The organism is Pseudoalteromonas sp. PSi26, from assembly GCF_054960575.1.
The window spans coordinates 1-107,536 of record NZ_JBHNYT010000016.1 but is presented as its reverse complement, the minus strand read 5'-3'; the positions used below and the strand labels follow the sequence as shown (position 1 = coordinate 107,536).

Sequence of the window (107,536 nt, the reverse complement as noted above, 5' to 3'; positions counted from 1 at the left end):
ACAGAGTATTTTAACTTCATCGCTCAAAAGTCAATTTTATAGGTTACTAATCATTATTAGTATCCCGGGCATTCTTGTGACATTTTTAGCCCTATGGGCAGAACGTGAGGCTGCGATTGAAAAAAGCGAAGAAAAAGTCGTTAATATTGCTAAGCATTTAACCCACCAACAAACAGCAATGATTGGAGAAACTGAGCAACTCACTCGGTTTTTAGCAAACACAATTGCTGCAGAACCCAACCTTCCGGACACGTGCCCTAGCTATTTTTACCAAATACAAGAGCTCTACACTAACGTTGCCAATATTGGTGTAGTTGATGACAAAGGAAACTTAATTTGTGTAACCAATGGCATAGTAAAAAATGTGTCTATTAGTGATAGGCAATACTTTAAAAATGCCATAGCAAATAAAAGCTTTTCAATTGGGTATTTTCAATACGACAGAAGCATTCAAGCACCCAGTGTTAACTTTGCTCACCCTATTATTGATAAGCAAGAGCAATTAAAGGGCGTTGTTGTTACAGTGATTGCACTTGACTGGTGGAGTGCAGCTTTAGACAAAGCCGAATTCCCAATTGGTTCGAACGCTGTTATTGCTGATTCTAATGGCCTTGTACTAGCAAGTTACCCAAACTCATTGCTACCTTTAGGGGAAAAAATAAACAACAAACACTTTTTACATGGTGATAACTCATTAGCTATGTTTAAAGACGATAACAACGTCAATCAAATCTTTCACCGAGCAACTATTTATAATGACATTAATAACAATAATTTAGAAATTTACATCACATCGCCCACTGATAAATATATTAATCGAGCAAATAAACACTTTTTAGAAACTATTATTTTATTTTTTAGCGCTATTTTAATTATTGCTTTTATTGGCCACCATTTAATTAAAAAAAGTATTTTTTACCCTATTGAAAAACTCTCCCAAGCAACCGACCTATTAGCACAAGGCAATATGCCCGCTCATAAAATAAAACCTAATAGTCCTGAATTATCAGCTTTATATACGCGCTTTGAAGCCATGGCTGAAACACGTTTGCAAACAGAAGCCGATTTAAAAAACAAACATAACGAGTTGACAGGGTTACTAAATGCCCTCCCCGATATGTACCTCAGATTCAACAATACGGGTACTATACTTAACGTTAGCGGCACCATTATCCCGCTATTCGCCGCAAGCAGTAAACTGCCTGAAAACTTATTAGACATATTACCAAAAGATATTACTGAACAAATTTTGAGTGAAGCATCCAACCGCGAAGACGTCATCACTTTTGACTTTAAAATAAGTACAGGTGTGGCGGACCACTATTTTGAGGCGAACATAAATCACCTTGAAAAAAGTGATGAGCTAATACTTGTGCTTCGTGATATTAGCCAACGCAAAGTAAATGAAGACTCGCTTCACTTAGCGTCTCTTGTTTATGGTAACAGTAGCGAAAGTATGGCAATTACAGATGCCAACGGTATTATTTTTGATGTAAACCCTGCCTTTTGTGAAACAACACAATATTCTAAAGCCGAAGTGATTGGCCACTCTACCCGCATACTTTCTTCAGGGGAGCACTCAAAAGAGTTTTATGAAAAAATTTGGGCATCAATAAATGCCACTGGCCGCTGGCAAGGCGAAATTATAAACCGTAAAAAAAATGGGGTACTATTTACTGAGTGGCTAAATATAGACACTGTTTACGATGAAAATAACAAACCTGCACGCCGAATAGCTATCTTTACTGATTTAACTGAAAAAATTCAAGCAAATAAAACAATTTGGCGACAAGCTCACTTCGATCATTTGACCGATTTACCAAATCGATTAGAGCTTAAAAAGCGACTAAATAAACAGTTTTCTAATGCAAATAATGAAAGCTTTGTTGTAATGCTTTTAGATATTGATCATTTTAAAGATATTAACGATACTTTAGGCCACCACTATGGAGACAACCTATTAAAAGTGGTGTCGCAGCGTATTGTCAATTCTGCTAAAAATGCCGAATTTGTTGCGCGCATTGGTGGTGATGAATTTGTTATTGTTTTTAATCATATTAAAAGTACTCGCCATATAAACCAGATTGCTAGCAATATTTTACAAAGCTTATCGTCTGCGCTACATGTTGAAAATGAAGAAGTATTTATAAGTGCAAGCATGGGTATAGCCTGTGCGCCCGAAGATGGTGAAAATACCGAGCAGCTATTAAAAGCAGCCGATCAGGCAATGTATAAGGCTAAAAATAATGGCCGTAATGGCTTTGAATTTTTCTCTCGTGATATGAGAGAGCAAGCACAAGCTCGTATGGTGTTACTCAAAGACTTACGCTGTGCAATAGAATATAACCAGTTCGAATTATTTTATCAGCCTATAGTGTCACTAAACGATTTACATATACACAAGGCTGAAGGCTTAATACGCTGGCAACATCCACAAAAAGGGTTAATAAGCCCTATTGCGTTTATTCCACTTGCTGAAGAAACAAGGCAAATTAATGCCATTGGCCAATTTGTATTTTCCCAAGCAATAGAAACACTCACCGATATAAAAAAATTGACTGATGGCGATTTTCAAATAAGTGTAAACGTCTCCCCTGTACAATTATCTACAGCTAATAGTGGTATTGATGATTGGTATGCCATGCTTGATGCCGCTAAAATTTCCCCCTCTTCTATTGTTGCTGAAATAACAGAAGGCTTAATGGTTAACCCTGAGGAACTGACGCAAAAGCGCCTCAAACACATTGTGAAATCAGGGATGCAACTGGCGCTTGACGATTTTGGTACAGGCTACTCATCGCTTGCCTACTTGCAGGAAATGGATACTGACTACTTAAAGATTGATAAACGCTTTGTTGATAATATTAAAGCTGATAGCCAAGAACTATCGTTGTGTGAAGCAATAATTGTAATGGCTCACCAGCTTGGTTTAAAAGTAATAGCAGAAGGCATTGAAACACCTTTACAATACCAGCTACTAACTGAGGCTGGTTGTGATTATGGACAAGGTTACTTATTTTCCAAGCCTTTAAACAAAAGCGATTTTATGAATCTTATTGCTGAGAAAAAAGTGACTCTTTCAAAGTAAACTTACCGAGATTAGTAAGCTTTGTTAGGGCTGGGTTAAAACATAAATTAATCTATTTCTGTTATGCAATTAAAAATGCGTCTATACGGTCAAGTCCAGGAAGCAAATAAATTTCTAACAGGATTTCAAATGGCAAAACCCACATTAGATCAATGGCGGATGTTTAAAGCCGTGGTAGAACATGGTGGGTTTGCTGGCGCCAGTGCCGCGGTATTTAAAAGCCAGTCAACGGTTCATCATGCAGTGCAAAAACTCGAAGCCGCTTTGCAAATAAAACTACTTGAGGTGAAAGGCCGTAAAGCGTTTTTAACGGAAAGTGGGAAACTTATATTACGCCGTGCAGAGTTTTTAATTGAAGAAGCGAATAAAATAGAATCTGTTGCAAATACACTAAGTGAAGGAGTGGAAAGTACATTAAAAATAGCAGTTGATGAAGTATTCCCTCAACCTATTTTGTATCAAGCACTTGCTAGAACAAGTGAGCTTTATCCATTACTAAAAATCGATTTGATTGAAAGCGTGCTAACTGGCGCCAATGAATTACTTAACAATGCGGTGGTTGATTTAGCTATTTCATCAGTTCCTATTTATGGCATTAGTTGTAGCAAATTAACAGATGTTGAATTTATTGCCGTAGCACATAAAAATCACCCACTTAACCAACATGAAGAACAATTAAGCTTTCGAGATTTAAAACAACATCGACAAATTGTAGTGCGCGACTCTGCAACACACACTAACCAAGACGAAGGGTGGTTAGGCGCAGATATGCGCTGGACCGTTAGCCACTTACGTAATTCAATTGATATGGTGAGCCAAAATCTAGGTTACGCGTGGCTTCCGTTTGATCAAGTAGCTCATCTTATTAATGATCATACACTCAAGGTACTAAACCTTGAGCAAGGCATTACGCGTCCTCTCAGCTTATATTTAATGTGTAACGATGTTGATAGATTAGGCCCTGCAGCACAAGAATTTAAAGATCAACTTACAGCAATAATTGCAGCAGAGTAACGATTGATTAATCGTTTTTGATACCCAGGTGATCAGCAACATACGCGCCGCGTTCACCTAGCTCTTTCTCTGGTCCAATTGTGCTGTCTTTTGCCGTTTGCTGCTCTGTTTCTGCGTTAATAACGGCTCCCATGGTGACGATGTACGCGCTTATATATAACCACATTAGCATGATGACCACCCCACCCAAGGATCCATAAGTTTCGTTATAACTTGAAAAGCGCGATACATAAATTGAAAAGCCAATAGATGCTATAATCCAAAATACGGTTGCAATAGCAGAGCCGAGCGTTATCCAACGCCATTTAGCCGCTTTTCTATGCGGTGCGTAACGGTATAAAAGCACCAATGCAAAGTTAAACGTAAGTGCGAGTATTGGCCACGACACGACCTTAATTAACAAATCGATACTGTCTTTGAGGCCCACTAGATTAAGTACTATGGGCAAAATACCAATAATCAACAGCGCAAAAATAGCGACAAAAATAGCGCCTACCGAAAACATAAAACGAACAAACTGCGCCCTCAAGAAAGAACGTTTTTCATATTCATGATAACTTATGTTGCAAGCTGTAATTAATGCTTGGCTTCCCTTAGAGCTACTCCAAATAGTGAGTAATAACGTTCCTAACGCCCCTAAAGTTAGCCGTGCCTGAGAGCTTTTCGTGAGCTCTGAAATTTGCGATAAAATCAGCTCTCGCGAACTATTTGGTATTAAGGTTGTAAACTGCTTAAGGTGCTCACTGATCTCTGCAGGTGAAGCAAAATAAGCGTATATAGAAACCAAAGCAGCAATAGCTGGAAAAATAGCAAGTAACGCATAAAATGCCACACCAGCAGAAACCAAAGATAAATTGTCTTTGCTCATGCGCGCAAAAATACGCTTAGCAATATCCCACCAGCCCTTCATGGGAATATGTGCTGGTTGCTCTGCATGTTGACCTCTTTTTGGCTTTTTCATACTTAATCTCACTATAGTTAGTACTTTAATGAAGCAAAATAACTGCCAACTTAAAAAAGGTGTTTGGTATTAAACTTGCTGTTAAAGTAAAAGTAACTAAACACGGAAGAAACCCAATGCCTACAATAGCATCAGACGTACCATCGGCTGCCAGTACACCCTCATTAAATCCTGTGATGGAAGGAGATGTGTTTTCGTGGCAATTTTTTTATGACCAAAGCATGCAATTAGTTCACGCTACAGCGCAAATATTACCCACCTTATTGTTAGGTTTACTCTTACTCACTATTAGCTATTTTACAGCAGGCCCTCTTTCACGCATGCTCATAAAACCTATCAATTTAGTAACCGATAGTAAGCTAGTTTTGCTGGTTGTAAGGCGCGGAATTAGCACTTTAGTCATTTTATTAGGCCTATATCTGTTTTTACGTTTAGCAGGGCTTACTGAATTTGCGGTAGCCATAATGAGTGGGACCGGTTTAATAGGCTTAATATTAGGCTTTGCTTTTAGAGACATTGCAGAGAATTTTATAGCAAGCTTACTTTTAAGTGTGCAACGCCCGTTTAAAATAGACGACGTAATTGAAGTAGATGGACGTTTAGGCGTTATCAAAAAGGTAACAGCTCGCGCTACAACGCTTGTTGACTACGATGGAAACCACATTCAAATTCCTAATGCTACAGTGTATAAAAACACCATCAAAAATTTAACTGCTAATCCCAAAATGCGCGGTAAAGTAGAAATAGGTATAGGTTACGATAACGACATACGCAGCGCGCAAACGCTTGCTCTAAATATAGCAAACAAACAAACGGCCGTATTAAGCGATCCCCCAGCACAAGTACTTATAAAAAATTTAGGCTCATCAACGATAAACTTTATTTTATATTTTTGGGTGAATAGCGAGCAGCATAGCCCACTTAAAGTAAGCTCTCAGCTTATGCGTGAACTAGTTAATGAGTTTACTGATAAAAATATTAGTATGCCGGATGATGCCAGAGAACGGATTTTACTAAATGCCTCTGGCGAGGACTTTTCAAGCTCAGTAGTAAAAGAGCGTTTAAATGAAAAGAAACCACCGGAAACCCACGAGCAAACCCAAACACTTAACGATGTAAGCAGTGATACTGACGAAATACGCGAACAGGCAGAGCAGTCAAGGGATCCTGAACAAGGAAAGAATATTATTTAAGTTAATAAAATTTAGATGCAAAAAAGCCCACAGCGTTAACTGCGGGCTTTTTATTGAATGAGTGAGTCAGCCTATAAGCCGGGTTTTGTCCTTTCCGAAGAAAGTGATAATCATTCGTCTAGGCCATAAATCGCTCTATGGCTCAAGCAACCTACCCGGTTCCAACGTGGGCCACGCCATAAGGAACCCTATTTGGTCTTGCTCCGAGTGGAGTTTACCTTGCAACCGACTATTACTAGCGGCCCGGTGCGCTCTTACCGCACCCTTTCACCCTTACCAACCGAAGTTGGCGGTCTTCTCTCTGCTGCACTTGTCGTGGGCTCACGCCCCCCAGCCGTTAACTGGCACTCTGCCCTGTGGAGCCCGGACTTTCCTCCCCCTGATCATTTTCGTCACAGGCAGCGATTATCTTGGCTGACTCGGCGCGCAGTATACATGACGCTAAAGCCAAGCGCAGTAATATTTACTCTTTTTCTTCAATAATTGTTTTGTATAGTGCATTTTTTTTCATACCAAAGTACTCAGCTACAACACCGCATGCTTTTTTCATTGGCATTTCTTTTTCAAGTAGAGCCAACATTTTACGAGCCTCGGGTGGAATGTCGTCTACCACCTTAGGTTTACCCGGCAGCATGAGGACTATTTCGCCGCGTTGCTTAGTGGGATCATCTGTTAAAAACTGTTTTAGCTCACTCACTGTGCCATTAAAAAAAGTTTCGAACGTTTTAGTTAGCTCTTTGGCAAATACGACCTGCTGTTCACTGCCAAGCGCAGTTTCTAAATCGTCTAGGCTTGCCATAATACGGTGTGTGCTTTCGTACATTATACTGGTAATACTTGAGTTAATCGCATCAATAAAAAAATCTTGGCGAGCTTTACTTTTAGCGGGTGTAAAGCCAATAAACTGAAAGCGATCGGTAGGCAACCCAGAACAACACACGGCGGTTATAGCAGCGCACGCACCAGGGACTGGGGTTACGCTCGCCCCTTGCTCACGACATAAGTTTACAACTGCATATCCAGGGTCACTAATGAGTGGCGTGCCTGCATCCGATACTAAAGCAATATTTAATCCTTGATTAAGCTGATCGATAATTTGCTGTGCTTTTTGTTTTTCGTTGTGATCATGTAATGCAAATGTTTTTGCCTTAATACCAAAATGGCTAAGGAGCTTACCTGTATGGCGAGTGTCTTCAGCAGCGATTAAGTCAACCTGCGATAATGTCGCGATAGCACGCTGACTTAAGTCGTCATAATTGCCAATTGGGGTGGCAACAACGTAAAGAGTGCCAATTTTATGTGAATTCTCCTCATTTAACATTGAGGTCTCCTGCGTCAGTCAGTAATATAAGCAAATCGCGTTAACGTATTGGGAAATCATTGTGCGACTTAAACTAGTTGGTCTATTAATTATATTGTCAGGGTTATCGGCGTGTAGCACAACCGAAAAACCAATTAAAAAAAGCGATAACTTCAGCAGCAGTGCTAATGCGCTAAAAAATCAAGCGACTAGTGCGCAGTCTATTTATCAATTGGCCGTAAATAGTCAAGGTGCAGATAAAATACAATTATTATATAGCGCACGTGATTCAGCTATTTCTGAAAAAAACTGGCCATTATTAGAGCAAATTGGTAGCGACCTAGAATTAACAGCGAGTGTTGATCAAACTCAAAATCGCCTTTACATCGCATACGCGCAAAAGCAACAAAATAAAAATGACCAGTCTTTGATTATTTTACAATCGTTAGATGGGCAACTAACACAACCTGAACACTTTGCATGGCATCAGTTTTTAACAGCCAGTATTTACGCCTCACAAAATTTTCCTAAAAAAGCAGCTCCCTATTTTTTTAGAGCATCAGAAACATCTACAAAAAATAATATTGATATACCACAACTCGACCAACAGTTATGGGATAACCTAAAACAGCTTTCTTCTTATGCGCTGGAGCGTTTTAACCGTGGCTCTGTTATTCAACAAGGCTGGGTAAATCTTGCTTTATACCATCAAGTATATGCAGGTAGCGGTGTAGAGTTAGATCAAGCAATAAATAATTGGCGACGCCGTTACGTGGGACACCCTGCTGGAGCCGTGTTACCTAAACAAGATGAAAACTTTGCTGAATTAGCCCCCCTAAATATCGACCGCTTAGTTTTGTTATTCCCTCAATCAGGTCCTAACGAACGCCTAGGTGATGCTTTAAAAGCAGGAGCTTTAGCCGCATTAGATAAACAAAATATTAATGAAGCTATTTTTATTGATGAAAATTTAAGTACTGCAGACATTGCAGCAAAACTTGACCAAATTAACCCTGACTTTGTAGTTGGGCCACTACTTAAAGCGAACATAGATAAGCTTACGGCAGCTGAAACACTTATTAATATCCCTACGTTGCATTTAAATACATTCGATGGAGACACTATTTCGCTCCAACACTACTACTTTGCTCTAAACCCAGAGCACGAAGTTGAACAAGCTTTAGAGCATTTTCTAGCTATGGGATACCAAAAACCCATGCTACTCGCTCCAGAAAATACGAATGGCCAGCGCTTAGTTGATTTTTTTAATCAGCAATGGCAACGCTACAGCGAGACTAAACCTCAAATTGGTTTTTATGAAAACAATCAAGACATGCCAAAAACGATTAGTAGCTTATTAGAAGTTGATCAATCTAAAGAGCGTATAAAAACAATAAAAGCCTTATTTAAGCAAGAAGTTGAAAGTGAAACACGCTCACGCAGTGATATTGATGTAATTTATATTTTAGGTGATGCAATAGAAACACGCTTAATTAAGCCCTACCTTGATGTAAATGTGAGTACATTCTCAGAGCGAATTCCGCTGTATGCGAGCTCAAAAAGTCACAGTAAGCAAATTGACTCAACCGACAAAGGCGACTTAGACGGCCTGTATTTCACAGAACTACCTTGGATGCTTAACTCACAAATCACACAACATAATTTACGTGAGCAGTATAATTTACTTTGGCCCGAGCAAGCCGATATTAGCCAACGCTTATTCGCCATGGCATACGATGCTGTACTCGTTATTAACGATATTAGGCAGTTGAGCTTAATGCCTGGCAATCAATTTAGCGGTTTGAGCGGTAAGTTATCAGTTAATAGTAATGGCCATCTACAACGCGTACTTGATTGGGCACAATATACTAATCGCCAAATTAAGTCTGTGCAGTTAAAAACACAACGCCCTGCGCCCTTATTTATGCAGTCGGCTAGCGGTGTAAAAACGATAAATTAAGGGGGCGGCATGTCGTGGTTTAAAGAGCTGTGGCAAAATAGTCGTGAAAAAGGTCAGTATTACGAACTACAAGCGCAAAAATACCTAGTAGCGCAAGGTTTAAAACCTATAGAACGTAATTATTACTGCCCCTTTGGTGAGCTCGATATTATTATGAAAGAGGGTAACACCCTTGTTTTTGTGGAAGTGAAGTTTCGCAAAAACAATGCTCGAGGTGGTGCTAATTATGCGCTCAGCGCCCAAAAACAAGCACGGCTTAAACGTAGTATTCATCATTACTTAGCAGCTAAAAACTTAACAAATCAGGCATTAAGAATTGACTATGTAGCCATAACCGGAGAATCATCTCCTACATATAATTGGCTTAAAAACGTATTTTAAAAATACTAAAAAGAATTGGTAGGCTATGCAAGACACAATAAAAGAAATTTTCACAGAAAGTATTCAAGTTCAAATAGCCGCTGGAGAGGTCCTTCCCAGTGCGCTTGAATCGGCCGCGTTCACAATTGCACAAAGCCTTATTAACGGTAATAAGTTAATTTGTTGCGGGACAGCTAACTGTCATATGCTTGCGCAACATATAGCGGGTATATTGGTCAATCACTACGAAACAGAGCGTCCTTGCTTGCCTGCTATTGCTTTGTCACAAGAAAATATAAATCTTGGACAGAACAATCACAGTGATGATCACGATACATTTGCCCGTCAAATCCGTGCATTCGCTCAACAAGGTGACTTACTATTGGTATTAGCAATTAATGGCAATGAAAAGCAGGTAATTTCAGCCGTTGAAGCTGCGCTTACACGCGATATGAAGGTCATTGTTATGGTCGGTGACGATGGCGGTGAATTAGTGGGTTTACTTGGCCCTAATGATGTTGAAATAAGAACACCGTCTAAACGTCCAAGCCGTATTATAGAGTCGCATTTAACTAACTTACATTGTTTAAGTGAACTTATAGATTTAACGCTTTTCCCGCAGGATGAAAATTATGTTTAAACGCTCCCTTATTATTTTAGGTACCGTTGTATTATTACAAGGCTGTGCTGCAGCTGTTGTAGCCGGCACAGCCAGTGCAGTAACCGCTGCAAACGACCGTCGCACTATAGGCTCTCAAATCGATGATAACAATATAGAAATTAAAGCTAGCATTGCTATTAGTGAAGTTGAACGCTTAGAAAAGTCTGCTCGAGTTAACGCTATAAGTGTCAATGGTATTGTTTTGCTTGTTGGTCAAGTTGCTAATCAGGAAATGAAAAACGAAGCACAAATAACCGTAGAAGCGATTGCCGGTATTCGTAAAATTCATAACCAACTTCGTATAGGTTCAAATATTGGTATAACAACTCAAACTCATGATTCGTGGCTCACCTCAAAGGTAAAAGCACAGTTACTAGCAGCTAAAGATATTAGTAGCAATAACATTAAAGTGGTTACAGAAAACGCTGAGGTTTATTTGATGGGCTTGGTGTCTCAAGATGAAGCTAATCGTGCAGTTGATATTGCACGCAATGTGTCGGGCGTTGAGCGAGTAGTAAAGGTATTCGAATATATTAATTAAAAGCCACTAAATTACAGAAATAAAAAAACCGCTTTTAAGCGGTTTTTTTTTGTAATCTACATATTATTTTATAACACGTAAATGTGAGCCTTTTTTCTTTTCAGGTTTTTCTGGCGGTGTTTCATCTATATACTCAGATGAATCAACACTTTCTAGCCCTGTATCAAACTCGTCTTCGTCCTCTACAAACTCGTCTGCAGTAAAGACTGTACCTTCGCCGTTTTCACGAGCGTAAATTGCAAGCACAGCACCTAAAGGTACATAAACTTGCATTGGCTGACCGCCAAAACGCGCGTTAAAACTAAGTTGGGTTAGGTCTAACGAAAACTGTGTTACTGCTGATGGGCTAATGTTAAGCACAATTTGTCCATCTTGCACAAATTGTGTAGGCACTTGCACATTCGCAAAACCAGCGTCCACCACAATATGTGGCGTACATTCGTTGTCGACTATCCAATCAAAAAAAGCACGTAATAAATAAGGACGATTAGGCGTCATTATAAACGGATCTCACGCTCAGCTTCAGTTAAAGAGGCTTGGAATGACTCACGTTCGAATAAACGGATCATGTACTCTTTCATCTCTTTAGAGCCTGCACCATTAAGCTCAATACCAAACTCAGGTAAACGCCATAGTAGTGGTGCTAAGTAACAATCTACTAAGCTAAACTCTTCACTCATAAAGTAAGGAGCTTCGCTAAAGATAGGAGCTACTGCAAGTAATGCCTCAGTTAACTCTTTACGAGCTTGTGCTGCATCTGATGTGTTATTGCTGATTTTAGCAGCTAAGCTGTACCAATCAGTATCAATGCGGTGCATCATTAAACGGCTACGACCACGCATTACCGGGTAAACAGGCATTAGTGGAGGATGAGGGAAACGTTCATCAAGGTATTCCATGATGATATTTGCCTGATATAAACCAAGCTCACGGTCAATCAGTGTTGGCACTGTACCGTAAGGGTTAATTTCGTGAAGTGCTTCTGGCAGATTATCCTTTTCAGCCAAATGAATATCTACACTTACACCTTTTTCTGCAAGTACGATACGTACTTGATGGCTATACATACAGTTAGCCCCAGAGAAAAGGGTCATTACAGGGCGCTTATTGGCAGCTACGGCCATGCCTACCTCCATTAAATAACTAAAACAGCAATAGGGGCTTAAGCCCCTATTGCAAAATTACCTTTAAATATGTTCAAACTTAATGAACATCTCTCCAGTATTCTTTCTTAAGCATAAATGCCAAGATAAACAGGATAACTAAGAACCCAATTACCTTAATACCTAGCGCTTCCGATTCAAGTCGAGTAGGTTCACCTACGTACTCTAGGAAGTTCGTTAAATCACGAACTGCTTGGTCATACTCATCTACACTCATCTCGCCTGAACCATCTGTTTCAGTACCTGTGATATGTACAGTTGTTACACCATCAACAGTTACTTCTTCAGTTATAGGAGTAGGAACACCCTGAAGTTCTTGTAGAACATGTGGCATACCTACTGATGGAAATAACGTATTATTTACACCAAACGGACGAGACTCATCTTTATAAAATGATTTCAAGTACGTGTAAATCCAGTCACTTCCACGTACACGTGCAACATTAGTTAAATCCGGCGGAGCCGCACCAAACCATTTTGCTGCATCATCTTTAGCCATTGAGTTCTTAATATGGCTACCTACTTTTGAACCATCAAAAATAAGCTGCTCTTGGCCAACTTCCGTTGGAATACCAATATCACGGAAAGTACGTTCATAACGCTGATACTGCATTTGGTGACAACCAAGACAGTAGTTCATGAACAACTTAGCGCCGCGCTGCAAAGATGGCTGATCAGATATATCGTTACCCGCGTCCATTAGTGGAACTGACGGGCCTGCCGCCATTGCAGGTAACATATTTACTGATAAAGCGAATAAACCAATTATTAGTTTTTTCATCATTTCGTTAACCTCTCAGGCAATGGCTTAGTTTTTTCATTCTTACTGTAAACAAATAACAGTACGAAGAACATAAAGTAAGTCACAGTACAAACTTGCGAAACAATTGTTTTAAAGTCAGTTTGCGGTGTAGCACCAACCCAACCTAAAAGAACAAAAGTAACAACAAAGCCTGCAATGTTCCATTTGTGGAAACCACAACGGTAACGAACAGAGCGAACTGAACCACGGTCAATCCAAGGTAATAACGCAAGTACTACGATTGACGCCCCCATTGCTGCAACACCCATCAATTTATCAGGGATTGCGCGCAAGATTGCGTAAAATGGCGTGAAGTACCAAACAGGGAATATATGTTCCGGTGTTTTAAGTGGGTTTGCCGCTTCAAAGTTTGGCGCCTCTAAAAAGAAACCACCCATAGCAGGCATAAAGAACACAACCCAACAGAACAAGATTAAGAAACCAACCACGCCCACAATATCTTTTACTGTGTAATAAGGGTGGAACGGAATCGCATCAATAATATCTTTTTTATCAGTGTAGTATTCATGGAACTTAAATTTAGGCTTATCTTCTTCAGGAACAGTGCCTTTTTTACGTTTGTTATCAATACCGTCTGGGTTATTAGAACCCACTTCGTGTAGTGCAACAATGTGTAAAAATACTAAGATAACAATAACCAATGGCAATGCAATTACGTGTAATGCAAAGAAGCGGTTAAGCGTTGCACCAGAAATTACGTAGTCACCACGGATCCAAAGTGTAAGGTCATCACCAATAACAGGAATTGCACCAAACAGTGAGATAATTACCTGCGCACCCCAGAACGACATTTGGCCCCATGGCAATAAGTAACCCATGAATGCTTCAGCCATTAGGGCTAAGAAAATAAACATACCAAACAACCACAGTAACTCACGTGGTTTTTGGTAAGAACCGTAGATCATGCCACGGAACATATGTAGGTATACAACAATGAAGAATGCTGATGCACCAGTTGAGTGCAGATAGCGCAGTAACCAGCCATAATCTACATCACGCATGATATATTCTATTGATGCAAATGCACCTTCAGCAGACGGTACGTAGTTCATTGTTAGCCAAATACCAGTCAGTATTTGGTTAACTAGTACTAACATTGCTAATGAGCCAAAGAAGTACCAAAAGTTAAAGTTTTTAGGTGCTGGATACTGTGCAATATGCATGTTCCAAACACGTGTCATTGGGATTCTGTCGTCAATCCAACCAATAATCTTACCAAACATTAGGCCACCCCTTGTTCTTCGCCCACTAAAATAGTGGTTTCATCAAGAAAAGTATATGGTGGAATTTCTAAGTTTAATGGTGCTGGAACCGATTGAAAAACACGGCCAGCCATATCAAATTTAGAACCGTGACATGGACAATAAAAACCATCATCAGTCCCTTCCACTTTTTCACCAAAGCCACCTTGTAAAAAGCTAGGTGAACATCCTAAATGCGTACAAATACCTACAGCGACAAAAATCTCTGGACGTAATGAACGGTAGTCATTTGTTGATGATTCTAATTGTTGTGGCTCTTGCGATTGCGGATCACGAAGTTGACCTTCATGTTCTTTCATTTGCTCAAGCATTTTTGGGGTTCGTGATACAACCCATACAGGTTTACCACGCCACTCGACACGTATTAATTGTCCAGGTTCAAGTTTGCTTATATCTACTTCTACAGGCGCACCCGCAGATTTAGCTCGCTCACTTGGATTCCAAGACGCAATAAAAGGAACAGCAGCCCCAGCCGCACCAACACCACCAACAACAGAGGTAGCTATGGTTAAAAAGCGACGTCGGCCATTGTCTACAGGCGCATTGCTCATCCACTTATCTCCACTTACGATTCTCAACACTTGCTATATTGAGAACATCAGTTACAGCAGGTTAATTATTCGAAATTTTTAAAATAGAAATGATCATAATTAAAACCCTTGTTTAAAACAAGGTTATTAACAACTCAGGTCTTGAAAAATATTAATTTCACCAATGGTTTGATTAAGCTAGTTCGAGCACGAGCTGAAAAGTAATAATATCACTTCTGTAAAAACGATGTAGTGACCAAGATCAACTCCACTAAGCGGAAGTTTTAAGACTACACATAGTGTTATAAAACTTGATCGTTTTACTTCCACGCCAATTGTAGCAAAAAATTCCATCAATTAACTGATGGATTTAAACTAATTACGATAATTATTTAACTTTTTTGCAGCTATCTGGCTATTTACTTCCTTTCGTTCAATTAATACGCCGTTATTGCACTGTGTGATCATCATAAACGGTAATTTGCGATGTACAGTTTAGGCTAACAATTTTTTAAAGCTCAAAGGAATCAGAAGAAATTTATCGCCAATAACAAAAAACCCAGCATAAGCTGGGTTTTTGAATTCTTGATAACGTATAGATTAACGTTTTGAGAACTGTGGACGCTTACGCGCTTTCTTAAGACCCACTTTCTTACGTTCAACTTTACGTGCATCACGAGTAACGAAACCTGCTTTACGAAGTTGTGGACGTAGTGACTCGTCAAACTCCATAAGTGCACGAGTGATACCGTGACGGATAGCACCAGCTTGACCAGTTGTACCACCACCAGAAACGGTGATGAAAAGGTCAAATTTTTCAGTCATATCAACAAGCTCAAGAGCTTGATGAACAACCATGCGTGCTGTTTCGCGACCAAAGTACTCTTCTAAAGAGCGCTTGTTGATTACGATGTTACCAGTGCCTGGGCGTAAGAATACGCGAGCACTTGAACTTTTACGACGACCTGTACCGTAGTATTGATTTGCCATGATAGTGCTCCTTAAATGTCTAGAACCTGAGGCTGTTGTGCAGCATGGTTATGCTCAGTACCTGCGTAAACTTTAAGTTTACGGTACATAGCGCGGCCTAAAGGACCACGTGGCAACATGCCTTTAACTGCTTTTTCGATGATCATTTCAGGCTTTGCAGCTTGAAGTTTATCAAAAGTAGTAGACTTAAGGCCACCTGGAAAACCAGAGTGAGCGTAGTACACTTTATCTTTGAATTTGTTACCAGTTACAGTAACTTTCTCAGCGTTGATAACGATGATGTAATCACCAGTATCTACGTGTGGAGTGTATTCAGCTTTGTGCTTACCGCGTAGGCGATGAGCGATTTCAGTAGCGATGCGACCTAAAGTTTTACCTTCAGCGTCAACTACGTACCAGTCACGTTTTACTGTTTCTGGTTTAGCAACAAACGTTTTCATTTATAAAAATCCAATGTTTTTCAATTAAAACCACAAGTAGTTAATATTAACTACTGCTCTAAGTTTGCTATAACCCCTTCGAGTTTTAGACTTTTGCGCCGCTCATTAGTGGCTAAACTATATGAAGGCATAGAACGCAACGTGGCAGACGCGGGAGTATACCAGCACTTAAATCACATTGCTACCGATCGGTTGTTTTTCCCACAAGAAAATTATCGCTATTTACAAATAAGTGTTGATAGCGCAAAACGACCGGCATTCTAATTTTTATTAAGCTAAATGTTCCCTTGCTAAATACTCTAACGACTGCATTTCTTGCAAACGGCTTATGCAGCGTTTAAATTCAAAATTTAAGTTACCTTGGGTGTAAAGTTCGGTAATCGGTTTTTCTGCTGAAATAATTAGCGTCACGTGGCGTTCGTAAAATTCATCTACTAGAGCAATGAAGCGCCTTGCTGCATCATCATTACTTTGGCCAAGCTGTTTTACATTAGAAATAATTACCGTGTTATATAAACGGCTAATTTCCATGTAATCAACTTGGCTACGTGCAGTCTCACACAATTCACTAAATTCGAATAGCACGACACTTTGAGCTACTTTGCGCGTTTTTATTAAGCGCCCTTCAATTTCTATAGGGTGATCGAGTTGACCCGGTTCAGCTGACAACTTATCAAAATATTCAAATAGATTTTTATCCGCTTGTTCATCAAGCGGGCTGTGAAAAATTTCAGCTTGTTCTAAGGTTCTCAGTCGATAATCAATACCCGAATCTACATTCACTATTTCAGTATTGAGTTTTACCAGTTCAATGGCAGGCATAAAACGAGCCCGCTGTAGGCCATTTCTATATAAATCGTCAGGCACAATGTTAGAGGTGGCGACTAAAACAATTCCACGAGCAAAAAGCGCTTCCATTAAACCACCCAGTAACATGGCATCCGTTATGTCTTGCACAAAGAATTCATCAAAACAAATGATGTCTGTTTCTGATTTAAATATATCCGCTACTTTTTCCAGCGGATTGGTCGTGTTATTTAGCTTTTTTAATTCGTCATGCACACGGTGCATGAAACGGTGAAAATGCACGCGCATTTTTCGATCACTTGGCAATGCCTCATAAAACGTATCAACTAAATACGTTTTTCCACGCCCAACTCCGCCCCAAAAATACAAGCCTTTTATTGGTTCTGGTTCATTTTTACCAAATAAATTAGCGAAAAAACCTGTTGATTTTGGTTTTGCTTGCGTGAGGTCATCGTATAAACGTTGCAAGTGGCGCACAGCATTTTCTTGTGCTGCGTCGTGTACAAAGTCATCTCGTTTTAAATCTTGTTGATATGTTTGCCAAGGAGTCATATGTATTTTCAGTCAAAACGCAGTTTAATTTGTAAAGCATATTAACACGCATCATAACTCGGGGTATATTACACTTAATATGATTTATAAATGAATCAGCATTCTTTCGTTATTTTCCCAAAGGGGTAGTTTATGGGCACAGTTATATGGGTAGGTTTAATCGTTATTGTTGCGGTTATAGCATTTTTTATTGGTGCATTTGTTACTAAAAAACAGTTCAAACAAGATGAGTTAAAAGAGCAAGCGGAACAAGCGCAAAGCGAACTTGAGCAATATCGCCAAGACGTAGCTGACCATTTAGCAAGTACCAGCAAGCTTGTAAATAAAATGAAAGATAACTACAACCAGCTTCTTAGCCACGTTGAAGAAACTAATCAATTACTGTTAGAAGATAGAAATAAAGAACCAGCAGCCCCTTACTTTTCAAAAGAAACAACAGAGCAATTACAAGCATCTTTAAAAGAGCGTCGTTCTGATCGCTCTTCAGCAGAGGCTCAACCGGCAGACTTTGTGTCAGGTGAGTCTGGTTTATTTGCTGGTGAAAATAAAGTACAGGACCGCTCTAAAGCATCTTGATGAACTTTTTTTTGACCCCATAGTCTTTAGATATAACAGCTTTGTTGTTTTATCTTACTAACAAACTAAAAAAGGCTGCTTATGCAGCCTTTTTTAATTTTTGTTTTTCCTAAGTGGAGTAAACCCTGACTATGAAAATGAAATTATCACTTATCAGTGCTGCTATTTTATCTACAAGCTTATTAATCAGCCCGGTAGCGTCTTACGCAAAGTTACCAATAGCAGTTAACGGGCAACAGCTACCTACTCTTGCACCTATGCTTGAACAAATTTCCCCTGGTGTTGTAAGTATTCAGGTCTCGGGCTCTAAAGAGGTTCGCCGCCGCGCCGATCCACTTGAGTTCTTTTTTGGCCAGCAACAACCTCGCAGCCAAAAGCGCCAATTTAGTGGTTTGGGTTCAGGTGTGATTATCGATGCAGATGAAGGTTATGTGGTGACTAATAATCACGTGATCCAAGATGCTGAAAAAATGATCGTTACACTGGAAGATGGCCGTGAATTTGAAGCTACTAAAATTGGTACAGATAAAGAGTCTGACATTGCACTACTACAAATAGACGCTGATGACCTGACAGAAATCAAACTTGCTAACTCAGACCAATTACGAGTCGGTGATTTTGCGGTTGCTATCGGCAACCCATTTGGTTTAAGCCACACCGTAACCTCAGGTATTGTTAGTGCGCTTGGACGCAGTGGTTTAAACATTGAAGGTTACGAAGATTTCATTCAAACAGATGCCGCAATTAACCAAGGTAATTCAGGCGGCGCTTTAGTGAATTTAAATGGAGAACTAATTGGCATTAACACCGCTATTTTAGGTGCATCTGGTGGTAACGTTGGAATTGGTTTTGCTATTCCTTCTAACATGATGAAAAACTTGGTTGATCAGATTATTGAGCATGGTGAGGTACGCCGTGGCTCGCTAGGCATATCGGGTCGCCCACTTGATGCGGGCTTAGCCAAAGCACAACAACTTGATGTTAAACAAGGTGCTTATGTAATGCAGGTAATGGATGATACTGCTGCAAGTAAAGCAGGCATAAAAGCCGGGGATGTTATTGTAAGTATTAATGGCAGCGATATAAGCGGCTTCCATGAACTGCGAAGTAAAATTGCTACATTAGGTGAAGGCAGAGAAATAAAGCTCAGTATTTACCGAGATGGAAAAATAAAAACGCTCAAAGTCACACTTGATGGCGCATCTGGTGTTAAAGCGGTTGGCGAAGAACTGCACCCCGCATTTCAAGGGGCTGAATTAGAAAATGTTCAGAAAAATAATGCGAAGGGGATTGAAATTACCTCTGTCGATCCTCGCTCTCCTTCTGCACGGGTAGGCCTAGAAGAAGGTGACATGATAGTCCAAGTGAACCGCCAACGTGTTGAGACTATTCGCGATATGAATAAAATCATCGAAAATACGAAAGGTAATATTGTACTAGGCGTTAAACGTGGACGTGAGTCTATATTTATCCTAATTCAGTAATTAATCGCAGTATATGTGTAATAAAAATAACAGTGGCACTTGCCGCTGTTATTTTTTTTGTGCCATCATAAAGGGATTGCTCCTTTAATAATAAGAAACTTGTGCTGAAATTCATTAAATTTGTCCTCCCTCCTCTATTTGCAGGTCTCAGTATTGCTTTTTTGGTGGTTTTTTTCAGCCCAAATATGAGAGCAGCGCTGCTGCCTAATGTTCCTATCCCTAGTGCAATGAGTGCAAGCCACTTAAGCTTTTCTGATGCAGTAAAGCGCGCAGCCCCGTCAGTCGTTACTATTTTTTCTGAAAGTATATCCAAGGAGCCCCGCTACAAAAGAAAAAACACCGTTCAGGAGTTAGGCTCTGGCGTTATTATGTCGCAAGATGGCTACATACTTACTAATTATCATGTTGTTAATAATGCTGATGTCATCATGGTGATTTTAACTGACGGCCGACGTTTTTTTGATGTTCAGCTGATAGGCTTTGATACAATTACAGATCTAGCACTACTTAAAATAAATGCAGAACACCTTCCCGTTATTCCCGTAAACGATGACTATACGACTAGCGTGGGAGATGTTGTATTAGCTATTGGCAACCCACTTAATCTTGGGCAAACAATCACACAAGGGATTATTAGTGCCACAGGTAAACAAAAAATTACCGATAGCCCGTTTAATAATCTACTGCAAATGGATGCAGCAATTAATGTAGGAAATTCCGGTGGTGCACTCGTTAATTCAAATGGTGATTTAGTAGGTATTACTTCGGCGCAATTTAAAACCCGCGAAAACTTAAACATTCAAGGCATCTTTTTTGCTGTCCCTTACACCCTAGCTAAGGAAGTAATGGCTAAGCTAATTCGCCATGGTCGTGTAGTGCGTGGTTACTTAGGGTTTGAAGGCACAGCTGTAGACAGTACAGGCAAAGAGGTTAATGACAACTTAACCCCTGTGAGCGGCATGCGTATTACAAATTTAGATCCATTAGGGCCTGCGTGGCAAGCTGGCATTGAAGAACAAGATATTGTAATAAAAATTGCTGGGCTTTCAGTGGCTAATCCACAAAAGGTACTCGAAAAAATTGGCAATACTGAACCAGGTAAAGAAATAGAGTTTGAATTGTATAGAGATGGGAAAATCGAAAAAATAATGGTTACTGTGGCTGAGCTTGAAACCAAACTCTAAATAAGGTCGGTGTAATCACACCGACCAGCATTTAAACATGTTAGCTTGCTTTACGTCTTATGTTCGCGCCTAGCGCGCTGAGTTTATCCTCAATACGCTGATACCCTCTATCAACGTGATAAATACGATCAACAACTGTTTCACCTTGCGCTACAATCCCTGTAAGGATTAAGCTTGCTGATGCTCGTAAATCCGTAGCCATAACTTGAGCGCCAGAAAGACTTTTAGTCTCACCACATATTGCTGTGTTGCCTTCTAAGCGAATGTTTGCGCCCATGCGCTGTAACTCAGGCACATGCATGAAACGGTTCTCAAAAATAGTTTCTGTAATTGTCGCACTGCCGTTAGCCACTACATTAAGTGCAGTAAACTGAGCTTGCATATCGGTTGGGAACCCTGGATGCGGCGCGGTTTTAACATTCACCGCTTTAAGCTCACGACCACGCATATCTAGATAAATAGAATCGTCTTTAACTTCAAGTAAGGCATTTGTCGCGCGCAGTTTTTCAATAACTGGTTCAAGTGAATGAAAGTCTGTGTTTTTACACAATACTTCACCACCAGCCATTGCTGCAGCAACTAAGAACGTACCTGTTTCAATGCGATCCGGTAAAATTTTATGTTCACAACCGGATAAGCACTCTACGCCTTCAATTTCAATACGGCTCGTTCCAGCGCCCGTAATTTTAGCACCCATTGCAATCAAGCAATTTGCTAAATCGGTAATTTCAGGTTCACGGGCTGCGTTTTCAAGTACTGTTTTACCATCGGCCAGCGCTGCTGCCATCAGCAAGTTCTCGGTTGCGCCTACACTGACCATCTCCATAAAGATCTCAGCGCCTTTAAGGCGACCATCCACTTTTGCATTGATGTAGCCATTTTCAACGCTAATTTGCGCACCTAAACGTTCCATGCCTTGAATATGAATATCAACAGGGCGAGCACCAATAGCACACCCGCCTGGCAATGAAACTTGTGCCTCACCAAAGCGAGCAACTAAAGGCCCTAATGCTAATACAGACGCGCGCATTTGTTTTACTAAATCGTATGGGGCCAACGTTTTATCAACAGTTGCACCATCTATGACGAGGGTATCACCCTGCCAATTTACATCTGCACCTAATGTTTTTAGCAAAGCTTCAGTAGTTACAATATCGCGTAAGCGTGGCACATTGGTAAATGTACTTTTACCATCGGCCAAAAGTGAGGCAAATAAAATAGGCAGTGCTGCGTTTTTAGCACCAGAGATAGTCACCTCACCAGCAAGTGAAGTGCCACCTTGAATAACAAATTGATCCATTAGGGGGCCCTATTTATTGCGGTAAAATAAATTTCTGTTCACGTTTCCACTCAGTCGGTGTAAAAGCACGAATAGAAACTGCATGAATAGTACCGTCTGAAATAGTATTCATTAGTGGACCATATACTAGCTGTTGCTTTTTAACTCGGCTTAAACCGTCGAAGCACTCACCCACGGCAACAACTTCATAATGGCTTCCATTGGCTTTTACATGAACTTCTGCTAATTGAAGTTCTTCGCGTAATAATGTTTCGACTTGGCTAGTTTCCATAACTCTCACTCAAATAGGGTTGTAACTTGACCCAATTGCATTAAATTTTGCAATTGCTCAGGTGGATTTTGCAATTCAAGGCGAATACCTTGCTGCTTTAATTCTGCAAAAGAGTGAATTAACCAAGCTAAGCCGGCTGTGTCAACCCTTGACACCCCACTTAGGTCAAAATAGATGGTTTTATGCTTAGTTTGTAGCTGCTTGTTCAGAAGTTGTTCATCGCCAATTGAATTTCGAGAGAGCTCGCCGCTCGCTCGAAACTGTTGATCATCAATTTGGCTTATCGCCAATTTAGTCATTCGAGCTACTGCCTCTAAATTGAACTGGAAGCTTACTTTTTTGCTCTAAAAGGTCACTTACCTTGTCGATACCTTGCTGGCGCAGAATACCTTGTAGCTCACTTTGCTTAGCATCTAACAAGCTTATACCTTCAGCAATCATGTCGTATGCACGCCACTGCCCACTGCGATCTTCACGCACTTTAAAATCAATGCGAATATCTGGCTTACCATCTTCGATAATTTTTGTTTTTACTACAACCACTTCCTGACCTTTAAATGGTTGAGGTGCACCAAATTCAACGTGTTGGTTAGTATATTGGGTAAATACACCTGCATACGTAGCAACTAAATACTCTCTAAACACGCCAATAAAGCGCTGAATGTCTTTAATTGCTTGTGCTTTTTCAGCATCATCTGTAATAGCTCGTACTTTAGATACTTCACTTCCTAATACACGCAGTGCTGCGTATTTATAATCAATATAGGGCATTAACTCTTCTTCAACGATAACGCGTAGATACTCTTGATCTTTAACAATCAATGGTTGATCTTTTTTGATTCGGTCAAATGTATGCTCTGATACCTTGCGCACCATTTTATTTGGATCGTCTAACTTTACTTCTGCAGCACTCACCGTTTGCATTAGGCTCAATGCGCTAAGCGTTATAATAGCTAAATACTTTTTCAACATAATAATTACTCACTACCTTGGTTGAATAAAAACTGCCCAATTAATTCTTCTAGCACAATGGCAGACTTAGTATCAATAATTGAATCCCCATTACCTAACGCCTTACTTTCTACGCCAAATAAATCATCAATTGCTGTATCTTGTTCATTGTTGGTTACTGTTTCACCTAAACAGCGCTGTTCAGCTGAACTAGAAGCAATAACTGGATTTATACCTAAGTATTGCTCGCCTAAAATACCCGATGTAAGTATGGATATAGAGCTTGTATCTGAAAAACGACATAAGTATTGCGCATCAATAGTCATATCAACCACAGGTAAAAACTCTTTTGGATGAACATAAATTGACTCAACGCGACCAATTACCACACCACCTACTTTGATAGGGGCTCGTGCTTTTAATGAGCCAATATTTTCAAACTTTGCATTCAGTGAATAGGTTTCGCCTGAGCCACTAATACCTGCATTCGCTACTTTAAGTGCTAACATAGCAAAAGCTAAAATGCCAAGTGCTACAAAAAAGCCAACTAAAATTTCTAATTTCCGTGAATTCATTATTTATACCCTAATTAGCTGGTAAACATTACCGCTGTCAAAATAAAGTCGAAACCTAAAACGGCCAATGACGAATGTACAACTGTCTCGGTAGTTGCTTTGCTGATCCCTTCCGACGTTGGAACACAGTCATAACCTTTGTAAAGTGCAATCCAAGTAACCACTATTGCAAATACAAAGCTTTTAATTATGCCGTTTAGTACATCAGCCTGAAACGACACTTGCGATTGCATAATTGACCAAAAACTACCTGTATCTACACCCAACCAATCAACCCCGACTAAATGAGCCCCTATAATTGCAACGGCAGAGAATATAATTGCAAGTAAAGGCATGCTAATAAAACCAGCCCAAAAGCGAGGTGCAATAATACGTTTAAGTGGATCAATTGCCATCATCTCTAATGATGAGAGTTGTTCGGTGGCTTTCATTAGGCCTATTTCTGCGGTAAGTGCACTACCTGCACGCCCAGCAAATAATAGCGCAGTAACTACAGGGCCTAGCTCACGCAGTAAACTCAATGCTACAAGTGGCCCTAAGCTATCTTCAGCACCATACCCTACTAATACGGTGTAGCCTTGCAATGCGAGTACCATACCGATAAACAAGCCCGATACCATAATAATAAGCAGCGACTGCGAACCCACCATATAAAGCTGGCGAACAAGCAGCGGAGTGCCTTTTTTAAAATTAGGAACATGCGCGAGTGCGCTGAACAACATGTAAGCTGAGCGACCAAGGGCAGCAAAGCGACCCAGAGTTTTATGCCCTAACTTTTGAAACAAATCCAACATTAGGCTTTTTCTCCAAGCAACTCATCTGCATAGGCTTGCGCGGGGAAATGAAATGGCACAGGACCATCAGACAAACCTTTTAAAAATTGCTGAACTAGCTCAGATTCATGATTGCGCATTTCATCTGGCGTACCTGAGCCTATCACGCCCTGATCGGCAATAATAATAACGTGATCGGCAATACTCATTACTTCAGTTACATCATGGGTCACGATTAAAGACGATAAACCTAATACTTGATTGAGCGATTTAATTAACTTTACAAGCACGCCCATTGAGATAGGATCTTGGCCAGCAAACGGTTCGTCATACATGATGAGCTCTGGATCGAGCGCTATTGCGCGAGCAAGAGCAGCACGCCTTGCCATCCCACCTGATAACTCTGAGGGCATTAAATCTTTAGCTCCGCGTAAACCCACAGCCTGCAGCTTCATTAACACCACTAAACGAATAAGATCTTCACTTAGTTTTGTGTGCTCACGAATCGGAAAAGCAATATTGTCAAACACAGACATGTCGGTAAACAAGGCACCACTTTGAAATAGCATGCTCATTTTTGTACGCGCTTCGTATAATTCTGAACGCGTCATGGAAGGAATACTGCCACCTTCAAATAAAATATCACCCGAATCAGGTTTTAATTGACCACCAATTAAACGCAACATCGTGGTTTTACCAATACCGCTTGGCCCCATAATCGCAGTGATTTTGCCTTTAGGCACACTAAAGCTCATATTTTTATATATGACCCTATCGCCCCTGGAAAAGCTAACATCCTTGACTTCTACTATTGATTGCGACAAGTCGCTCTCCATAAAAATGTTCACTAGTGCCCCTATTTTAAATCTTTTTGATCCAATATGGAAAAAACAATTCGTAAGATTTTGTAATGTACGTTTAAAACACACATTAAGACTCACTCATCTTCACTTAACCAACACTTAAACTGGGGTCTGTTACCTATTAAGGTTAAATTTTCAGCAACCTATTTAGAATTTTGGCAAGTCAGTACCTGGTGGTGTAGTTATTCCCCATACATCAGCAAAACTTTAATACTGAAAGCCTAACAGCCCCGACTAATTAATTTAGTAAAATGAATTAGTCTACGTAGTTGACCTTACTCTTTTATTTATACTTTCATCGTGGCATTTGTTACTATTCGCGCCATTCCTATTTTGAATAACTGGCTTAATACAATGGTTACCTCGTTTGTTATTTTGATTCTTGGTTTTGCAGCCCTAGTTTGGAGTGCTGACAGGTTTGTTTATGGTGCGGCCGCACTGGCTAAAAACTTTGGCGTACCAACCTTAATTGTTGGTTTGACTGTTGTTGCCATGGGCTCATCAGCACCTGAAATGATGGTATCAGCCTCTGCTGCATTAGCTGGAAAAACAGACACAGCGGTAGGTAACGCAATTGGCTCAAATATCACAAATATTCTACTGGTATTAGGTATTACCGCTTTATTTAGGCCTCTTAGCGTTTCTTCCAGTACATTAAAACGTGAAATCCCGTTAGTGCTTATCGTATCTCTAGCTACTTGGTATATTTTTTCAGATAACTACTTTTCGCTTGCTGAAGGGGTTGCCTTATTAATTGGTTTTGTCGTCTTTATTGGCGGGCTGATTATTGTTTCGCTACGTGCTAAAAATCAAACAGACCCATTTGTATCAGAAGCATGTGATGAAGTACCCAATGACGTACCAACAAAAAAAGCAGTAATTTGGTTAGTTATTGGTATGGTATTACTCCCTGTCAGTGCACATTTTTTAATAGAATCAGCGGTCGATATCGCGAAATATTTTGGCCTAAGCGATTTAGTCATTGGCTTAACAATTATTGCAATAGGTACTAGCTTGCCTGAGCTTGCAGCTTCAATTGCAGGTGTGCTAAAAAATGAAGATGACTTAGCACTGGGTAATATTGTTGGCTCTAATATTTTTAATATTCTTGCTGTGCTGCCTTTCGCAGGCATTATTAACCCTTCTATTATTGACCCGTCGGTTGCTAACCGCGACATACTTTTTATGATTGGTGCCACGGTTGCGCTTATTATCATGTCATTGAACTTTAGAGGTGCTCAACGCATCAATAGAGTAGAAGGCGGCTTATTATTAATCGCTTTTTTAGGCTATCAAGGGTATATTTTCAGTCAAGTAGGGTAAGTAATGGCAACGCTAAATTTTATTGAACAAGGCCTACGTGTATTAGACATAGAGCGCCAAGCATTGAGTGATATTGCACAATATGTGGATGAAAATTTTCATCAAGCATGTCAGTTAATATACGACTGCCAAGGCCGAACTATTGTTATAGGCATGGGAAAGTCAGGTCATATTGGTAATAAAATAGCGGCTACATTAGCAAGTACTGGCAGCCCTGCATTTTTTGTACACCCAGGTGAGGCAAGCCATGGCGACTTAGGTATGATCACTAAAAATGATGTGGTTATGCTAATTTCTAATTCTGGTGAAACAAGCGAAGTCCTCAATATAATTCCCGTTTTGAAACGCCTTGGCGCAAAAATGATAGCCATGACAGGCAACGCTAGCTCAACAATGGCAACGCTTGCAAACGTACATATTTGCATAAAAGTACAAAAAGAAGCCTGTTCGTTAGGCTTAGCACCTACAGCAAGCACAACAGCAACACTTGCAATGGGCGATGCCATGGCGGTTGCACTGTTAGAAGCCCGCGGTTTTACAGCTGATGACTTTGCGCTATCTCACCCCGGCGGCAGTTTAGGTAAACGTTTACTACTGACCCTAAAAGATGTCATGCATAGCGGTAAAAACACACCTATTATTAATGTTACTCAAACTATAAAGGATGCACTGATAGAAATGTCAGCAAAAGGCCTAGGCATGACAGCTATAGTTGATTCTCAGCAGCAACTTGTAGGGCTCTTTACCGACGGTGATTTACGCCGTATTTTAGAACAAAGAATTGATATACATACAACACAAATAGATGTTGTAATGACCAAATCCTGCACAACGGCAACGCAAGATATTTTGGCCGCTGAAGCACTTAATATTTTGGAGCAAAAGCGTATTAATGGTTTAATCATCGTTAATGAACAAAACCACCCTATCGGTGCATTAAATATGCAAGACTTACTAAAAGCAGGAGTATTATAAATGCAATTTGAAGAGCTCTATCAACCATTGAGTGAAGACGCAAAAGCACGTGCAAAAAAAGTAAAGCTACTTATTTGTGATATTGATGGTGTGTTTTCTGATGGTCGCATTTATTTGGGTAACCAAGGTGAAGAGCTCAAAGCATTTAATACAAAAGATGGTTTTGGCATTAAAGCGCTTATTAATAGCGGCTTTGAAGTTGCGGTAATTACTGGACGCCACTCAAAAATAGTACAACAACGTATGACAAGCCTAACAGTACAACACATATATCAAGGCCAAGAAAATAAGTTACTCGCTTACGAAGAACTAAAAACAAAGCTCAATTTAAATGATGAGCAAATTGCCTACATTGGTGATGATGGCCCAGACATGCCAGTGATGGAGTTAGTAGGGTTTGCCGTTGCTGTGAATGACGCCCATCCGCTTATAAAACGTTTAGCACATTATACAACACAAATGCTGGGTGGCTTTGGTGCCGTGAGAGAACTTACCGACCTACTAATGCTTGAAAATAACAAACCTTTGACCACAAAAGGGACTAGTTCATGAATGCTGCGCGCATAATATTAAGCGTTTTATTCATCAGCTGTATGGTTTGGCTTTGGTACCCTTATTTCACACAAGTAAATTTACCACAACAAACCGAAGCAGACATAATTGCAAAGCCCGATTACACAGCCATAGAGCTAAAACAAACAGCGTATGACGAAAATGGGAAAATCAGCCATAAAGTAACGGCAGCGCGAATGGAGCTATATCAAGAATTAGGGTTTACCTTTTTTGATGAACCTATTTTTACGCTATACAACAACAAACAAACATGGCGTATTAACGCTAATGAAGCAACATTATACGAAGGCAGACAATTAATATTAGAAGGTAACGTTGTTGCTAGTAATTTAACTGATAACGCAATGATAGATAAAATTAATGCTGATAACATTCAGGTAGATATAAAATTACTAACGATGCAATCAGAGCAGCCTGTCATTATTACTGGGCCCAATTTAAAAATCACCGGTAAAGGCTTAGAAGCCGATTTAAAAACCGAAGTGATAAAATTAATTAACCATACGCGAACTATTTATTATGACCAATAAACTATCAACACTCTTTATTATTCCAACATTTTTACTTGCATTAGGTACTAATGCCGCTGAACCAACAGCGCCACTTTCTGCAAATCAGATTTCGATTAGTGCGGATAAACAAGAGGGTCAACTAAAAGAAAACGTAGGTATCTTCGAAAAAAATGTTGAAATTATTCATGGCGACAGAAAAATTACCGCAGACCGCCTTGAGGTTCACAAGCGCGATGAGCTAGGCGACAACAAGCAACTGTTAATTGCCACAGGTACACCTGCATATTTTGAAGAAAAACAAGCCGACGGCACAATAATGAGCGCCAGCGCTAATGAAGTTAGGTACGATGTTTCAACGCGTTTTTTAACATTAATTGGAGATGCAGAGATATCTCAAGCTGGGCAAAAAATGAATGCTAAAAGCATTACCTATGATATAGAACAGCAGCTTATTAGCGCCGAAAAAGATGAAAGTTCAACAGACCGTGTACACACTATCTTAGTGCCTGTGGAGCCTAAAAAAAATGACAAAGGCCAACCATGAGTACATTAAAAGCAGAGCTACTAGCCAAAAGCTACAAAGGCCGTGAAGTTGTAAAAAATGTGGGCTTAGAAGTTAAAGCTGGCAGTATTGTAGGCTTGCTTGGGCCAAACGGCGCAGGTAAAACAACAACCTTTTACATGATTGTAGGCTTAGTCCCTAGCGACAAAGGCAAAATATCTATCGACGAGAATGATATTACGCTTTTACCTATGCATAGTCGTGCTAGATTAGGCATTGGCTACTTACCACAAGAGTCGTCTATATTTAGAAAGCTAACGGTGTATCAAAACTTAATGGCTATTTTAGAAACTCGAAAGGGGCTCACTAAGCAAGCCAGAGAAGATACACTGAATAATCTATTAGATGAATTTAGCATTCAACACATTCGCGACAGCAAAGGTATGGCATTATCGGGCGGAGAACGTCGTAGAGTGGAGATTGCACGTGCTTTAGCTGCAGATCCAAAGTTTATTTTGTTAGACGAACCATTTGCCGGTGTTGACCCTATCTCAGTATTAGATATTAAAAAAATTATTGAACACCTAAAAAACCGTGGTATTGGCGTATTAATAACAGACCACAATGTGAGAGAAACCCTTGATGTTTGTGAAAAAGCCTACATTGTTTCTCATGGGGAACTGATTGCTTCTGGTACCCCTGAACACGTATTAAATGATAAAACTGTACGCGATGTATATTTAGGCGAGCAATTTAGGCTGTAACATTTACGCCTTATTTATAAGCATCTGCTAGTATTAATTATAACAACTTAAAAGGATTGTTAGAGATACATGAGGCAATCACTACAGCTGCGCATGGGCCAGCAACTTACAATGACACCTCAGTTGCAACAGGCTATTCGCTTGCTGCAATTAAGCACATTGGATCTTCAGCAAGAAATACAAGAAGCGCTCGACAGCAACCCATTACTTGAGGTTGAGGAGCAAGACTATGCCGATGACCTTGCGGGCAAAAATGAGCAAAAAGCGGATAACGATGAAGTTACAGTAAGCGCATCTGCCGATGAAGCCCCCAGCGAGTTCGAACAAGACAGTGGTGAAGCCCTTGCTAAAGATACCGTAAGTGACGACATGGCAATGGACGTTAGCTGGGATGAGTACATGAGTGCAGCCCCTGCATCCTCTTCAGGCCCAATGCCTGAAGATGAGTCTATATATCAGGGCGCATCAACTGAAACGCTTCACGAGTACTTAATGTGGCAATTACAATTAACGCCATTTAGCCCTACAGATGAAGCCATTGCTATTGCAATAGTTGAAGCGGTGGATGATTCAGGCATACTGACACTCAGTTGCGAAGAGATTTTAGAGAGCTTTAATCAAGATAACGACGATGACGTTGAGGTTGAACTTGATGAAATAGAGGCGGTTTTAAAGCGCATTCAGCTATTTGACCCAGTGGGTATTGCAGCACGAAGCTTACAAGAATGTTTATGTATTCAGTTAAATCAGTTTGATAAAGGCACCCCTTTTATTGATGAAACAAAAATGATTTTAACCGAGCACATAGATTTGTTAGCTGCTCGCGACTACCGTACATTAATGAAAAAAACGAAGCTCAAAGAAGATGAGCTTAAAGAAGTAATGACACTTATTCATACGCTTAATCCAAAGCCTGCAGACACAATAGTGCGAGAAGAGTCTGAGTATGTAATACCTGATGTGTCGGTTAAGAAAATTAAAGGCCGCTGGGTAGTTGAACTAAACCCAGACAGCATGCCAAAAATTCGTGTAAACAGTCAGTATGCTGCAATGTCGCGTACAGTTAAATCGAGCGGTGATAGCCAATTTATTCGCTCACATTTACAAGAAGCTAAATGGTTTATAAAAAGTTTAGAAAGCAGAAACGACACGCTTTTAAAAGTGACAAACTGTATTGTAAAGCAACAACAAGGCTTTTTTGAACACGGCCCAGAAGCCATGAAACCTATGGTTTTAAATGATGTTGCCGAAATGGTAGAAATGCACGAATCAACAATTTCGCGTGTAACTACTCAAAAGTATATGCACACACCGCGTGGAATATTTGAGCTTAAATACTTTTTCTCAAGCCACGTAAGCACCGAAAATGGTGGGGAATGTTCATCTACAGCGATACGTGCACTTATTAAAAAATTAATCGCAGCAGAAAACTCAGCAAAACCATTGAGTGATAGCAAAATTGCGGATATATTGGCTGAGCAAGGAATTAAAGTAGCAAGACGTACAATCGCAAAATATCGCGAATCTCTTGCTATTCCACCGTCAAATCAGCGAAAGAGCCTGATTTAAGACGCTAAACAAAGAGGGTAATGCTTATGCAACTAAATTTAACTGGTCGTCATGTAGAACTAACTGATTCATTAAGAGACTATATAAATACCAAATTTGCGAAGCTAGAAAGGCACTCTGATCATATTAATAATGTTCATGTCATTCTTGATATAGAAAAATTAAATCAAAAAGCAGAAGCAACTATTCATGTAAGTGGTGCTGAACTATTCGCATCCACTGAACATCAAGATATGTATGCAGCGATTGATTCACTGATTGACAAGCTTGACCGTCAAGTCATTAAACACAAAGAGAAGCTTGCTCGACACTAATATGATGAAACTAAGTTCACTTATATGCCAGGACTGCAGCAAAGCTGCGGTCCTTTTTAATAGTAAAAAAAGAATTTTAGAGTTTATTAGCGAGCTTGCTCACGATAAATTACCGTATTTGTCTCAACAGGATATTTTAGGCGCCTTGTTAACTCGCGAAAAGCTAGGTAGCACAGGAATAGGAAGAGGCATAGCTATTCCACATGGTCGAATGAGCGGCGCACAAGAACCTTTAGCATTGGTGTTAGTAAGTGAAACACCGATTAACTTTGATGCTATAGACAATCGACCTGTTGATATTTTTGTTGCACTCATCGTACCTGATGGTGATAACCAGCAACACTTAAAGACGCTAGCAACGATAGCTGATAAACTAAAAAATAAAGAATTTTGCAAGCAGCTACGCTGTGCTAAATCGGACGCCGAGCTGTATCAAATTATTGTTGACCAATCTTAATAAATTTAAAAGGTGATTAATGGAGTTGATTATCATAAGTGGCCGTTCTGGTTCTGGTAAGTCGGTTGCTTTACGCGTTGTTGAAGATCTAGGTTATTATTGCGTAGATAACATCCCCGTAAATTTATTACCTTCTTTGGTAAGAAGCGTTTCTGATAACTACGATAAAATTGCAGTTAGTATTGATGTGCGAAATTTGCCAAAAGAGCAAGATGAATTTAATCACATCATTGAATATTTACCGGGTTTTACAAAACCAACACTATTTTATTTAGACAGTGAAGATCAAACATTAATAAAACGTTTTTCAGAAACAAGACGCTTGCACCCTTTATCAATCGATTCGCTACCACTTGATTTAGCTATAAAAAAAGAAAAAGAACTACTTGATGTGCTAACTACTCGTGCCGATTACATTATTGATACTAGCGATTTGAGTGTTCATCAACTCGCTGAATCAATTCGTGAAAAAATATTAGGTAAAAAAGACAAGCAGCTAATTGTCACATTTGAATCATTTGGTTTTAAACATGGCATTCCTAAAGAAGCAGATTACGTATTTGATGCACGCTTTTTACCTAACCCGCACTGGGAACCTGAACTAAAGCCACTCAATGGTTTAGACCAGCCAGTAAAAGATTATTTAGCTAGCCACAGCATTGTTCAAAAATTCACATGGCAAATACAAACCTTTGTGCAAACATGGCTACCTCATTTAGAACGCAATAACCGTAGCTACTTAACGATTGCTATTGGTTGTACTGGCGGACAACATCGCTCTGTATATTTAGCGCAAACAATTGGTGAAAGCTTTGCTGTTACGCATCCCAATGTAAAAATACGCCACAGAGAACAAGAAAAATAATTTACATAAACTAATAACCTGTTCAGCTTCGATAGAGTAATGTATGCGTATAGAAGACACTTTTTTAATACAAAATAAATTGGGGCTACATGCCAGGGCTGCGACAGTATTAGCCCAACTCGCTGTTAAATTTGATGCCTCAATCACTTTATTTCAAGATGACAAAGAAGCTGCTGGTGATAGTGTATTAGCACTGATGCTACTTGAAAGTAGCCAAGGTAAAGAAGTTAAAGTGGTATGTGAAGGACCTGATGCAGAACAAGCTTTAAATGCTATTGGAGAGCTTATTTCGCAACGATTTAATGAAGAAGAGTAGCGTTAATTTTTAACATTTAGATAAAATAACTATAATCAAAATAACTGGCTGCTAGGTCGTACTCCCCCACCCACTAGGTAACAGTTACAGTATATATAAAGGACGCCAATGCCCGAAGCTTTTGAACAAGACTACCCACTACAACAACTAAAGCAAGTGACTAAGTCACTTAATAGTGGCCAGTTTGTTCAAGTTAGACGCATGCTCGCAAAAACAGCCCCATGTGATACGGCTTTATTACTAGAATCCTCTCCACATAAAATTCGCCGATTACTTTGGCAACTTGTTGACCCTGATGTTCAAGGTGATGTACTAGAAGAATTATCAGAAGACGTACGTTTGGGCATCATAGCCCAAATGGAACCTAAGCATATTGCTGCCGCTACTGAAGACATGGGGCACGATGACTTAGGTGAAGTATTACGTAGTTTGCCTGACACTGTTTATCAAGACGTTGTTAGCGCCATGGACACCCAAGATAGAGAGCGCGCAACACAAGCGCTATCTTATCAAGAGCGTTCTGCCGGCGCACTCATGAACACCGATACGGTAACTATTCGTCCAGACGTTACCATTGATGTAGTACTGCGCTACATTCGACTTCGTGGAGAATTACCTGAAGGCACCGATGATCTGTATGTAGTAGATAAACATAACTGCTTTATTGGTGCTTTATCGCTGAGTACATTGCTGACTAACTCACCAGAAAAAATTGTTCGCGATTTAATGGATGAGGAGTGTGAGTCAATTCCTATATCTATGGACGAAAGTGAAGTTGCACAACTTTTTGAGCGCCATAATTGGATCTCGGCCCCAGTTGTTGATGACAACGATCAGCTACTTGGTCGTGTCACGATCGATGATATTGTTGACGTAATTCGCGAAGATGCCGAACATAGTTTACTGAGTTTGGCGGGCCTTGATGATGAAGAAGATACCTTTGCTCCTGTCTTAAAAAGCTCTAAAAAACGCTCAGTATGGTTAGGAGTTAACTTATTAACTGCGCTTGCGGCCGCCTTTGTAGCCAGTTTTTTTGAAAGCACACTCGATATCTTACCCATTTTAGCAGTGCTTAATGGCATTGTTCCTTCTATGGGCGGTGTTGCTGGCAGTCAATCACTTACGCTTGTTATTCGTGGTATAGCTGTTGGCCATATAAATCAAACCAACCAACGCTTTTTAATGATGAAAGAACTCGCTATTGGAGCACTCAATGGTATTTTGTGGTCATTGTTGATAGCGGGTGTCATTGCACTTTGGCAGTGGGACTTTATGCTCGGCGGCGTACTCGCTTTTGCCATGTTTATGAACTTAGTTGTGGCAGGGGTCGCTGGTGCAAGTATCCCTATTTTACTTAAAAAAATGAATATAGATCCCGCACTTGCAGGCAGTGTAGTGCTGACAACAGTTACCGATATTGTGGGTATTTTTGCCTTTTTAGGCACCGCTACCTGGCTATTAATATAAGTATAAAACTGTCACAAAAAAACGCGCAGTTAATGTATAGCTGCGCGTTTTTAGTTATCCAATAGAAGCTACCTGGCTTTTTGTCTATTTCCACCCACTTTAGGTTTTGTATTAGCCTTTTTAAATTGGCTAAATCCCGTATGGCGTGTAAGCGCTGGGCGACCACCTTTGCGGCCTTTATTAACGATTTTACCCGCTTTTTCATCGCGGCCTTCTTCTGGTACTAAACAATTTGGCCCTTTGCCAATTAAATTAGCCTTACCCATTTTACGAAGTGCTTCACGTATCATTGGCCAACCTGATGGATCGTGATAGCGCAAAATAGCTTTGTGTAATCTACGCTGGCGAGCTCCTTTTGGCACAGGCACTACTTCACTATTATTTTTAATATTACGCAGTGAGTTCATCTCGGTATGATAAATAGTGGTCGCATTCGCCATTGGAGATGGATAAAAGTTTTGCACTTGGTCCAACTTAAAGTCGTTAGACTTAAGCCATAAAGCCATGTTTACCATATCTTCGTCTTTCGTTCCTGGATGCGCAGAAATAAAATACGGAATTAAATACTGCTTTTTACCCGCTTCTTTCGAGTACTTATCAAATAATTCTTTAAATTGATCGTAAGCACCCATGCCTGGCTTCATCATTTTTGATAATGGGCCGTCTTCAGTGTGCTCTGGCGCTATTTTTAGATACCCGCCCACATGATGTGTCACCAGCTCTTTAACATAGCGAGGATCGCGTACAGCAAGGTCATAGCGAACGCCCGAAGCGATAAGAACTTTTTTAATGCCTTTTACATCACGTGCTTTTTTGTATAAATCGATTGTTGGCGTGTGATCCGTGTCCATATGCTTACAAATATCAGGGTATACGCACGATAACCGTCGGCAGGTACTTTCTGCTTTTTTGCTTGTACAACGTAATTTGTACATGTTGGCCGTTGGCCCACCTAAATCGGAAATAACGCCAGTAAAACCGGGCACTTTATCTCTGATCTGTTCAATTTCTTCAATAATGGACTCTTGCGATCGGCTTTGAATAATTCGCCCTTCGTGCTCTGTAATCGAACAGAATGAACACCCACCAAAACAGCCGCGCATAATATTCACCGACGTTTTTATCATGTCGTAAGCGGGGATTTTAGCGTCGCCATAGCTTGGGTGAGGAATTCGTTGGTAAGGTAATCCAAATACCGCATCCATTTCATGTGTTTCTAACGGGTAAGCCGGCGGATTCACCCAAATAGAGCGATCGCCATGACGTTGAAACAACGCTCTTGCACAACCAGGGTTAGTTTCTTGATGTAATATCCTTGAGGCATGCGCGTATAAAGGTTTGTTAACACTTACTTGCTCGTAGGCTGGAAGTTTAACATACGTTTTTTCCCATGGCTTAGGGCGCGCTGGCTGCACGGTAATAGGCTTTGCAGCTTCTGCTTTTAAATCAATACCAGCTTGTTTAAACTCAGACTTGCTACAGCCAACATCATCGGCTCCGTAAGGGTTTGGAATGGGGTCTATTTTACCTATTTTATCAATAGCTGTTGAATCACTCCCCCGCCAGCCAGGTAGTGGTTCTTTGCGGATAACAGCGGTACCACGGATATCTTGAATAGTATCCATCGTTTCGCCACCGGCAATACGGTGGGCAACCTCAACTAATGGGCGCTCAGCATTACCATAAATTAATATATCGGCTTTTGAATCAAACAAAATGCTACGGCGCACTTTTTCTTGCCAATAGTCATAGTGAGCAATCCTACGAAGGCTTGCCTCAATACCGCCAATAACAATAGGAATACCTTTATATGCTTCACGACATTTTTGAGAATAAATCATCACCGCACGATCTGGGCGTTTACCCCCTACGTTGTCAGGAGTATACGCATCGTCATGACGCATGCGCTTTTCAGCTGTATAACGGTTAATCATAGAATCCATGTTGCCGGCCGTTACACCAAAAAATAGGTTGGGTCTGCCAAGCTCCATAAATGCATCTTTTGTATCCCATTTAGGCTGAGCAATTATACCCACCCTAAACCCTTGCGCTTCAAGTACACGCCCAATTACGGCCATACCAAAACTTGGGTGATCAACATATGCATCGCCACTAATAATTATTATGTCGCAGCTATCCCAGCCAAGTGCATCCATTTCTTCGCGTGATGTGGGTAAAAATGGTGCGGTGCCATAACACTCAGCCCAATACTTTGGGTAAGAGAATAAGGCGCGCTTAGCTTTGAGTGTGCTCATAAATGTGACCGTTGAATAACAAAAGGCGCAAATTATACACCATAGCCTTGTTTATATATACAACATTACAGGAGATGAAATACCTTTAACGCTAACCCTATAATTATCTATGTATTTCGTTTACTAATGAATTCTATTAACTTGTTTTCAGGCATGGGCTTTGCGTACATAAACCCTTGCACTTCATCACATCCTAAATCTTTTAAAAACTTAGCTTGCTCTTGCGTTTCAACGCCTTCTGCTATTGTTTTTAACCCTAACTTTGCACCTAATGAAATTACCAGCCCTGCAATGGCTCCCGTATCGCCATTATCTAAATCTTTAATAAATGCTCTATCAATTTTTAACCTGTCTATGGGTAGGCTTTGAATATAACTTAATGAAGAAAACCCTGTGCCAAAGTCATCAATAGCCACTTCAATACCCAATGCCTTGAGCTCCCTTAGTGTATTAATAACCGTATCTAATTCATCCATCACAACACTTTCAGTGACTTCAAGCTCTATATTTTTTGGATCAACACCGTATTTTAGTAAGGTATTTTTAACTGTTTGCGCATACCCTTTTACTTTAAATTGTGGAACCGATACGTTAACAGCAATACAAATTTCGGTTCCTTCATTTTCTAATCTTTTTTGCTGTTGGCAAGCTTGCTCCAACACCCACTGCCCTATATCAACAATAAGCCCAGCATCCTCAGCTAATGGTATAAATACCGCAGGTGAAATATACGTGCCATTTTCTAATGGCCATCGTAATAGTGCCTCACAACCAATTAAAGATAAATCATCAAATGCAAGTTGTGGTTGATACCACACTTCCAGTTTCCCTCTGGCAAAGTCGTGGCGCAGCTGTCTAATTAAGCCTAATCGCCACTCCATTTTTTCTTGCATATCAATACTGTAATAAACACCTTCTTTATGTTTGGTTTTTTTAGCATGATTTAAAGCAATATAAGCCACTTTTAACGTTTCAATACCAGAACCTTGAAAGTCTTGTTGTTGGCATAAGCCAATTCTAAAATCGATGGGTAACACATGTTCCGCAGCAGAAAATGACGGACTTAACTTTTCATTAAAATCAGTTAGAACAAATTCACTTTTTGGGATTAAAAAACCAAATACATCCGCCCCTACTCGCGAGAGTAACTGGGCTGTTGGTACAATAGTTCGTAGGCGCTCAACAATAGCAATAAGTAGCTTATTTCCTACATCTTGCCCTAAGCCATCATTTATATCTGAAAAGTTGATAACATCTAACAAAACAAACACATATTTATTTTCACTTACGTTTTGAAAATCATCTATGCGTTCAATAAAGTCAGTTCTATTTGAAATACCAGTGAGTAAGTCTTTATAAGCTGCATCTCTGAGTTTTACAAACAGCCGTATATTATCGAGCGCAATACTAATATTAGTTAAAAATATTTCGGCAAACTGCAATTGAATATCTGTAGGTGCTCCACCACACTCAATATACAAAGCAGCTTTACGGTGCTTACTTTTTAAAATAAAGGTGATGCTGTTATCTGTATATTGATGAGCAAGCTGTTCAAAAGAGGTCTCAACCTGAGATAATGCAGTTTGGTTAATATTTACTAACTGTTCACCAAAATACTCTTCGTACTTTTCACATCCACCCAGGACCTGAATAAAATTTTCACCATCAAGCTTGGTGCAAATTAATCCTCTAGATTTACAACCTAAAATAACCCCCATAAATTCAAGTGCTTTATTGCACAATACTTTTATATCTGTTTGCCCCAAAATGTATTTAGATGCAGATAAAATAGTATTCATTGCTTGGGCTTGGTACTCAAGTAGGCATATCTGTTCATAAGAACGAATAGCAGCAATAAGCGTTGTCACAAGTTTTGAGCGTGTCAGCTCTGTTTTAGTTTTGTAATCGTTTATATCGTATTCACGAATAACTTTTTCTTCGGGGATATTAGCTGCTTGGCCCGTACGTAAAATAATGCGAACGCGTTTGTTATTTAGAATGTCTCTGACATGTTTAACCACCTGAAAGCCGGCATCGTCAGTTTCCATAATAACGTCTAAAAAAATAACAGATATATCATTAGGCTGAGTAAGTATATTTTTGGCCTCAGCGCCAGAATATGCATGATGAAACCTAAGCCTAGCACCACCATAGTCTAGTCCAGATAATGCGAGTTTTGTAACCGTATGAATTTCTTCGTCGTCGTCTACAATTAAAATATCCCAATAACGAGATGGCTCAACAACTATTTCGTCGTCTTGCTGTGGGTCTAAAAATAGAAAATCATTTTGTTCAGACGACATATTTACCCTTTTTCTGGTACTGCTTAATGCTTAAATATTCTAACGTAATGTTTAAAAAGCTATAAATTTAGTTTTTGGCTTATGATCTAATTCATACTATAGTCGATTAACAAAAAGTTGTTATATATATAGTTAAAAAAACTACCAAAGGTATGGTTATTAAATTATTAAAAGTACTGTTCAAATACGTATTAGTTTTACTACTTATAATAGTCGTAGTCGGATTACTGCTGCCTCAAGATTATCGTGTAAGTAAACACGTAGAAATTAATGCCAATACCAGCACAATAAAAACACTTGTTGCCGACTTTAACCAATGGCACACATGGTCACCTTGGCAGCAAGTAGACCCCACCATTGAGTTTATTGTTAATGAACCTGGCGCTGGTGTAGGCGCTCATCAATCATGGATAGGAAAATGGGGATATGGTGAAATGACTATAACCTCCCTAAGTGATGATGAAATGTCGTTCAACATATTGCTAAATAATGAACATATTATTGAAGGTACACTCACATTTTCACCACAGGCAAATGCCAATATCGTGACCTGTTATATTGAGGGACAATCAACGACTCTTCTCATTTCAGGCTATATGGCACTCGTATATGAGTATATTTTAAATAACACTCTAGAGCTTGGGTTAAATAATTTAAAAACCGTAGCACAATTAAGCGATATACAAAGCGTAGCAAATAGCCATGACAGTAAAAACAGCACAAGCACGGATTAATCTAGCTAATATAATAGAATCGTTACTTGGCTACCCTGTGACTAAGGTGCCCAACAACGACACTTCGCCATCATCAGAACAAAGTTACAATACAAAAGGGCAAGTAAAACCGCTGTACCATATAAATAGCGAACACCCTTTGCTGACTCGCGCAAAGCAAAGACACGATTTACTGGCTATTAAGCGCCAACAAAATATAGAAGCTATTTTAACCAAAGCAATGGAGTTTTGCCCCGATGTAGCTAGCAATAAACACCCTGATGCAGATTGGGTTGAACACTTTATTGCTTTATGTGAGGACACCTCAAATAGCTCTATGCAAGCATTGTGGGCAAAAATTTTAACCGGTGAAACATTAAGCCCGGGGACTTTTTCAATTAAAAGCTTACAAACACTAAAACACATGACTCAGCGCGAAGCCGACTCTTTGCAAAAATGCGTGTCTTTGTCAGGTTATAATGAAAAAGACGATAGCCACTTTATTTTACTTGGCTTTTATAAAAAACCGTCTTTATTCGACCTGCTTCGTAAAGGAAATAAAGTGTCATTAAATTTAGGTAAAACAGGAATAAGCTTTCCTGATATTTTGACTTTAATGGATTTGAATTTGCTTTACAGAAAAGAAATCGAATCTGCGGTACTTAAAGCTGGCCAAGAACTCACGTTGTCGTTTTTATCTCAAAAGGTGACGCTTAAAGCAAAAAATAGTGATTTGGTTTTAAGCTATTACAAATTCACACAAACCGGCGATGAACTATCTAAACTCATACGATTTCCTGTAAATAAAGTATATAAGCAGCTGGTAAACACGGCACTAGAGGGAGAGTTTGATTTAGCGTGGCATACTACAAAATAGGACGCCACGCTTTGTTTAATTAGAAGGCACTAATTAAAAATGAATCTGAATACCTGCAAACGGACCCGATGCGTCAATATCAGTCGTAATGTCATCAATATCGTCAAGCTCTAATACCATTGATCGGTAACCCGCTTTAACAGCAATATCTACAGCTAAGTTATCTACAAGTTCCCAAGCAACACCTACTTGATAATCTTGCACTTTACTATCTTCAATTGCCAAAAGGCTGCCTTCAAAAAACACACTTAAACCAGTAAGTGGTAAGCCTGCTTCTGCACGCGCGTATGCAAGTGGTACAAAACCAGAAAACTCAACAGTTTCAGTAAAGTTTGCGCCGCCATCTTGCGTTGTACCATTGACAATGATGTCACCGTCAAACTGCTTTGCGTTTAGGCCTAAATCAATAGAAATCAAATCATTATCAAATATTTCGTAATACAAAATGTAATCTACATGCGTTAAATCGCTTACAGAATTAACGGTTGTACCCACTACATAGTCTGAACCATTAAAGCTAAATGTATCATTTAGCACTGTAGAGCCATTTAATTCAAGTTCAGTGTATTTAAGCTTTAGGTTAGGTACTAAAGGCACCGGATGCTCAAGCGCGGCGTAATAGCTTATGTATGTTTCATCTTCAAAGTTAAAATCTTGAGGTGCATTTGCTTTGTAAGAAAGCTGACCTTCATTATCCGACTGCCAACCATCAACACCTACATATAAACCTAATAGGGTATCAGCCTGAGCTACAGGTGCTAAACATGCCATAGATAAGGCAGCTGCTAAACAATACTTTTTCATTTTTTATCCTTGCGCTAATAGTTCGCTAAGTTCGATTAAAGCCGCGTTGGCTCTAGAAATATAATTTGCCATAACAAGAGAATGATTAGCAACATAGCCAAAGCCATTGCCGTTCAAAATTAGTGGGCTCCATACGGTTTCTTGAGTGGCCTCAAGTTCACGAATGATTTGCTGTAAGCTTACACGTGCGTTTTTCTTTTCTAGTACATCATTAAAGTCGTACTCAACGGCTTGTAAAAAGTGCAGTAATGCCCATGTTGCACCGCGAGACTCATAAAACACATCGTCAATATCAAGCCATGGCGTTCTTACTTGCTGCTGCAAAGGAGCAAGCGTTGCCTGCTTATTTGAAGAATTACCAGCTAAGTCGGTATTCACCTTATCTTGGCCAACACTTGCACTTAAACGCTGACTTAAGCTGCCTAAACGCTTTTCAGCCTCTTTTAACCAGCTGCGTAAGTTATCAGCCCGTGCATAAAACTGGCTGTCGCGTTCATGCTGATGAGCCATTTGCGTACGATAAACAATTAAGTAATCAATCCCTTTTTGGTATTCACCCTCTGCACTAGGCCACGCCCAAGCTTCAGAACTTATATTAAATTGAGGTTGTGCTTTTTTAAGCGCTTCATGTTCAGTTGATTGCGATTGAGAACGGCTAAAATCTTTTCTCATAGAAAGTGATAAATCACGAACCATTTCAAGTGCGCCATACTCCCAAGCAGGCATATCATCCATAATAATGCTGGGTGGCATAACGTCGTTTGATAAATACCCGCCCGGCTTATCAAGCAGCGTATTTGCAACAGTGATAAGTGTCGATGTAGTAATGTAACCCGTCACCATCGTTTCATTTCGAAGTTGTGCTTGCTCTTTTGCACTTTCAACCACATCAAAACGTGAAGGCTCAGTACTCCAGTAAACGGCAATGGCGTAAAATATAATAAGCAGTATAGCTATAATGCCTGCTATTTTTCCTTTGTGTTGCGACATGTAAACTCCTAATGATGAGAATGTTGTGCTGACGACTTAGCTTTATTTATTTGCGACTCTAGCGTAACCACCTCAATATTTGTAAACAAGCGATTACCATCACTAAAATATAGCGTTAGTTTGCGTTCTTGCCCCGCTTTTAAAAGTTCTTGCGGCTCAAATACCATTAAATGATAGCCTCCAGGCTGAAAATCGACACTTTCATGCGCTTTCACAATGACCGATTCAACCTTTTGCATTTTCATCATACCATCAACATGTGCATGCTCATGTATTTCAACACGTGCTAGTCCGTCAATGCTGGCCTTTGTTAATGTTGCATTTACATCACTATGATTAGAAATAGTTAAGTAGGCGGCACTTGCTTTACTACCAGGTAAGAACTCTCTTACTTGCGCGTTACTTACTTCAAGCTGTGCGGTATCGGCTGAATGGTTATGGCCAGAGTGCGCAGCCAAAGATGACGAAAAAAAACTAAAAGCCAATGCAGACACAAAAGATAAACACAATTTTGTCATCATTTTAATCCTTGTAAAAACGTAATATCACACGTTAAATTTAACATAGTTAACGGGGAATAGTGAGTTAAATTAAGGATTAAGAAACCACTTTTTTGTTATCAGCCACTAACCAGCACAGTACCGCAATAAATAATAATGGCCATGCAATCATCACTGAGCCAAATAGCAAAGCCAAAACGGTACCAATAACAGCCACTGCTGCTGCACCAATTAAACCTAAAGCCACTAACGCAGCAATTGCGGCAACGGCTACAATGGCTATAAGTACACTCACCAATTCAACACCAACCCAGCTCATATCTGCAATCCACAATGGAAACTGCCACGTATCAAAGTTTAAAAATGAGAATGAGTTAGTAAAAAACACCAAATAAATGAGTATACAAACAGCTATAGCTTTCATTTTAAAATTCCTTAATATGCTTTTCTTCTAAACAGCAATGCGCAATAAAATAACTAAGCGCAACTACAAACGGAAAACTTAAAAACAGTAAAATAGTAACCAAACGTGTTGCCCACACCGGAAAATCTAATCGGTAAGCTAAGCCACTACATACGCCAGATATCTTTTTATTTAGCGTGTCTTTAAACCAACCACGCTGATGATTAAATCGACTCATAATTCCTCCTAGGCGCTTTGTTTAGAACTAACATTTAAGCATGCTTTTAAACTAGCCAGCTCGGTGTCAATTTTTTCGTTTTTAACAAGTGACTCGATTTGAGTTGCCGTCGAATTAGCTTTATCAGTTAACTCATACGCCTCGACTTGTGCTTCAATACCCTCAACACGTTGCTCTATTTGCTCAAAACGAGAGAGTGCATGAGTTACTTTATCGCTATTTAACTGCGTATTTATATGCGACCTGGCAACGGCTACATCATGGCGCTGCGCTAGTTGAGCTTGCTTTGTTTTTGCCTCTGCTATTTTTTGTTGAAGGCGTTCACAGTCAGATCTAATTTTTAATAAAGACTCTTGTAAAGTCTCACGTTGAGCTTGTTTCTTTTCAATGCTTTCGCTTACAGCTTGTTTAGAAATGAGTGCTGACTTTGCAAGGTCATCGCGACCTTTTTCAATTGCTAACTCAGCTTTAGATTGCCATGTCGTAAGCTCTGCTTTTTTAGTATCAAGGTGACGATTAATTGCTTTTTCTTCACATAAAAGCGCAGCTGCTGTGCTTCGGCATTCGTTTAATGCATCCTGCATATCGTTAAGCATTAAGTTAACAAGCTTTTGAGGATCTTCAGCTTTATCAAGCATTGCCACTATATTTGATTGAATAACATCGTTTACGCGATTAACTATTCCCATTGTATTCTCCTGTTGATTTTTAATTGATTACAACAAGTAGATTCCAAGAGTTATGCCAAGTCACTTTATATTAATAAAAGAAGCTTATTATCAAAGAGTTGAAATAAAAAAGATAACATTAAAATGACCACACACTGAATAGTGCTAAGTATAATTGGCCAATAAATTATGTTTTTGACTAATTTTTAGGATCAAAAAAGCCACTGTATAAGTGGCTTTATATGTTACGTTTGAAAAAAATTACTCGGGGACAAAGCTAAGTGCTTTATCCATTACAGATAAATCAGCCTGCTTACCATGGCCATTCTCTGAAAGGTGACGTCTAAAGCCTCGCGCACCAGGTTGTCCCTGAAAAATACCTAGCATATGACGTGCAACATGCCAAAAATTAGCGCCTAATCGCATTTCTTCTTCAATATAATCATACATTGAGCGTACAACATCATGACGGGTTTGCGTATTGGCTATATCCCCGTAAATTTTTTCATCAACCTCGTTAAGCATAAACGGATTACTGTAGGCCTCGCGCCCAACCATAACCCCGTCAATGTATTGAAGATGCTCAAGGCTTTGCTCAATCGTTTTCACGCCGCCATTAATACTTAAATCGAGTTGCGGATAATCTTTTTTAAGTTGATATACACGCGGGTAATCAAGTGGCGGGACTTCACGGTTTTCTTTAGGGCTTAAGCCATTTAGCCATGCTTTACGCGCATGGATAATAAAGTCATCACAGCCTACTTTATGGCTTGCTTCAATTAACGCACATAAAAACTCATACGAATCTTGCTCGTCTATGCCAATACGCGTTTTAACAGTCACCGGAATACTAACTTCACTTTTCATCGCCGCAACGCACTGAGCAACCAGTTCAGGTTCGGCCATTAAGCACGCACCAAAGCGACCATTTTGAACGCGATCTGATGGGCAGCCTACATTTAGATTAATTTCATCATAACCACGCTCCCCGGCAAGCTTTGCACATTTTGCCAATGCCTCAGGATCAGAACCACCCAATTGCAATGCAACAGGTCCCTCATGCTGGTTAAAATGCAAGTAGTCGCCTCGGCCAAACAAAATAGCGCCCGTGGTGATCATTTCTGTGTATAGCACGGTGTGCTTTGTCATTTTACGATGAAAAGTACGACAATGACGGTCAGTCCAATCCAACATTGGGGCGACAGAAAAGCGTCTGTTTAAAGTTGGTTTATCCAAAATATATTCATCCAAATGTAAAACCCAAGTGGGTATAAAAGCAAAGCAATTAAGGGAGGCGCATTTTACACAAAACCCCGACTAGCGGCAATATTAGCTATATACCTGCAAGCCAAAGTAATGCGCTATACCGTTTAAAATATTAGTAACTGCTACAGAGCTTAAAATAAGTCCCATTATTCTACTTATAATACTAGCGCCACTATCACCAATTACTTTATGCACATGTGTTGCAAGTAAAAGTAATATGAGTACCAAAGCCAAAACAGCAAGCATCATCGAGGACGTCATCAGTTGCTCAATCCAAGTAAACTCTTCATTACGCGTCATAAGCACAGCACCTAACATCGCACCAGGGCTTGCAATTGAAGGAATAGCTAATGGAAAGATGGCTGTTTCAGTGCTGTCACGTACGCTTTTTATTTCTGTTTCGGGTTTGCTTTCACCAAAAATCATCGACAGTGCAAAAAGCAGTAGTACTATGCCGCCCGCTATTTGAAAAGCCGACAATGGAATTTCAATCGCATTTAATAAAAGCTCACCAGCTACAACAAAAAATAGCAGCACAACAGCCGATACCCCAACGGCCTTGAAGATGACTTTGCGCTTAAATTTATCATCTTCTCCTCGGGTCACTGCAATAAATACAGGTACAGTTCCTATTGGGTCTATCACCGCAAAAAAGAAGATAAAAATGGCTAATAATTCGTTCATTTCGGGGTTTCCTAAATAAAAAGCGCCTAATAAAAACACTGCAACTACAACACAGTATGTTAGTATATCATGGTAGCGTAAGGATAAGAGAATGATGAATATAGAATCACTAGTTAGTAAAGCTAAGCAAGTATGTGACAACCGTGGCGCTCGTTTTACGCCTATCCGTGAAAAAGTATTTCGCTTATTAGCCAGTGCACAAGGCGGTGTAGGTGCCTATGACCTTCTAGAGCAACTCAAAATTACTGAGTCTGGTGCCAAGCCAGCCACTATTTATCGTGCATTAGACTTTTTAGCCGAACTAGGATTTATTCATAAAATTGAAAGCACCAACGCATTTATGTTGTGTCATCATTTTGATCATATTCATCCTGTACAATTGCTAATTTGCGATAACTGCGGATATGTTAAAGAACTTCACTCTACCGTTATCTCTCATGAGCTAAACAACTTAGCGGCAGAAAGTGGGTTTGTAGTATCAGGGCAAACAATTGAAGCACATGGTAAATGTGAGTCTTGCAGAGCTTTATAAAAACAAAATAATTCTTTATGGCTATACTAGTAAGTTGTAGCCATTCAATAGCACAAATTTAAGAGTATTCAGTATGAATGTAGAGTTTATCAATCCTTTTTTATCATCATTAATCAACGTGTTAAGCACCATGGCACAAACACAGTTGAAACCTGGTAAACCGCGCATTAAAACTGATGAAGTCGCCTGTGGCGATGTATCTGGTTTAATTGGTATGGTTGGCCCGCAAACGCGTGGGTCGTTCTCAATCACATTTGACGAAAGTCTAGCTCTTACAATTATGGAACGTATGCTTGGCGAGCGCCCAGACACTATTAATGAAGAAGTCACAGACATGGTGGGTGAAATCACTAATATGGTAACCGGTGGTGCAAAAAACCTGTTAGGCGAAAAAGGGTTTGATTTTGATATGGCTACACCTATTGTTGTTTCAGGTGCGGGCCATACAATAACACATAAAAGCCAAGGCAAAAAAATCATAATGCCATTTAGCAGCGACGCAGGCACTGCAAATATAGAAGTTAGTTTCGATACACTATGAGTTGGCAACAAAAAACAATTTCACTGAAGCCTCGTTCTCGGGGTTTTCACTTAATTGATGATGACGTTTTAAACCAACTCCCCGAAATTGCCCACTACAATGTAGGCATACTGCATTTATTTATTCAACATACATCGGCAAGCCTGACTATAAATGAAAATGCCGACCCGACTGTGCGCATAGATATGGAAAGTCACTTCAATAAATTTGTACCTGAGCGACAGCCTTATTATCGTCATGATTATGAAGGCGACGACGATATGCCTGCCCACATAAAAACCAGCACACTTGGTTGTGAGTTAAGTATTCCAATTTCAAATGGATACTTAGCTCTAGGAACTTGGCAGGGTATTTATTTAGGCGAGCACCGAGATGCTGGTGGCGCAAGGCGCATTATAGCAACTATTCAAGGAGAGCTGTTTTAACTGAAATTTCAAAACTTCTCAGTCAAAAAGTATTCACCCTCTTGCTTCAACTATACGACCTCAGGATAAAATATCGCTTTATTAATGAAAAGCTGGCTCTGCGCAAAAGTGATAACGTCAAATAATCAAAGCCTGAATGCTGAATATTGCAAATAGGAAAAATTAGGTAATAAAGGTTTGAATTATGCTTTTTAATGTAGATATTTTGAAGGGATAAAAATATTGGAGCGGTACACGAGGCTCGAACTCGTGACCTCGACCTTGGCAAGGTCGCGCTCTACCAACTGAGCTAGTACCGCATTTCTAAATTTTAACTCCAATTTCTTTGGTGAGAAATTGGAGCGGCACACGAGGCTCGAACTCGTGACCTCGACCTTGGCAAGGTCGCGCTCTACCAACTGAGCTAGTGCCGCATTTCTAAATTTTAACTCCAATTTCTTTGGTGAGAAATTGGAGCGGCACACGAGGCTCGAACTCGTGACCTCGACCTTGGCAAGGTCGCGCTCTACCAACTGAGCTAGTGCCGCATAATCGCTTGCTCAAGCACACTAACCCCGCGGGGGTTATCGTCTTGAGCGGGGCAGGATTCTACAATAATACGATGTGTTTGCAAGTGTTTTTTACAAATTAAAGAATTTTTCTCTGTATACCTTCAATTCCATAATCGAATCTTTAATGTCGTCTAAGGCAAGGTGAGAGCCTTTTTTATTCACTTGAGCGAGCACTTCTGGTTTCCAACGTCTAGCAAGTTCTTTAATCGTACTTACATCAAGGTTGCGGTAATGGAAAAAATCTTCGAGTTCACGCATATATTTATTCATAAAGCGTCTGTCTTGCCCAATTGAGTTACCGCACATTGGGGATGCACCTGCTGGCACCCATTGCTTTAAAAACTCTAATGTTTGCGCTACCGCATACTCTTCATCAAACGTACTTGCTTTACAACGCGCAGTTAAGCCTGATTTACCGTGCTGAGTAGTACACCACTCATCCATACCATTAAGTAATTCATCGCTTTGATGAATAGCAATAGTTGGCCCCTCGGCTAATATATTAAGGTCTGCATCAGTGACAACAGTTGCAATTTCAAGTATTTTATCGGTTGCAGGTTCAAGTCCGGTCATTTCCAGATCGAGCCAAATTAAGTTTGATTTATTAATAGTCATAATTACCTTAAACGGTGCTTTTCTTTAGATCCAACGCATTTCGATATATCATATTAGCATCAACCGTCGAGCTAAAGCTTTTTTTATACCAACTCGGTTAAGTATTATTGCGAATTGGTATTATGCTCAAAGCCGACATTTAAACAAGGTTATAGGCCAAACGTGGCAAAACAGAAAAAATTAAGTAAAGGCCAATCGCGTCAGATCAAGGCCAATCATCAAAAGCGTATTAATAGCGCAGGTTTAAAACCAGCTAAAAAAGGTGCCCAAGAGTGGCAGGCAGATAATTTAGGTCAGGTTGAAAGTGCCATTGTGATCAGTCGATTTGGCCAGCACGCTGATGTTGAAACGCAAAATGGAGACGTGCTTCGCTGTAATATACGTCGTACAGTATCTAATTTAGTGTGTGGCGACGAAGTGTTATTTCGTCGCGCTAAAGTCAGTGAAGGCGATTTAGCGGGAGTTATAGAAGCAACACAAGAGCGTCGCTCACAACTAACACGCCCTGACTTTTACGATGGTGTAAAAGTCATTGCTGCAAATATTGACCAAATACTGATGGTTTCTGCTGTGTTACCTGAGTTTACACCCAGCATTATTGACCGCTATTTAATTGCGTGTGAAGACATGGGTATTGAGCCTATTTTAGTCCTTAACAAAATCGACTTAATTGACGAAGCTGGCCTTAATGACATCCAAAAAGTGCTCGATATTTATCGCAAATTAAATTATCGCGTACTACTTGTTAGTAATATAACAGGCGAAGGAATTGATGAGCTTAAAGACATGCTTGTTGGTAAAAATAATATTTTTGTAGGCCAAAGTGGCGTGGGTAAATCAACCCTAGTAAATACTGTTCTGCCAGATGCCGAAATATTAACTAAAGAGGTATCAGAAAACAGTGGCTTGGGCCAACACACTACAACAGTATCACGCCTTCATCACCTACCCAGTGGTGGTAATTTAATTGACTCGCCGGGTATTCGTGAATTTGGGTTGTGGCATTTAGACGTTGAGCGTGTAACTTGGTGCTTTAAAGAATTTAGAGAATTTATAGGCGGTTGCCGTTTTAGAGACTGCAAACACTTAAACGATCCAAGCTGTATAATTAAAGAAGCCGTAGCTAATGGCGATATTTCGCAACTACGCTTTGACAGCTACCACCGAATTTTAGAATCAATGGCCGATGGCCGTGCCGGCGCTCGTGCGCCGCGTGTATAATTAAGGAAAAATACCGTGAGCTTAGACAAATTTAAAATCGCAATGCAGTACGCAATGCCAAAACACTTTATTTCGCGCGTTGTGGGTAAATTAGCAGCTGCAAAAGCCGGAGCACTAACAACTACGCTTATTAAACTGTTTATCAAGCAATATAAAATAGACATGAGCGAAGCTAAATATTCAGACCCGTCTCATTACAAAACATTTAACGAGTTTTTTACTCGTCCACTCAAAGACGGCGTTCGTCCAATGGTTGAAGATTCAGATACTATTATTCATCCAGTAGATGGTGCAATTAGCCAGCTGGGCGACATAGTTGATGGGCAGCTTATTCAAGCCAAAGGCCACGACTACAGCTTGCAAGCGCTATTAGGGGGGGCTGAGGACGATACAACTGCGTTTTTAGGTGGTAAATTTGCAACTATTTATTTAGCACCAAAAGATTATCACCGTATTCATATGCCTATTGATGGCACATTAAGCAAAATGATTTACGTACCGGGCGATTTATTTTCGGTAAATCCGCTTACAGCGCAGAATGTTCCCAACTTATTTGCGCGTAACGAGCGTGTAGTGGCTATTTTTGAGACCGAAATAGGTCCACTAGCTATGGTATTGGTAGGCGCAACCATCGTTGCAAGCATAGAAACTGTTTGGGCCGGTACTGTTACTCCACCAGCTGGTAGTGATGTATTTAGTTGGAATTACCCGACCAGCGGTGAAAACGCAACCACACTTAAAAAAGGTGATGAAATGGGTCGTTTTAAATTAGGCTCAACGGTAGTACTTGCATGGGGTGCTAATAAAACAGACATACTTGACGATCAACTTCCTGAAGTTGTTACTCGCTTAGGTACTGCGTTTGCAAAAATTAAAGGAAATGAAGAGCTGTAAGTTTTTAGTTTTTAGTTTTTAGTTTTTAGTTTTTAGTTTTTAGTTTTTAGTTTTTAGTTTTTAGTTTTTAGTTTTTAGTTTTTAGTTTTTAGTTTTTAGTTTTTAGTTAAAGATTAGAAAGCACCGCGTTTATGATAAACGCGGTGCTTTTTTATTGTAAGCATAGAGCTTGCTCACACAAAATATAAACATAATGTTCCACCTCTAAAGCGACCCACCTCTTAACCTTTCAGTGAATAAATAACTTAATATTTTGCACAAAGAGAAGTGAAAGAGGAATAAATGAGAAAACATAAAACAAATACTTATTTTAAGCTTATCTTTTCCTCTAAAGCGCAGCGTCACTAAACCTCTTTGTGAATTAATTCTTTAAATTTTCTTCAAAAAAAGGAGTGTAAAACTAATAGCAGCGAGTTTACCTCGCGTCGGATATTTTGCATTAATAAATATACACAGCATCAATTCCAAATACGCAATCAAGGCGTCAACTGATTAATTAAACCACGATGTTAATTTTAGCTGTAGATACCATCTCTCATTTACCAATGAGAGATACAAGACGCAGAGCTTGCTCACGTGAGAAGCGCAGCTACTCATGGCTTCCCCCGCGAATTACCTCTTACTTTATCCACCGCACTCTTTACAGTTTAAATCTTTAACTACTTTAAAATGTTGCTGTTTTAAACTCAGCGCATCAAAAGTAATAAACACACTACCCTCAACGTGCCCTAACAGCATATTAAGCGTAAGTTGTGCCTGCATAGAGCCAATGACACCCAATAACGGGCTTATTACTCCTGCATTACTGCAATTAATAACTGGCGCCTCATTCGTTTTTGGAAAAACACAGCCGTAGCAAGGACTTTGAGTTTGTGTAAAATCAAACCCCATTAACTGCCCGCTTGTTGCAATAGCAGCACCAGCAATTAAACGCGCTTTATTCGCTAGACAATAGCGGTTAACACTATAGCGCGTGGTAAAATTATCTGAGCAATCAAGTACTACATCGGCATTATTTAAAAGCTCAGCGGCATTGTTATCATCGAGCTTTTTGCTCTGCGTTACTATATTTATTTGATTATTAAGGCTTGATAATACTTTGCCAGCGGCTGCTGCTTTGCTTTGCCCTAAGTGATTTACTTTATAAAGCACTTGGCGCTGCAAGTTTGAAAGCTCAACGGCGTCATCATCTATTAATATAAGCGTGCCAATACCTGCCGCTGCTAAATATAAAAGTGCAGGACTGCCTAAGCCGCCTGCACCTACAACAGCTACCGTTGCAGCTTTTAGCGCTAACTGCCCTTCTAGCCCTACTTCTTTTAATAATAAGTGGCGGCTATAACGCAGGGCTTCTTTATCGCTGAGCTTATCCATTTTGCTGATTTACAGCGGTTTGTAGCGCATTAATCGCGGCAATATAATCATCCGCTTCACTAATGGCCCTTACTACCGCAACACTACCGACGCCTGTATCAGCAACTTCATTTGCGCGGGCTAAATTTATTCCGCCAATAGCAACCGTTGGGTAGCTTTGCATTAAAGGCACAAACTTTTTAAGTTTATCGAGCCCTTGTATTTGGCCAGTCATATCTTTGGTCGTAGTAGGGTAAATTGCACCAAATGCCATGTAACTTGGTCGGTAGTTATGCGCACGTAGCATTTCGTAAAAACCATGAGTAGAAAGCCCAAGTCTTAAACCTGCGTCTTTAATAGCGGCTAAATTAGCAATATTTAAATCTTCTTGCCCTAAGTGCACACCGTAAGCACCATGCTTTATTGCTAACTGCCAGTAATCATTTATAAATACGTGAGCGCTGTACTTTTTACCCAGTTCAACGGCCTGCTTTATAAGCTCATCAAGCTCAGCGTCAGTTTTATTTTTAACACGTAGCTGAACTGTTTTAACGTCTTGTTGTAAGCACTTTTCTAACCATTCATTACTGTTTACAACCGCATACAAGCCTAATTGCTTACTTTCACAAGGTGCGAAATCAGCAGCCATATTAAATTCAAGCGGCACATCAAAATCAAGCTCATCACCGAGCAAGCTACCTGGCTCAATGACTTGTGGAAAGTCATCTAAATTTGTAGGAAATGATGTTTGTGCTACAGGCCCTATTCCTTCACCGTATCTCACCGACTGCTTTAAACCCTGGTTTATATATGCTTTTGCTAAAATAAAGGCATCTTTTAGTGGGTAGTCTTTTGCTAAACACGCTGCAATAACCGACGCCATACTGCACCCCGTACCATGGTTGTGTGGGGTTTGAATTTTTTTATTACCTAGCCAATATTCTTCATTATTTTGTATGCAGTAATCAATACAGTAACCACTTGGGTAATCCCAGTGCCCACCTTTAATAACAACCGCTTTTGCGCCCCAACTTAGCAGTTTATTTGCGGCGTCTTTAACTGCGCTTGGCCCAATTAAATATACGCCGGTTAATAGTTGAGTTTCGTGCGTGTTAGGCGTTATTACATCTACCAGCGGCAATAAGCATTCTTTGATGGCACTTACGGTGTCTTCCTCAGTTAATACATCACCACTTGATGCAATGGCAACCGGGTCGTAAACAATGACAGGGGGGACGGGCCACTTAGCTTTGTAGTGGCTTATGTGTTCACTGATTAATTGAATTTGCTGAACATTTGCTAACATGCCAATTTTAATTACTTTGGCCTTCATGTCTTTTTCAAGTGCCAAAAGCTGTGATTCAATAATATCGGTAGACACCGCATTAATAGCTTCTACACCTAAACTATTTTGCGCCGTAAGCGCGGTAATTGCGGTACAGCCATGTACACCAAAACTTTGCATCGCCTTTATATCGGCTTGAATACCTGCGCCACCGCCTGAGTCTGATCCAGCAATTGTCCACACTAAATTGTTCATACTATTTATTTCCTTACTGCTGATGCCAAAACGGCATGCCCATTGTAGGAGTTGAGGGTGCTGCGAGATCTTTTTCAGGCATTGCTTTTGCGTTATACGCAAAACGCCCTGCCTCCACCGCCACCTTAAATGCACGGCTCATAGTTATTGGGCAACCTGCCCCAGCAATCGCTGAATTTAATAATACCGCATCATACCCTAATTCAAGCGCTTGGCAGGCATGCGACGGTAAACCTAATCCTGCATCCACAATAAGTGTTGTATTTGGTAAGCGCTCACGAATCGTTTTTAAATTGTAACTATTTAACAAGCCTTTTCCTGTACCTATTGGTGCGCCCCATGGCATAAGTACTTCGCATCCTAAGTCATTTAAACGCTGACAAAGCACTAAATCATCGGTGCAATAAGGCAGCACTTTAAACCCATCGTTAATTAATATTTCTGTGGCTTCAAGCAAAGCAAATGGATCAGGTTGCAAGTTATAGTCATCACCTATCAGCTCAAGTTTAATCCAATCGGTGGCAAATACTTCGCGACACATTTGAGCAAGGGTTACCGCTTCTTTTACGCTGTGACACCCGGCCGTATTGGGCAATATTTTTAAACCCGTATTTTTTATCAATTGCCAAAAGTCATCACCTGCTTCTGCACTTTGCTGGCGCCTTAGTGAAACCGTGACAACCCCTGCACCGGACGATTCAATTGACTGCGTCATAATATCTGGCGATGGATACAAAGCAGTGCCAATGAGTAATCGGCTATTAATTGCTTCACCATAAATATTTAGCGTGTCTTTTACTTGCATGCGCTACCCACCTTGAATGGGCGATAACAATTCAATGCTATCCCCTTCATTTATAACAAAACCGTTATGCTGACTTTTTGGTATAAATATGCCATTCACAGCCACCGCATAAGGGGCAATTGCTCCATATTCTTTCAATATCTCAAGTAACGCATGAGAGGTTAAATCTAAAAGCTCACCGTTTAACGTAATCTTCATTTAATTCTCACCTATGTACGATAGCGCTTGCGCAACAAGAACAGGAGCTAACATATAGCCATGACGATATAAGCCATTAATGCTAATAACATTTCCTGATTTTTTTACTTGCGGTCTGTTGTCACTAAACGCAGGGCGAAGCCCTGTTTGAACCCCTAATAAACGCCCTTCTGCAAACCCACTATGCACCGTGTAAGCTGCCGACAATAGTTCTAGTGTTGAACGTACAGTAGCAGGGCCGCTGTCTTGCGATTCAATTTCAGTTGCACCAATGACATATTCATTATTAGGTTTTGGTGCAATATAAATAGGATACCGCGGATGCATTAATCGCACTGGACGCGTTAAATTAACTTCTGGCGCATAAAGTCGCGCAACCTCACCTCTTACGCCACGAAGCAGTTGCTCCTTTTTTGCGCCAAGCCCTCTGCAATCAATAATAAAATCAAACGGGCGATTATTAATTTCACCATTTTTAATAGTTACTCGCTGATTAAACACAAACTTTACTTTCCGCCTGTTAAGCATGCTGTAGCTTGCCTTATAAAAGGCCTGGTTATCTATTTGCCCTTCACAGGGTAAAAACACACCTTGGCTAAAACGATTCGCAAGCTCTGGCTCTAACTGCGCTATTTTCTGAGCATTTAAAGCCTCAGCATTGTGCCCAGCTATGGGTTTTATTCGCTGGGTAAAGCTTTGAAGGTCGCCTTTATCTTGCTGATGTGCAACCACTAATGTACCTTGCTGCTGAAAAAACACATCGTGTTCAAGCTCTTCTATTATTTGTGGCCACCGATTAATCGAATCCAATCCCATTTGCGCTAAATCGGCTTCACACAATACCGACTCAGCCAATGGCGCAAGCATAGCTGCTGCAACTTTGCCTGCGCTATTGAGAGCATGTTCATCATCGGCCTCAAACACGCTCACATTGTGCTGCTTACTTATCTCGAGTGCAGCAAGCCTTCCTGCTAAACCAAATCCAACAATGGCAATATGGTACTGCATAAAAAATCCTTCATTGGCTGGCCGCGAGTCAAAAACTACATGCAATCTTGTGCTAAGGTAGCCACCTCATTGCACGTAGTTAGATATCCGCAGCCTAAGGTCGAGTTATATCGCTTTGTGATAAATTTCAGAGCCCGTTTGCTTAAACTCCTCTGATTTAGCTTTCATTTGCGCTTCTACATCAATCATTTTAATTTCAATAGCCTCACCCGCGTTATTGGGATCAATACCACGCTCCTCTAAATCGTTAGCGTAATCGCGTACTTCTTGGCTGATTTTCATAGAGCAAAATTTAGGGCCACACATAGAGCAAAAATGAGCTACTTTGCCCGACTCTTGTGGCAGTGTTTCGTCGTGATATTCGCGGGCACGTTCAGGGTCTAAACCAATATTAAATTGGTCATGCCATCTAAACTCAAAACGCGCTTTTGACAAGGCATTATCGCGCTCTTGCGCGCCTGGGTGTCCTTTAGCTAAATCGGCGGCATGCGCTGCAATTTTGTAGGTAATTAAACCTTCTTTGACGTCTTCTTTATTTGGTAAGCCTAAATGCTCTTTTGGCGTTACATAACACAACATAGCACAGCCATACCACGCTATTTGCGCCGCTCCAATGCCCGATGTAATGTGGTCGTACCCTGGTGCAATATCGGTTGTTAGTGGGCCTAGAGTATAAAATGGCGCTTCGCCACAATGTTCTAGTTGCTCATCCATGTTGGCTTTGATCATGTGCATTGGCACATGCCCTGGCCCTTCAATAAATACTTGTACGTCATGCTTCCATGCTATTTGTGTTAGCTCGCCTAATGTACGTAACTCACTAAATTGTGCTTCATCGTTAGCATCAGCAATAGAGCCTGGGCGAAGGCCATCGCCTAATGAAAAACACACATCGTATTGTTTTAAAATTTCACAAATATCTTCAAAGTGCGTGTATAAAAAGTTCTCTTTATGGTGCGCTAAACACCATTTGGCCATAATAGAGCCACCGCGCGATACAATACCGGTAACACGTTTTGCCGTCATAGGTACGTAGCGCAAAAGCACACCGGCATGAATAGTAAAGTAGTCAACGCCCTGCTCTGCTTGTTCAATTAAGGTATCGCGGAATATTTCCCACGTTAAGTCTTCAGCGACACCGTTTACTTTTTCAAGGGCCTGATAAATGGGCACAGTACCAATGGGTACAGGCGAGTTACGTACTACCCACTCACGTGTTTCATGAATATAGCGCCCTGTTGATAAATCCATTACGGTATCGGCGCCCCAACGAGTCGACCACACCATTTTTTCTACTTCTTCTTCAATAGATGAAGTGACCGATGAATTACCTATATTAGCGTTCACTTTAACCAAAAAGTTACGGCCAACAATCATTGGTTCGGTTTCTGGATGATTGATATTGTTAGGTAAAATTGCGCGGCCGCGTGCTATTTCGTCACGTACAAATTCAGGGGTTATAAAATCGGGAATACTCGCGCCAAACGACTCACCCTTATGCTGCGCAGCTAATAACTCTTCTCGAATCTTTGCACGCCCCATATTTTCTCGCACTGCAACGTATTCCATCTCTGGCGTTACAATACCTTGGCGGGCGTAATGCATTTGTGTGACATTTTTGCCCGCTTTACCACGGCGAATTTTTGGTAGGTGATCAAATCGAATATGATCCAGTCCATCATCAGCCATACGCTGCTGTGCAAACTGCGAGGTGACCGAATCGAGTACTTCTGTATCGTTGCGCTCTGCAATCCATTGCTCACGAAATTTTGGTAACCCTTTGCGTACATCTAATTCAAAATTTGGGTCAGTGTACGGGCCCGATGTATCGTAAACACGAAGTGGCTCATTAGATTCATACACCGGGTTTTCGTTGGTGCCACCAATAAACGTATCACTGAGTGTTATTTCGCGCATACCTACACGCACGCCTGGCTGGCTACCTTCAACGTACACTTTTTGAGAATTTGGAAATGGCTGCCCTGTTAAATTATAAATATATTCAGATGCAGCTGCGCGCGTTTCGCGACGCGATGATTTATTTGTAGTGTTTGACATGACTTACCTCATAACTAAAGGGTTGTCTTGTCAGATATTCCAAAAGGAATAGAGAAAGATCGTAAAGTAGCTTCATGCCACTTTGCAGCCTATAAAAATGGGTATCGCTTTATTGCACGCATAAAAAAAGACGCACAAGCGTCCCGTTTTAGGCAGCTTGTTCCCTACGCAGGTATTAACCTGATCAGGTTCACGGATCCCGCTTTCGCGATCTCAGCCTAAGCAACATACTTAGGCACTCCGACAAGTATATAAATTGTTCGTTGATTTAATAGACAATCCTATTAAATCTGCGTTGAGTGTACGCCAGTTAAAAAAGACCCGCAAGGGTCATTTTTTAAAACGCTAAAATTTATTTAGCAACAAATACAAACTTTTGCTCGCCTTGCATAACTAATTTTTGACCTTGCATGCTAAGCGTTGCACCTTGCTTTAACGTTTTTAAAAACTGCTGTTCAAACTTATCTGTTTTTTCGCCGCAAGATTTTCGGGTCATTCCAACTTTTTGCACACTAAGGCTACTTTCGTTAAGTTCACCCTCACCAAAAAATCGGTTACATCCTGCAAATCCATTTACTTGAAGCGCTTCTATAAAGCTAACGGAGGCCGTGTATTGCTCTTCTAAGGCTACATCATCAATTGTTGATAATTGCCATTGTGTGTATTTTAGCTGCTCACTGGTAACGGTCCCTGTTGATGCGCAACCAACACATAAACCGATTACAAGCATCGGTATTGTTGCTAATTTCATACTGCTACTAACTCATTGTCTAATTAATGTCATAATAACAATATTTATGCGATTTATCCGTTAAATTTGCATGTTTTAAATGTAATTTTTTGTTCATAAAACGTTATTTATAGAATAGGAGTTAGCCTAAATCATTATTGTTAAATAGGGTTTGCATTTCGGGTGGTAAAAATGGACGCCCTTTTTCGTTAACGGCAGTACCTATTACTTTTGCTTTGAGCATTACTTGCTGGTCGTGTTTACGTACAATAGTTTGCTCAAACGCAAACTTTAAACGACTTAGACGAACGGGCTTTACAGACACATAAAACTCATCTTCTGGCATCAATGAGTGCTTGTAATCAACTTCACTACGAATCACAACTAAATTAACTTTTTGCTTAGCAAGTAATGCAAAGTCAACACCGTTCGAAAATAGGAATTCATGGCGAGCATGTTCTAAATAATTAAAATAAACACTGTTATTAACGATCCCTTGTAAATCGCATTCGTAATGACGTACTTTAAAATCAACTTTAAAAGTCATATTAGTAATCCTAGTTTTTTTACGTATAATCGCTGCGTTATAACACAGGTATAAAAATAATTACTAGGGTCAGTTTGCCTTTTAAGATTAAGACTAAAAGGTCAACAGACCCCTGCATAAGCCCCTAAAATGGAGTTAAGTAACAAAATGAACTTACGTTTGTCTTTAATCACTGCCGCACTTTTGCCGCTAATGAGTGCCCCTTTTTCAGCTAATGCTGATGATAGCGACATAGAAAAAATAGTGGTCACCGGTGACTTTCAACGAGAAACTATTCAAACTTTAAGTGCCAGTGCAAGTTTACTCAGTGAAGAAGAAATAAGCCTACGTGGTGCAAGTTACTTAGACGAAATATTAGGCAGTGCCGCTAACGTAAACTTCACTGCGGGTGCGTCTCGTGGGCGTTTTATACAAATTCGTGGCGTAGGTTTACGCTCACAGTTTGTTGACCCTATTAACCCTTCGGTTGGTTTAGTTATTGATGGCATTAACTACTCTGGCCTTGGTGGCAGTTCATTATTATTTGATATTGACCAAGTAGAAATTTACCGTGGACCACAAGGAACACGCTTTGGTGCAGACGGCATGGCCGGTATGATCCAAATGCAATCAGCTAAAGCAACTAGCGATCCGAGTTTAAAACTGCACTTAGGTGCCGGCACATACAACAGCCATGAAGCAGGCCTTGCAGCAAGCACTGGTTTGACCGACGATACAACGGCTCGTGTTAGTTACTTTCGCAGAAAATCTGACGGCTACGTAGACAACTTATACCTGAACGAGTCAACACAAAATCAAGACGAGCAAGTTGCACGCTTCAAATTAAATTCTCAGCTTACTGAAAACCTAAACACTGAGTTAAATTTTCATTATATTGATATAAACAATGGTTACGATGCCTTTACGCTCGACAACAGCCGCTACAGCGTTGCGGATGAACCAGGTCAAGATAACCAAAAAAGTTACGCGGTAGGTATTGCTAATACTTACACGGGTTTCGATAAATTTGATGTAAGCCTTAATGTTTCAGCAATCGATAGCGAGTTACTTTATAGCTACGATGAAGACTGGGTATGTAATGATGTAAACAAGCCGCAACTTTGTGCTGCAGGCTTACACCCTTGGGGTTACAGCTCTACTGATATTTACAATCGCGATCGCGATGATCAATCAGCTAACTTACAGTTTAACGATAAAACTGGTAACTGGGTTGCGGGTCTTTATTATCAAAACCGCGATGTTGATTTAGAGCGCCAATACACGTGGCTTGCAAGCCCATTTTCCTCTACTTATGAAACCAGCAATATTGCATTGTATGGCCAAGTAGCCACCCCTATTGGCCCAAAAACCACCTTAATAACAGGCCTACGTGTTGAGCAATACCAAGGTGATTACACCGACAGTAACGGTTTTATACAAGAAACCGACGATGTTATGCTCGGTGGTAAAGTCGCGCTTGAATATCAAGTAATAGATCGCACTATGATCTACGCAAGTGTTACGCGTGGTTACAAAGCCGGTGGTATTAACTCAGAAGCGCTTGCAAAAGCAAAAGATGAAGGCCTAAACCTAGACGCTGCATTTTTTCAACAGCACACCAGTTTCGACCCTGAATACTTATGGAGCGGTGAGTTTGGTGTTAAAGGATCATCACTCGATGACGCTTTAACACTTCGCCTAGCGGCATTTTATATGCACCGCGACGACATACAGTTAAAAGCTTGGCAAGTTGAAGGTCAGCAGTTTACAGGCTACGTTGATAACGCAAGCTCTGGTAGTAACTACGGCCTTGAAATTGAAGGTAACTACCAACTCACCGACAACCTATTATTAACTGGTAGCGCTGGTTACTTAGACACAGAAATAGATAACTTTGTAACGCAATCTGGTTTAAACCAAGATGGCCGTGAACAAGCCCAATCGCCTAAGTACCAATATGCATTTACTGCACGCTACAATTTTACCAACGCGTTTTATGCCATGGTGGGTATTGAAGGGAAAGACGATTACTACTTCTCAGATAGCCATAACTCAAAAGCGCCTAACAGCAACTTAGTTAACTTAAGCTTTGGCTACGAAGCTGACATGTGGTCAGTTCGTGCATGGGCACGCAACGTATTTGATGAAGCTGTGCCGACGCGTGGCTTTGAGTTTGGTAACGACCCACTCGATGGCTACGAAACGCACACCTACACACAATTAGGTGAGCCAAGAGTAGCGGGTATAACCTTTACCTTAGAGTTGTAAGCTATCAGTTGTCAGTTAAAAATTAGAAAACACCGCGTTTAATTAACATGCGGTGTTTTTGTTTGTAGATGTCGAGCTTGCTCACATGTGAAGCAACGCTTCTAATTACTTTAATTTAAGTACAATCGATATAATCAAACAACCTTTCAAAGCCTCGCTTTAACGCGTCAGTAAGCTATGCGCTTACAGGGCAAGTATCAGGCTCTATCTACATCAAAGGCAATTACATCTTTAATTTTGTCTTTGTTAGTTGCTAGCATTACCAGCCTATCAATCCCCAATGCTACGCCTGAACATTGCGGTAAACCGTGCTCCAATGCAGCAATTAAGCGCGAATCCATCGGAACTTGTTTTAAACCGTTCGCTTCACGATACTGGTTATCTTCATCAAAGCGTTTTGCTTGTTCTGTTGCGTTGGTTAGCTCGTTAAAGCCATTCGCAAGCTCCATATTTTTATAATAGAGTTCAAAACGACCAGCGACTCGCTTATCGTGCTCACAGATTTGCGCTAATGCCGCTTGGGATGCCGGAAAGTGATAAACAAAACAGGGTTTAATTTGGCCAATGCTTGGCTCTACTTTCATACAAAATAACAGCTGTAGTAAGGTATCTTTGTGAGTTTCGTTTTTAGCTATGTCAGCAAAGCCATGCTCACAAGCAAGCGTCTTTAGTTGATCTAAAGATGCTGTCAATGGATCTAGGCCTAATACTTGTTTAAATGCATCCTGATAAGTAATACGCGTTGCTGGCTCAACATTAAGTACACACTGCATTAGCTCATCCATTTCATCCATCAATGCAAATTCGTCAAACCCAGGACGATACCACTCAAGCATAGTGAACTCAGGATTATGATGGCTGCCCGCCTCTTCATTTCTAAATGCTTTGCAAAGCTGAAAAATAGCGCCTGAGCCCGCCGCTAACAAGCGTTTCATTGCAAACTCGGGGGATGTTTGTAAATAAAGCGGCAAACCATCAGCATGCCCAGGGCCCATAAATGAAGTATTAAAACTTGCTAAGTGAACGTCAGTAACACTCGCTGCACTTAAGCTCGGTGTTTCTACTTCCATTACATCTCGCGCGTAAAAAAATTCACGAATCGTGCGTAAAATTTCTGCGCGTTGTTTTAATGTTTTTATATCTGCGCTGGGCGCCCAAAGTGTTGATGACATATTTTCTCCAAAAAAAATCCCAGCTTAGGCTGGGATTTATACCTCCCCCCTTACTTAAGTGGGTTGGTATTATTAAGCTGCGTTAAATATTACTTAACACGGCCTACGTATTCACCACTACGGGTGTCTACTTTAATTACTTCGCCAATTTGTACGAATAATGGAACGCGTACTACCGCACCCGTGCTAAGCGTTGCTGGTTTACCACCCGTGCCCGCTGTATCACCTTTTAGGCCAGGATCTGTTTCAGTGATCTCAAGCTCTACAAAGTTTGGTGGAGTAACTGCAATTGGGCTGCCATTCCATAGTGTGATAGTACATACATCGTTTTCAACTAACCACTTGCCTGCATCGCCTAATGCTTTCTCGTCAGCAGCAATTTGCTCAAATGTTTCGTTATTCATGAAATGCCAAAACTCACCGTCTGTGTATAGGTACGCTAAGTCCGTATCCATAACATCAGCACCTTCAACCGATTCACCTGATTTAAAGGTTTTTTCAAGTACCTTGCCAGAAATAAGCTTACGGATACGAACACGGTTAAACGCTTGGCCTTTACCAGGTTTTACCATTTCATTTTCTAAGATACTGCAAGGCTCGCCGTCCATCATAATTTTTAGGCCGCCCTTGAACTCGTTGGTGCTATAATTCGCCATCGTTTCCTCTATTTTAATTTTTTCGAGTAATCTACGTGCCAATGATACAAAGAAATGAAGCAAATTTGCATAAAAACTGGCAAAAAGAATTAGCAAATGTAGTTACCTGTCCAAAAACCTTGCTTGAAATGGTTGGTTTATCGAGCCAAGTCCATGAAAACGACCTAAAAGCTCGCAGTTTATTTCCGGTACGGGTGCCAGTGCCCTTTATAAAAAAAATGCGCAAAGGTGATGCAAACGATCCTCTTTTACTGCAAGTTATGCCTCGTCATCAAGAGTTTTTAAAAAAATCGGGGTTTAATAAAGATCCTTTGCTTGAGCAAGACAACGATCAACCCGGGATTTTACATAAGTATAAATCGCGTGTTTTAGTTATGTTTAAAACCGGTTGCGCGGTAAATTGTCGATATTGTTTTAGACGTCATTTTCCGTATCAAGAAAACCAACTTAATAAAAAAAGCCTATTAGATGCGCTCAGCTACATAAAGTCAGATATCAATATAAACGAAGTGATCTTAAGTGGTGGCGACCCGCTAATGGCAAAAGACGATGCCATTAGCTGGTTTTTAGATGAGCTTGAAAAATTACCACAAATAAAACGTATGCGAATACACAGCCGTTTGCCTGTCGTAATACCTGCGAGAATTACCGACGAGCTATGTGCCCGCTTACAAAAATCACCGCTAAAAATTGTATTTATAAACCATATAAATCACGCCAACGAAATAGATGATGAGTTTAAAGCCGCAATGCAAAAGCTTAAACATGCAGGCGTTATGCTATTAAATCAAGCGGTTATTTTAAAAGACGTGAACGATACGGTTGACGCACAAATAAATTTAAGTGAAGCGTTATTTGATGCCGACGTGCTGCCGTATTATTTGTATTTGCTAGATAAAGTTGAAGGCGCAAGTCACTTTGATATTAACGAAGAGCAAGCAATAAAAATAATGGCAGAGCTTTTAAAAGCTCTGCCCGGATTTTTAGTGCCTAAATTAGTAAGAGAAATAGGCGGTCAAAAAAGTAAGATCCCTATCGACCTCAAACTTATTTAGGGCGACATTTAAACGTATACGTTTATGTTATTACCAAGTGTTGCAGTCACCGATTTAGCCGGTGTTTGCGCACTTGATGATTGCGCAGCACCTTCAATTAGTGCAAGCGCAGCTGCGCCGTCTGCCTGTTGCTGTTTTTTAGCCAAAGAAGCGCTGTAAACTTCACCGCTTTCGCTAGCCCCTGACATAACGGGTAAACTTGAACCTGATATATTCATATTACTAACCTGACTTTTAAATGTAATCCACGTATTATATCGGCCATGCAGTACAAAGCTTTAGGAAAACCATGGATTCTATAATTGAACAACTCAACGCTAACTTAAAAATTGTTTATCGTCAGGCACTTGATGCCGACAAAAAACTAGACGAATTACAACAACAAGGCCATGGTAAATTTAAAGCCTTATTTGGAAAAGACGCTGGTTTCGACTTTGAAGCAAAGCGTTTCAAACCCTATGTACTAGACGTTGCAGCCGACGTAGAAAGTTTATCAAACGATGGCTTTAACGAAGAAAAGTTAAAAACGACCGTCATTAAATTACAACAGTTACTCACTTTACTTGCCACGTTTAAATAACCAAAGTTAATCACTTGCCGCTCTTAAGCGGCAAGTTAACTCAATCAATACTTGTTAATACTTGTTCGCCAAACCACTCTGTGAGTAATCTTTTTTCGTGGTCAAATGACTCCTCTCGACCTCTTCTTATCCTATCCATAAAGCCCATGTCTTTAAGTTCAACATCGTTTGCTTCACTTATTACATCGCCTTCTTGATTAACTAACGAATAGTTCAGATTAATACGTGGGAAAAAAATAGGTTCAACAACGCGAATTTCACTTGTGCCACTAAAACGTACATCACCAGCTAAATCGATATCTGTAATTTCGACATTCAGCTTATAATCTTTTGGTAGTTGCTCAGCAAGCTTGGAAAAATGTTTTTCAAACTGCTTAGTAATTTGCTTATGGTAAGACGCTTTAGTTTGGTTTGATGCACGCACATCGCGATAGTCTTTAAAGTCATGCCACTTAACTGCAGACTCGCCAGCATTTGTGAATAGTGGCAATACAACACACAGTGCCATCGAAATTTTAGTAACTGAGTTCATAGCTATCTCCAAACAGTAATCCATAACACAATGTATATGGTTTGACTTTGTTGCTTACCTTAATTAAGTAATTCTAACAGATATATATTAACTATAACTTAATCATAGTTGTTAAATGTAATTATAAACGAACAAAATGTAATCTGATGTACCTTTTAAAACTACTTTAAATCATCTTCTTTGCAAACTAAAAATTAAATATAAAGCATGTAAACTATGCTATTTTATGTTGAAATTAAAACAATTGAATAAAGAACCCTACGGAGCTTTCATGACTATTTTAGTAACCGGTGGCGCAGGCTATATTGGCTCGCATACTGTTTTAGAACTTTTGCAACAAGGAAGTAATGTTGTTGTTATAGATAATTTAGCAAATTCATCGCAAGAGTCTCTGGCTCGCGTTAAACAAATTACGGGTAAAGAAGTAACTTTTTATCAAGGTGACATCCTCGATAAAGCTTTTTTAGATTCAGTATTTGCAAAGCATACCGTTAACAGTGTTATTCATTTTGCAGGCTTAAAGTCAGTTGGCGAATCGGTTGCTAAACCAATAGAGTATTATCAAAATAATGTGCAGGGCACATTAACTTTGGTTGATGCTATGCGAGATGCAGGCGTATTTAAGTTAGTGTTTAGCTCATCTGCCACCGTTTATGGTGACCCGGCAAGTTTACCTATTAAAGAAGACTTTCCTGTTGGTGGCACAACTAACCCATACGGTACCTCAAAATTAATGGTAGAAATGATGCTTCAGGATATCGCTAAATCTGACGAGCGCTTTGCATTTGCTATTTTGCGTTACTTTAATCCTGTAGGTGCTCACGAATCGGGCCTAATTGGTGAAGATCCTAATGGCATTCCTAATAATTTATTACCATTCATTGCTCAAGTAGCAGTGGGTAAACTCAAGCAATTATCCGTATTTGGTGATGATTACGACACCATTGATGGCACAGGCGTACGCGACTACATTCACGTTGTAGATTTAGCTATTGGCCACTTAAAAGCGCTTGATAAAATAGCTACAAATACGGGTGCACTTGTATATAACCTTGGTACGGGTAATGGCTATTCTGTTCTGCAAATGGTTAATGCATTTATTAAAGCAAGTAACCAAGCAGTACCATACCAAGTATCACCTCGTCGCCCTGGCGATATTGCTGCCTGTTATGCCGCACCAGAAAAAGCCCTTAATGAGCTGGGCTGGGAAGCTAAACGCGGAATCGATGAAATGATGCAAGACACGTGGCGTTGGCAGTCAAATAACCCAAACGGCTACAGCAAGTAAAGCGACGACCAAGTAGTAAAACGCTCATTAATATTATAAAAAGTACGTTTAACTCAACGTGCTTTTTTATTGGGTGGAACGTAGTTTTACCGCATAGTGCACTGTCATGGTATTTCACTATCGGCTATAATCGCGCCCATTGTAGCCGACTAAAAATGTGAACCAAAATGAAATTCCCTTGCCGTTTAGATAAATTTATTAGCCACTTAGCAGAAGTACCGCGCACGCAAGCTCGCGCCAGTATTAAGCGTAAAGAAGTAAGCGTAAATGGTGAGGTGATCACAGCACATAACTTTCAGTTAGCAAAAGACGATGCCGTATTACATAACGGTGAGCCATTAGTATTTTTAGGTAAACGTTACTTTATGCTAAATAAGCCTGTTGGTTATGTGTGCGCAAATAGTGACGACTTACACAAAACAGTTTTTGACTTACTTGATGAGCCAAATATGAGTGACTTTCATGTAGCAGGTCGATTAGATATAGACACAACAGGCTTAGTTATTATCACTAACGATGGCGACTGGTCACATAAAATTACCTCACCACGCAGTAATAAATTTAAAACATACCTAGTTGAAACCCAAGAACCAATTACCGACGAAGCGCTTGAGCAATTACGCGAAGGCGTTATGCTACATAATGAAAAAGATGCCACCCGCCCTGCTATTGCTGAGCGCTTAGCTAACTACGGTTTACGCTTATCAATTAGTGAAGGAAAGTACCATCAGGTAAAGCGCATGCTTTACGCCGTTGATAACAAAGTGGTTGAATTACACCGTGAGCAAATTGCGGGTATTAAGTTAGATGAAAACTTAGCGCCAGGCGAATACCGCTTGTTAACCGAGAATGAGATAAAACTATAGGGCGGTCTGATAAAGAACCACTTTCCCTTACGATTTAATTTGCACTAAATCAAAGTCTGCCATGCCCGGTACAATCGCTTGTAAGCGAGATTCAGTGACATCTAACGTGTTAAGGTATTCGCAATATTCTGACGCTTTTAGCTCTAATTGGTCTGCTTTTTTTTGCAATGACTTATCAATCTCTTTCGTGATGATATCCATGCGTTGACCCATATCGTTAATGCGATCCTCAATATTGCCTTCACGCGATTTAAACGCATCCCCTAAAGACACTAAAATAGCACCTAACGAGCCATGAACCGCCGAGTGGATTTTTTGGCTTATTTCTTTTGTAAAAAAGTCATCAATTTGAGAAAGTGATTGCGGAGCTATAAAAAAAAAGTCGTCGCCTCGCTTAAACTTATCCATCAACGCGCGTTCTACGTATTGCAGTTGGGTTTTAAGTACTTCAGGCTCTTTATCAGACATGCCTTCAACCACCTGCTCAATAGCACTCAGCCCTAAATTAACACCGTCGGTGGCTAAATTTACAAGCTCGGGGACTGTTTGGCGAATACCTTGGCTAAATTGCTCGAGCACTTTGCTTTCATCTTCACCTAAATCAACCCAATAGCCACGAATAAACAGCTGGTTATTGTTGTTAATTTGTACTCGTGTTTGGCCTTTATCAACAATACGTATTACGTCATCGGTAATAATTAGACCATGCCTGAGTTCAACATCACACGGTTTTTGAGCAAAGGCAGCGATACTTGAAAGTGCAATGGACAGCGATAAAATCGCACGAGATAAAAACGCCATATACACCTCAAAAAGACAAAAAATGGAAGGCAAGTAGGTTAACAAAAAACCAATTTTATGCAAGAAAAAACAGCGCTCGATACTATCGAAGCGCTGCTTATAAAGGCGTTTAAAGCTCAGGGCGTGTTAACCTGCGCCCATATAAAATTAAATGGGTGAACCTGGCGGTATAGGTAGAACCTTAAAGTTATTAGGCCACTCTCCATTAGCTAAAAAGTGTTTTACCTGCACCGCTAGGTATTGCTTAAATGCGCTTTCACCGGTGCTTGTATTACTCAGCATCGTGTTTTGATTAAAGTCATCACTTAACTTAACTAAGTAATAACGAAGCTGCGCTTGTACCTCTGGGCTTACATTATTATTTGCCACTAAGTCAGCAAACGTTTTTGCTGTTAAAAACTGTATACGCTGGGTTATTTTGCCTTTCATTGTGTCGGGCGACGATACATTATAAACATGGCTATACAACTGCTTTAATAACGCATCTAAACTGTAAAACTGGTTATTACGGGCTTGTTGTTGCGCTAAACGATTTAAGCGCTGTGGATTAAGCAACAACGATAAACTATGCTGCACTGCCACCTCTGGTAAAGCCATTGCATCAAGTGTTAACCCTGTACGCCCCACTACGCTTTCGCGCGATTTAGACTCACCATATGCTTTTGGCGGAATCAACGATAATACCGATTCAGGTATAACTAAATTTTTGGCAGTAAGCGTTGCTAAAATGGCATTAACTGCATCTTGTTGCACTTGCTTATCAACAACCTGAGCGCCTTGGACTGGCTCATCACCGCGCGTTTCATATTCGTAATTTACACCTGCAATTAACTTAACCACAGACTCAACTTGAAAACGATGAAATAAATAAAGTGGTACAAGCTTTTCTTCTAACTGAGATAGCGCAACACCCAACTTAATATTATTAATACCAAACTGCGAGAGTGCCTTTTTACGAACATCTAAAACGCGTAAAAGCTCTTCTGATGGATTAGCGCCGTTATCCCATAAGTGAGCAGTTGGATGAGCGCCCCCTTTAGCTCGCGCGTCAGAGTCTGAAATAAACGCTAGCCCTTTGGCTTTATTCTCTTTTAAAATTGCTGCCAGCTCTGCGTTTTCATCTTGATTAGTAAAGTCGCTATAACCGTATTTAATTACCTGGGTATCCCACACGCCCATACCTGTTGCATAGCCTCGTGTTACATCAAGCTTACCTTGTTCATTAAAGCTCAATAATGGGTGCGGGTAATCCATTACTGAGGCTCTATCACTTACTGATGCCGCAAAGTTATGGGCAATACCTAATGTATGGCCAATTTCATGGGCACTTAACTGGCGAATACGATCAAGCGCCATAGCGTGTAAGTTTTTAGCAACTTCATCGCCTTTAAAATAAGGAGCAGCCAGCGCTTCTGCAATTAAAATATCTTGGCGAACGCGAAGCGATCCCAGCGTCACATGGCCTTTTAATATTTCACCGGTACGCGAATCAATAACTGAGCTTCCGTATGACCAGCCACGTGTTGCCCTATGCACCCATTGAATCACGTTGTAACGAATATCCATCGGGTCAACATTGGTTGGTAATACTTTAACAATAAACGCGTTTTTATAACCTGCAGCGCTAAATGCATCATTCCACCACTTACCGCCTTCTAGTAAGGCGCTTTTAACTGGCTCGGGTACACCGGGATCTAAATAATAAACAATAGGTTCAACCGGCTCGCTAATAGGTAAGCTCGGATCTTTTTTTGCTAAACGATGACGCGGTATATAACGAACATACATCGACTCGCCTAAAGGCGCTGCGTAATCTTTGTGTTCAATGCTCCAAAATCCCGATTGCGGGTTAAATTTACGCGGTGTGTAATTATCATCAGGTAATTCAATAAGTGAATGGTGCATATGCACGGTAACAGTGTATGGGTCGGCGCTAACTTGGCGGACAAACTCACCCGGCTTTGCGCCTTTAAATGTAAGCACGGCTTCAAGTTCGGTGTTTTTTACAAAAGCTTTTGAGCGCGCCATGTAAACCGCACTTCGTGATTCATCAAGGTTAAAATTACCCTGCTTGCGGGCAGCTAATGTACGGCTTACCCCATGTACATCGCTCAATAAATAAGGCGTGTAATCAATAAGTGCAGTACTTTTATCCTCTGCAACCACTTTAAAGCCCGCCAATATACTTGACGCAAATGCCTCTTTGATACTTTGCTGCTCGGCTTTATTACTAGTATTAGCACGGTAGTAAGTATTTACAGCACGCAGCATGACTTTATCGCCAAAGCGCTCAAACTGTACCAAATGCGTGTTGCCAAGCTGACCTCTATCAAGTCCAATGTCGTTTGAGCCAATCCCGTATGGCAAGCTTTGTTGCAGTAAAAACTGCTGCTCAAACTTATCTACTTTTAAATATACCTTACCGTTTTGGGTATCGTAAAAAAACGAGTAGTAGCCCGGAAAGTGGTTCATTTGTGTAGTAAATTCATCAATGGACTTAATTGCTGCGTGCGCTTGAGTTATGATAGAGCACAGCACAGTAAAGAATATGTAACTTAGTAGTGGTATTTTTTTCATAATCTTATCTTTGTTATTGGCGTTTTAGGTACGATTAGGTGCCCCCATTATAGGGCGGTATTTAAACAATACAGGTATTTAAGACGAAATTCAGCGCTCTAAACTAATCTCTCTCACATTATGATTGGTTTTAACACGTTATCAGGAAAATAGAATGCGTAGACTCCCTCCAGTATTACTTGAAGATGGTTGCCCAAGAGAACTTTTATCGTTAATTCGAACTATTTTAGCGGCATGTAAAGAAATATCGTTTCGTGTTGGCCAAGGTGCGCTTTCTGGCGTATTAGGCTCAACACTTGATGAAAACATTCAAGGTGAAACTCAAAAAAAGCTCGATGTATTATCTAATCAGCTACTAAAAGATATTTTACTGGAGTCGGGCACCGTTAAAGCCATTGCCTCTGAAGAAGAAGACTACACCGTTGCAGGAAACCCTGACGCTAAATATATTGTGGCATTTGACCCACTTGATGGTTCGTCAAACACCGATATTAACTCGCTGGTAGGGACTATATTTTCAATTATGGAAGCGCCTGAAGGCTCAGATGCAGCAGACGAAAGTATTTTTATGCAACCTGGCCACAAGCAAGTTGCGGCAGGTTATGTACTCTACGGCCCATCAACGATGTTGGCGCTTAGTACAGGTAAAGGCACACGTATGTTCACCCTTGATAAAACCCAAGGGAGCTTTTTACTAACAGAAGACTTTGCCACTATACCCGCAGATACAAACGAGTTTGCAATTAATGCGTCTAACCAGCGTCATTGGCAACCCGCTATGCAAAACTACATAAATGATTTACTACAAGGCGAGACCGGCCCGCGCGCTAAAAACTTTAATATGCGCTGGATTGCAGCCATGGTAGGCGATGTTCATCGCGTACTAAGCCGAGGCGGTGTATTTACTTACCCAACTGATACTAAAGATCCTAATAAACCTAATAAATTGCGCCTGCTTTACGAAGCAAACCCAATGGCTATGCTAGTAGAACAAGCCGGTGGCATTGCCTCAACAGGGTCTGAACGTATTATGGATATTCAGCCAGACGCTATCCACCAGCGTGTAGCGGTTATTTTAGGATCTAAAAACGAAGTAGAAACCTGCTTGGGATATCACAAGTAACCACGTTGTCAGTTGTCAGTTGTCAGTTGTCAAAAAATACTAAAACCGCATTTAATTTAAATGCGGTTTTAAGTTAACCTAAACTTTAATCCTTTAACAATGCCAGTATTTTTTCAAGCTTTTGGTGATCAAGCTCGCCCATTTGCTCGCTATTACTAAGCGCATAAATAACGCCCTCGTGTTCAGCGCAATCAACGTCTTCTCGTGACTCAATAACGTTAGCCCAAAGCTCTAAGTCATCTAAATCTATTTCACCACTCAAACAGCGTTTAATTACACCAACTAATACATCTGTTTTTAATGTGTATAAGGGCGCTTGACTATATGCAGGCGTTGACACAATAACCGATATTGCATCGTCTCTTTGTGCCGAAAACGTAATAAATTCTGCTAAGGCTTTTTGTATATTCATAATATTTGTTATTCTTGGCGCTCTACTGTTGATAAGAACTAAAATGACTCAAACAAACTGCAGCCAATGTAATACAGTACTCAACTGTAATGTAAATAATATAACCGCATGTTGGTGTAACCAGTTACCTGCTATTTTACCCCTAGACGCAGCTGCAACAAGCTGTTTGTGCCAAACCTGTACACTCAATAAAATTAATCACTACCTTGAAGAGCTATATACCCAACCAATTAAAGATCAAATTGCGTTTGCAAAAGCATTTAAAGGAAACGATAACTTAATTGAAGAACTCGACTACACCATGCAAAATGGCTACATGGTATTTAGTAAGTGGTTTTTTTTAAAGCGAGGAACCTGTTGTAAAAATGGCTGTAAAAACTGCCCTTATGGATACAAGCTGTAAAAAGTTTCAAAGTGAATAAAACATTATTATCACCACAGAGAAGACAAGGAGCAGTGCAGGAGAAGTAATTTTAAAACCAATCAAACGTTACGCTCTACTCAGTGTAGCGCGCAGCGCCATGGTGCGCTCGGTGGTAATTAAATGCTATTAAGTAATACAACAAAAAGTGACTTATTCACCACAGAGAAATCAAGGAGTAGTGCGGGAGAAGTAATTTTAAAACCAATCAACCGTTACGCTCTACTCAGTGTGGCGCGCTGCGCCTCGGTGCGCTCGGTGGTAATTAAATGCTATTAAGTAATACAACAAAAAGTGACTTATTCACCACAGAGAAGACAAGGAGTAGTGCAGGAGAAGTAATTTTAAAACCAATCAAACGTTACGCTCTACTCAGTGTAGCGCGCAGCGCCTCGGTGCGCTCGGTGATAATAAACATTTAAAGTTACCCACACGTAGGCGTGAAGCTTGCTCACGCAAAGGTTGTTAGCGTAACTATGTGTAAATTAAATGCGCCAGCAAGCAAGGCGCCTACAAAAATTGCTTGTTATGGTATTTTCACTTATACATCTTTGGTGATAGGCAATGAATCACTTGCGCCCCACTCACTCCAAGAGCCGTCATAAACACTTAAGTTTTTGTAGCCACACTCATCAGCAAATAAAGCTAAAACACACGCCGTAATACCAGATCCACAACTAAATTGAAGATGCTGTGCATTGCCTACAGCGTACGCAAATTTTGCTTTTATATCCTCAAACGATTTTGCTTCACCATCAGATAATAAATCCAAAAAAGGCAATGAACGACTTTGGGGTATATGCCCACTTCGCATGCCTTTTCGAGGTTCGCTCTCTTCACCAGTAAAGCGTTTATAGGCACGCGCATCTAACAATACCGTATTGGTATCGTCTATTGCTGCTAATACTTGCTGGCTGCCAATAAAGTAGCTTGGGTTATAACTTGCTTCAAAATTACCACACATTAAAGCCTCACTATAACCTTGCTGCACTGCATAGCCGCACGCTAACCACTTTTTAAGGCCGCCACTTAATACTTTTACATTGTGGTGCCCCATAGCTTTTAGCATCCACCAGGCTCTAGCTGCACTGAATAACCCCGCATTTTCATAAATGACCACGAGTGAATCGTGATTCACTCCTGCTTTTTGCATCACCTGAGTAAATTGCTCTGCACTACACAAGGTATTTGGTAATGGGTTTGAAGTATCTGCGAGTTCTTTTTTAATATCAAATCGTTGTGCTTTAGGTAGCATAGCAACGGGCGAATACTCCCCTGCAGCTGAGTGGAGCAACATACCTGCATCAAAGATAACCAGGTTAGTTTGCTTTATACGCATGTTAAGCCACTTTGCATCAACAAGATATTTCATAAAAAACTCCCTTTAGTATAAAACAATATAATCAAAAAATTAGATTAAATAATACTAAGTAATTAGGCAATATTAACTCTAGCATTTATTATTTTAAAAATAGCTATAAAAACAGCCATAAAAGTAATACTTTGGAATACTATAGTTACTAATATGTAGGTGGATTTATGTTAGGACCTATCGTCAGTAACTTAATTATGAGAAGAATATTTTGAAACTATCTGTTTGTATTATTTGTAAGAATGAGGCAAATACAATTGCCCGCTGTTTAGAATCAGTTAAATGGGCTGACGAGATTATTCTGCTTGACTCCGGCAGCACAGATAATACACTCGAAATTGCAAAAAATACACCGATAAGATATTTATTAGAGAGGATTGGCAAGGATTTGGCGAGCAACGTCGAAGAGCTGAACAGTTAGCTAGTAACGACTTGATTTTTGCTATTGACTGCGATGAAGAAGTTAGTGAAACATTAAAAAATGAGATACTTAATACTTTACCTAGATGTAGTGAAGAAAACGTATGAAGAATAAATCGGCTAACATATTTTTGTGGCCAGTTTATTTATCACAGTGGCTGGCACCCTGATAATATTGCCCGTATATACAACAAGAACTTAGTACATAAATCTGTTATAACAAAAAACTGTGAGCTAATTACACTAAAAGAAAACATTTTACACTTCCAGCACCAAGATATTTTTACTTATCTTAATAAAAGAAACCACTATGCTAAACTAGGCGCAAAGCAAATAATTAAAAAAAAAGCCTCATTATCAAAAGCTACTGACTCTGCCATATTTGCTTTTATTCGACATTATTTTTTAAGGCTAGGTTTTTTAGATGGAAGAGCCGGTTTCGTTATAGCTGTTATCCAAAGTCAATACAGCTTTGACAAATACCTTTTCTCAGTTTATGAATAATATTTAGCTCTCATAGAATAGTACTATTGACTCTAATTACATGTACTGGATTTTAAATAAATCTATTTCGCTTAAAGACTATTAACCTACAAACAATAAAAGAATTAAAAAATGAAAACTTCGATATTTATTATCAACATGAAACCTTGTGAATCCCGTTGGAATGAGGTTCAAAAGCGACTTAAAGATCTTAATATAAGTGCTGAACGCTTTGAAGCTACTATTGGTAAAAATCTTGGTGAGCAAGAGCTCCTCAACTGGTATTGCCCGAAAAAGAATAAAAACTCATATCATCGCAACTTAACATTAGGAGAAGTAGGTTGTTACATTAGCCATATGCGAGTCTGGGAGCATATAGTTACACATTCGATACCTATGTGCGTAATACTTGAAGACGACATTATAATTAAATCGCATTTAACTAATACGATTGAATCAGCAGAAAAATTAAAAAATTGGGATCTTATAAAACTTTCCGATAGCCGAGATTTAGCATTTATTAATACACACCCCCTTGAAAGTGAGTTTGTTTTGGGGAATTACTTTAAAATCCCAAATGGAACTCAAGGATATATATTATCTCTTGAGGGGGCTAAGAAACTTCTGCACAGGAAGCCATTTTTTAGACCTGTTGATGTTGATATGCAGTTTCATAGTGAAGTTGGGCTCAATATCGTAGGTATTAAGCCATATCCAATTGCCATTGATCGCCAATTTGAAAGTGAAATAGCAAAGGCAAATTCAGGTAGGCATTCTAATAAAAGTACATTTATTAGAAATTTAAAACACAGGTTAAACTTATATATGCAACGCAAAAAAATATCAGCTGATCTGTCAGTTATAACTAAAAAGTTATAACAGTAGTTGAATATATTGGCTGCATGACTGCGACCTACTATATGTTAATAATATCGGCTCTTAATGGCGCCATTTTTGACAAAATTTTATTCTGGATAGAGTGAGATATGTTTTGCTCATTCATGGCATTCACTAATAAATCAACAACATGATTAAAATCTTTTTCTGTTATATTCATGCCGGTGTGTATGTCTACCATTGAATCACCTGCGTAGCTGTATTTACACGGACCATCGGTAAGCATGCACAAATGCAGAATAAAACCTTGACGAAAATGCGCTATGTTTGTGTGCTCAAAGTAGTGAAATACCTGCTCGTCATTGCCTATTTGGTTAATAAAGCTATCAATTAGTTTTTCTATGCCGGCGTTACCGCCAATTTGGTAATATAGCGTAGGCGGTGCTTTATTCGCACAGCCCATTAAAATACCTACACATAAAAACCCAACTGCGATTAACTTCATTACCAATACCCTGTTACCGATAAGTACCAACCCGTTTGATCGTCTGCCCCTGCAATACGCCCTAAATCTAAATATGCGGCAGTTACACTCACGTTTTTATTAGGCATCCAGGCAACAAAAACGTCTTTCCAGTCTTGCTCACCCAAGTTTAAGTTATTCGCTTTTTGACGATACTCAATACCGATTGCCAATTCACGACTTAAAAATACAGCGGTGCTACCTTCAAATAAAAACGCGCTGTCAGCATTGGGACCAGCATAACCGAGTAGTCCCAATTCATTGGCTGCACTATAGCGTGTTGTTACATTCCAAAACCAGTTATAACCTGCAAGTGCACCTAAGTGAAGCTTACTGGCAGCCAAGTAATAATCTGTACCGCTGGTACCCTCTGCGCCAACAAGTTTGGCTACGGTGCCGTCATCTAGCGATTTATGCTGTATACCTAAACTTAACTGCGGCCATTGGCTGTAAACAATATCACCATATAAACGTATTTTTGCACTGGTAATCGATTGCTCTATTTCTGTGTTAAGCGCAGGCACGTCAAACTCTTGTTTTGCGTAACTTAGCTCTACCCGATTAAATAAGTTTAACTGCGCACCACATACATTTAATGCGTAATCACTTACATCCGCTCGGCTACAAAAACCATTTACCGAAAATTCATCTTCACTCGCATAACCTGCAAGCTGAGCCCAAGGCACAATACCGCCACCGCCGCTACCTTCAACTTGAGATACACCCGGTGTTGCTAGTAACTTTCCGCTACTGTTGGCAACCGTTGGCAAACTTATTAGCAATAAAACACTGGCAAATAAATGCTTAATTTTTACCATAGTATTCTTCCAGCCATTGTTCTAATAAGTCAGCTTTTAAAGGCCGGCTAAGGTAGTAACCTTGCGCATGGTCGCACTGCATTGTTTTAAGTAAAGCTAACGACTCTTCGGTTTCGACCCCTTCAGCCACCACCGAAAAACCTAACTGATGCCCAAGCGTAATTGAAGACTGCACTATAAATTGATCTTTTTGCGAGGCATCTAGTTTTAAAATAAAACATTTATCGAGCTTGAGCTCATCAATAGGCAACATTTTTAAACGCCCCAGTGATGTTTGCCCTACCCCATAATCGTCAAGCGATATTTTAACGCCAATTTGTTTTAAATCTTTAAGCGCTTTTATGCCCTTTTCTTCGTTTTCTATCATGTCGCGCTCGGTTAATTCAATGGTGATTAACCTTGCATCCACATTATGTTTTTTAAGCGTAGCGACTAACGCGGCATGAAAGCCCGGAAACGCAATATCTTGTGCCGATACATTAATAGCGGCTTGAAGCTCAATACCCTTCGATTTCCAGTCGGCAACTTGTGCAACTACGGTATTTATTACCCATGCAGTTAGTTCAACAATTAGCCCTGAGCGCTCTGCTAAATCAATAAATAACTCGGGATTAACCCAGCTGCCATCTTTACGCTGCCAACGAATAAGTGACTCAACCTTATCTATTTTTTGAGTTTGCATATGCAGCTTAGGCTGGTAGGTCATAAACAGCTGACCATCGTCGTCGCTAATAGCTTGCTTTAATTCATCAAGCATAATTAAACGATCTAAGTGGGCCTCGTCCTCGCCATCTTGGTAATAATGTATATGGTTTTGGTTATTGGCCGCATTTTCTACGGCAATAAGCACTCGCCTTACCAAGTCATCACTGGCAGTACCTTGCGATGGGTACTGCAATACACCGGTACTAAACTGTAAGTTAATTTTTAGCTTTTGAATGGTATAACACTCTTGAAGCCTAGCAATTAATCCCTCTATGCCGCACTTTTTCTCGCTAACCGCACTGCTTGGAAATACCGTTAAAAACTCATCTCCCCCAATACGCGCATGAATCCCACCAAACTCATCCGAAAACTCACTTATTCTGCATGCCACGGTTTTTATACATTCATCGCCAATGCGCGGGCCCAGCTTATCGTTTATATGGCGTAACCCTTTTATATCTATTGCGACAAGCGTATATTGAGTTAATTCGCTTAATTCATCATCCAACACCTCTAACATCGCTGAGCGATTATAAAAGCCGGTTAAACTATCGTGCCGCGCCTGAAAACTAATTTGCTGTTCACGCTTGTTGATGTCGTTACCCATGTTGTCGAACGCATTGACTAAGGTCGTTATTTCTGTACTTTGTTTTTTACCTTTAAACTCAAAATTATAATTACCCTGTGCAAACTGCTTAGCAATTACAACCAGCTGAGAAAGCGGTGTAGTTAAGTTATTTGCTAATAAGCTACTTGTTATTACACCTACAAACATCGTTAAAATAGACAAAATAATAAGAGTAAAAAATAGCTTTTCAAAATCGCTATAGCTTTGTGTTAAATCGGCACTTAACAAAATAATAATTGGGTGTGTTGCCAAAGAGGCTAAATTAATATCTCGGTTTCGGTAAACCGGGTACTCGCCAAATATTCGTGAGGTGGTGGCCGAGTTAAAATAACTCACCGGTTCAAAAGGCGTTGGGCGCTCATCTAGCGAGCTAATTACTAAGTTGTCGGCACTGCCTACAAAACTTACGTCCATGCCTGTTAAGCTTTTAAGTTCGCTTGCAACACTGTCGTCTATTTTAAAGCCCACTAAACTGTAAGCTATGGTTCTTGGGGCTTTTACAGGTAATAAAATGACTTGGTAAAGCTCATTGTTTAACACTACAAATGTGGATTGCTCTTGTGCGTTAAATAGCTCTGCGAGTAAAGGGCGCAAGTCGTCTTCAAAGGCATCTTGCTCTATGTTTGACGAAATTAGCTGACCCGATAAATCTATAAGCAACATTAATTGCGCGTCTATCCGTTGGCTGTGATTATACAAAACACTGCTTATGGTGCCGGCATCGCGTGTAGCAACCGCTTGTTTAAAACCAAAATCGGCAGTCAATACTTTAGCCGCAGTTAACAATAAGCTTTCTTTGGAGCTTAAATATTGCTTATAAACGTTTTGCGCAACACTTATGTCTTGGTCTACTTTTTGTTCTTGAAACTGACTTGTTGACCACCAAAAACTAGCAACACTCACCAGCGTTGTTAATAACACCAGCCCTACACAGAGTGAGGTAATTCGGTTTTTTAAACTATGAGTCATTACCAGCCTTAAATTTGCTACCAAAGGTGTTTCTTGGTGCTGGTGTAGATGTGTTTATCGTTATGGTGTGTTTGCTTTTAGCGCTTACTGTTATAATTTTTTTATTCTCCAAAGGTGCTGTTTGCAAAGCGTGCCATACGCTTAATTCAATCGGTAATAGGTTATTTGGCAAGGTTACTTTGCCTTGCTTATTTGTTTTATAAACATGTTTGCTACCTGCCACATAGATGTAGCCAACCATAGAGTCGTGAATATTACACCCCAAAACAACGACCCCTTGATTATCAAAAGTAATCGGTGCTTTTGGTTGCCCTGAATATAACTTTAGCTGAAAAGGCTTAGCTTGCGAAAAAGAATACACATGGTGGCGAATATTATCGCTATTTGGAAAGTCAACTTGCTGCCCTTTTTGCACAACTAATAGCTCTGGCAAAAACTGTTTATGAACTTGGTCCATAGTGGCTACTGGAAGATTTGGCTTGGCTAATTGCTCGGCGTTAAAATGTAGCTCAATAACAGCATTTGCTAGTTTACTACCGTGTTGATCTTCTACTACCAACTCCAGTGCAGCGGCGTCAAAAAAGTAACCAAAAAACAAACCCATGGTTAAAAAACGGCAACTTTTAGTTATTTTTTGCAAACAACGTTCAAACATAACAACACCTAACTATTAACGTTAGGTTAAGGTAATTAATTACAGGGGTTAATTGCAAGGAATATAGCCCAGTAACTAAAAATAAAAAGTTAGCCACTGGGTTTTTTAGTTCTTTAGTATGACTATTTTACAATTAAGCCATAATCAGCGTCTAAAATAGAAATGACCTCTTGGCGCGGATCCTCAGGAATAGTAATTGCTTCACCAACTATTTTGCTGGCAATGCCCACATAAGTATTAGACACTTCGAGCATGACTGATTCGGGTAAAATATACTCTTTTGCTAATTTTTCGCGCTCAGCCATGCGATCTTTGTTTAGTAATACGTCGCTTTCTGGCACGTTATTAATTAACAATTGGCGAAAGCCCTCTTTAGAGTTTTCAACAATTTTACCATCTCGATACGCAGCGCCATCCCATATACGCGATGAATCTGGTGTACCCACTTCGTCGATGTAAATAAGCTGTTGTGCGCCATTTAGGTCTTCTACGTAACCAAATTCAAACTTGGTATCTACAAAAATTTGGTCAAGCTTGGCAAGCTCTTTACTAATTAAGCCAAAGCCTTCTACTAACAGCTTTTCGTATTTTGCAACGTCGTCTTCCGACTTAAAATTAAATACGTCTAGGTTATTTGTTATGTTCTCGCGGGTAATGTTTACATCGTCTACTGGCGGTATGTCGGCAACGCCTTCAATAATCCCCTTGGTTGATGGCGTAATAAGTACATTATCGAGTTTTTGATTCGCGTTTAACCCTTCAGGTAAATCTATACCGCAAAAGTTACGTGTCCCTTTAGCGTAATCACGCCACATGCTACCCGTAATATATTGGCGCGCTATCGCCTCTACCTTAACGGTGCTTGCTTTACGCACAATCCATACATATGGGTGCGGAATATCCACAATATGATTGCCAGCTAAGCCTGCTTCGTCAAATAATTTAAACCAATATGATGCAACGGTGTTAAGTGCTATCCCCTTACCCGGCACACCATTTAAGCCATTTTCACCTTGCCAAATACAATCAAATGCTGAAATACGGTCCGAAATCACCATAATAGCCAGCTCAGTACCTGCGGGTACTTTGTAGCCTTTATCTTTAATTAATCGTGCACTGTCTTCGTCTGTTAGCCAATAAACTGAACGCACTTTACCACTGTGTACTTCACCTTTGGTGCGAATGGGTAAATCATCGTTTACGTCTAAAACTTTATAGCTAGTCATGCTATCTCCGGGGTTAGGGATGCTCTATGAGCAAAGTATGGTATGGGGTTATGTGCGGTATGATAATCCAGCCAACTTCAAAGCTCAATCTTGGGCTTGAAACTAAATAACTTGAACTTTGGTTAAGAGATTTAGCAAGAATATTTATATGGTTGTCACAATCGGGTAAACTAGCTGTGCTATTGAGTCGAGGAGCTAGCTTGAACCACTTAACCACCACCAAAAATAAAAAATACTTAATGTATATATCTCAAAATTATTCATACGCAATTTTGAGGCCTATTCAAGCGGCCATATTAGCGAATGGTGGTCAGGTACGCTGGTTTTTAGCTGGAAATGAAGTTGACCCCAGCTTTTTAAGTCTCAATGAGCAAAGATTACATACCATATCGGATATAAAAAACTGGTTTCCTGACGTAGTTTTTATACCAGGTAATATAATCCCAAAGTTTATACCCGGAAAAAAAATAGGTGTATTTCACGGCTTCAATTCTGGAAAGTTAAATAGGAAAGGAAAAGAAGATCATTTTACAATTCGTGGTTGTTTCGACTTGTACTGTACGCAAGGTCCGAATACAACAACTCGATTTAAGGAGCTCGCTGAGCAATATGGTTTCTTTAAAGTAACTGAAACTGGCTGGTCAACACTCGATCCACTTTTTATTAATACTTCAAACAATCCTTATGTTAATGACGACTCCCGTCCTGTTGTATTAATATGCTCTACTTTTTCACGAAAGCTATCACTTGCTCCTAAATTATATGAGCAAATAAAACATTTTAGTGAACAAGGTAAGTGGCGTATTTTGGTGCAGTTTCATCCTAAAATGCCTATCGAATGGGTTAATAAGTACAAAGCACTAAGTAACGAAAACCTAACATTTGTTGAAACCGATAACGTTTTGCCGTTACTGCAAGCTGCTGATGTTATGCTGTGCGATACATCTTCAGTTCTTTTGATGTTTTTATTACTACGCAAACCAGTAGTTACATTTTGTAATAAAAAACCTCTTCCCCATTTACTCGATATTACCAACGCAAATAAGGTAGAAGCAGCTATTGAACATGCGCTTACCAAACCTAACAAATTAATGCGAAGTATTGAAAGCTATTGTCAGGAACTTCACCCGTACACAGATGGTCAATCTAGCCAACGAGTATTAAATGCAGCGAATGAATTTTTACAAAGCGGCGAAAAACTGAAACCCAAACCAGTGAATATAATTAGGCAACTAAAAATGCGTAAAGATCTAAACTACTGGAGTTGGTAAACAAAACAATGATAAGCCTTAATAACGTTACTTTTAAATGGCATAAAAACGATAAATCGCCCACGCTAACTATTAGCAAACTTAACATTGAAAAAGGCCAACATGTTTTTTTACATGGCCCAAGTGGTTCGGGCAAATCAACGTTACTTGCCTTACTTGCCGGTATAAATACAGCTACCAGCGGCAATGTCACGTTATTAAACCACACCTTAAATACACTAAGTAACACTCAACGAGATGTATTTAGAGCTGACCACATTGGTATTATTTTTCAAAACTTCAACTTACTTCCTTACCTATCGCCTATTGAAAACGTGATACTGGGCTGCCAATTTTCAAAAAAACGCCAACAAAAAGCATTAAGCCACTCTGCCACGTTAAATAATGAGGCTACACGGTTACTGAACTCACTGGGGTTAACCGAGCAATACCATAATAAAAATGTGGCCGAATTAAGCATTGGCCAACAACAACGCGTGGCCGCCGCACGCGCATTTATTGGTAACCCTGAAATTATAATTGCCGACGAGCCAACCTCAGCCCTTGATACACAAAATCGCGAAAGCTTTATTAACTTATTGTTTGAACAAGCGAGTAATACAAACAGCACACTGATATTTGTAAGCCACGACGAAAACTTAAAGCCGCTGTTTAATCGCTCAATCGACTTAGTAAGTTTGCAGGAGGCATTATGATCCTTACAAAGCTTGCTTTAAAAAGCCTATTAAATAGACGTGCAAGTGTTGTTTTAACACTGTTTACCATTGCCGTTAGCGTTATGTTATTGCTAAGTATTGAACGTGTGAGAGTTGATGCTAAAAGCAGCTTTAGCAATACCATTTCGGGTACCGATTTAATTGTAGGAGCCCGCACCGGCGATATTCAATTACTGCTTTCATCGGTATTTAGAATTGGCCACACCAATAATGGCGTGAGCTGGCAAAGCTACAAATACATAACAAGCCAACGCGGCGTAAAATGGAGCATTCCCATTAGCCTTGGCGACAGCCATAAAGGCCAAGCAGTGTTAGGTACAACACCCGATTACTTTACCCATTACCGCTTTGCTAAAAAACAACATTTGAGTTTTAGTGCAGGGAATCCTTTTAGCACTATTCACGGCGTAGTATTGGGCAGTGAGGTAGCTACAAAACTAGGATATAAGCTGGGCGATAGCATTGTAATATCCCACGGTATGGGTAATACCAGTTTTCATCATCACAACGACAACCCGTTTGAAGTAGTCGGCATTTTAAACCCGACGGGTACCCCGGTCGACAAAACACTGCATATACCGCTTGCCGCTATTGATTTAATTCATGGCGGTAACACAAACCATAAGCACGATGAGCATAACAACCTAACTGGCCACCCTAAACAAATCACTGCATTTTTAATGGGGTTTGATTCGCCTTTATACACACTACAAATTAGGCGCAACATAAATCAGTATAAGCCCGAGGCCTTATTAGCCATTATGCCTACCGTCACACTAAAAGACTTATGGGAAATGCTCGCCATTGTTGAAAAAATACTGCTACTTTTCTCCTTTGTTGTTGTACTAGTAAGCCTGCTTGGTATGCTAACCACGTTGCTTGCAAATCTTAATCAACGCCGCCGTGAACTTGCTATATTGCGCTCAGTTGGTGCAAGGCCATGGCAGCTATTTACACTTATAAGTATGGAATCCTTGCTTACAACATTTTTAGGCTGTGTGTTTGGGTGTGTGTTATTTTACGCCACATTATTTTTAGGAGCCGACTACCTACAAAGCCATGCGGGTATTAGTGTAAATATAGCTATGCTTTCACGCTATGAACTCACCCTCATAGGCGTTATTATGGCGGCGGGTTTTATTATTGGTTTAATACCAGCCACTCGTGCTTATTTTTACTCACTCAGCGACGGCATGAGTATAAAAACATAATGTTTAGGAATTTTATGACACTTTTTAAAACAGCTTTTAATGCTTTTTGCATATTAAGCTTAGCCATTATCACCTTTACAAGTAATGCTAATCCACCTAAAGAAATTTTTTGGGAAGACTTAATTCCGAAAGGCCATGTGCAAATTGACACCCAAGCGCAAGCGAACCACGAAGGCAGCGATCAAAACTGGGTACAACCCGACTTAGACGCCCCTGTAGTAAAAGAACTAAACGGGCAATCTGTCAGCTTACCCGGCTTTGTTGTACCGCTAGAGGGCGATAGCGAAGTAATCACCGAGTTTTTACTAGTACCGTATTTTGGCGCCTGCATACACGTACCACCACCGCCACCTAACCAGCTTGTACACGTTACTATAAAAGGCGGCGTACCAATCGAAAGCCTATACGATGCAATTGTAGTCACAGGTATTATTACAACAGAAACCTGGTCAGGTGAATTAGCGCAGGTAGGTTACAAAATGAAAGCCGTAGGCGTAGCGCCGTTTGAGCTTTAAAAATTTGTCTGCTTTCTTGCACCGCTCCTTACCTTCTGCGCGGTGATAATAACGTCTCATTTAGTATATAAGTAGGTACAAAAACTAAGTTACAAAAAAATGCTACCACTGAGAACACCGAAGCGCTGCGCTACACAGAAAAGAGCATAATGCAATATATTTGTTTTAAAATGACTTCTCCTGCACTGCTCCTTGCCTTCTCTGTGGTGATAATAATGCCTTATTCACTTTATCAACTAGGTACGGCGCCTAAGTTACAAAACAAGTTTGACCACCGAGAGCACCGTAACGCTGCGCGCTACACTGATAAGAGCGTAATACACTTTGTTTAAAATGACTTCTCCTGCTCTTTTCTGTGGTGAATAAGTCACTTTTGTAAATAACGCTCATCATTACAAACCTTAATGGCTATTCTGATAACTGCCGCCAACTCAAACGGAAAACTAACATCTGTAACTGCCATCTAATACCTAGAAACTTCAACCTTATAACTAGCAACTTAAAACCACTACCTATAAACGCTTTTTTCTTTCTTACTAACGTATTTATTGCTAACCTCGCATTAACGTATTTACTTACTATAAAAATTGGCTAACGGAATAATTATGCTCAAAAAAATATCGTTACTTATCGCATTAGCATTAAGTACAAACGCTTTAGCTAAAGGAGGCGTATCGCCCTATTTACCTTTAAACCAAGCACCAGAGTTAGAGCATAATGTAGAGCGCCTTTTAGCAGTAAGTAAAAATACCCATATTATGAGCAAGCCTTATAAAGCGCACGACATATATAACGTATTGCAAACCATAAGGCATAGTTACCCAGAGCTTTACCAAACCCTGTCGTACCAAATAAGCCCGTATATTCAAAGTGATGCAGGCACATTTGCTAAAGTAACTCTTGCTGCCGGTACAAAAAACAAAACACTGCCAAACCAACGTGGGCAAACTACTAAAACCAACTTAATTGTTGAAGGTGGCGCTTACGCTAACTTTGGCCGTTACTTTGGTGTAAGTGTGGCAGGCATTGCAAACGAAGACGAAATACTTCCAACACAAAGCTTTATTTACCTAGGTTATAAATACGCCCAACTCGATATAGGCTACCGTGAACACTGGTATTCACCTTTTAACGACAGCGCCATGCTATTGAGTACACACGCTAAAACAACACCGTCAATTACCATAAGTAATGTTGAGCCAATAACCAGCTTTAATATTCGATACGACATGTTTATTAGTAAAATGACCGAGCAGCGTGGAATTTTAAATGAGGAAGAAAAAAACAGCACTGAGCGTATTTACGAGAAAGGCAAGCCATATTTATATGGCTTGCAAATAAGTTTTGCAGCAACAGATAACTTAACCATTGGCCTAAGCCGCTTAATGCAATTTGGTGGTGGCCCGCGTAGCGTAACATTAAAAGATTTTGCTGAGGGCTTTTTTACACCCGGCGCTAAAGATAACGTTGGTAGTAAGGACGCAAATGAAATTGGTGGCAACTTTGAGCTGGGTGACCAGTTAGCGTCAATCACCTTTGAATACAACAACAGCCTATTTGATTTACCGTATGAGATTTATAGTGAAATAGCGCTGGAAGACACGCTAGGTGGTACTCGTAATAACGCTTATAGTTTTGGGCTATACCTCCCCTTTATTGCAAACGATCACAGCTTACGTTTGGAACACAGTAATTGGCAAAAATTTTGGTATGCAAACAGAATATATCAAGATGGAAACCGTAACTCGGGTAATGTAATTGGCCACTGGGGTGGCGATGAGCATGACTACACCGACTATACCCCAGCTAAATCCATGAGTGTTAATTGGCATTGGCAGCTAAGCGCTAAAGAAAGCTTAAATACAACGTTACGTGGCCTTACAAACAAACGTGATGGTTACGAAACCAGTTATGAACTCCAAACAGCCTATACGCGTAAATTAAACAAACCTGTTTGGGGTGCTAAAAGCGTAGGCGCTGAGCTTTACCTAGGTAAAGGTGTGTATGGCGAAGCATTTTCGAGAATCGCCCTCTCAGCTAACTTTTAAATTTGAAAGCGCGAATTTATTTCGCGCTTTCAAACGCGATATAATACTTATCCAAGGCTAAACGTCACTAAATACCAGCAGAGTATCCAAGCTTGTTTTTGTAGGCGCCTTGCTTGCTGGCGCGTTTAATTTATACATAGTCACATTAACAACCCTTTGCGTGAGCAAGCTTCACGCCTACGTGGAAATAACTCTAAAATAATTACCACCGAGATCACCGAAGCACTGCGCGCTACACTGAGGAAATATACTATTTTTTAGTACCTTCTCCTTTACTTCTCATTATCTTCTCTGTGGTGCATGAATCACTTTTTGTTGTATTTCTTAATGGAGTTTAATTACCACCGAGAGCACCGAAGTGCTGCGCTACACTGAGGAAACATACTATTTTTTAGTATCTTCTCCTGCACTGCTCCTTGTCTTCTCTGTGGTGATAATAATGTTTTATTCACTTTATAAATCAAGTACAAAGCTTAACCACAAAGCAATTTCTACCACCGAGGGCACCGAGGCGCTGGGCGCTACACAGAGGAAATATAATATCTTCTCCTGCACTGCTCCTTGTCTTCTCTGTGGTGAAAACAGTGTCTTATTCACTTTATCAGCCAAATACAAAGCTTGCCTAAAAAACAAAAAAACCGTGTTTAAACTAAACACGGTTTCATAATTTTAAAATAAGCCAAATTGTTTATTACAAATTAACCACATTATTAAGTATTGGTGCATTTTCACCATTAACCAATGTATTTAAATGCTGTGCAAACTCTTTACCCAGCTTTTCATCGCGCATACCGTATTCAACAATTGCCTTTAAATAACCAAGCTTATCGCCACAGTCGTGTGCGCGGCCACTCATGTGAAATGCCTCTACAGTTTCTTGCGCCATTAACGCATCAATAGAGTCGGTTAACTGTATTTCACCACCAGCACCCACTGGGGTTTTAGCAAGTAGCGGCCAAATATTTTTACTTAATACATAACGGCCAACAACAGCAAGATTTGACGGCGCAGCATCAACCTCTGGCTTTTCAACCATAGTTTTAATTTTGGCGCTTTCACCAGCAACTAATTGCACACCATTAATGTCGGCAATACCGTATTTACTTACGTCATCCATAGCAACCGGCTCAAGCATTATTTGGCTTGCTGCGGTTTCATTAAAACGAGCTATCATAGCAGCTAGGTTTTCTGTTTTTTGGTTAGCCGTGTACGCATCAAGTATTACGTCTGGCAATACAACTACAAAATCGTCATTCCCTACAATAGGCTTTGCACATAAAATAGCATGACCTAACCCTTTAGCCTCACCTTGGCGAACGTGCATAATGGTTACGTCACTTGGGCAAATAGAGCGCACTTCTTCAAGTAATGTGCGTTTAACGCGTTTTTCAAGCGTTGCTTCAAGCTCGTAGCTGGTATCAAAGTGGTTTTCTATCGCATTTTTAGAGCTATGGGTAACTAACACAATCTCTTTAATGCCTGCAGCAACACACTCGTTCACAATGTACTGAATAAGTGGCTTATCAACTATAGGGAGCATTTCTTTAGGGATTGCTTTAGTCATTGGTAGCATACGCGTGCCAAGGCCAGCAACAGGAATTACAGCTTTCATGGGTAGTCCTTTATTTTTTAAATTAATTATTTTTAAACTAACAGATTAAATGTAGATGAGGGATGAACGAGGTAAAACCCCGAGCAAACTTATCGGGGTTAGGTCACTGTACAAACAGCTATTATTTAATTAGTCACTACCAAAAAGGTCACGCGTATATACCTTGTCAGCAATATCGCTTAACTCTTCAACCATACGGTTAGAAACCACAACGTCTGATATCTGCTTAAACTCGTTCAAGTCTTTTATTACGCGTGAGTGGTAAAATTCACTCTCTTCAAGCACTGGCTCATAAACAACCACTTCAATACCTTTGGCTTTAATACGCTTCATAATACCTTGAATAGCAGAGGCTCTAAAATTATCTGAGCCCGTTTTCATTACTAAACGGTACACGCCTACCACTTTAGGGTTTCGTTTAATAATTGAATCGGCAATAAAGTCTTTACGTGTCGTGTTTGCATCTACAATCGCGCCAATAATATTGTTTGGTACATCTTGGTAATTAGCACGTAGCTGCTTAGTATCTTTTGGTAAACAGTAGCCACCGTAACCAAACGACGGGTTGTTATAATGATTGCCTATACGTGGGTCTAAACCTACACCTTGGATAATTTGCTTTGAGTTCAAGCCGTGTGCTTCTGCGTAGCTATCAAGTTCATTAAAGTAAGCAACCCGCATAGCAAGGTAGGTGTTAGAAAATAACTTAATCGCTTCCGCTTCCGTTGAGTCAGTGAATAGCACTTCAACGTCTTGTTTAATTGCACCTTGCTTCAGTAAATTAGCAAAAATAGTGGCGCGCTCACTTTGCTCACCCACAACAATGCGTGACGGATGCAAATTGTCGTACAGCGCTTTACCTTCACGTAAAAACTCAGGTGAGAATAGTAAATTATCAGCCTTAAGCTGCTTTTTAATATCAGCCGTAAAGCCAACCGGAATAGTCGACTTAATAACCATTACCGCATTAGGATTATGTGCCACAGCATCTTTAATAACCGCTTCAACCGAGCGCGTATTAAAGTAGTTTGTTTCTACATCATAATCCGTTGGAGTGGCGATGATAACAAAATCTGCGTTTTCATAGGCCACTTTTTTATCGGTGGTTGCTGTGAAGTTTAAATCATCACGCAGTAAAAATTCACTAATTTCAGTATCAACAATTGGTGATGTCTTATCGTTTAAAAGCGCAATTTTGTGCTCATCAATGTCTAATGCCACCACTTCATTGTGTTGTGCTAAAAGCATTGCATTTGAAAGGCCTACATAGCCCGTCCCTACCACAGCAATTTTCATGGTATTCCTTTATATTTAAAAAATATTTTTACTATTTTATCAGAGCGAGGAGGGAAAACGAATAGCCAAAAGCATAATTTAAAATGTGCTTTTATAACATCTCTATAGCTCGAGTATGTATGTGTAGCTATCATTTCTCAGAACAGAGTACAAACCTAATTTAAAGCTAATGCGGACTGATACCTTGTTTGGCTCTTTACCACCCCAAAACAAATTTGAATTAGTTTTCTCATTGCTGCACCTAACGCTTGCATCTTTGTTTTCCCAGCAGCTAGAAGGCGATTTTGTTTGTGCTTTAATATCTGGGTTATGTGTTCCAGCACTATCTGCTGCTAAAAATATTTTGGATCGAATTCTGGATGGGCCAATTTTACTCAGTGTCGCTCTCCCTTTAAACGAACCTGATTCATTTAGCTTAGGTTTTAGGCCAACATATGCTGTAGCTTGCTTAGCTGTTGAAAAGCTGGGAAGTCCAATCACCCTAAATTAAAAAATAAAAATCAGGCGAAAATTATCTAAAGTTAAATTATCTAAAGTTAAATTATCTAAAGTTAAATTATCAAACATTGCGTATTTAAATTAAACTATACGACTACAGCCAATCGGAGATATCAATAAGCTAATGCTGAGGATATTAAACTCTAAGAATGTGTTGCTACACGCTTACTAAGAACTCCTTCCATTGCTTAGAATAATCTTCAAGATGTAATGGGAAATTTGGGCATTTATAGTTATATAAGTTTAATTTTCTAAGCAGATCTTTTTCATTTTCATATGGAATAACTATATCTCTAAAATGACTTTCTAAGGAAATAAAGGTATTTGATTTGATTAGTATAGGTTTTTCAGAATACAAGGATAAAGCAAAACGAGTTGGAAACCCTGTTGCAGTCCTCGCATTATTTATCCCATTATAAATCATTAAAATACCATCAAACATTTTCAAGAAATCTGATAACTCACCAGCTAACATTTCAGCATAGCTAAAAGGTTTAAAAGTCTTAATATTAAGGTTCGGTTGACTCTCCAATAAATCAAGAATATCAGTGGACTCTTGCAACCAGACTTCAATTCCTAAACTAGATATTTTCAATAGATCCATATAAACGTTATCTATTGTTCTTGAATTGAAATTAGTATTTCCCAAAAAGGCAACCTTTTTTTTCCCCGGTATGTGTCTAGGATCATTTGAACTGTAAATAGTTTTAGAAAAGTCACTAGTCAAAAAGTCAGGTAGAACTTGAGACTGTTTATATTTAATATTATTTTTGTCGAAAAAAAACTTCATTTCCTTTGATGGAAATGAAATAGCATCAAAACCTCTAAAAAAAGCTCTGTCAAAGTATGAAGCTAAATATCGCGACTCATAACATACATTACTTCGCACAGGATAGGTGTTAATTATTAATACGGATTTTACCTCCCCCAGTAATGAAATACTATCAATTGCTTTTTTCTCTGTTCTGACTGTTGTACTCCAAAAATAAACGATAATGCTTGGGTTGGCACTTAATAAAAAACGCTCCATCCTTTCAGCTTTGCTTGAATCTAAATTTTTGAATGACTCAACTAAACTCAGAAAAAAAATGAAAACAGGATTTCTATCTAACTTAAAAAAAGATAGAAATTGCTTAAGCCTAGAGGTACTGCTAGCTTTTTGTTTTTCTTCATAAAGCCTCAATATATTTTCCTTAGGCAAAAATTCGATGCTCTGTGAGCACTCCTTTCCAATATCTATAAAAGACAACTCATCAGAAAGTTCATTAAATAGTTTTAGATATGAATGGCTAAAAATAGTATTTGAAGAACCTACAAAACATATTTTCATTTAGAAAGCACCTTCTTAGCTTCTTCGGGGTCTAAATCCCACCAATTACTCTCATTAATGAATGCAGTATCTTTTTCATCAAATCTATATCGGATTATTTTAGCTGGAGCTCCGACTACTATTGCAAAGTCTGGAATATCTCTTGTAACTATACTGCCCGCACCAATAATAACTCCATTACCAATTTTAATACCACCTAAAATCAATACATTGGCACCTATCCAGCAGTCATTTCCAACTGTAACAGGCAGAAAGTCCTCATCTCGGCGCTTTTTAAATAAAGTATTATTATAAATATAAGGCGATGTTGAGAAATCTGTTAAAGGGTGATTACCTAGTCCAATTTTACAGCCTGGACCAATTGAACAATATTTGCCAATCTTACTATTTACAATAATTGACTGTGGAGAAACATAAGAATATCGCTGTATTTTCGTACTAATTATTCTACAATCATCATTAATAAGATTATTTCCCTCAAGCACGCTATCCAATGAAATCAAAACCCTACGACCAATTTTCATTTCTCTCTTAACACATGAAAGATAGAGTATGTTCATAAAATAAATAACGGTCTTTAAAACTCTCATAATTATAAATTTCATTTATCACCCTTAATAGATAGAACTAGTAAAACAAAAGATATAAAAAAATATCCACATAGAAACAGCAAAGACCCCTCAGGTAGTGAAACATTTATAACATACCCTAATAATAACAAAATAAATGTAATCAAACTTAGGCATTTCGACACTTTAGAAGACAGTGACTGAAAATCGAGTTTTTTTGAATATATAGAAAAAGTTAAAATTTCAAGAAAGTTAAAAGCCTTGAAAGCACTTATAATTATTAAGGCACTAAAACCTATATTGTCATTTTGTTCATATATAAGCCGAACACCAAAGTAATTTAACAAAAAAATTATTAATAATAAAAAAGGGAAAAATAAACACAATGCAAAACAGTATTTTTTTATTGGATAATCTACATCATAAGATCTCATCAAGACTTTAGATGCGACACTTAGAGGTAATAAAATCAGGCCCGACAAAGCTAAATATGGGTAAATAGACGCTTTTAAACTTAAAGCCAAAAAAACAAGCACAAAAACCTTATCTAAATAACGATTCAAAGTAGGTATAGACACTGAAAGAAAAAAGCTAAACCTTTTAAGACTAAGTACGAAGGAACTAGCGTTAAATTTTTTATAATCAACAATAAATAAAAAGACAATAAACGTAATTAAGTTAGCTACAGTATATGAGTCAAACACATTAATTGCACTAGTTGTATATAGAATATAAAAAGAAACTGCTTGAATAGTTAAAAGCATGCCAATCGCTTTATCTTTTTCAACGAGTCTAAGAGCATTAACACAAAAATCAACAGGGTAAAGAAGGATTAAAAAAATAAATATTGAGAATGAAGAATCTTGGAGAACAGAATAAAGGACACAAATAAAAAAATAGATTAAGAAAAAAACAAAGAAGCTTAAAATATCGATTTTTTGCCCATTACCTGAATATGATATAGCTTGTTCATTAAAGCAGGCAGTATTAAATATATGTATATACAATAATGCGGAGTATAATAGAAAATTGAAAAATAAATATTCGGATTTAGAGGTTAAGAATAAATCAGGCAAAATGAAAACCTGCATTATAAGTAGGCTCAAAATCATTGGAGTGAAATTAAACATAAATTTACTAATTGAGTTAATTAGCACAATTAATCCTACTGTTATCAATCATATGCAGGGCCATCATTAGAGATATAAGTATGAAGTTATCCTGTAGATTACCGGAAAACATACAACCTATAAAAATTATAAAAGTAATATAAAACAAAATTGACTTCAATCCAAAACCATCATAAATGATTTCAAAAAATGATTTTATAAAAGAAACTATAAGAAATGTAGAAAGTACAGCTCCTATAAAACCATTAAAATATATAAGCTCTAAAAAAATATTATGAGGATATGGAAATGTAGCAGTTCCGAACTCCAGCATAAATTCGTCATAAGATTTGCCTAAGGTTATAACCCAAGCACTTGGATTATTAATAAAACTATCCCAGGGGGCTAACCTTAATGCCAAGGACTGATTCCCTTCAAAATCAAAGTTTAAAAACCGGCTAGTCAACATAACCTCAGCACTGTAAAAGGAAGAATAAAAAATAAAACATAACAAGATTAAAAAGAAAACTAATAATAACTTAGAAAATCTTAAACGGTAGCAGTAGGCATGGATTAAACTTACAAAAAAAACAAATAGCGCAGGTAGCCCTCCACGTGATCCTGTTAGAAAAACAGCAAATAATACTAATGAAAACAGCGCTAATAAATATACTTTTTTATACTTTTCTGTTTGAATAAAATAAAAAAACAACAATGAAACAAGTGCTAAAATAGTAAATACTCTATATAAGATATTCGGGCCGAAAACAAATGACCCCCTTTCCCCCCCCCCAAAGAAAGTACCCAAAAGAAAAAATGCTAACAAACTGATAGATAATAAAGCGATACTCTTATTAAATTTATATGATTCTCTATTTAAATAGAAAATTTTAAATATCAGAATAATAGAAAAATAACTCAAAAAAGATTTTAAAACCCAAAAGTTATAAAACGTTGAGTAGTTAGTAAATGCACTTACAAAAAAACAAAGTATCAAAATGATAAAATAACAATAGATTATAGCTTTTTGCTTCATTACTTCTATTCTCAAAAAAGCAATTACTGTAACCAATAAAAGAAGCAGAAAAGGGAAAAGTGGAACATTTAGTAAACTAGCATCACCTGAAAATAAAGACCAAAAAAACAAAATAATTACAACAAGTGGTAAGACGTTAAACATTTTTACTCCGTAAACTTAATACTTCCTTCTAGGTGCCAATATACTACTATTGAAAATTACCTATTGATTTAAAATCCAGTATCAAATCTTTTAAATCATCTAAAAGGTTATTAGGTTTATAGTCTTGTATATAGTTTTTGATTGAAGATATATCAGTAATTGGAAAAGACTCACTTGGAAAGTCAATTTCGTGCCATATCACTTTACAGTTTGTATAGTTTTGAAGTACATCTGCAATCTGCTTCGCATTAATATTGTAACCAGAAGCAATATTAATTATTTCATGACGATTAAACTTTCTTGATACCAACTCTATACAAGCTTCAGCAACATTAGTAACGGATATGTAATCTTTACAATAATTTTGTGAGATATACATATCTATTTTTTTATTTTTTATTGCATTACGGGTAATAGCTGGTAAAAAAAGCGGGCTATTTATAGCTAAACCGTAGACATTACTTGGTCTCACTACACAAACATTACGCTCACTTTTAAAACATAACTCCTCGGCCAGTAATTTTGATAAATTAAAAAGGCGTCGATTATCATCCATACAAACTTTTAAATCTGCTTGCTCACTAGATATATCGTTATTCATATATACCCTAGTTGATGATACATATACTAAGCTTTCAAATTTTGAATTTTTCAATATCCGTGATAGTAAACTTACATTTGCTTCTAACACATCAAAAGGTTTACTACAATCACCATACCCAGCACAATAAATTACAAAGCCAAGATCTTCCTTAAAAATGCGCTCGTCATTTCTTATTGGCACAAAAACATCATGACCTAGGTTGTTTAACTGCTTAACAACCTCTGACCCTATAAACCCTCGCCCACCAAATACAGTATAAAGCGCCATTATCTTTCCCATCCATTAATCAACTGGTTTTTTATTTCATGGAAAGTTGGTTGTATTTTATCTTTTTCTGATAGTAATGGAGCATTTAAAGGCCATTGGATTTTTAATTCCTTATCGCTCCAGAGCAAACCACTTTCGTCATTTGGGTCATAGTAGTCTGTACATTTATACTGAAAATCAGCACTATTACTTACCACGCAAAAGCCATGAGCAAAACCTGGAGGAACGTAAAACTGTAATTTATTTTCACCTGTTAATAGAATACTTTCATACTGACCGAATGTATCTGAATTAGGCCGTAAATCGACAGCCACATCAAATACCTCGCCGTCTGTTACAGTAACAAGTTTGCCTTGGGGTTTGTTTTTCTGAAAATGTAGCCCTCTTAAAACACCTTTCGATGAACGAGAACGATTATCTTGTACAAAATCAGCATTAATTCCAGCTGCCTTATAGCGCTCTGCTTGAAACGTTTCGTAGAAGAAACCTCGTTCATCACCAAATACTTTGGGTTCGATAATAAGTAAGTCTTTTATCTTGGTTTTAATAACATTCATATTTTTTAAACTATTTTGTAATGTTTAATAAGTATTGACCGTATCCGGTTTTACTTAGGCTATGTCCAATTCCTTGCACTTGCTGCTTACTTAACCAACCTTGGTGTAACGCAATTTCTTCTAAACACGCAATTTTAAAGCCCTGACGCTTTTCCACTGTTTGTACAAACTGCGATGCCTCAAGCAATGAATCATGAGTGCCAGTGTCTAACCAAGCAAATCCACGACCTAGTTGCTCAACATTAAGCTTGCCTTGATCTAAATACGCTTGATTTATACATGTAATTTCGAGTTCGCCACGTGAAGACGGTTTCACATTTTTGGCTATTTCAACCACTGCGTTATTATAAAAATAAAGGCCTGTTACTGCCCAATTCGACTTAGGCGCTGTTGGCTTTTCTTCTATTGAAAGAGCTTTAAAGTTTTCATCGAACTCAACAACACCAAAACGCTCCGGGTCCATAACTTGATAACCAAACACACTTGCACCGGTTAAATTTTCAGCCGCGTGCTTTAACTGCTTACCAAATGATTGACCAAAAAATATATTGTCACCCAACGCCAAGCACACATCATCTGAACCAATAAACTCCTCACCTATAATAAATGCTTGCGCTAGCCCTTCAGGATTAGGTTGAATTGCATAGGTGATACTAATGCCAAATTGAACACCGTCACCAAGTAAACGAGTAAAGCCTTCTTGCTCTTCCGGTGTTGTAATAATTAGTACTTCTCTTATACCTGCTAGCATTAAAACTGAAAGCGGGTAATAAACCATTGGTTTATCATAAATAGGTAGTAATTGCTTCGATACACCCTTTGTAATTGGGTGCAAACGTGTGCCTGAACCACCAGCTAAAATAATTCCTTTCATGCTATTCTCCCTCAAAAGTTAATTTCGCCTAGACGTTCTCGTTGATACGATCCATCCTGAACATTTTTACACCACTGTTGATTTGCTAAATACCACTCGATTGTTTTACGTAGCCCCGTTTCAAATGTCTCTACAGGCTCCCAATTAAGTTCTTTACTCATTTTTGAAGAGTCTATAGCATATCGGCGGTCGTGACCTGGACGGTCAGAAACATATGTTATCTGCTCGGAATATTTAGAAGCTTTAGGTACCAACTCATCCAAGATGCTACAAATAGTTTGCACCACTTCGATATTTTGTTTTTCGTTATGCCCACCTATGTTGTAAGTTTCTCCAACAACACCTTCGGTCACTACTTTATATAAAGCACGTGCATGATCTTCTACGAATAACCAGTCACGGATTTGGTCGCCTTTTCCATAAATGGGTAAATCCTTACCTTCTAGCGCATTTAGTATGACTAGAGGTATTAGTTTTTCTGGAAAATGATAAGGCCCATAATTATTTGAACAGTTTGTTACAATTGTTGGAAAGCCATACGTACGAAGCCATGATCGAACTAGGTGGTCACTCGATGCTTTACTCGCTGAGTAAGGGCTGCTTGGCGCATAAGAGCTTGTCTCTGTAAATAAAGGAAGCTCACCTTCTTGCTCACTTGGGTGAGGTAAATCACCGTAAACCTCATCAGTAGAGATATGATGGAATCTGAACGATTTTTTTGCATCGTCTTCTAATCCATTCCAATATTCACGGGCCGCTTCGAGTATATTATAAGTGCCAACAATATTAGTTTGAATAAATTCACTCGGCCCAGTAATTGAACGGTCAACATGGCTCTCAGCTGCTAAGTGCATAACGGCATTTGGTTTATGTGATTTAAAAACACGGTCGAGCTCTGTGCGGTTACAAATATCAACCTGCTCAAAAGAGTAACGATCATTATTTTCAACACTTTTGAGTGATTCTAAGTTACCTGCATAAGTTAGTTTATCTAGGTTGATCACTGAATCTGTCGTATTATTTATTATATGGCGGACGACAGCTGAACCAATAAAGCCTGCACCGCCTGTAACTAATATTTTCATGTGGAGTGTTTTAAAAAACCTTTTACTGAATAAATACAAAAATGATAAGTGGCCCTAAAAATATTTAATTCCAAAACATCGCGATAAAATAACCACTGCCATTTCAATATTTTAAATTTATTTTGTGTCATACCAGAGTCAACTCTATATAGAGCTAAAATATCAGGTAAACTATATGACTTATGTACTTGCTTTAATATGCTAAGCCATAGACCCATATCCTGCCTTTTACGAATTAAAGGCATATAGTGTTTCCCTAAAACATTTGTGTCATAGACCGCAGTTAAACAGCCAATAACATTACCACTGAGTAACTTTTTATAAGTTGTGAATTTAGGTGGTATTACAGTCCCCCTTGGATTTCCACCTTCTAGTTTTTGATATCCAGTGAAAGTAAAGGCGTAGTTATTACTCAGCATAAAACTAATTTGAGTAGTAAGCTTTTCAGGTAACCACAGGTCGTCTGCATCTAAAAACGCAATAAAACGACCAACTGATTGCTTTATTGAATTATTTCGTGCAACACCAGCCCCGCCATTTTGCTCATTTATGAACAGTTTTATTCGAGAATCCTTATTAACGTATTCAATAATTATTTGTTGGGTTGCATCTGTAGAGCGATCGTCAGTTATTAACAACTCCCAATTACTGTAAGTTTGGCTAATAACAGACTCTATAGACTCGGCTATATGAAGCTCCGCATTGTAAGCAGGCATTATTATAGACACTAATGGCTGTTCAATACTCACTTAGCGGCCCATACCAAATATAACTGTTCGTACCGTCATTAATAAAATTTTGATGTCTAGTAAAGCAGAGTGATGCTTTATGTAATGAATGTCATATTTGTGCTTCCATATAGCATCTTCTACCGATGCGCCATATGGGTAGCTCACTTGTGCTAACCCCGTTACACCTGGTTTAACTGCGTGCCTAAAACGATAATAGGGGATTTCTTTTTCTAGATCTTTTATAAATACTTCACGCTCAGGCCTTGGGCCAACTATAGACATGGTGCCTTGTATGACATTTATTAGTTGCGGAATTTCATCTATACGTGTTTTACGAATAAATTTACCTACTTTTGTAACGCGTGCATCGTTTTTTGATGCCCATTGGGCCCCATTTTTTTCAGCATCGTTTCGCATAGATCTAAATTTATACACTTCAAACTGTTTGTTATATTGGCCAGTACGCTTTTGCTTAAATAGTATGGGCCCTGGGCTTTCTAATTTAATAAACAAAGCAGCAAATATTGAAAATGGAATGGTGACTATAAGGAGTAAAATAGCACTCACTATATCTACACAACGCTTTGCGACTTGAGTACGTTTATTTGATAAAATAGAAAATGCTTTTTGGTGTAAAAAATAACTGCTATGTAGTAAACGCACCTCTGTATATTTTAGCCTGTCGTCTAAATAACTTACTAAAGGTTCAACCCATGCACCACACTCTGTTGCATTAACTAAAAACTTACGTTGTTGCTTACTTAAATGCGCACTTTGGTAATGACATACTACTTTTTTAGTGAAGTCAGTAATACTGTAATCGTTAACTATTATATCGAATGAATAATCATCAATAATTTCACCTATATTATTGGCGCACTCTTCTGGGCAAAATACATAAATTACACTTTGCTTTAGTGCTTCTGATTTTGATTTAAAGCTTTCAGTTATGAATATCGATTCTAGCTGTTCTTTATTGTTAATAATAGGCTCTTCATTCATATCTGGTGTACCTACTTTAAGGTTCATGTACTGCTCTTTTTATTTATCTGATTTATATTCGTAGTTGTAGTAGCCGTAATAGCCATAAGCATTACTCGCCTTTTTAACTACACCGTTAAATACTAGGCCTTTTACGTCTATGCCATTTTGCTCAAAACGGTTACGGGTTAGGTCTATTTCACGCAAGTGGTTTTGGCCAAAACGCGCTACTAATAAGGTAGTGCCTGTATGTGCACTCACTATAGCCGGGTCGGTTACTGCCAGTATTGGTGGGGTATCTATAATTACTATGTCGTAAGCGTTGCTTACTTCTTCAACTAACTTGCTAAAGTTACTGTGCATTAATAGCTCCGATGGGTTAGGTGGTATTTGCCCGCGGGTAATTACATTTAAGCCTTCAACTTTAGTTGGTTTGGTTATTTGTGCTAAGTTTAAACGGCCTGAAAGGTAATCACTTAGGCCATTGTCCCATTTTAAGCCAAATTGTGTTTGCAAATAGCCTTTACGCATATCGGCATCAATAATTAGTACCTTTTTACCACTCTGTGCTAGTACTGCCGCTAAGTTAACCGATATAAACGATTTACCTACACCCGGGCTTGGGCCCGATATAGCAATAATGTTGTTTTTAGCTTCCATCATCGCAAAGTGTAAGCTGGTGCGTAAGCTACGTAGCGCCTCAATTGAAAGGTCAGCTGGGTTATCAAGCGCTAGTAAGCTTTTTGCCTTACCTGCTTTGTTTTTGCGCCCTGTAAAACCGGTTAGTTTATCTTGGTAGTCTGAGTGGGGTACACTTGCGTATACCGGTATGCCTAGGGCTTCTATTTCGCTTGGGTCTTCCACCCCTTTGTGCATGGCTTTTTGTATAAGTACAATAGCCACTGCAAGCATACCACCTAGCATAGTTGCCATTACTACTATTAGCGCTTTTTTAGGTTTTACTGGTTTACTGGTATTTACCTCGGCGTAGTCTATTACGCGTACATTACCCACTGTACCGGCGCGCACTATGTCTAGCTCTTGGGTTTTGCTCAGTAGCAACGTATAAATTTGGTTGCTTACTTCAACATCGCGTTTTAGGCGCAGCAGCTCTTGCTGAGTTTCGGGTAAGTTACCTACTTCGCCAATGAGTTCATTTTTTTGGCTTTCTACCGCTTGTATTTGCTCAACAATACCTTGGTATGCAGGGTGGTCTTTTTTAAATTTACGGCCAAGCTCTAAACGTTTTAGGTTTAGCTCTTGTAGTTTTGTTTCAAGCTTTACTACTTGCTCAAGCACGCCTTGAGTCTCAAGCGTTATGTTTATTGACTGGCGTTTTATTTGGTAGTCGTTAAAGCGTTGTTCTGCATATTCAAGCTGTTTTTTAATTTCAGGTAATTGTACTTCTAAAAATTCAAGTGACTTTTGTGCCTCAGCGCTGTTGCGCTCTACATTACGGCGTACATAAATAGCGGCTACTTTATCAAGTACTTTTTCCGCATAACTTGGTTTTGTGCTTTGTAGGCTTAGGTTAATTATGCCTGAGTCTTTACCTTTTTCGCTTGCGCCAATGGCTGCTTGTAAATCAAGTATTGTATTTAGGCGGTCTTTACGGGTAATTATAAACTCGGTACCTGGGCGCGCATTAAGCTCGCGTACTGTTAGGTTAAATTTACCATTAGTAAGCTCTTCACCTACTTTACCCGCTAGTATTTGCTCGCCATTATCATTTAAAAGCGCAACACTGTTACCTGCTTGTGCTACAAGTACAAACTCTTGGTTTATAGCATTACGTGGTACGCCAAACCTAAATATATTTATGCTTTCGCCGCCCCATGCATAACTGCTTGCACCAAAACTTGGCTCGGCTAAATCACCCTCTTCCATTGGAGTAAATTTGCGGTACGCGCGATTACCAATAAATGGGAAGAGCTTAGGCTCGGCCACAATGTCTAGTTTAAGTGAATCTACCGCCTCGCCAATGATACTGCGTGATTTAAGTAATTCTATTTCGGTTACGGCGGCCGATGTACTTTCGAACATGCCTGCCATGTCGTCAAACCCGGGGACCGATGCACTGCCGTCTTCAACTTGTATCATGGCGGTGGCTTGGTAAACTGGCGTACTTAATACTGCATAAACCACACCTATAACCATAAACAGTGCTGTTATGCCTGCTATAAAGAATTTACGGTCGAGTAATGCCCCTAGTAGCGCCATTAAATCGATTTCTTGCGTGGGTTGTGCGGTGTTTTTGTTTTTACTTTCAGGCTGGGTATTCATTAAATTAGCCATTCCTTATAAATACTTTTGCCAAGCGCTGCATGCGCTATCGATTAATGTGTAAACGTGTTCAAATGCTTCGGTGCTTTGGCGGTAGGGGTCGGGTATTTCGGCGTTGTTAATCCATTTACCTAGCAAAAAGGTTTTACCGCGTGCCTCTGGGTAGCGTGCGTGTACGTCGTTTAAATGGCGCTCTTCCATAACCAATATTACGCTATTTTGCGCAACAAGCGCAGACGATAACTGCCTACCTTGGTGCTCGTCCATGTTTACACCATGTGCTTGGGCAATTTGTTTTGCTTTTGCATCGGCAGGTTTGCCTTCAAGCGCTGTTAACCCAGCCGACGACACTTTAATATTTTTACCTTTAAGCTTTTGCTTTAATACATATTCACCAGTAGGGCTGCGGCAAATATTACCGGCACATACAACTAATACAGAATCGAACATTGTTATGCGCCTTAGTTATTTATGTCGTTTAGGTTATCAACAGTTGCTACCGACGGTAGTAATAAGCTTATTACGCGGTTCCAACGGGCCAATGGTGCCGATGTTACGTATACAATGTCGTGCGGTTGCAGTTCAAACTGCTCGGCTAATACCATTGCTGTAATATTTTTAGCGTGCAGCTGGTATACGTTTGCAATAACGCCTGTTTGCTCTACGTTGCTTTTACGCAGTACAAACACGCCGTTGGCGTCGGCTGTGGTTTCGTTTAGGCCGCCGGTGTCGCTTAGTGCTTCGGCTAGGTTTAAGCCGTATCGGTTTAATACAATAGACCCTGCACGTTTTACGTCACCCAGTACAAATACTTTTTGTGCGTCGTTACGCGTTACATGAATTATGTCGCCGTGTTGCAGTAAACGGTTTTGCGAAATGTCACCATGTGAATAAAAGCTGTCGAGTTGTATGGTTTCTGTTTTGTTACCACGGGTAAACGTTACTGTGCGCCAATCGGCGGCTTCTGTTAATCCACCCGCTTGGTTTAACGCGTCAATTAGGGTGAGTGGTATTTCGGTAACTGGGTATACGCCAGGTTTGTTTACCTCACCAGTTACGTAGGCTTTTTGGCTTCTAAAGCCCACGACTTTTATGTCTACTTGTGGGTCTTCTATTACGCGGCTCAGGCGTTTAACTAGGTCTTCGCGTACTTCACTAATGGTACGCCCTGCGGCAGGAATATCTGGGGCGTAAGCATAGGTAATGGTGCCGTCTTTTTGTACGCGAAAGCCGTCAAATTCTGCGGTACGTTGCACTGCTGCGGGTATTGTTAGCTCGGGATGATCCCACACGCCTATGGTTAGTACGTCACCTACACCTAGTTTGTATTCGTAATTACTTACGTTTACGCCCGCGGTGTTCGATATTGGTTTGGCAGATGCACGTGCTTGTTTTTGTTGTTTAATTAACGACGAGTCGATAATTTGAATATTTACTTTTTCGAGATCTTGCTCAAGGTTTTGTGTTTGCTCGCCAGTTTCTATGCCTTCAAAATGGCTGCCTGGCACTATGGTGCAACCGGTAACTGATAGTAATGCGAGTGAGGTGATGAGTGATTTACAGCTTAACGCCATTGTAGAATCCCAAAATTATTTTAAATATTTTGTTCCTCACCGACCTTGGTGAGTACTTGTATTTTTGTGCGGTAATTAAAGCATGAGAGGGCTATTCACGCAAGCCGAAACGTGCTTTTACATTACTGCTTTCTTTTAAATAAGTATTTAAGCTTACTCAATGTTTTATAAAATAAAGGTAGCAAACAGGGCTGGTTTATTTTGTGATATTTTAGTGTGTTATTTTGCACTTTTATATTAAACGCTTATTCGCTTTATACCTTCAATGAGTTTTACTTGGTTAAAGTTTATGAGTAATCCTGTTTTTATGCCGCTTAACTTTAAGTATGTTATTAGTTGTGCTGTATATATTGGCAATAGTTTATCAACTGTTTTTATTTCTATTATTAATTTATTTGGAATTAATATATCGAGCCTGTACCCTGTATCAATCGTTGTGTTTTTGTAGTTGATTGGTAATTTTATTTGGCTTTTTAATGATAAGCCTGTTTGCTGTAGTTCATATATTAGGCAGCTTTCGTAGGTTGATTCTAATAAACCTGGCCCTAGGTTTTTATGTACTTCAATGGCGCAACCAATTACTTTTTGAGTTAGTAAGTCTTCCATGGCGATCCTTTGCAAATTTATCACCTTGGAATATAGACTAATTATTTTAGTTACACGTATTTTAATATGCTACGTAGGTGTTTTCTAGCGCGTTTAGTTTGCTTGGTTATATTCACAATCTTTCGAGTGAGCAAGCTTTACGCCTACGTATAGATAATTTTAAATATTAATTACCACCGAGAACACCTAGGCGCTGCGCTACACTGAGAAGAGCGTAATACCAATGAGTTGGTTTTAAAATTACTTCTCCTGTACTTCTCATTGTCTTCTCTGTGGTGATAATAGTGTTCCAGCTCGACTAGCCCTTCGGGCACGCTCCACGTTCCAGCTCGTCGCAGAGCTCCTCTCGCTCTAGCTTGAAAGCAAAACTTTTTGCTTGTCTAGCCCTTCGGGCACGCTTCCGCCCCTAGGTTGCAGTTCCTACTTACTGATGATTTATATATTTTTTAAAAATTACCGAGCCAGTGGGTTAAGTGCCTAAAAACCTTTAACCAAATTCAATATCTGTGTTATCTACGCTCATTTCTACCTGCTTATTAAGCAAGTTAATTAACAAAATGCTTCGCATATCACCATCAGGTTCTTTAAATATGGCATTTATGTTGTTAAATGATTTATTATTAACGTTTACCACATCACCTAATTTTGGCAGCTCTGATTTAGCTGTTTGTAAACGCTCACATTTTAACTGTTCTATTATTTGTATTGGTACAATTTGGTATTTAGCGCCATAGGCAACAAAACCAGCTACACCGCGTGTGTTTTTTACAGCAGAAAAACACCCGTTTTTAGGGTCAAGGCATACAAATAAATAATTTGGGAATAAAGCAGATTTTTTGATGTTCTTACGACCTTTAACTAGCTTTTCAGTAGTCAATTGGGGGTAAAATGCTTCAATCCCTTGATTATCTAAGTTGGTTTTTGCCCGCTCTTCCTGACGAGGTTTACACACTACTAAATACCAACTCTTCATAGCAATCCTACATAACAAAATTGCAATAAATACAAGATTAAACTAAATCAGGGCTGCATTATAGCTAATACTAAACATCTATGTAAACTGGCAATTAAAGTAAACAATGCCAAACTTATGCTTTGAGTACTAAGTTTATCATTAAAAATAAACTTAACTAATTATATAACAGTCACTTAACATTAGAAATACTTTAAACTGCTTTTGTAAAATATTTTCACGTATATTATTTTAAATTTTACGAGTTAACTTATTTTCATAAAAACTTAGTTCAACGACTATTTTTGCACCTTTTACTTCAACTAAATATTAACTAAATCTTAACTAAATCTTAACTAAATCTTAACACGAGGAAAGGGGAGTGTATGCATTTTTTTCACCACGGCGCGGTTTGTTCTGCACAACTAAATCAGGACACTTTTCTTAAGGAATTTTGCTCATATTCTATTGGCGATAGATCGCCATTAGCTGTATGAAGTCGTTCTAAGTTGTAATAGCGCATATACGCTGTCACATCATTTCTCATATGCTCACGAGTTGGTTGTGGTACTTTCAACAACCAATCATATTTTAAGCTGCCGAAGAACCTTTCAACAACAGCATTTTCCCAACGCGCACCAACACCCCCCATACTTGCTCTAATACCATAGTTAGCTAACAGCTTACGATAGTATTTGCTGGTATACTGCGAGCCTCTATCAGAATGAAACACCAAGCCTTTTGACGGCTGACGCAAGTTATAAGCTTTTATCATCGCTTTACTCACCAAATCAGTCGTCATGCGTTTATCAATATGCCAGCCAACAATGCGGCGAGAATATAAGTCCATCACAATCGCCAGATACATCTAGCCTTCACCAGTCCGTAGATACGTTATGTCATCAGCCCACACCTGATTAGGAGCAACAGGGTTGAAGTTCTGATTCAATAGGTTATCAGTAACCGCATCACTGTGTTTTTGTTTTGTTGTTACTTTGTATGCAACGCGCTGAGTAACAATCAAACCAAGTTTTGCCATAAGCTTTTGAACGCCATAACCACAGACTTTAAAGCCCTCCTTGCATAACCGTTTACGTAGCTCTCGATAGCCCAAGCTATTTCTACTTTGTTCGAATATAGCCTTGGCTCTTAGGTATAAATTAAGCTGCTCTGCTGTAATGATTTTGGCTGGTCGTTTAAGCCATGCATAATAAGCACTACGGCTTACTCTCATCACTTTGCAAAGCTTAATTACTGGAAATACCGAAGAGAGCTGCTTAATCGTTTTAAACGCTACTTGGTTTCCTTTAGCAGGAGGGCGCT

110 protein-coding genes, 3 tRNA genes, 1 other RNA gene, 2 pseudogenes and 1 riboswitch are annotated in these 107,536 nt (G+C 39.5%); of the genes and pseudogenes, 43 read left to right on the top strand and 73 right to left on the bottom strand.

What is annotated here, in order from left to right; all coding sequences use genetic code 11:
• The first annotated feature begins 76 nt into the window (after positions 1-76).
• Both ACFI34_RS16110 and ACFI34_RS16105 read left to right on the top strand, forming a co-directional pair.
• Positions 77-3,088, top strand: a complete 3,012-nt coding sequence (locus tag ACFI34_RS16110) for a bifunctional diguanylate cyclase/phosphodiesterase (RefSeq protein ID WP_462674212.1) — start codon at positions 77-79, stop codon at positions 3,086-3,088.
• Between the two features lie 129 nt (positions 3,089-3,217).
• Complete coding sequence (locus ACFI34_RS16105) at positions 3,218-4,102, top strand: LysR family transcriptional regulator (protein WP_462674211.1); 885 nt, start codon at positions 3,218-3,220, stop codon at positions 4,100-4,102.
• A 7-nt stretch (positions 4,103-4,109) separates the two neighbouring features.
• Here the strand turns inward: ACFI34_RS16105 and ACFI34_RS16100 are convergent, their stop codons facing one another.
• The gene (locus ACFI34_RS16100; protein ID WP_462674210.1) at positions 4,110-5,063 is read right to left on the bottom strand and encodes a YihY/virulence factor BrkB family protein; all 954 of its coding nucleotides are present in this window, start codon (positions 5,061-5,063) and stop codon (positions 4,110-4,112) included.
• A gap of 116 nt (positions 5,064-5,179) precedes the next feature.
• Here ACFI34_RS16100 and ACFI34_RS16095 point away from each other — a divergent pair, with 116 nt between their 5' ends.
• On the top strand, positions 5,180-6,256 hold the full coding sequence (locus ACFI34_RS16095) for a mechanosensitive ion channel family protein (RefSeq protein ID WP_462674209.1): 1,077 nt from the start codon (positions 5,180-5,182) through the stop codon (positions 6,254-6,256).
• A 58-nt stretch (positions 6,257-6,314) separates the two neighbouring features.
• On the opposite strand, the gene rnpB is transcribed toward ACFI34_RS16095, so the two are convergent.
• Positions 6,315-6,678, bottom strand: an RNA gene (rnpB, locus tag ACFI34_RS16090) — RNase P RNA component class A.
• Between the two features lie 41 nt (positions 6,679-6,719).
• Entirely contained in the window at positions 6,720-7,577 is an 858-nt protein-coding gene (rsmI, locus tag ACFI34_RS16085) for a 16S rRNA (cytidine(1402)-2'-O)-methyltransferase (protein WP_248518631.1), read from the bottom strand.
• Positions 7,578-7,638: 61 nt separating this feature from the next.
• On the opposite strand from rsmI, the gene ACFI34_RS16080 reads away from it, so the two are divergent.
• Genes ACFI34_RS16080 through dolP form a run of 4 tightly spaced genes read left to right on the top strand, consistent with a single transcriptional unit; the run spans position 7,639 to position 11,078 of the window.
• Complete coding sequence (locus tag ACFI34_RS16080; protein ID WP_462674208.1) at positions 7,639-9,516, top strand: penicillin-binding protein activator; 1,878 nt, start codon at positions 7,639-7,641, stop codon at positions 9,514-9,516.
• Positions 9,517-9,525: 9 nt separating this feature from the next.
• Positions 9,526-9,897 carry a YraN family protein gene (locus ACFI34_RS16075; protein WP_006792124.1) on the top strand — a complete coding sequence of 124 codons (372 nt, stop codon included), beginning with the start codon at positions 9,526-9,528 and terminating at the stop codon, positions 9,895-9,897.
• A gap of 25 nt (positions 9,898-9,922) precedes the next feature.
• Positions 9,923-10,516 carry an SIS domain-containing protein gene (locus ACFI34_RS16070; protein ID WP_006792123.1) on the top strand — a complete coding sequence of 198 codons (594 nt, stop codon included), beginning with the start codon at positions 9,923-9,925 and terminating at the stop codon, positions 10,514-10,516.
• Positions 10,509-11,078, top strand: a complete 570-nt coding sequence (gene dolP, locus ACFI34_RS16065) for a division/outer membrane stress-associated lipid-binding lipoprotein (RefSeq protein ID WP_008130334.1) — start codon at positions 10,509-10,511, stop codon at positions 11,076-11,078. Before ACFI34_RS16070 ends, dolP begins: the two co-directional genes overlap by 8 nt.
• A 63-nt stretch (positions 11,079-11,141) precedes the next feature.
• On the opposite strand, the gene ACFI34_RS16060 is transcribed toward dolP, so the two are convergent.
• The 8 genes from ACFI34_RS16060 to zapE all read right to left on the bottom strand — a co-directional run bounded on the left by ACFI34_RS16060 (position 11,142) and on the right by zapE (position 17,645).
• Positions 11,142-11,576: a ClpXP protease specificity-enhancing factor gene (locus ACFI34_RS16060; protein ID WP_006792121.1), complete on the bottom strand. Its 435-nt coding sequence runs from the start codon at positions 11,574-11,576 to the stop codon at positions 11,142-11,144.
• Positions 11,576-12,202 carry a stringent starvation protein SspA gene (gene sspA, locus ACFI34_RS16055; protein ID WP_006792120.1) on the bottom strand — a complete coding sequence of 209 codons (627 nt, stop codon included), beginning with the start codon at positions 12,200-12,202 and terminating at the stop codon, positions 11,576-11,578. Before sspA ends, ACFI34_RS16060 begins: the two co-directional genes overlap by 1 nt.
• 79 nt (positions 12,203-12,281) lie before the next feature.
• Complete coding sequence (locus ACFI34_RS16050) at positions 12,282-13,025, bottom strand: cytochrome c1 (protein WP_006792119.1); 744 nt, start codon at positions 13,023-13,025, stop codon at positions 12,282-12,284.
• Positions 13,022-14,287 carry a cytochrome b gene (locus tag ACFI34_RS16045; RefSeq protein ID WP_006792118.1) on the bottom strand — a complete coding sequence of 422 codons (1,266 nt, stop codon included), beginning with the start codon at positions 14,285-14,287 and terminating at the stop codon, positions 13,022-13,024. The genes ACFI34_RS16050 and ACFI34_RS16045 overlap by 4 nt, the downstream gene beginning before the upstream one ends.
• Positions 14,287-14,877, bottom strand: a complete 591-nt coding sequence (petA, locus tag ACFI34_RS16040; protein ID WP_006792117.1) for a ubiquinol-cytochrome c reductase iron-sulfur subunit — start codon at positions 14,875-14,877, stop codon at positions 14,287-14,289. Before petA ends, ACFI34_RS16045 begins: the two co-directional genes overlap by 1 nt.
• A 579-nt stretch (positions 14,878-15,456) precedes the next feature.
• Positions 15,457-15,849 carry a 30S ribosomal protein S9 gene (gene rpsI / locus ACFI34_RS16035; protein ID WP_086007041.1) on the bottom strand — a complete coding sequence of 131 codons (393 nt, stop codon included), beginning with the start codon at positions 15,847-15,849 and terminating at the stop codon, positions 15,457-15,459.
• A gap of 8 nt (positions 15,850-15,857) precedes the next feature.
• Positions 15,858-16,286 carry a 50S ribosomal protein L13 gene (gene rplM, locus ACFI34_RS16030; RefSeq protein WP_002957960.1) on the bottom strand — a complete coding sequence of 143 codons (429 nt, stop codon included), beginning with the start codon at positions 16,284-16,286 and terminating at the stop codon, positions 15,858-15,860.
• A 270-nt stretch (positions 16,287-16,556) separates the two neighbouring features.
• Positions 16,557-17,645: a cell division protein ZapE gene (gene zapE, locus ACFI34_RS16025; protein WP_006792114.1), complete on the bottom strand. Its 1,089-nt coding sequence runs from the start codon at positions 17,643-17,645 to the stop codon at positions 16,557-16,559.
• Positions 17,646-17,777: 132 nt separating this feature from the next.
• On the opposite strand from zapE, the gene ACFI34_RS16020 reads away from it, so the two are divergent.
• Together ACFI34_RS16020 and ACFI34_RS16015 are read left to right on the top strand one after the other, a co-directional pair.
• A complete protein-coding gene (locus tag ACFI34_RS16020) occupies positions 17,778-18,221 on the top strand; it encodes a Z-ring associated ZapG family protein (protein WP_008130322.1) in 444 nt (147 codons plus the stop codon).
• Positions 18,222-18,352: 131 nt separating this feature from the next.
• On the top strand, positions 18,353-19,705 hold the full coding sequence (locus tag ACFI34_RS16015; protein WP_462674207.1) for a Do family serine endopeptidase: 1,353 nt from the start codon (positions 18,353-18,355) through the stop codon (positions 19,703-19,705).
• Here ACFI34_RS16015 and ACFI34_RS16010 read toward each other — a convergent pair.
• Positions 19,689-20,018 (bottom strand): hypothetical protein, encoded by a 330-nt coding sequence (locus ACFI34_RS16010; protein ID WP_462674216.1) that lies wholly within the window; start codon positions 20,016-20,018, stop codon positions 19,689-19,691. The genes ACFI34_RS16015 and ACFI34_RS16010 overlap by 17 nt on opposite strands.
• Here ACFI34_RS16010 and ACFI34_RS16005 point away from each other — a divergent pair.
• A complete protein-coding gene (locus ACFI34_RS16005; RefSeq protein ID WP_305401589.1) occupies positions 19,933-20,889 on the top strand; it encodes a trypsin-like peptidase domain-containing protein in 957 nt (318 codons plus the stop codon). The two genes, ACFI34_RS16010 and ACFI34_RS16005, sit on opposite strands and share 86 nt — an antisense overlap.
• Positions 20,890-20,929: 40 nt before the next feature.
• Here the strand turns inward: ACFI34_RS16005 and murA are convergent, their stop codons facing one another.
• The 7 genes from murA to ACFI34_RS15970 are packed head-to-tail and all read right to left on the bottom strand — an operon-like array spanning position 20,930 to position 25,595.
• Complete coding sequence (gene murA / locus ACFI34_RS16000) at positions 20,930-22,189, bottom strand: UDP-N-acetylglucosamine 1-carboxyvinyltransferase (protein WP_462674206.1); 1,260 nt, start codon at positions 22,187-22,189, stop codon at positions 20,930-20,932.
• A gap of 13 nt (positions 22,190-22,202) precedes the next feature.
• Positions 22,203-22,460, bottom strand: coding sequence for a BolA family protein (locus ACFI34_RS15995; RefSeq protein ID WP_006792109.1), 258 nt, complete (start codon positions 22,458-22,460; stop codon positions 22,203-22,205).
• A gap of 5 nt (positions 22,461-22,465) precedes the next feature.
• Complete coding sequence (locus ACFI34_RS15990; protein WP_006792108.1) at positions 22,466-22,759, bottom strand: STAS domain-containing protein; 294 nt, start codon at positions 22,757-22,759, stop codon at positions 22,466-22,468.
• A complete protein-coding gene (locus ACFI34_RS15985) occupies positions 22,752-23,432 on the bottom strand; it encodes an MlaC/ttg2D family ABC transporter substrate-binding protein (protein ID WP_462674205.1) in 681 nt (226 codons plus the stop codon). The genes ACFI34_RS15990 and ACFI34_RS15985 overlap by 8 nt, the downstream gene beginning before the upstream one ends.
• Positions 23,433-23,437: 5 nt before the next feature.
• Positions 23,438-23,986, bottom strand: a complete 549-nt coding sequence (gene mlaD / locus ACFI34_RS15980) for an outer membrane lipid asymmetry maintenance protein MlaD (protein WP_006792106.1) — start codon at positions 23,984-23,986, stop codon at positions 23,438-23,440.
• A gap of 14 nt (positions 23,987-24,000) precedes the next feature.
• Positions 24,001-24,780 carry a lipid asymmetry maintenance ABC transporter permease subunit MlaE gene (mlaE, locus tag ACFI34_RS15975; RefSeq protein ID WP_006792105.1) on the bottom strand — a complete coding sequence of 260 codons (780 nt, stop codon included), beginning with the start codon at positions 24,778-24,780 and terminating at the stop codon, positions 24,001-24,003.
• Positions 24,780-25,595 carry an ATP-binding cassette domain-containing protein gene (locus ACFI34_RS15970; RefSeq protein WP_074210176.1) on the bottom strand — a complete coding sequence of 272 codons (816 nt, stop codon included), beginning with the start codon at positions 25,593-25,595 and terminating at the stop codon, positions 24,780-24,782. Before ACFI34_RS15970 ends, mlaE begins: the two co-directional genes overlap by 1 nt.
• A gap of 381 nt (positions 25,596-25,976) precedes the next feature.
• Here ACFI34_RS15970 and ACFI34_RS15965 point away from each other — a divergent pair, with 381 nt between their 5' ends.
• The 12 genes from ACFI34_RS15965 (at position 25,977) to mgtE (ending at position 35,259) form a co-directional block, all read left to right on the top strand.
• A complete protein-coding gene (locus ACFI34_RS15965) occupies positions 25,977-26,945 on the top strand; it encodes a calcium/sodium antiporter (RefSeq protein ID WP_462674215.1) in 969 nt (322 codons plus the stop codon).
• Between the two features lie 3 nt (positions 26,946-26,948).
• The gene (locus tag ACFI34_RS15960) at positions 26,949-27,920 is read left to right on the top strand and encodes a KpsF/GutQ family sugar-phosphate isomerase (protein ID WP_462674204.1); all 972 of its coding nucleotides are present in this window, start codon (positions 26,949-26,951) and stop codon (positions 27,918-27,920) included.
• Positions 27,921-28,472 carry a 3-deoxy-manno-octulosonate-8-phosphatase KdsC gene (gene kdsC / locus ACFI34_RS15955; RefSeq protein WP_006792101.1) on the top strand — a complete coding sequence of 184 codons (552 nt, stop codon included), beginning with the start codon at positions 27,921-27,923 and terminating at the stop codon, positions 28,470-28,472.
• Positions 28,469-29,023 carry an LPS export ABC transporter periplasmic protein LptC gene (lptC, locus tag ACFI34_RS15950; protein ID WP_462674203.1) on the top strand — a complete coding sequence of 185 codons (555 nt, stop codon included), beginning with the start codon at positions 28,469-28,471 and terminating at the stop codon, positions 29,021-29,023. Before kdsC ends, lptC begins: the two co-directional genes overlap by 4 nt.
• Positions 29,013-29,549, top strand: coding sequence for a lipopolysaccharide transport periplasmic protein LptA (lptA, locus tag ACFI34_RS15945; protein ID WP_462674202.1), 537 nt, complete (start codon positions 29,013-29,015; stop codon positions 29,547-29,549). Before lptC ends, lptA begins: the two co-directional genes overlap by 11 nt.
• A complete protein-coding gene (gene lptB, locus ACFI34_RS15940; RefSeq protein ID WP_462674201.1) occupies positions 29,546-30,271 on the top strand; it encodes an LPS export ABC transporter ATP-binding protein in 726 nt (241 codons plus the stop codon). The genes lptA and lptB overlap by 4 nt, the downstream gene beginning before the upstream one ends.
• A 69-nt stretch (positions 30,272-30,340) precedes the next feature.
• Complete coding sequence (locus tag ACFI34_RS15935) at positions 30,341-31,840, top strand: RNA polymerase factor sigma-54 (RefSeq protein ID WP_462674200.1); 1,500 nt, start codon at positions 30,341-30,343, stop codon at positions 31,838-31,840.
• 26 nt (positions 31,841-31,866) lie between these two features.
• Positions 31,867-32,154, top strand: a complete 288-nt coding sequence (gene hpf / locus ACFI34_RS15930) for a ribosome hibernation promoting factor (RefSeq protein ID WP_006792096.1) — start codon at positions 31,867-31,869, stop codon at positions 32,152-32,154.
• Between the two features lie 4 nt (positions 32,155-32,158).
• Positions 32,159-32,611, top strand: a complete 453-nt coding sequence (gene ptsN, locus ACFI34_RS15925) for a PTS IIA-like nitrogen regulatory protein PtsN (RefSeq protein ID WP_058551044.1) — start codon at positions 32,159-32,161, stop codon at positions 32,609-32,611.
• Positions 32,612-32,630: 19 nt separating this feature from the next.
• Positions 32,631-33,476 carry an RNase adapter RapZ gene (gene rapZ / locus ACFI34_RS15920; RefSeq protein WP_462674199.1) on the top strand — a complete coding sequence of 282 codons (846 nt, stop codon included), beginning with the start codon at positions 32,631-32,633 and terminating at the stop codon, positions 33,474-33,476.
• 43 nt (positions 33,477-33,519) lie between these two features.
• The gene (locus ACFI34_RS15915; protein ID WP_462674198.1) at positions 33,520-33,792 is read left to right on the top strand and encodes an HPr family phosphocarrier protein; all 273 of its coding nucleotides are present in this window, start codon (positions 33,520-33,522) and stop codon (positions 33,790-33,792) included.
• A gap of 108 nt (positions 33,793-33,900) precedes the next feature.
• Positions 33,901-35,259: a magnesium transporter gene (gene mgtE, locus ACFI34_RS15910; RefSeq protein ID WP_462674197.1), complete on the top strand. Its 1,359-nt coding sequence runs from the start codon at positions 33,901-33,903 to the stop codon at positions 35,257-35,259.
• 68 nt (positions 35,260-35,327) lie between these two features.
• Here the strand turns inward: mgtE and ACFI34_RS15905 are convergent, their stop codons facing one another.
• Together ACFI34_RS15905 and ACFI34_RS15900 are read right to left on the bottom strand one after the other, a co-directional pair.
• Positions 35,328-37,514, bottom strand: a complete 2,187-nt coding sequence (locus ACFI34_RS15905; protein ID WP_462674196.1) for a YgiQ family radical SAM protein — start codon at positions 37,512-37,514, stop codon at positions 35,328-35,330.
• A 107-nt stretch (positions 37,515-37,621) separates the two neighbouring features.
• Positions 37,622-39,817 carry a bifunctional diguanylate cyclase/phosphodiesterase gene (locus tag ACFI34_RS15900; RefSeq protein WP_462674195.1) on the bottom strand — a complete coding sequence of 732 codons (2,196 nt, stop codon included), beginning with the start codon at positions 39,815-39,817 and terminating at the stop codon, positions 37,622-37,624.
• Between the two features lie 152 nt (positions 39,818-39,969).
• On the opposite strand from ACFI34_RS15900, the gene ACFI34_RS15895 reads away from it, so the two are divergent.
• Together ACFI34_RS15895 and ACFI34_RS15890 are read left to right on the top strand one after the other, a co-directional pair.
• Complete coding sequence (locus ACFI34_RS15895) at positions 39,970-40,551, top strand: SRPBCC family protein (protein ID WP_039036365.1); 582 nt, start codon at positions 39,970-39,972, stop codon at positions 40,549-40,551.
• Positions 40,520-41,407, top strand: a complete 888-nt coding sequence (locus tag ACFI34_RS15890; protein WP_462674194.1) for a TIGR03899 family protein — start codon at positions 40,520-40,522, stop codon at positions 41,405-41,407. The genes ACFI34_RS15895 and ACFI34_RS15890 overlap by 32 nt, the downstream gene beginning before the upstream one ends.
• Positions 41,408-41,440: 33 nt before the next feature.
• On the opposite strand, the gene ACFI34_RS15885 is transcribed toward ACFI34_RS15890, so the two are convergent.
• From ACFI34_RS15885 to ACFI34_RS15850, 8 genes are all read right to left on the bottom strand, one after another.
• Positions 41,441-42,211 (bottom strand): TIGR04219 family outer membrane beta-barrel protein, encoded by a 771-nt coding sequence (locus ACFI34_RS15885; protein ID WP_462674193.1) that lies wholly within the window; start codon positions 42,209-42,211, stop codon positions 41,441-41,443.
• 3 nt (positions 42,212-42,214) lie between these two features.
• On the bottom strand, positions 42,215-43,201 hold the full coding sequence (locus ACFI34_RS15880) for a DUF2333 family protein (protein ID WP_462674192.1): 987 nt from the start codon (positions 43,199-43,201) through the stop codon (positions 42,215-42,217).
• An 8-nt stretch (positions 43,202-43,209) separates the two neighbouring features.
• Positions 43,210-43,719 carry a copper chaperone PCu(A)C gene (locus ACFI34_RS15875; protein ID WP_462674214.1) on the bottom strand — a complete coding sequence of 170 codons (510 nt, stop codon included), beginning with the start codon at positions 43,717-43,719 and terminating at the stop codon, positions 43,210-43,212.
• 79 nt (positions 43,720-43,798) lie between these two features.
• Positions 43,799-44,125, bottom strand: coding sequence for a hypothetical protein (locus ACFI34_RS15870; protein ID WP_462674191.1), 327 nt, complete (start codon positions 44,123-44,125; stop codon positions 43,799-43,801).
• Between the two features lies 1 nt (position 44,126).
• Positions 44,127-44,342, bottom strand: a complete 216-nt coding sequence (locus ACFI34_RS15865; RefSeq protein ID WP_008130273.1) for a PspC domain-containing protein — start codon at positions 44,340-44,342, stop codon at positions 44,127-44,129.
• Positions 44,343-44,350: 8 nt separating this feature from the next.
• Positions 44,351-45,031: a PspA/IM30 family protein gene (locus ACFI34_RS15860; RefSeq protein ID WP_462674190.1), complete on the bottom strand. Its 681-nt coding sequence runs from the start codon at positions 45,029-45,031 to the stop codon at positions 44,351-44,353.
• Between the two features lie 240 nt (positions 45,032-45,271).
• A complete protein-coding gene (dusA, locus tag ACFI34_RS15855; RefSeq protein ID WP_462674189.1) occupies positions 45,272-46,246 on the bottom strand; it encodes a tRNA dihydrouridine(20/20a) synthase DusA in 975 nt (324 codons plus the stop codon).
• A 93-nt stretch (positions 46,247-46,339) separates the two neighbouring features.
• The gene (locus ACFI34_RS15850) at positions 46,340-46,960 is read right to left on the bottom strand and encodes a MarC family protein (RefSeq protein ID WP_006792079.1); all 621 of its coding nucleotides are present in this window, start codon (positions 46,958-46,960) and stop codon (positions 46,340-46,342) included.
• A 94-nt stretch (positions 46,961-47,054) separates the two neighbouring features.
• Here ACFI34_RS15850 and ACFI34_RS15845 point away from each other — a divergent pair, with 94 nt between their 5' ends.
• The 3 genes from ACFI34_RS15845 to ACFI34_RS15835 all read left to right on the top strand — a co-directional run bounded on the left by ACFI34_RS15845 (position 47,055) and on the right by ACFI34_RS15835 (position 48,458).
• On the top strand, positions 47,055-47,492 hold the full coding sequence (locus ACFI34_RS15845; RefSeq protein ID WP_033019044.1) for a transcriptional repressor: 438 nt from the start codon (positions 47,055-47,057) through the stop codon (positions 47,490-47,492).
• Between the two features lie 73 nt (positions 47,493-47,565).
• Positions 47,566-48,033 (top strand): chemotaxis protein CheX, encoded by a 468-nt coding sequence (locus ACFI34_RS15840; protein WP_006792077.1) that lies wholly within the window; start codon positions 47,566-47,568, stop codon positions 48,031-48,033.
• Positions 48,030-48,458: a secondary thiamine-phosphate synthase enzyme YjbQ gene (locus ACFI34_RS15835; protein ID WP_462674188.1), complete on the top strand. Its 429-nt coding sequence runs from the start codon at positions 48,030-48,032 to the stop codon at positions 48,456-48,458. The genes ACFI34_RS15840 and ACFI34_RS15835 overlap by 4 nt, the downstream gene beginning before the upstream one ends.
• Positions 48,459-48,681: 223 nt before the next feature.
• Here the strand turns inward: ACFI34_RS15835 and ACFI34_RS15830 are convergent.
• From ACFI34_RS15830 to orn, 4 genes are all read right to left on the bottom strand, one after another.
• Positions 48,682-48,757 (bottom strand) — tRNA-Gly (locus ACFI34_RS15830).
• A 38-nt stretch (positions 48,758-48,795) separates the two neighbouring features.
• A tRNA-Gly gene (locus ACFI34_RS15825) sits at positions 48,796-48,871 on the bottom strand.
• 38 nt (positions 48,872-48,909) lie between these two features.
• Positions 48,910-48,985: transfer RNA gene (locus ACFI34_RS15820), tRNA-Gly, on the bottom strand.
• 93 nt (positions 48,986-49,078) lie between these two features.
• Positions 49,079-49,624, bottom strand: coding sequence for an oligoribonuclease (gene orn / locus ACFI34_RS15815; RefSeq protein WP_008130263.1), 546 nt, complete (start codon positions 49,622-49,624; stop codon positions 49,079-49,081).
• A gap of 162 nt (positions 49,625-49,786) precedes the next feature.
• On the opposite strand from orn, the gene rsgA reads away from it, so the two are divergent.
• Both rsgA and asd read left to right on the top strand, forming a co-directional pair.
• Positions 49,787-50,845 carry a small ribosomal subunit biogenesis GTPase RsgA gene (gene rsgA, locus ACFI34_RS15810; protein WP_462674187.1) on the top strand — a complete coding sequence of 353 codons (1,059 nt, stop codon included), beginning with the start codon at positions 49,787-49,789 and terminating at the stop codon, positions 50,843-50,845.
• A 15-nt stretch (positions 50,846-50,860) separates the two neighbouring features.
• On the top strand, positions 50,861-51,739 hold the full coding sequence (gene asd / locus ACFI34_RS15805) for an archaetidylserine decarboxylase (protein ID WP_462674186.1): 879 nt from the start codon (positions 50,861-50,863) through the stop codon (positions 51,737-51,739).
• A gap of 624 nt (positions 51,740-52,363) precedes the next feature.
• Here the strand turns inward: asd and ACFI34_RS15800 are convergent.
• The 8 genes from ACFI34_RS15800 to ACFI34_RS15765 all read right to left on the bottom strand — a co-directional run bounded on the left by ACFI34_RS15800 (position 52,364) and on the right by ACFI34_RS15765 (position 59,978).
• Positions 52,364-53,113: a HesA/MoeB/ThiF family protein gene (locus tag ACFI34_RS15800; RefSeq protein ID WP_462674185.1), complete on the bottom strand. Its 750-nt coding sequence runs from the start codon at positions 53,111-53,113 to the stop codon at positions 52,364-52,366.
• Positions 53,106-54,632 carry a thiamine phosphate synthase gene (gene thiE / locus ACFI34_RS15795; RefSeq protein WP_462674184.1) on the bottom strand — a complete coding sequence of 509 codons (1,527 nt, stop codon included), beginning with the start codon at positions 54,630-54,632 and terminating at the stop codon, positions 53,106-53,108. The genes ACFI34_RS15800 and thiE overlap by 8 nt, the downstream gene beginning before the upstream one ends.
• A gap of 13 nt (positions 54,633-54,645) precedes the next feature.
• A complete protein-coding gene (locus ACFI34_RS15790) occupies positions 54,646-55,437 on the bottom strand; it encodes a thiazole synthase (RefSeq protein ID WP_462674183.1) in 792 nt (263 codons plus the stop codon).
• A 3-nt stretch (positions 55,438-55,440) separates the two neighbouring features.
• Complete coding sequence (gene thiS / locus ACFI34_RS15785) at positions 55,441-55,635, bottom strand: sulfur carrier protein ThiS (RefSeq protein ID WP_462674182.1); 195 nt, start codon at positions 55,633-55,635, stop codon at positions 55,441-55,443.
• Positions 55,636-56,643 carry an FAD-dependent oxidoreductase gene (locus tag ACFI34_RS15780; protein WP_462674181.1) on the bottom strand — a complete coding sequence of 336 codons (1,008 nt, stop codon included), beginning with the start codon at positions 56,641-56,643 and terminating at the stop codon, positions 55,636-55,638.
• 105 nt (positions 56,644-56,748) lie between these two features.
• Positions 56,749-58,701, bottom strand: a complete 1,953-nt coding sequence (thiC, locus tag ACFI34_RS15775) for a phosphomethylpyrimidine synthase ThiC (RefSeq protein WP_462674180.1) — start codon at positions 58,699-58,701, stop codon at positions 56,749-56,751.
• Positions 58,702-58,845: 144 nt separating this feature from the next.
• Positions 58,846-58,954, bottom strand: a riboswitch (TPP riboswitch).
• 99 nt (positions 58,955-59,053) lie between these two features.
• A complete protein-coding gene (locus ACFI34_RS15770) occupies positions 59,054-59,452 on the bottom strand; it encodes an META domain-containing protein (protein WP_462674179.1) in 399 nt (132 codons plus the stop codon).
• 121 nt (positions 59,453-59,573) lie between these two features.
• Positions 59,574-59,978, bottom strand: a complete 405-nt coding sequence (locus ACFI34_RS15765) for an acyl-CoA thioesterase (RefSeq protein ID WP_462674178.1) — start codon at positions 59,976-59,978, stop codon at positions 59,574-59,576.
• Positions 59,979-60,125: 147 nt separating this feature from the next.
• Between ACFI34_RS15765 and ACFI34_RS15760 the strand changes: the two genes are divergently transcribed.
• Complete coding sequence (locus ACFI34_RS15760; RefSeq protein WP_462674177.1) at positions 60,126-62,225, top strand: TonB-dependent receptor; 2,100 nt, start codon at positions 60,126-60,128, stop codon at positions 62,223-62,225.
• 197 nt (positions 62,226-62,422) lie between these two features.
• Here ACFI34_RS15760 and epmA read toward each other — a convergent pair whose 3' ends face one another.
• Positions 62,423-63,397, bottom strand: a complete 975-nt coding sequence (gene epmA / locus ACFI34_RS15755; protein ID WP_462674176.1) for an elongation factor P--(R)-beta-lysine ligase — start codon at positions 63,395-63,397, stop codon at positions 62,423-62,425.
• Positions 63,398-63,486: 89 nt separating this feature from the next.
• A complete protein-coding gene (efp, locus tag ACFI34_RS15750; protein ID WP_006792061.1) occupies positions 63,487-64,053 on the bottom strand; it encodes an elongation factor P in 567 nt (188 codons plus the stop codon).
• Positions 64,054-64,094: 41 nt separating this feature from the next.
• On the opposite strand from efp, the gene epmB reads away from it, so the two are divergent.
• Positions 64,095-65,108 carry an EF-P beta-lysylation protein EpmB gene (epmB, locus tag ACFI34_RS15745; RefSeq protein WP_462674175.1) on the top strand — a complete coding sequence of 338 codons (1,014 nt, stop codon included), beginning with the start codon at positions 64,095-64,097 and terminating at the stop codon, positions 65,106-65,108.
• Positions 65,109-65,116: 8 nt separating this feature from the next.
• On the opposite strand, the gene ACFI34_RS15740 is transcribed toward epmB, so the two are convergent.
• A complete protein-coding gene (locus ACFI34_RS15740; RefSeq protein ID WP_006792059.1) occupies positions 65,117-65,326 on the bottom strand; it encodes a hypothetical protein in 210 nt (69 codons plus the stop codon).
• A 71-nt stretch (positions 65,327-65,397) separates the two neighbouring features.
• Between ACFI34_RS15740 and ACFI34_RS15735 the strand changes: the two genes are divergently transcribed.
• Entirely contained in the window at positions 65,398-65,688 is a 291-nt protein-coding gene (locus tag ACFI34_RS15735) for a hypothetical protein (protein ID WP_010555634.1), read from the top strand.
• A 40-nt stretch (positions 65,689-65,728) separates the two neighbouring features.
• On the opposite strand, the gene ACFI34_RS15730 is transcribed toward ACFI34_RS15735, so the two are convergent.
• Positions 65,729-66,220 carry a DUF3016 domain-containing protein gene (locus ACFI34_RS15730; protein WP_010555633.1) on the bottom strand — a complete coding sequence of 164 codons (492 nt, stop codon included), beginning with the start codon at positions 66,218-66,220 and terminating at the stop codon, positions 65,729-65,731.
• A gap of 271 nt (positions 66,221-66,491) precedes the next feature.
• On the opposite strand from ACFI34_RS15730, the gene galE reads away from it, so the two are divergent.
• Together galE and rsuA are read left to right on the top strand one after the other, a co-directional pair.
• On the top strand, positions 66,492-67,508 hold the full coding sequence (gene galE / locus ACFI34_RS15725; protein ID WP_462674174.1) for a UDP-glucose 4-epimerase GalE: 1,017 nt from the start codon (positions 66,492-66,494) through the stop codon (positions 67,506-67,508).
• A gap of 167 nt (positions 67,509-67,675) precedes the next feature.
• Positions 67,676-68,374, top strand: a complete 699-nt coding sequence (gene rsuA, locus ACFI34_RS15720; RefSeq protein WP_462674173.1) for a 16S rRNA pseudouridine(516) synthase RsuA — start codon at positions 67,676-67,678, stop codon at positions 68,372-68,374.
• A 27-nt stretch (positions 68,375-68,401) separates the two neighbouring features.
• On the opposite strand, the gene ACFI34_RS15715 is transcribed toward rsuA, so the two are convergent.
• Both ACFI34_RS15715 and ACFI34_RS15710 read right to left on the bottom strand, forming a co-directional pair.
• Positions 68,402-69,175 (bottom strand): YggN family protein, encoded by a 774-nt coding sequence (locus ACFI34_RS15715; RefSeq protein ID WP_462674172.1) that lies wholly within the window; start codon positions 69,173-69,175, stop codon positions 68,402-68,404.
• A gap of 147 nt (positions 69,176-69,322) precedes the next feature.
• Positions 69,323-71,752 carry a zinc-dependent metalloprotease gene (locus ACFI34_RS15710; RefSeq protein WP_462674171.1) on the bottom strand — a complete coding sequence of 810 codons (2,430 nt, stop codon included), beginning with the start codon at positions 71,750-71,752 and terminating at the stop codon, positions 69,323-69,325.
• Positions 71,753-71,906: 154 nt separating this feature from the next.
• Here ACFI34_RS15710 and ACFI34_RS15705 point away from each other — a divergent pair, with 154 nt between their 5' ends.
• A complete protein-coding gene (locus tag ACFI34_RS15705; protein ID WP_305401633.1) occupies positions 71,907-72,875 on the top strand; it encodes a class 1 fructose-bisphosphatase in 969 nt (322 codons plus the stop codon).
• Positions 72,876-72,960: 85 nt separating this feature from the next.
• On the opposite strand, the gene ACFI34_RS15700 is transcribed toward ACFI34_RS15705, so the two are convergent.
• Complete coding sequence (locus ACFI34_RS15700) at positions 72,961-73,287, bottom strand: hypothetical protein (RefSeq protein WP_010555627.1); 327 nt, start codon at positions 73,285-73,287, stop codon at positions 72,961-72,963.
• 43 nt (positions 73,288-73,330) lie between these two features.
• On the opposite strand from ACFI34_RS15700, the gene ACFI34_RS15695 reads away from it, so the two are divergent.
• Complete coding sequence (locus ACFI34_RS15695; protein WP_462674170.1) at positions 73,331-73,690, top strand: DUF5522 domain-containing protein; 360 nt, start codon at positions 73,331-73,333, stop codon at positions 73,688-73,690.
• 559 nt (positions 73,691-74,249) lie between these two features.
• On the opposite strand, the gene ACFI34_RS15690 is transcribed toward ACFI34_RS15695, so the two are convergent.
• Complete coding sequence (locus ACFI34_RS15690) at positions 74,250-75,080, bottom strand: sulfurtransferase (protein ID WP_462674169.1); 831 nt, start codon at positions 75,078-75,080, stop codon at positions 74,250-74,252.
• A gap of 211 nt (positions 75,081-75,291) precedes the next feature.
• Between ACFI34_RS15690 and ACFI34_RS15685 the strand changes: the two genes are divergently transcribed.
• Positions 75,292-75,501, top strand: a complete 210-nt coding sequence (locus ACFI34_RS15685) for a glycosyltransferase (RefSeq protein WP_462674168.1) — start codon at positions 75,292-75,294, stop codon at positions 75,499-75,501.
• 614 nt (positions 75,502-76,115) lie between these two features.
• Complete coding sequence (locus ACFI34_RS15680) at positions 76,116-76,862, top strand: glycosyltransferase family 25 protein (RefSeq protein WP_462674167.1); 747 nt, start codon at positions 76,116-76,118, stop codon at positions 76,860-76,862.
• 37 nt (positions 76,863-76,899) lie between these two features.
• On the opposite strand, the gene ACFI34_RS15675 is transcribed toward ACFI34_RS15680, so the two are convergent.
• From ACFI34_RS15675 to ACFI34_RS15655, 5 genes are all read right to left on the bottom strand, one after another.
• A complete protein-coding gene (locus tag ACFI34_RS15675; RefSeq protein WP_462674166.1) occupies positions 76,900-77,325 on the bottom strand; it encodes a group I truncated hemoglobin in 426 nt (141 codons plus the stop codon).
• Positions 77,325-78,161, bottom strand: coding sequence for a DUF3034 family protein (locus ACFI34_RS15670; RefSeq protein WP_462674165.1), 837 nt, complete (start codon positions 78,159-78,161; stop codon positions 77,325-77,327). The genes ACFI34_RS15675 and ACFI34_RS15670 overlap by 1 nt, the downstream gene beginning before the upstream one ends.
• On the bottom strand, positions 78,148-80,463 hold the full coding sequence (locus tag ACFI34_RS15665) for a bifunctional diguanylate cyclase/phosphodiesterase (RefSeq protein WP_462674164.1): 2,316 nt from the start codon (positions 80,461-80,463) through the stop codon (positions 78,148-78,150). Before ACFI34_RS15665 ends, ACFI34_RS15670 begins: the two co-directional genes overlap by 14 nt.
• Positions 80,453-81,118, bottom strand: coding sequence for a methylamine utilization protein (locus ACFI34_RS15660; protein ID WP_462674163.1), 666 nt, complete (start codon positions 81,116-81,118; stop codon positions 80,453-80,455). The genes ACFI34_RS15665 and ACFI34_RS15660 overlap by 11 nt, the downstream gene beginning before the upstream one ends.
• Before the next feature lie 122 nt (positions 81,119-81,240).
• Complete coding sequence (locus ACFI34_RS15655; RefSeq protein WP_006792040.1) at positions 81,241-82,344, bottom strand: phosphoribosylaminoimidazolesuccinocarboxamide synthase; 1,104 nt, start codon at positions 82,342-82,344, stop codon at positions 81,241-81,243.
• 200 nt (positions 82,345-82,544) lie between these two features.
• Between ACFI34_RS15655 and ACFI34_RS15650 the strand changes: the two genes are divergently transcribed.
• From ACFI34_RS15650 to ACFI34_RS15630, 5 genes are all read left to right on the top strand, one after another.
• Positions 82,545-83,615, top strand: a complete 1,071-nt coding sequence (locus ACFI34_RS15650) for a CDP-glycerol glycerophosphotransferase family protein (RefSeq protein WP_462674162.1) — start codon at positions 82,545-82,547, stop codon at positions 83,613-83,615.
• An 8-nt stretch (positions 83,616-83,623) separates the two neighbouring features.
• The gene (locus tag ACFI34_RS15645; protein ID WP_462674161.1) at positions 83,624-84,310 is read left to right on the top strand and encodes an ABC transporter ATP-binding protein; all 687 of its coding nucleotides are present in this window, start codon (positions 83,624-83,626) and stop codon (positions 84,308-84,310) included.
• The gene (locus tag ACFI34_RS15640) at positions 84,307-85,542 is read left to right on the top strand and encodes an ABC transporter permease (RefSeq protein WP_462674160.1); all 1,236 of its coding nucleotides are present in this window, start codon (positions 84,307-84,309) and stop codon (positions 85,540-85,542) included. The genes ACFI34_RS15645 and ACFI34_RS15640 overlap by 4 nt, the downstream gene beginning before the upstream one ends.
• Positions 85,543-85,556: 14 nt before the next feature.
• Positions 85,557-86,057 (top strand): DUF3299 domain-containing protein, encoded by a 501-nt coding sequence (locus ACFI34_RS15635; RefSeq protein WP_010555614.1) that lies wholly within the window; start codon positions 85,557-85,559, stop codon positions 86,055-86,057.
• Between the two features lie 605 nt (positions 86,058-86,662).
• Positions 86,663-88,105, top strand: coding sequence for a capsule assembly Wzi family protein (locus ACFI34_RS15630; protein WP_462674159.1), 1,443 nt, complete (start codon positions 86,663-86,665; stop codon positions 88,103-88,105).
• Between the two features lie 691 nt (positions 88,106-88,796).
• Here ACFI34_RS15630 and galU read toward each other — a convergent pair.
• The 19 genes and pseudogenes from galU to ACFI34_RS15535 all read right to left on the bottom strand — a co-directional run.
• On the bottom strand, positions 88,797-89,717 hold the full coding sequence (galU, locus tag ACFI34_RS15625; protein ID WP_462674158.1) for a UTP--glucose-1-phosphate uridylyltransferase GalU: 921 nt from the start codon (positions 89,715-89,717) through the stop codon (positions 88,797-88,799).
• Between the two features lie 129 nt (positions 89,718-89,846).
• Complete coding sequence (locus ACFI34_RS15620; protein ID WP_462674157.1) at positions 89,847-91,013, bottom strand: nucleotide sugar dehydrogenase; 1,167 nt, start codon at positions 91,011-91,013, stop codon at positions 89,847-89,849.
• A gap of 155 nt (positions 91,014-91,168) precedes the next feature.
• A pseudogene (locus ACFI34_RS15615) lies at positions 91,169-91,475 on the bottom strand (transposase); the annotation flags it as partial.
• A gap of 193 nt (positions 91,476-91,668) precedes the next feature.
• On the bottom strand, positions 91,669-92,841 hold the full coding sequence (locus tag ACFI34_RS15610) for a hypothetical protein (protein WP_462674156.1): 1,173 nt from the start codon (positions 92,839-92,841) through the stop codon (positions 91,669-91,671).
• On the bottom strand, positions 92,838-93,446 hold the full coding sequence (locus ACFI34_RS15605; RefSeq protein WP_082664305.1) for a CatB-related O-acetyltransferase: 609 nt from the start codon (positions 93,444-93,446) through the stop codon (positions 92,838-92,840). The genes ACFI34_RS15610 and ACFI34_RS15605 overlap by 4 nt, the downstream gene beginning before the upstream one ends.
• Positions 93,443-94,486 carry a hypothetical protein gene (locus ACFI34_RS15600; RefSeq protein WP_462674155.1) on the bottom strand — a complete coding sequence of 348 codons (1,044 nt, stop codon included), beginning with the start codon at positions 94,484-94,486 and terminating at the stop codon, positions 93,443-93,445. The genes ACFI34_RS15605 and ACFI34_RS15600 overlap by 4 nt, the downstream gene beginning before the upstream one ends.
• A 70-nt stretch (positions 94,487-94,556) precedes the next feature.
• The gene (locus tag ACFI34_RS15595) at positions 94,557-95,699 is read right to left on the bottom strand and encodes an O-antigen ligase family protein (protein ID WP_462674154.1); all 1,143 of its coding nucleotides are present in this window, start codon (positions 95,697-95,699) and stop codon (positions 94,557-94,559) included.
• A gap of 46 nt (positions 95,700-95,745) precedes the next feature.
• Positions 95,746-96,570, bottom strand: coding sequence for an NAD-dependent epimerase/dehydratase family protein (locus tag ACFI34_RS15590; protein ID WP_462674153.1), 825 nt, complete (start codon positions 96,568-96,570; stop codon positions 95,746-95,748).
• A complete protein-coding gene (rfbC, locus tag ACFI34_RS15585) occupies positions 96,570-97,127 on the bottom strand; it encodes a dTDP-4-dehydrorhamnose 3,5-epimerase (RefSeq protein ID WP_462674152.1) in 558 nt (185 codons plus the stop codon). The genes ACFI34_RS15590 and rfbC overlap by 1 nt, the downstream gene beginning before the upstream one ends.
• Positions 97,128-97,137: 10 nt before the next feature.
• Positions 97,138-98,001: a glucose-1-phosphate thymidylyltransferase RfbA gene (gene rfbA, locus ACFI34_RS15580; protein WP_462674151.1), complete on the bottom strand. Its 864-nt coding sequence runs from the start codon at positions 97,999-98,001 to the stop codon at positions 97,138-97,140.
• An 11-nt stretch (positions 98,002-98,012) separates the two neighbouring features.
• Positions 98,013-99,086, bottom strand: coding sequence for a dTDP-glucose 4,6-dehydratase (gene rfbB, locus ACFI34_RS15575; protein ID WP_462674150.1), 1,074 nt, complete (start codon positions 99,084-99,086; stop codon positions 98,013-98,015).
• Complete coding sequence (locus ACFI34_RS15570) at positions 99,083-99,835, bottom strand: glycosyltransferase family 2 protein (RefSeq protein WP_462674149.1); 753 nt, start codon at positions 99,833-99,835, stop codon at positions 99,083-99,085. Before ACFI34_RS15570 ends, rfbB begins: the two co-directional genes overlap by 4 nt.
• Positions 99,836-100,819, bottom strand: a complete 984-nt coding sequence (locus ACFI34_RS15565) for an exopolysaccharide biosynthesis polyprenyl glycosylphosphotransferase (protein WP_462674213.1) — start codon at positions 100,817-100,819, stop codon at positions 99,836-99,838.
• A 39-nt stretch (positions 100,820-100,858) separates the two neighbouring features.
• The gene (locus ACFI34_RS15560) at positions 100,859-103,081 is read right to left on the bottom strand and encodes a polysaccharide biosynthesis tyrosine autokinase (protein WP_462674148.1); all 2,223 of its coding nucleotides are present in this window, start codon (positions 103,079-103,081) and stop codon (positions 100,859-100,861) included.
• A gap of 15 nt (positions 103,082-103,096) precedes the next feature.
• Complete coding sequence (locus tag ACFI34_RS15555) at positions 103,097-103,531, bottom strand: low molecular weight protein-tyrosine-phosphatase (RefSeq protein WP_010555600.1); 435 nt, start codon at positions 103,529-103,531, stop codon at positions 103,097-103,099.
• 11 nt (positions 103,532-103,542) lie between these two features.
• Positions 103,543-104,655: a polysaccharide export protein gene (locus tag ACFI34_RS15550; RefSeq protein WP_462674147.1), complete on the bottom strand. Its 1,113-nt coding sequence runs from the start codon at positions 104,653-104,655 to the stop codon at positions 103,543-103,545.
• A 237-nt stretch (positions 104,656-104,892) separates the two neighbouring features.
• Positions 104,893-105,261 carry a GxxExxY protein gene (locus ACFI34_RS15545; RefSeq protein WP_462674146.1) on the bottom strand — a complete coding sequence of 123 codons (369 nt, stop codon included), beginning with the start codon at positions 105,259-105,261 and terminating at the stop codon, positions 104,893-104,895.
• Positions 105,262-105,748: 487 nt separating this feature from the next.
• Complete coding sequence (rfaH, locus tag ACFI34_RS15540) at positions 105,749-106,234, bottom strand: transcription/translation regulatory transformer protein RfaH (protein ID WP_462674145.1); 486 nt, start codon at positions 106,232-106,234, stop codon at positions 105,749-105,751.
• 409 nt (positions 106,235-106,643) lie between these two features.
• Positions 106,644-107,536 (bottom strand): annotated as a pseudogene (locus ACFI34_RS15535) (IS3 family transposase); the annotation flags it as partial.

Bases quoted from the DNA above. Each gene is read 5' to 3' on its own strand.
- ACFI34_RS15605 (WP_082664305.1), bottom strand. From the start codon at position 93,446: ATGAAATTTATAATTATGAGAGTTTTAAAGACCGTTATTTATTTTATG.
- ACFI34_RS15630 (WP_462674159.1), top strand. From the start codon at position 86,663: ATGCTCAAAAAAATATCGTTACTTATCGCATTAGCATTAAGTACAAAC.
- ACFI34_RS15665 (WP_462674164.1), bottom strand. From the start codon at position 80,463: ATGACTCATAGTTTAAAAAACCGAATTACCTCACTCTGTGTAGGGCTG.
- ACFI34_RS15660 (WP_462674163.1), bottom strand. From the start codon at position 81,118: ATGTTTGAACGTTGTTTGCAAAAAATAACTAAAAGTTGCCGTTTTTTA.
- ACFI34_RS15970 (WP_074210176.1), bottom strand. From the start codon at position 25,595: ATGGAGAGCGACTTGTCGCAATCAATAGTAGAAGTCAAGGATGTTAGC.
- mgtE (WP_462674197.1), top strand. From the start codon at position 33,901: ATGCCCGAAGCTTTTGAACAAGACTACCCACTACAACAACTAAAGCAA.
- orn (WP_008130263.1), bottom strand. From the start codon at position 49,624: ATGACTATTAATAAATCAAACTTAATTTGGCTCGATCTGGAAATGACC.
- ACFI34_RS15710 (WP_462674171.1), bottom strand. From the start codon at position 71,752: ATGAAAAAAATACCACTACTAAGTTACATATTCTTTACTGTGCTGTGC.
- ACFI34_RS15845 (WP_033019044.1), top strand. From the start codon at position 47,055: ATGAATATAGAATCACTAGTTAGTAAAGCTAAGCAAGTATGTGACAAC.
- ACFI34_RS16020 (WP_008130322.1), top strand. From the start codon at position 17,778: ATGGGCACAGTTATATGGGTAGGTTTAATCGTTATTGTTGCGGTTATA.
- lptB (WP_462674201.1), top strand. From the start codon at position 29,546: ATGAGTACATTAAAAGCAGAGCTACTAGCCAAAAGCTACAAAGGCCGT.
- mlaE (WP_006792105.1), bottom strand. From the start codon at position 24,780: ATGTTGGATTTGTTTCAAAAGTTAGGGCATAAAACTCTGGGTCGCTTT.
- ACFI34_RS15865 (WP_008130273.1), bottom strand. From the start codon at position 44,342: ATGAGTCGATTTAATCATCAGCGTGGTTGGTTTAAAGACACGCTAAAT.
- efp (WP_006792061.1), bottom strand. From the start codon at position 64,053: ATGGCGAATTATAGCACCAACGAGTTCAAGGGCGGCCTAAAAATTATG.
- ACFI34_RS15770 (WP_462674179.1), bottom strand. From the start codon at position 59,452: ATGAAATTAGCAACAATACCGATGCTTGTAATCGGTTTATGTGTTGGT.
- ACFI34_RS15700 (WP_010555627.1), bottom strand. From the start codon at position 73,287: ATGAATATACAAAAAGCCTTAGCAGAATTTATTACGTTTTCGGCACAA.
- zapE (WP_006792114.1), bottom strand. From the start codon at position 17,645: ATGACTCCTTGGCAAACATATCAACAAGATTTAAAACGAGATGACTTT.
- ACFI34_RS15960 (WP_462674204.1), top strand. From the start codon at position 26,949: ATGGCAACGCTAAATTTTATTGAACAAGGCCTACGTGTATTAGACATA.
- ACFI34_RS15895 (WP_039036365.1), top strand. From the start codon at position 39,970: ATGGTTATTAAATTATTAAAAGTACTGTTCAAATACGTATTAGTTTTA.
- ACFI34_RS15670 (WP_462674165.1), bottom strand. From the start codon at position 78,161: ATGGTAAAAATTAAGCATTTATTTGCCAGTGTTTTATTGCTAATAAGT.
- hpf (WP_006792096.1), top strand. From the start codon at position 31,867: ATGCAACTAAATTTAACTGGTCGTCATGTAGAACTAACTGATTCATTA.
- lptA (WP_462674202.1), top strand. From the start codon at position 29,013: ATGACCAATAAACTATCAACACTCTTTATTATTCCAACATTTTTACTT.
- ACFI34_RS15985 (WP_462674205.1), bottom strand. From the start codon at position 23,432: ATGTTGAAAAAGTATTTAGCTATTATAACGCTTAGCGCATTGAGCCTA.
- ACFI34_RS15780 (WP_462674181.1), bottom strand. From the start codon at position 56,643: ATGCAGTACCATATTGCCATTGTTGGATTTGGTTTAGCAGGAAGGCTT.
- ACFI34_RS15620 (WP_462674157.1), bottom strand. From the start codon at position 91,013: ATGAAAATTGCTGTGGTAGGGACGGGCTATGTAGGCCTTTCAAATGCA.
- ACFI34_RS15860 (WP_462674190.1), bottom strand. From the start codon at position 45,031: ATGGGAATAGTTAATCGCGTAAACGATGTTATTCAATCAAATATAGTG.
- ACFI34_RS15595 (WP_462674154.1), bottom strand. From the start codon at position 95,699: ATGTTTAACGTCTTACCACTTGTTGTAATTATTTTGTTTTTTTGGTCT.
- ACFI34_RS15935 (WP_462674200.1), top strand. From the start codon at position 30,341: ATGAGGCAATCACTACAGCTGCGCATGGGCCAGCAACTTACAATGACA.
- ACFI34_RS16015 (WP_462674207.1), top strand. From the start codon at position 18,353: ATGAAAATGAAATTATCACTTATCAGTGCTGCTATTTTATCTACAAGC.
- ACFI34_RS15675 (WP_462674166.1), bottom strand. From the start codon at position 77,325: ATGAAGTTAATCGCAGTTGGGTTTTTATGTGTAGGTATTTTAATGGGC.
- ACFI34_RS15880 (WP_462674192.1), bottom strand. From the start codon at position 43,201: ATGTCGCAACACAAAGGAAAAATAGCAGGCATTATAGCTATACTGCTT.
- ACFI34_RS16060 (WP_006792121.1), bottom strand. From the start codon at position 11,576: ATGACGCCTAATCGTCCTTATTTATTACGTGCTTTTTTTGATTGGATA.
- epmA (WP_462674176.1), bottom strand. From the start codon at position 63,397: ATGTCATCAACACTTTGGGCGCCCAGCGCAGATATAAAAACATTAAAA.
- ACFI34_RS15790 (WP_462674183.1), bottom strand. From the start codon at position 55,437: ATGCAAGTAAAAGACACGCTAAATATTTATGGTGAAGCAATTAATAGC.
- ACFI34_RS15835 (WP_462674188.1), top strand. From the start codon at position 48,030: ATGAGTTGGCAACAAAAAACAATTTCACTGAAGCCTCGTTCTCGGGGT.
- sspA (WP_006792120.1), bottom strand. From the start codon at position 12,202: ATGGCCGTAGCTGCCAATAAGCGCCCTGTAATGACCCTTTTCTCTGGG.
- ACFI34_RS15890 (WP_462674194.1), top strand. From the start codon at position 40,520: ATGACAGTAAAAACAGCACAAGCACGGATTAATCTAGCTAATATAATA.
- petA (WP_006792117.1), bottom strand. From the start codon at position 14,877: ATGAGCAATGCGCCTGTAGACAATGGCCGACGTCGCTTTTTAACCATA.
- ACFI34_RS16050 (WP_006792119.1), bottom strand. From the start codon at position 13,025: ATGATGAAAAAACTAATAATTGGTTTATTCGCTTTATCAGTAAATATG.
- ACFI34_RS15800 (WP_462674185.1), bottom strand. From the start codon at position 53,113: ATGGATAAGCTCAGCGATAAAGAAGCCCTGCGTTATAGCCGCCACTTA.
- ACFI34_RS15645 (WP_462674161.1), top strand. From the start codon at position 83,624: ATGATAAGCCTTAATAACGTTACTTTTAAATGGCATAAAAACGATAAA.
- ACFI34_RS15885 (WP_462674193.1), bottom strand. From the start codon at position 42,211: ATGAAAAAGTATTGTTTAGCAGCTGCCTTATCTATGGCATGTTTAGCA.
- thiS (WP_462674182.1), bottom strand. From the start codon at position 55,635: ATGAAGATTACGTTAAACGGTGAGCTTTTAGATTTAACCTCTCATGCG.
- ACFI34_RS15840 (WP_006792077.1), top strand. From the start codon at position 47,566: ATGAATGTAGAGTTTATCAATCCTTTTTTATCATCATTAATCAACGTG.
- ACFI34_RS15850 (WP_006792079.1), bottom strand. From the start codon at position 46,960: ATGAACGAATTATTAGCCATTTTTATCTTCTTTTTTGCGGTGATAGAC.
- ACFI34_RS15705 (WP_305401633.1), top strand. From the start codon at position 71,907: ATGCGTAGACTCCCTCCAGTATTACTTGAAGATGGTTGCCCAAGAGAA.
- ACFI34_RS15740 (WP_006792059.1), bottom strand. From the start codon at position 65,326: ATGAATATATCAGGTTCAAGTTTACCCGTTATGTCAGGGGCTAGCGAA.
- ACFI34_RS15915 (WP_462674198.1), top strand. From the start codon at position 33,520: ATGCGTATAGAAGACACTTTTTTAATACAAAATAAATTGGGGCTACAT.
- ACFI34_RS15735 (WP_010555634.1), top strand. From the start codon at position 65,398: ATGGATTCTATAATTGAACAACTCAACGCTAACTTAAAAATTGTTTAT.
- ACFI34_RS15565 (WP_462674213.1), bottom strand. From the start codon at position 100,819: ATGAATGAAGAGCCTATTATTAACAATAAAGAACAGCTAGAATCGATA.
- ACFI34_RS15655 (WP_006792040.1), bottom strand. From the start codon at position 82,344: ATGACTAGCTATAAAGTTTTAGACGTAAACGATGATTTACCCATTCGC.
- galE (WP_462674174.1), top strand. From the start codon at position 66,492: ATGACTATTTTAGTAACCGGTGGCGCAGGCTATATTGGCTCGCATACT.
- rsuA (WP_462674173.1), top strand. From the start codon at position 67,676: ATGAAATTCCCTTGCCGTTTAGATAAATTTATTAGCCACTTAGCAGAA.
- ACFI34_RS15870 (WP_462674191.1), bottom strand. From the start codon at position 44,125: ATGAAAGCTATAGCTGTTTGTATACTCATTTATTTGGTGTTTTTTACT.
- mlaD (WP_006792106.1), bottom strand. From the start codon at position 23,986: ATGAATTCACGGAAATTAGAAATTTTAGTTGGCTTTTTTGTAGCACTT.
- thiC (WP_462674180.1), bottom strand. From the start codon at position 58,701: ATGTCAAACACTACAAATAAATCATCGCGTCGCGAAACGCGCGCAGCT.
- ACFI34_RS15640 (WP_462674160.1), top strand. From the start codon at position 84,307: ATGATCCTTACAAAGCTTGCTTTAAAAAGCCTATTAAATAGACGTGCA.
- ACFI34_RS15990 (WP_006792108.1), bottom strand. From the start codon at position 22,759: ATGACTAAATTGGCGATAAGCCAAATTGATGATCAACAGTTTCGAGCG.
- ACFI34_RS15635 (WP_010555614.1), top strand. From the start codon at position 85,557: ATGACACTTTTTAAAACAGCTTTTAATGCTTTTTGCATATTAAGCTTA.
- ACFI34_RS15900 (WP_462674195.1), bottom strand. From the start codon at position 39,817: ATGTCGTCTGAACAAAATGATTTTCTATTTTTAGACCCACAGCAAGAC.
- ACFI34_RS15995 (WP_006792109.1), bottom strand. From the start codon at position 22,460: ATGGAAACTAGCCAAGTCGAAACATTATTACGCGAAGAACTTCAATTA.
- ACFI34_RS15610 (WP_462674156.1), bottom strand. From the start codon at position 92,841: ATGAAAATATGTTTTGTAGGTTCTTCAAATACTATTTTTAGCCATTCA.
- ACFI34_RS15590 (WP_462674153.1), bottom strand. From the start codon at position 96,570: ATGGCGCTTTATACTGTATTTGGTGGGCGAGGGTTTATAGGGTCAGAG.
- rfbC (WP_462674152.1), bottom strand. From the start codon at position 97,127: ATGAATGTTATTAAAACCAAGATAAAAGACTTACTTATTATCGAACCC.
- rfaH (WP_462674145.1), bottom strand. From the start codon at position 106,234: ATGAAGAGTTGGTATTTAGTAGTGTGTAAACCTCGTCAGGAAGAGCGG.
- epmB (WP_462674175.1), top strand. From the start codon at position 64,095: ATGATACAAAGAAATGAAGCAAATTTGCATAAAAACTGGCAAAAAGAA.
- ACFI34_RS15875 (WP_462674214.1), bottom strand. From the start codon at position 43,719: ATGACAAAATTGTGTTTATCTTTTGTGTCTGCATTGGCTTTTAGTTTT.
- ACFI34_RS15715 (WP_462674172.1), bottom strand. From the start codon at position 69,175: ATGGCGTTTTTATCTCGTGCGATTTTATCGCTGTCCATTGCACTTTCA.
- ACFI34_RS15965 (WP_462674215.1), top strand. From the start codon at position 25,977: ATGGTTACCTCGTTTGTTATTTTGATTCTTGGTTTTGCAGCCCTAGTT.
- ACFI34_RS15560 (WP_462674148.1), bottom strand. From the start codon at position 103,081: ATGAATACCCAGCCTGAAAGTAAAAACAAAAACACCGCACAACCCACG.
- ACFI34_RS15765 (WP_462674178.1), bottom strand. From the start codon at position 59,978: ATGACTTTTAAAGTTGATTTTAAAGTACGTCATTACGAATGCGATTTA.
- ACFI34_RS16095 (WP_462674209.1), top strand. From the start codon at position 5,180: ATGCCTACAATAGCATCAGACGTACCATCGGCTGCCAGTACACCCTCA.
- ACFI34_RS15905 (WP_462674196.1), bottom strand. From the start codon at position 37,514: ATGAGCACACTCAAAGCTAAGCGCGCCTTATTCTCTTACCCAAAGTAT.
- rfbB (WP_462674150.1), bottom strand. From the start codon at position 99,086: ATGAAAATATTAGTTACAGGCGGTGCAGGCTTTATTGGTTCAGCTGTC.
- lptC (WP_462674203.1), top strand. From the start codon at position 28,469: ATGAATGCTGCGCGCATAATATTAAGCGTTTTATTCATCAGCTGTATG.
- ACFI34_RS15680 (WP_462674167.1), top strand. From the start codon at position 76,116: ATGAAAACTTCGATATTTATTATCAACATGAAACCTTGTGAATCCCGT.
- ACFI34_RS15760 (WP_462674177.1), top strand. From the start codon at position 60,126: ATGAACTTACGTTTGTCTTTAATCACTGCCGCACTTTTGCCGCTAATG.
- rapZ (WP_462674199.1), top strand. From the start codon at position 32,631: ATGGAGTTGATTATCATAAGTGGCCGTTCTGGTTCTGGTAAGTCGGTT.
- ACFI34_RS16005 (WP_305401589.1), top strand. From the start codon at position 19,933: ATGAGTGCAAGCCACTTAAGCTTTTCTGATGCAGTAAAGCGCGCAGCC.
- rfbA (WP_462674151.1), bottom strand. From the start codon at position 98,001: ATGAAAGGAATTATTTTAGCTGGTGGTTCAGGCACACGTTTGCACCCA.
- ACFI34_RS15730 (WP_010555633.1), bottom strand. From the start codon at position 66,220: ATGAACTCAGTTACTAAAATTTCGATGGCACTGTGTGTTGTATTGCCA.
- ACFI34_RS16045 (WP_006792118.1), bottom strand. From the start codon at position 14,287: ATGTTTGGTAAGATTATTGGTTGGATTGACGACAGAATCCCAATGACA.
- ACFI34_RS15695 (WP_462674170.1), top strand. From the start codon at position 73,331: ATGACTCAAACAAACTGCAGCCAATGTAATACAGTACTCAACTGTAAT.
- ACFI34_RS16075 (WP_006792124.1), top strand. From the start codon at position 9,526: ATGTCGTGGTTTAAAGAGCTGTGGCAAAATAGTCGTGAAAAAGGTCAG.
- ACFI34_RS15555 (WP_010555600.1), bottom strand. From the start codon at position 103,531: ATGTTCGATTCTGTATTAGTTGTATGTGCCGGTAATATTTGCCGCAGC.
- galU (WP_462674158.1), bottom strand. From the start codon at position 89,717: ATGAAAGCTGTAATTCCTGTTGCTGGCCTTGGCACGCGTATGCTACCA.
- rplM (WP_002957960.1), bottom strand. From the start codon at position 16,286: ATGAAAACGTTTGTTGCTAAACCAGAAACAGTAAAACGTGACTGGTAC.
- ACFI34_RS16100 (WP_462674210.1), bottom strand. From the start codon at position 5,063: ATGAAAAAGCCAAAAAGAGGTCAACATGCAGAGCAACCAGCACATATT.
- thiE (WP_462674184.1), bottom strand. From the start codon at position 54,632: ATGAACAATTTAGTGTGGACAATTGCTGGATCAGACTCAGGCGGTGGC.
- ACFI34_RS15690 (WP_462674169.1), bottom strand. From the start codon at position 75,080: ATGAAATATCTTGTTGATGCAAAGTGGCTTAACATGCGTATAAAGCAA.
- rsmI (WP_248518631.1), bottom strand. From the start codon at position 7,577: ATGTTAAATGAGGAGAATTCACATAAAATTGGCACTCTTTACGTTGTT.
- ACFI34_RS16070 (WP_006792123.1), top strand. From the start codon at position 9,923: ATGCAAGACACAATAAAAGAAATTTTCACAGAAAGTATTCAAGTTCAA.
- ACFI34_RS16105 (WP_462674211.1), top strand. From the start codon at position 3,218: ATGGCAAAACCCACATTAGATCAATGGCGGATGTTTAAAGCCGTGGTA.
- ACFI34_RS15545 (WP_462674146.1), bottom strand. From the start codon at position 105,261: ATGGAAGACTTACTAACTCAAAAAGTAATTGGTTGCGCCATTGAAGTA.
- dolP (WP_008130334.1), top strand. From the start codon at position 10,509: ATGTTTAAACGCTCCCTTATTATTTTAGGTACCGTTGTATTATTACAA.
- kdsC (WP_006792101.1), top strand. From the start codon at position 27,921: ATGCAATTTGAAGAGCTCTATCAACCATTGAGTGAAGACGCAAAAGCA.
- ptsN (WP_058551044.1), top strand. From the start codon at position 32,159: ATGAAACTAAGTTCACTTATATGCCAGGACTGCAGCAAAGCTGCGGTC.
- ACFI34_RS15550 (WP_462674147.1), bottom strand. From the start codon at position 104,655: ATGGCGTTAAGCTGTAAATCACTCATCACCTCACTCGCATTACTATCA.
- murA (WP_462674206.1), bottom strand. From the start codon at position 22,189: ATGGATCAATTTGTTATTCAAGGTGGCACTTCACTTGCTGGTGAGGTG.